This is a genomic window from Mesorhizobium sp. M0184 (assembly GCF_040322215.1).
Classification (GTDB): Bacteria; Pseudomonadota; Alphaproteobacteria; order Rhizobiales; family Rhizobiaceae; genus Mesorhizobium.
Genome location: NZ_JAMYSZ010000020.1, coordinates 1 through 113,257 on the forward strand (window position 1 = coordinate 1; position 113,257 = coordinate 113,257).

Below are 113,257 nucleotides of genomic sequence, written 5' to 3' on the forward strand. Positions count from 1 at the left end.
CACCACCGTGCCATGGCCGCTCGCCCCTCAGAGCAGGCGCCGTTCTCTCTCCAAAACTTTTTGCAGAACCTTCAGCACACTATCCCTGGCAGGTCTATCGCAACCCGAACACTACAGTGGAATTGCGGTCACTTCTTTGGCCGTTCGGATCACGAACATCGTGTGGTATCGCGCGACGTTGCTTCGGTCTCGGAACAGTCGCTCGCATAACGCATCGAACTCTTCCATGTCCGTCAGGCGGAGCATGAGGACGGCGTCGGTTTCGCCGCTTACACTGTAGGCCTGAGTGACGGCCGGTTCCTGAGCGGCCAACTCGAGAAAGTCCCTCATATACTGCTCACCATGACGCTCCAGTTCGACGGCGACGATCGCCTTCAAGCCCCGGCCAGCCTTTGCCGGTGCGAGAAGCGCGACAATGCGGCTGATGACACCGCTTTTCTTCAGTCGTCGTATGCGGCGCAGGCAGCTCGAAGGGGAAAGCCCGACTAACCCCGCCAGTTTGGCGTTAGTTCGTGAGGCATCATCCTGGAGCAGGTTGAGAAGCCTTCTGTCGATCTTGTCCATGTCGGTCGCGCTCATTCGGTGCGTTGCAATTTTATTGCACGGAATCGCAAACTTTGACCACAAATGCGAAGCGTCTCACGCTACTCAGATGGCTCCAGGGATGATGGAGCAGCATGATGGCAATTTGCGCCGCCTTCTATCGCAAGACATTGGAGACGCTTGAAATCTATTGGGAACTGGTTCGCGTGATCGTTCCGGTTGCGATTGCCACGCGGCTGCTGCAGGACCTTGGCGTCATCCAGGCGATTTCTCCGTTCTTCTCCCCGCTCATGTTGCAGGTGGGGTTGCCACCTGAACTCGCCTTTGCCTGGCTGACGGGATTGCTGGTCGGGATCTGGGGCGCGCTTGTGATCGTATTCACCTTGGTTCCGGTTTCGGCGCTCAGCACTGCCGACATGACGGTTCTTTCGGCTCTCTTGCTGTTTGCACATGCCATTCCGATCGAGCAACGGATCATTCAGAGGGCCGGGCCGAGCTTCCTGGTCACCGCGGCGCTTCGTATTGGCGGGGGTTTGGTCTTTGCTGTCCTTCTGCATCAGATATTGGCCGTGACCGGATGGCTGTCAGGACCGGTGAAGCCGGCGTGGATGCCGACGAATGAAAGCACCGACTGGGGCGGCTTTCTCCTGGGTACGCTCAAAACCCTGGGCATCATGCTCGTTGTTCTGCTTGCGCTGAGCTGGGTGATCGAGCTTCTCAAGATGTCGGGCATTTTGGAGTGGATGAACAGAGGGCTTGCCCCGCTCTTTCGGCTCGCCGGCATCGAAAAGCAGACGGTACCTTTCGCCGCTGTTGGCCTGTTTCTCGGGATTTCCTATGGCGCAGGACTGCTGATCCGCGAGGCGCGCACGCCTAGCGCGGAGCCGCGTCAGATATTCCTTGCCTGCGTGTTCATGGGTTTTGCCCATAGCCTCATTGAGGATACGTTGGTCGTTGTCACACTTGGCGCTGATGTTACGAGCGTGCTTCTCGGTCGCCTAGCGTTTGCCGTGCTCGCGACCGCCGTGATCGCAAAAGTAATCAAGAAGACAGTCCGCGCAATCGGATTTCGGAGCCGGCGATTAGCGGGCCGTTGACGTGCCCTCCTTACGCAGCAGCCGACATGTGTGTCGCATCGCTATCGGGACAGGACGCGGCTACCCCTCGCCCGACAGATCGCGCCGCGCCTTGTCGAGTTCCTCGGCATAGCGCCGCATCAGGTGGCCTTCGGTCAACAGCCCGACCACCTTGCGGTCGGTGAAATCCTCGACCACCGCCAATTCCTCGGCGCCGGCGCGCTGGAAGGTCTCGGCCGCCGACTGCACGTTCATGCTCGGCACCAGCACCGCATCCCTGAATTTGGCGAAGGACAGCACCGGCATCTCGTCATCCGACAAATGGCTGTGCAATTCGGCGACGATCAGCACGCCGACATAATGCAGGTCGGCGTCGACCGCGATGACGCGCTGCGAGGCACCGAGCGGCACCTGCTTGCGGAATTCCGCAAGCGTCGTCGAGGCGTCGATGGTGCGGACATCCTTTCGCATCATCGAGCCGACAGTCAGGCTGCGCATCCAGCCGACATCATGGGCGCTGCGGATGGTTTCGCCGCGCAGGTGAAAGCGCCATGTCGAGAAGGAATAGCCGAACGTTTCGCGCACCAGGATCGCCGCCATGAGCGAGGCGGCCAGCACCACGCCGGTCAGCGTCAGGTCGCGGGTCGATTCCAGCGCCAGGAAGGTCATCGTCAACGGGCCGCCGACGACGCCGACGGCGAGCGAGGTCATGCCGACGACGGCGGCGACGGCAGGGTCGATGCCGGTCGCCGGCGAGACGAATGCCATCGCGCCGGCAAACATCTTGCCGAGCAGGGCGCCGAGGAACAGCGAGGCAAAGAACAGGCCGCCGCGGAAGCCAGAGCCGAGCGAAATCGCCGACGCCGCCAGCTTCAGCACGAAGACGCTGGCCACCACGGCCAGCCCGTAATTCATCGCGAATTCGCGGTGCAGCGCGCCATGGCCGCTGGACAGGACCTGCGGCGTGACCAGCCCCAGCAGCCCGACCATCACGCCGCCGATGGCGGGGCGCAGCGAGGCGTCGATCGACAGCCGGGCAAAGAGGCGCTCGATCAGGCTCACCAGATGCATGATGGCGATGGAAGCGCCGCCGCCCAGAAGCCCGAGCAGCATGAACGGCAAATACTGGCTGACGGTGAGCTGCGGCAGACCGGCGAGCTCCAGCGGAAACGGCACGCCGCCGAACACCTCTGCGGTCAGCGAGGCCGAGATCGCGGCGGCCATCACCGGCGCAACATTGGCGACCGAGTAGATGCCGATGACCAGCTCGAAACCGTAGAAGGCGCCGGTCAGCGGCGCGTCGAAGGCGGCGGCGATCGCGCCGGCGGCACCGCAGCCGACGAGGATGCGAACATCGTTGCGGCGCAGCCTGAACAAGCGCGCCAGCCGCGACGCCAGGCCCGAACCCACCTGCGTATAGCCGGCCTCGAGCCCGACCGAAGCGCCGAAGCCGCTCGAGATCATCGTCTGCCCGGCGATGATGAAGGTGTCGGTCAGCGACATGCGGCCGCCATAAAGCGCGTTGGCTTCGATCGGATCGACCGGCGTGCGGAACTTCCGCTTTCTCAGCCAGATCACCGTCAGCCCGAGCAGGATGCCGCCGATCGCCGGTATCAGCGCTTGCTCCGGCCTTTGCAGCGAAAACATCGCCGAAAGCCGACCGCCGGGCTGAACGCCGAACATAAGCCCATGCAGGACCTGCACCAGTCCGCTCATGCCGGTGACCAGCGCGCCCGCCATCATCCCGACCAGGGCCGCCAGAATGACGACGGCAATGCCGCGTGCCTCGAGCAGCGGGATAGATCTGATCAGCACCGCGCGCAACCGGCGGGCATAGACTTGCGGTTCATTTCTGGGCGGTTCGTTTCTGGAAAGCACCGGGGCGGCTCGCCGATATTCGTGGGTGCCTGATACCCTCGGCAACATCGCATGGCAACAATGCGGGCGGCCGAGGTGTCATGCCCGCGTGATGCTGCGGCGATAAAGCCCATCTTCACCTCGGGGAACTGCGTTGACGTAAACGTCAACCCGAAGCTATATGCGCCGGCGGCCGTGGCTGTAAAACCAGGCAAGCGGCTTCGGCCGGGCCGAAGCGCCGGCGCGCGACAAACGCAACGAGACGAGGAGAACCGCCATGAGCGTTCAGGAGATTGCCGACAAGATCAGGTCGCGCGTGGCGAGTGCCGGGTTCGATCGCTCCGTGAAATTCGACACCGGCAGCGACGGCGTCGTCGTCATCGACGGCGCCGATGTCTCGACCACCGATGCGCCGGCCGACTGCACCATAAAGCTCTCCCTCGACGATCTGGACTCGCTGATATCAGGCGATCTCAACCCGACGATGGCCTTCATGTCCGGCAAGATAAAGGTCGAAGGCGACATGACAGTCGCCATGGCGCTCAGCCAGTTGATCGGCTGATCGCTTGAGGTGAAACAAGCCGCCGCACGATGGCGGGCGGCTTGCTTCGAACCATCAGGCAGCGAGCGGCAGCCCCTGCGCCTTCAGCTTGCGCCCTGCCGCCTTCAGCGTGCCTTGCGCGCCGTCGAGCGCGCCGACAACCAGTTCCCGCGCCAGCAAGCGGTGCCGCTCGTAAGGCCCCGGCATGGCCAGCGAGCCGGTCTTTGCGGCCGAAAACCCGAAGCGCTCGTAATAGGGCGCGTCGCCGACCAGCAGGATCGCCGCATGGCCAAGCCGCGCGGCCTCAGTGACCGCATGGCGCATCAGCGCCGAGCCGATGCCGGCATTTTTCAGCGCCGGGTCGACCGCAAGCGGGCCGAGCAGCAGCGCTGCCGTGCCGCCCTCGCCCAGCACCACGTCCCACAGCCGCACCGTGCCGGCAACAGTGCCCGACGCATCGCGCGCGACAAAGGCCAGGCCTTCCGCAGGCCGGCGGCCGCGCCGCAGCTTTTCCGACGACTTCTTCCGGCGCTTCGGCCCCATAGCGCGATCGAGCAAAGCCTCGCGAGCGCCAACGTCGGCGGCGGTTTCTGCGACGACCGCAATCTCCCCCCTCGAGGGGGAGATGTCGCCGAAGGCGACAGAGGGGGTTGTCGCGCGTGAAGCGCCGGCCTCCATCTCCGGCAGGAGGCCGAGTCCAGTCGAACCGACCCCCTCTGGCCGCTTCGCGGCCATCTCCCCCTCGAGGGGGGAGATTCCCACGCCTTCAACGATGAGATCTGCAATGTTCATTTCCGCGATCCTTCACAAGCGGATTGTTCCACAGGCGAGCCCGGGCGGGCGACAGGCGCCCACCGGGATGATCTGAGCAACTCTTGCGAGCCCTCAGATCACGTAGGATCGGAGAGGCTCGAAGCCGTTGAAGGCGACCGATGCATAGGTCGTCGTATAGGCGCCGGTGCCCTCGATCAGCACCTCGTCGCCGATGGTCAGCGACAAGGGCAGCGGGTACGGCGTCTTTTCGTACATCACGTCGGCCGAATCGCAGGTCGGTCCGGCGAGCACGCAAGGCGCGGTCTCGCTGCCGTCATGCGCGGTGACGATCGGGTAGCGGATCGCCTCGTCCATCGTCTCGGCGAGACCGCCGAACTTGCCGATGTCGAGGAACACCCAGCGCACATTGTCGTTGTCGGCTTTCTTCGAGATCAGCACGACTTCCGACTTGATGACGCCGGCATTGCCGACCATGCCGCGGCCCGGCTCGATGATCGTCTCGGGGATGGCGTTGCCGAAATGCTTCCTGAGCGCCGAGAAGATCGCCTGGCCATAGGCCTGCGCCACCGGCACATCCCTGAGATAGCGGGTCGGGAAACCACCGCCCATATTGACCATCTTCAGCACGATGCCTTCGTCGGCGAGCGTCGCGAACACCTTCTTGGCGTCTGCCAGCGCGCGGTCCCAGGCGGTCAGGTCCGTCTGCTGCGAGCCGACATGGAACGACACGCCATAGGCGTCGAGGCCGAGCGCCCTGGCATGGCGCAGCACGTCGACCGCCATTGCCGGCACACAGCCGAACTTGCGCGACAGCGGCCATTCGGCACCCTCGCCGTCGGTCAGGACGCGGCAGAACACGCGGGCGCCGGGTGCGACGCGCGCGATCTTCTCGACCTCCTCGACGCAGTCCACCGCAAACAGCCGGATGCCGAGCTGGTAGGCGCGCTGGATGTCGCGCTCCTTCTTGATGGTGTTGCCGAAGGAGATGCGGTCCGCCGGCGCACCGGCGTCCATCGCCATCTCGACTTCGGCAACGGAAGCGGTGTCGAAGGACGAGCCCATCGCAGCAAGCAGGCGCAGGATTTCCGGCGCCGGATTTGCTTTCACCGCATAGTAGATCTTGGAATCGGGAAGCGCCTTCTCGAAAGCACGGAAATTGTCGCGCACGACATCGAGGTCGACGACGAGGCACGGGCCGTTCGGACGTCGGGTGGCGAGGAAGTCAAGGATGCGCTGGGTAGCCATCGAGTCTCTCCATCAGCGCCTTGCGGCGCGCACAAAGGCTTGCGGACGCGGGCTCTCGGCCTCGCGAACACGCGGTGGACAAAGGCGGGACGGAAATCCATGGAACCAGCCGGTGGAGACCCCGGAACCATGAAGCGCCGTCTCGCGGCGGTGAACCTTGGCCTTGCCCGGCCTCGGTTCGCTTTGTCTGCCTTGGCTTGGATGGGAGACCCGTCCGCACTGCCGGCAATGAAGGTGTGCCTCTTCAGTAACCCCGGTCTTTGGACGACCGGCAGAACACCAGAAAGGCCCGCACCGTCGTTGCTTCAAGGTGTCCTCGGTTGGCGGTTGGCCGCTAAACCGACTGGAGGGGTTGGCTCCAGTTACCTTACCGATTGCCCTCACCATTCGAGGATCGGCGGACACCCACAGGCACGTGCGACTTTGGGCAAGCGCGATATAAGATCGAAAGATTTCACAATCAATAAAAATCGCATGGCAGGTTGTAAAATTTGTGGCATCGAACAATGCTGCGGCACCAGAAGAACAATGCTGCGGCAAGCACATCCGGATATCGAACGCATGACAGGCACTCGCGGCCCGCTGAACGCTTTTCTCGACCTTGATCAAGTCCCTGTTACCAATGCGCAATCCGGCCCGCTTGCCGGCCTGCGGCTGGCCGTCAAGGACATCTTCGACGTCGCCGGCTACCGCACCGGCTGCGGCAACCCGCAGAAGTACCGGGACGCTTCACCGGCCATGTCGACCGCGCCGGCCGTCCAGGCGCTGCTTGATTCGGGCGCGCGCTTCGTCGGCAAGACGCAGACCGACGAACTCGCATTTTCCCTGCTCGGGCTGAACGCGCATTTCCCGTCGCCCGTCAACCCGGCAGCACCCGACCGCGTCACTGGCGGCTCGTCCTCCGGTTCTGCCGCGGCAGTCGCCGGCGGGCTGGCCGACATTGCAACCGGATCGGACACCGGCGGCTCGATCCGAGCGCCGGCAAGCTTCTGCGGCCTGATCGGCCTGAGAACCACGCATGGCCGCATCCCGCTCGACGGCGCCATGCCGCTGGCGCCTTCGCTGGACACGTTCGGCTGGTTCGCAAGCGACATCGTCACCTACGAAAAGGTCGGCACGGTGCTGCTCGGCGACGATCCGCACCGCCACGAGCTGAAATGCCCTCTTGCCCTCGATTCGCTGGACGGCCTCGTGCTCGGCCCGCACGAGGCCGACGAATATCGCGCCATGCTCCGCAGTGTCGCTTCGGTGCTGGGCGCACCGCGCAGCGTCGGCCCGCTGTCGCATTCCACCGACGATCTTTATTGGTGCTTCCGCAAGCTGCAAGGCTATGAAGCCTGGCAAAGCCACGGCGCCTGGATCGCTGGCGGCGACCGCATGCTGGGACCCGGCGTCAAGGAGCGCTTCGAGCATGGCGCGACCGTCGGCCCGGCAACCGCGCAGCACGAAACGGAACGTCGCGTTTCGTTTCGCCTCGAGCTTACCGACCTGCTTGGCGAGGACGGCGTTCTTGTGCTTCCGACCGCTCCGGGTGCCGCGCCGCTCAAGGCCGAATTATTTGATGATTTGCAGATCTATCGCGAGCGCGCGCTGAGATTGCTGTGTCTTTCCGGCCTGTCCGGTTTTCCGCAAATCACGCTGCCGCTCGGCAAGGTCGGCGGGGCGCCGTTCGGCCTTTCGCTGCTCGGTCCGAAGAACAGCGACCGGCAGCTGATTGCGCTGGCCGCCCGCATCCTTTCAGCCCCCCAAGGAGGCGCATGACATGGATACGCTGACCCGCATGCGTGCCTTCATCGATGTCGTCGAGGCCGAAGGCTTTTCGGCGGCGGCGCGCAAGATCGGCCGCTCGAAGGCGCTATTGTCGAAATATGTGCGCGAGCTGGAGGACGAACTCGGCGCGCTGCTGCTCAACCGGACCACCAGGCAGTTCTCCCTGACCGAGGCCGGCCACACCTACTACCGGCGCGCCTCGGAGATCGTGCGCGAGGTCGACAGCCTTGCCGATGCGGTGCGCGAATCCTCCGGCGACGTGCGCGGCAGGATCAAGCTGTCGGCGCCGCGTACCTTTGCCGACGCGCCGATCGGCCAGTCGCTGATCGACTTCGCCAAGCAGCATCCCGACATCGTGCTCGACATCCATCTCGACGACCGTTTCGTCGATCTGGTCGAGGAGGGCTTCGATCTGGCGGTGCGCATTTCGCGGCTGGAAAATTCCTCGCTGATCGCCAGGCGTCTGGCGCCATTTTCGGTACGGCTTTGCGCGTCTCCCGAACTGATCGCGAAGCATGGCATGCCGGTCAGGGCGCAAGACCTTGCCCGCGTGCCTTGCATCATCGACACCAATGGCCGCTGGCTCACCAACTGGCCGTTCAAGGGCGACAGCAGCGATACCGTGAGCGTTTCGGTTTCCGGCCCCATCGAGGTCAACAGCCCGATGGCGGCAAGGGCGGCTGCCGTGGCTGGATTGGGATTTTCTATCCTGCCGGATTTCATCGCCGCGCCCGACATCGAAAGCGGCAAGCTGGTGACGGTGCTGGATGACCGCATCCTGCCCGGCGGCGGCATTTTTGCCGTCTATCCGCACCGGCGCTATCTGCCTGCAAAGGTTCGCGTTTTCGTCGACTTCCTGGTGCAGTGGTTCAAGGCACTGGGGAGCGCATGAGCTTCAGCCGCCTTCCGGTCCCATTTTCGCCCCCTTTGTGGTAACTGTCGGCATTCACCGAAGCCGATGGAATCACGACCGAGAATGCACCTGAAACGGCAAGCAATCATGCTGGCTTCGGCCTTGGCGGGGACATTTGCCGCCGTCGGACCGGCTGAGGTGCATCCCCACGTCTTCGCCGAGGCCCGCCTCGAAGTGGTCCTCAGCCCGGATCACCAAACAGTGAAGGCATTGCGCCATCTCTGGCGCTTCGACGATTTGTTTTCGAGCACGGTGATGATGGAATTCGACAAGAATTCCGACCTGAAGCTCGACGACAAGGAGCTGAAGGAAGTCGCCGACACCGTCCATGCTTCGCTGGCGGAGTTCAATTACTTCCAGCTTGTCACCGTCGATGGCAAGGACGTGGCGATGAACCCGCCGCCGCATTTGATGGCCAATTTCGACAATGACCAGTTGATCATCCTGTTTGAATCTGAACCGAAGGTGCCGATCAAACTGAGCGGCAAGATAGATATCGGCGTCTACGACCCGACCTTCTACACCGCGATCGATTTCACCGAGGATGCCAATCTGCAGGTCGATGGGTTGCCGCCGACCTGCACCAGCAAGGTTGTCCGCCCGAACCCGGACGAGGCGATCGCCGAGAACCAGAAGACCCTGACCGATGCCTTCTTCAACGATCCGACGGGCACCGACATGAGCAAGATCTTCGCCACCAAGCTCGAACTGACCTGTCAGCCGGAAGGATAGATCCAGTGACGAAACCGTCCCTGCGTTTGGCCATCGGCCTTCTGGCCGTCGCCTTTGTGATGACGCACTTCCTCGGCTCCGCCCACGCCCAGAGTTCACTCGGCATCGGCACCAATGACGGCATGGCTCCAACCGCCACTGGCCCGTTCGCCCACATCCTGATGTGGATCAATCTGCGCCAGCAGGAATTCTATCATGCGCTTGCCGGCGCGATGAAGGCGATGCGCCAGGACGGTAGCAAGTTGTGGCTGCTCATCGGCCTGTCCTTTGCCTATGGCATTTTCCACGCCGCCGGCCCCGGTCACGGCAAGGCGGTGATCTCTTCCTACATGGTGGCCAATGAAGTGGCGCTCCGGCGCGGCATCATGCTGTCCTTCGTCTCGGCCCTGCTGCAGGCGCTGACCGCGATCGTGGTGATGCTGGTCGCCTATTTCTTGCTGCGCGGCACTGCTGTCTCGATGACAGACGCCGCATGGTTCCTCGAAATCATGAGCTATGTCTTCGTCACTCTGTTCGGCGCCTGGCTGCTGTGGCGCAAGGCCGGCCCGGCCATCCTTCGCCTGTTCGGCGCAAATCCGGGCTACAGCCTCTCGGCTGCCCATGCCGGCCATTCACATGCCGGCCATTCACATTCCGCGCATGCCCATGCGGCACATCCCCACGCGCTTGATGCGCATGACGATCACGACCATGCGCATGACCATCACGATCACGGCGCCCACGACCACGCCCATGCTGCGCACGATCACCACAGCCACGCGGCGGGCGAGGTCTGCGACACCTGCGGACACTCGCATGCGCCCGACCCGGCGCTGCTTTCCGGCGATCGCTTCGATTGGCGCACGGCCTGGTCGGCGGTGGCTGCCGTCGGTATCCGCCCCTGTTCAGGCGCGCTGATCGTGCTGAGCTTCGCCTTGCTGAATGGGCTGTGGTTCGGCGGCATCCTTTCGGTGCTGGCCATGGCGCTCGGCACCGCAATCACCGTCTCGGCCCTGGCGACGCTTGCGGTGACCGCGAAGAACTGGGCGGTGTATTTCGCCGGCGACGGCCGCATGGGCAACCGCATCCATTCCTTCGTCGAGATCGGCGGCGCCGCCTTTGTCTTCCTGTTCGGCCTGCTGCTGCTTTCGGCCAGCCTAACTGGCGCCTGACCTCGTTGCGTCCGATCGGGGCGCTTTAATTAGGGATATTGCCCCCCAACTCGTCCTCGATATGGACGCGGATGATCTCGTCGAAGCTCGTTTCGGCGGCAAAGCCAAGCTCCCTCGAGCGCCGCGCCTCGAAGCGCGTCGGCCAGCCCTTGACGATCGCCCAGATCGTCTCGTCGGGCTCCTCGCGGATCAGTTTGACCGCCTTGGCGCCGGCGACACGTTCCAGCGCTTCGATCTGCTCGCCGACGGTGACGGCGACGCCCGGCATCGTCAGGTTGCGGCGCGGGCCGACGGCACTGCCGTCGATCTGAGCCGCATGGATCAGGAAATTCACCGCCGAACGCGGGCTGGCGTGTGTGTGGACGACAGAGCGCGGCACCGGCAGGATCGCTTCATGGCCGCTCAGCGGCTCGCGGATGATACCGGAGAAGAACCCTGAGGCCGCCTTGTTCGGCTTTCCAGGCCTGACGCAGATGGTCGGCAGCCTGATGCCGATGCCGTCGAAGAAACCGCGCCGCGTATAGTCGGCAAGCAGCGCCTCGCCGATCAGCTTCTGTGTGCCGTAGGAGGTCAGCGGCGTCGGGTGGAACTCGTCCGGAATGATGTCGGGAAACGGTGCGCCGAACACGGCGATCGACGAGGTGAAGACGACGCGTGGCGTATAGGCGGCCAAGCGGATGGCATCGAACAGCGCCCTTGTGCCGTCGAGATTGACGCGATAGCCGAGATCGAAATTGGCCTCCGCCTCACCCGACACCACGCCGGCGAGATGGAAGATCACGTCGGGGCGCGGCGCGACCAGATTTGCGGTCGCTCCCGGTGCGGTAAGGTCGCCGGTGTGGAGGGTAATGCTGACACCTTCGAGCACCGGCGCCTGCGGCGGCACGATATCGTGAAGGTCGAGCGCGGCGATCTTGCGGCCGCCGAGCGTCCCGTCCTTGGCCAACCTGGCGATGAGTTTGCGGCCGACCATGCCTGCCGCGCCGGTAATCAGAATGCGCATGTCACTTTCCCTTTTTGCGCTGGCTGCGGCTACGCAGCCAGAACACGACGAAGATTGCCACCATGAAGATCGCCGCGACAATGCCGGCAAGAACGGTCGAGACGCTGCCGACCGCCAGCATCACCGTTGGAAGATAATAGGCTGCGATGCCGAACAGCAGCAAAATCCAGGCGGCGCCGATCGCCGCGTTGCGGGTGTCGCGGTCCATCACGTAGCCCGAGGGTAGCGGGCGTTCATGTCGATCGTTGCCAATGCCCAGAACTCCCGAAGTCAGTGATAATGGCCGCGGTGCGGTGCCGTGTCATGCGCATGCTCGTGCTCGTCATCATGCTCATGTCTGTCGGCACATCGGCCGAATTCCGGTTCGACCGTGGCATGGGCTATGCCATGTTCCTGCGCAAGCCGCTTCTTGATCGCGCTGACCGCCATATGCGCATCGACGCCGTCATTGAGGCAGGCATGCAATGTCGCCATGTTGCTGGAGCCGTCGAGCGACCAGACATGCATGTGATGCACCTCGCGCACGCCCTTGACTGTCGCCTCGATGTCCCTGGCGATCAGGTCGCGGTCGAGGCTTGCCGGCACGCCTTCGAGCAGGACGTGGGCGGCTTCGCGCATCAGCGACCAGGCCGTGGACAGGATCAGCAGCGCGACAAGCACCGACAGGATCGGATCGATGGGCGTCCAGCCCGTCGCCAGGATCACCAGCGCCGCCACGATCGCCGCGGCCGAGCCTAGCAGGTCCCCGAGAACGTGCAGGATGGCGCCACGCATGTTCAGGCTGCCGCGGTCGCCGCCGTGCAGCACGTAGAACGAGCCGATATTGACCGCAAGGCCGGCGATGGCAACGACCAGCATCGGCCCGCCGAGCACGGGCTCAGGCGTCAGCAAACGCCCCCAGGCCTCATAGACGATCCACAGCGCGATGGCGAAGATGGCGATGCCGTTGGTGTAGGCGACCAGTGTCTTGACCCGGCCGAAACCATAGGTGAGGCGCACGGTTGCCGGCCGGCCCGCAAGATGGAAGGCATACCAGGCAAGCCCGAGCGCAACGCAATCGGCAAGCATGTGGCCGGCATCCGCCAGCAGCGCAAGCGATCCCGTCAAGAGACCGCCAAGTGCTTCGACGACCATGAAGCCGGCGGTCAGGCATGCCGCGATCAGCACGCGCTTCTTGTCGGTCGAGCCATGCACATGCCCGGCACCGTGACTGTGGTCGTGGCCCTGCGCAGCATGGTCGTGGGAATGCGCCATCTAGGAGCTCCTGCTAGAGCCTGATCCATCCCGGCAGACTCGGGATGGAGGCTCTGTCTTCTTGTTTGACCATGATCTTATCCGAAAACCGGCGTCCACTTTTCGGGATCATGGTCAGGCGCCGAACTCGGCGCGAAAATCCTCGAGCCGCCGCCTCTGCTGGCCATCGCTGTCGAAATTAGCCGGATCTAGCCACGCCTCATAGGCTCTGCGCAGATCAGGCCATTCCTTGTCGATGATCGAATACCACGCGGTATCGCGGTTTTCGCCCTTGACCACAAGATGCTGACGGAAAATGCCTTCGAACTTGAAGCCGAAACGTTCCGCCGCGCGCTTCGACGGCTCGTTGCGGTTATTGCATTTCCATTCGTAGCGGCGGTAGCCAAGCTCGTCGAAGACGTACTTCATGAACAGGAACTGCGCTTCCGTCGCCGCCGGCTTTCGCGAGATCAGCGGGCCCCAATAGATGTTGCCGATCTCAATGACGCCGTAGGCGGCGTCGATGCGCATCAGCGTCTGCCGCCCGGCGACCTTGCCGCTGGCCTTGTCGATGACGGTGAAGAACAGGGGATCCTCGCTGGCTTCGACCTTGTCCAGCCACGGCTGGAAGGCGGCGCGGGTCTCCGGCGGATAGTCGGGCAGCCAGGCGAAGCGGCCACCGATGTCAGGAACGGACGAAGCCTCATACAGGCCGTCCCCGTGCTTTTTCGCACTCAGCGGTTCAAGCCGGACAGTGCGGCCCTCCAGCACCTTGCGTTCGGGCCGTGGGCGCGCTTGCCAATTCTTGAGATTTTCCGACACTGAACGCTCCAATCCGTTTGACTTTTGCGAGAGGACGCTCACAAAAACGCACGCTCGCTGAAAGAACCACACGGACGGGAAAAATGCTCCACACGATTTCGGCCTTCGATCGTCTCGGCGAGGAAAATGCCTTCGCGGTGCTGGCTCGTGCCACGGCACTCGCCCATCAGGGCCGCGATATCGTCAATCTCGGCATCGGCCAACCCGACTTCAAGACGCCGCAGCACATTGTAGAAGCGGCGATCAAGGCGCTGCGCGACGGCCATCACGGCTATACGCCGGCCAACGGCCTGCTGGCGACGCGCGAAGCGGTGGTCCGCCGCACGCTGGCCACTACCGGCGTCGAAGTCTCGCCCGAAGCGGTGATGATCCTGCCCGGCGGCAAGCCGACCATGTTCGCGGCCATCCTGATGTTCGGCGAGCCGGACGCCGAAATTCTCTATCCCGATCCCGGCTTTCCGATCTACCGCTCGATGATCGAGTTCACCGGTGCTGCCCCCATCCCGGTGCCGATGCGCGAGGAGAACGGCTTTGCCTTTTCGGCTGCGGAGACCTTGGCGCTGATCACCCCGAAGACCAGGCTGCTGATCCTCAACTCGCCCGCCAATCCGACCGGCGGCGTCACGCCTCGCGCCGAGATCGAAAAGCTGGTCAGGGGGCTGCAAGCGCACCCGGACGTCGCCATCCTCTCCGACGAGATCTACGACGTGATGACCTATGACGGCGAGACGCACTGCTCGCTGCTCGCCTTCCCCGAAATCCGCGACCGGCTGATCGTGCTCAACGGCTGGTCGAAGACCTGGGCGATGACCGGTTGGCGCATGGGCTGGTCGATCTGGCCGAATGGCGACAAGGGCGCGCATCTCTACGACAAGGTGCGCAAGCTGGCGGTCAATTGCTGGTCCTGCGTCAACGCGCCGAGCCAGTATGCCGGCATAGCCGCCATCGACGGCCCGCAGGACGACGTCGACAAGATGATGCGCGCCTTCGACCGCCGCAGGAAGGTCGTGGTCGAGGGGTTGAATGCCTTGCCGGGCGTTTCATGCATCACGCCGAAAGGCGCCTTCTATGCCTTCCCCAATGTTTCCAAGACCGGCTGGAAGGCCAAGAAGCTCGCCTCGGCTCTGCTCGAGGATGCCGGCGTGGCGCTGATCGGCGGCCCCGATTTCGGCATTCTCGGCGAAGGCTATGTCAGGCTGTCCTACGCGAATTCCGAAGAGAACATCCTGCGCGCGCTGGAGCGGATCGAGGCGTTCCTGGCGAAGTGAGGACGACGAAAGGAGACGCCAGATGTTCTATGCCATTCTTGCCTATCACGAGGAAGAAGCGATTACCGCACTGACGCCTGAGCAGGATGCGGCGCTGATGACCGATCTTCTCCAGATCAACGATCGGCTCTACCGGCAAGGCACCCTTGGGCCGGCGGCCCGGCTCGGCGCGACACAAGACGCCTGCACCTTGCGCGGGCCAGGCACCGGAATGGTTATCGACGGCCCCTTCGCCGAGACCAAGGAACAATTGCTGGGGCTCTATGTCGTCGACTGCGCCAACCGTGACGCCGCCATCGACATTGCGCGCGACCTTCGCCGCGTCAATCCGACCGCCGTCTACGAAATCCGCCCGATTTCGCTATATTTACCCGGCGTGCCGCTTCCGGTCACCCGGCCCTAGGACGTAGACTCATAGCTACGTGGCCAGATGCGGATTGCGACGAGTTTTAGGGCGGCAAGAAAGTTCTCAGCCAGCTTGTCGTAGCGCGTCGCGATGCGACTGAACTGTTTGGCTTTGTTGAAGAAGCGCTCGATCAGGTTACGGGCTTTGTATAGGAAGGGCTGAAGCAGATCGGGGCCTTGCGATGGGCTTTGGGCGGGATATTGGCCCAAGTGTTCTGGTCGGTGATGGCAGTGCGCAATGCGTTGGCACCGTAGCCCTTGTCGGCGAGCAGCATCGCACCTTCAGGCAAATCTTTGACCAAGTCCGCTGCGGAGGCAGACATTTGGCTATGAAAGTGCCGTCCAGACCACACTCTCAAGATCGGGAGAGTAGCGGGCGATGATAGCCTCTTGATCATTTTCCTGCGTGAGAATTATCTGCTTCCCAGTAGCGTCACCGAGCAATCGCATAAAGCGGTCAAGCTTCTCAACCTCGGTTTTTCCGCTGACTTGCCTTGGATCGAAGTCGAACTCAATTTCGACAGCGCTGAAGAAGTGACATGCAAGCTGGATTGGCCCGACGTAAAAAGACAGTAAGCTGCCTGTTTCGCTTTCCAGGGCCGCTTCGACGCCCAATGGCATCGACTCGATCTTGCCGGAGACACTGAAACTAGCAGGCGGAGTCCATTCGAGGAGGATGTCCCAGACGACCTGCCAATCTGCCCCAGACGTGTTCAGAACGTAGATGTCTCGCCAGTAGCCGTCCCAAGCGAAATCCGATGCTATCTGTTCCCAATTCATGCATGAACCATTCGCTATGACTGCAATTCAAGCATGACATACGCCATGACCGCTTTCCACAAATCCCAAGCCCGCTTTCCACCTATCCCGGTCATTCCGCATTTATGAGTTTACGGCCTAGTCTAGTGCATGTCGCCCAAAGTGCGCAGCGGTTTTGGGACAACGACATGTATACAACCTGGACCGGTTGCCTACCCTCGCCCGACAAATGGCATCTTCGTCGCCATCACGGTCATGAACAGCACGTTGGCGTCGAGCGGCAGGCTGGCCATATGGAGGACCGCATCGGCGACGCGCTCGACATCCATCACCGCTTCGGCGGCAATGGTGCCGTTGGCTTGCGGCACGCCGACCGTCATCGCCTGCGCCATGTCGGTCAGCGCGTTGCCGATGTCGATCTGGCCGCAAGCAATGTCGAAGGGCCTGCCGTCCAGCGCCAGCGTCCTGGTCAGCCCGGTGATGGCGTGCTTGGTCGCCGTATAGGGCACCGAGCCCGGCCGTGGCGCATAGGCCGATACCGAGCCGTTGTTGATGATGCGGCCGCCCATCGGCTGCTGCCTGCGCATGGCGCCGAACGCGGCGCGAGCACACAGGAACGAGCCGGTGAGATTGACCCCGACGATGTCGTTCCACACGTCGACCGGGATGTCGTCGATCAATGTCGATTTGTAGCTCGTGCCGGCATTGTTGAAGAGCAGGTCGACGCGCCCGAAAGCCGCCGCCACCGTCTCGAACAGATCGTCGACCTGATCGGCCTTGCTGATGTCGCAGGCGAAGGCCAATGCCTTGGCCTGCGTCGGCCCGGCCGCGGCGATCGCATCCTCCAGCACCGGCTTGCGGCGACCGCAGAAGACCGTGTTCCAGCCGGCCTTGAGCAGCGCCGTGGCGACGCTTTTGCCGATGCCCGTACCGGCGCCGGTGACGATGGCGGTTTTAGAGTCGGTCATGGCTGTACTCCCTGAAAGGGATGAGGCATCGCAAATGACGGGAACCATGGCAAGCCGGCGCAACGGCGCGTGCTACAAAAAGGGCGGTCATTGGCGACCGCCCCTGATCCGAACCGGGCTTGGGAGGAGGAAAGCCGATCCGACTGCCTGAATCATGCGCCCACCGGATTAACGAGAAGCTAACGCCAACGGCGCACCGGGTTTCCGCCGCCCTACTTTCAAGCTACCAGCGCGAACCGCTCACCGGCTTGGCCGTGCTGCCCGCTGCCGGCACCTTCGCCGCCGTCACCGTCGCCTCGACATGATCGACCAGGGCGTCCGGCAGGCCGAGACGGCCGGCAAGCAGGTCGAGATAGCCGCGTTCGGCCCGCGTGTCCGGATCGATGGCAAGACGCGAGGCGGTGTAGAGTTCCAGCTTTTGCGCATCGGTCTTGGCCCCTGCGATCAGCACATCCAGATCGAGCGGCGCCTCGAGTTCCGACATCAGGAATTTCTCCGCTTCGGCGCCGACGCCGGCGAGGCTGAGCTTGCCGGCGATCTTCTGCCGCTCTTCGTCATCGACATGACCGTCGGCCTTCGCCGCCGAGATCATCGCCCTGACCAGCGTCAGCGTGAATTCGTCTTCGCCCTGCGGCGCTTGCGACGGATGGAACGCGGTATCGGCCGGCGGCGGCAGCAATTCCGGTTCGCCTGCAGCTTGCGTCTTGGCCGGCACGTTGCCGTTCTTGTAGTTCTGGTAGGCCTTGTAAGCGAGGCCGCCGATCGCAGCCAACCCACCAAGCTTCACCGCCGCACCGGTGACCTGGCGGCCTGGGCCGGTTCCGAGCAGCACCGCGGCCAGCGCACCGGCGGCAAGCGGATTGTCCTTGGCCATCTGCACCGCCTGCCCGGCCTTGTCGCGGACGGTCGATCCGGTGCCGGGAATTTGCGAGCCGAGCAGATCGTCGAGGAGCTTCTTGGGATCGAACATCTATGCCTCCAGAATTGGCCCGGCCGAAGGTGCGCGGGCAGGTTTGCACGTCGAAGACCTAGGTCCCGCAGTTTGACATTACAATGACGCGGCGCATCCTTTTGCCCGCTGCCACGCATGAGCTCGAATGGAGGTCTGCTGGGATTTCACGCGGAAATTAAAGTGCTGCAGCCTCCATCCGCGCCAAAAAACGCGTGTCGAAACCAGCTTCGACTTCGAGTAATGTCGCGGCACGTCGCTTGGGAGGAGCCTGGCATGACCGATGAGACAGACCGCCAGCCGGCACGCGATCCCCAGGAGCTGGAGCGCCTGCTGATTTCGCGGCAGTGGGTCGGAGACATTGACGGCATGGCCGCGCTTTTTGAGCCCCATGCAGTCATCGACAGCGGTGGCGGACAACTGACGTTCGGCCGCGAAGCCATCCGGGGGCTGTTCGCGGAGATCACCGCAACCGGCCGAAAATTTCAGTCCGGAGATCAGCGCCCGGCTGTCGTCAATGGCGACCTGGCGCTCACCTCGACCCGGCTTCCCGATGGTACCATCACCACCGAGGTCGCGCGCCGGCAGAACGACGGGACATGGCTGTGGGTCATCGATCGCTTCTCTGTTGCTTGACGTGAAGTTGCTTAACGTGAAGCTAACTTCCGATATGGCGATCGCCGCGCGCTTGCGCCAGCTCGACCTGGTGCTGGCGCTCGGCGTAGCGGGCGCGATCTTCGTCCGAGCGGGCATCGAAGCAATGCGGGCATGAGATGCCGGTGGCATATTCCGGCGACAGCCGGTCTTCTGCGGCCAGCGGATGCCGGCAGGCGCGGCAGAGTTCGGCGTCGCCTTCGAGCAGCCCGTGCGATACCGAAACGCGCTCGTCGAAAACGAAGCATTCGCCTTGCCAGAGGCTCTGTTCGGCGGGCACGTCTTCGAGATACTTCAGAATGCCGCCCTTGAGGTGGAAAACATCCTCGAAGCCGAGCGACTTCACATAGGCCGTCGCCTTCTCGCAGCGTATGCCGCCGGTGCAGAACATGGCGACCTTGCGCCCCTCGAGCTCATGCCGATGCTGCTCGACCCAGGCCGGGAATTCGCGGAAGCTGTTGGTGGTAGGATCGACAGCGCCCTTGAAGGTGCCGAGCGACACCTCGTAGGCGTTGCGCGTGTCGATGACGATGGTGCCCGTATCCGAGATCAGTGCATTCCAGTCGGCCGACGCTACATAGGTGCCTGCACCTGCCGCCGGATCGATATTGTCCACGCCCATGGTGACGATCTCGCGCTTCAACCGCACCTTCATACGATGGAACGGCATCGTTGCGGCGCTGCTGTATTTGATCTCGAGGCCGGCGAGACCGTCGATGGATTCGAGATGATCGATGAGCGCCGCGATTGCCGTTTCACTGCCGGCGACCGTGCCGTTAATGCCCTCACGCGCCAAAAGCAGCGTGCCTTTGATGCCGCGTGCGCAGCAGAAGGCGGCGAGCGGCGCGCGCAGCGCCTCGAAGGTGTCGAGCCGGGCGAAGCGGTAAAGCGCGGCAACGCGGAAGGCTTGGCTGGGAAGTGTCATCACCAAGCCACTAAACGCTCACGACAGCCGGATCAAGGCAGAGCCGGGAGCGGTCTGATCGCGGAAGGTTTCGAACACCACGCGTGACATCGCGACACGCCGCGTTTCGTGGACAGAAAAACCGCCTTCTGCTAACCGGTCGACTTGATCAACAGAGGAGAGACGACGAATGCCCAGCACGACCGAAAAGCTCCTGTCGCTCCTCAACGGCCAGCCGGTCATACCGGTGCTGAAGATCGCCAATCCCGCCGACGCGGTGCCGCTGGCCCGGGCGCTGGCCAGCGGTGGCCTGCCGGTGATCGAGATCACGCTGCGCACCGCCGACGCGCTGGAGGCGATCCGCCGGGTGGCAGGCGAGGTCGAAGACGCGGTCGTCGGCGCCGGCACCATCCTGGACGCCCGCCAGTTCGGCGAGGCGGCGGCCGCCGGTTCGAAGTTCATCGTCAGCCCCGGCATCACCCGCGAGCTTCTCGCGGCAGCCAAGGACAGCGACGTGCCGTTGCTGCCCGGCGCCATTACGCCGGGAGAGGTCATGGCCGCCCGCGAAGCCGGCCTGCGCTTTCTGAAATTCTTCCCGGCCGAACAGTCGGGCGGCATTGCCTCGCTCAAGGCTTTCGCCGCGCCGCTTGCCGACGTGAAATTCTGCCCGACCGGCGGTATCACCGGCAAGAACGCCGCCGACTACCTCAGCCTGCCCAACGTCATCTGCGTCGGCGGTTCCTGGGTGGCGCCGGACGATCTGGTCAAGGCCGGCAAATGGGACGAGATCGAAGCCTTGGCGCGCGCTGCGAGCAAGCTCGGGCGCTAGCACCTTCTGCATGAAGAAAACCGCCGCCGATCTGGCCGATCTGGTTCGCCGGCTGGTTCCCGCTCATGGGCTCGAACCACGATTCACGCCTTCAAAGGGCGCTGTCCTACCATTAGACGAAGCGGGAGAATGCCGACCAGTGGTTAGCATCCCTGGATGAATGAAGCCAGTGCCGGCGGTGGAGGCAGCCGCGCGAGGTGCCCAGCGCGGCCTACTCGGTCTTGAAGCGGGCCACCGACATGAACTTGACGGCTTTGCCGGTGAACCGGTTTGCGTCGGCCATCTCGTTGCCCGGCTGGAAGCCTATCGTATAGACCTCGCTCGGTGCCGTACGGACGAAGTCGTAGGCGTAGCGCGGCGCCGTTGTCGCATCTGAAACAGTTGCGACATACTCACCGCTGTGCAGCGCCCACCGGGCGGCCTGCGGCGCGGCGGCGACCACCACCGGCTTGGGGCCGGGCTTCAGGTCGCGGGCGGTGGCCCTGGGTTCCTTGCGTGTGGTCTTCACGCCTGCACCGATGACGGCGGCCGGATCGGAGCCGGCCGGGCGGGCAACGATGGCCTCGCGCGGCGATGCCCCGTCGCTCGATGCCCCGTCGTCGCTCGCCGGTTCCTCGAACACCGATGCTTGCTCGGAAAGCGACGCGACCTTGTATTCGTCGGTCGCGCTGACCCTTTCCAGAACGGCCTTGACCTCGTCGGGCTGGGAACTGTCGGGCCGCGCCGACGGCAATACCGAGAATGCGTCGGTGGCGGTGTTGCTCCGCTCGGCCGCACTCGCCAGCGCCAGCAACACTTGCTTGTCCTGCGGCGCAAGACTAGCCGGCGAAAGATCGGCCGGCAGCGAATGATCGGGCCGCCAGCTCGGCACGGGAATGTTGTTTGCAGCGACCTGCACCGGGCCGGCCGCAGCAGACGGGTCTGCTATGCCGAACGGAACATTTGCCGGTGCCACACTGGCCGGCGTCACGCTTGCCGGCGCTTGCGCGGTCGCCACCGCCTGTTCAGTCGATCCAGCCGCATCCGCCACGCCGAACGGAACGTTTTCAGGCGGCTGGGCGCCGACGTCGGTCTTCGGACGCGGAGCAAAATCCGGCAGCGGGATGCTGCGGGCAGGCAATGCCGCGATGATCGTCTCCGGCGTGTCGTTCTCCGGTTCAGGCGCAGGCGCCGGAGCATCGGCGACTTCCGGAATCTGAGCGCGCTTGGCATCCTGAGGCGCCACGATGGCAATGCCAGGCAGGTTGCTGCTCTTGGCGGACGGCGCCGGCTTCACGTTACGGGGCTTTGGCGTCGGCTCGGCCATCGCCACATCGGCGCTGTCGTCCGCCTCGTCGTCGCCACCGCCGAAGAGGGCTGCCAGGAACCCACGGGATTTTTTGGCACCGCCGCTTGCGCTGGCGAGTTCGATGGCCGGCGCGCCGGCGCCCTTGCGGGCTTTGTAGGAGGCGAGCGCCTGTTGATAGCCAGGCAGCGGCTTGCCGTCGCTCGGCACATGCAGCGTCTTGCCGTTGGGGAACACGCGCGCCAGTTCCTGGCGGCTGATGCCGGGCCAGTGGCGTACATTGCCGACATCCATATGCACGAAGGGCGAGCCGGAGCTGGGATAGTAGCCGACGCCGCCGCCCTGCATCCTGAGGCCGACGTCGCGCAGCTTCTTCAGCGGCACGCCGGGAATATAGAAATCCATCGCCCTGCCGAGCATGTGCTGGCTTTTTTCGGCGACGCCCCTGCTGCGGCTGCGCAGCATCGAATTCGTGGCCGGCGAACGATAGCCGCAGACGACCTGGATGTAGTCGGTGGCGCCGCTCTCCCGATACGCTTCCCAGACCAGGTCCAGCAGGCGCGGATCCATCTTGGTCGGCTCGTTGCGACGCCAGTCGCGCAGGATGATGTTGATCTTTCGCAAGCCCGCCTGGTCGTAGCGCCCGTTGCGCTTGTAGACGATCTCCGCCTTTTCATGCGTGTGGAGATGATAGAGCTTCAGCGAACGTGTCTCGGCGCTGGCGCCGGTTGCCGCTGCTGCAAGGAACCCGACGGCAACAATCACCGCTGCCAGCCATCTCGGCCAGACGCTCATGTGATAATGCCGCCCGTTTTTGTGTCGTTCGATTCTGTTCAAATCAAAAGGCCTTGCAGGCTGCCGTTTTGTCCCCGGATTTGACCAAACGGATGCGAGGTGTGTGCATCCGAATATCGATCCTAATGGTTAATCATCGCTTATTGAAGCCGAAATGCGGTAACACGGTGGCGATATCCCGCCAAAAATATTGCGCAGGATATCTTGGTAAACCGCTGGTTTAGATCATGTTTTGGCGCCAGCTCGAAACACGATCTGTTACCGTCCGCCTTAATACGTGAACACTGCGGCGAACACCTCGTTTCGAGGCGTGGTTGCTTCGAATGACGTCCGGATGAGAACCGGCTTGGCCCTGTGACTCAGGAAGCGAGCCGTTCGACGCGGCCGGTTTCCGGGTCGATGCCGTATTCCTTGAGCTTGCGGTAGAGCGTCGACCGGCCGATGCCGAGGCGGCGGGCGACTTCGCTCATCTGGCCGTTATAGTGATCGATGGCGAGCTTGATCATTTCTATTTCGACGTCGGCCAGCGCACGCACATTGCCGCGCTCGTCGAGCGCCCGCAGCGTGCCGAAACGAGGCTTGGCTGGTGCATCGGCGTCGGCGGCTGCGATGCCGCCAGCGGCCGATATGTTGTCGCGCGGCTGGCTGCCCGAAGCCACTCCGGAAGCTGGCCACCCTGGAGTTGGTCCCCCTGAAGCTGGCCACCCTGGAGCTGGCAAGGCGATACCCGAATCGAGATTGACCGTGCCCTCGACTTGCGCCCGGATCTGCGGGAATTCTTCTTCGGTCAGCATGTCGCCGTCGGCGAGCACCGAAGCCCGGAAGACGGCGTTTTCGAGCTGCCTTATGTTGCCCGGCCAGTCATAGGCCTGCAGCATGGCAAGCGCCGCAGCCGAGATGCCTCGCAGGCGGTGGCGCGGATCGGCGGGCGCCACCTTCTCCATGAAGTGCTCCACCAGATAGGGGATGTCGTCGCGACGGTCGCGCAATGGCGGCACGAAGATTGGATAGACGTTCAGCCGATAGAACAGGTCCTCGCGGAACTTGCCGTCCTTGACCTGCTGCACCAGGTTGCGATGGGTTGCCGAGATCAGCCTGATGTCGACCCTGACGGTCGAGCGCCCGCCAACCGGATCGACCTCGCCGTCCTGTACGGCGCGCAACAGCTTGACCTGCACGTCGAGCGGCAGGTCGCCGATCTCGTCAAGGAACAGCGTGCCGGTGTGCGCTTCGACGAACTTGCCGGTATGTTTTTCGGTGGCGCCGGTGAACGAGCCCTTCTCGTGCCCGAACAGGATCGATTCGACCAGATTGTCGGGGATGGCGCCGCAATTGACGGTGACGAAGGGTTTCGAGCGGCGGTCGCCGCTGCCCTGGATGGCGCGCGCCACCAGTTCCTTGCCGACGCCGGATTCACCTTCGATCAGGATCGGAATGTTGGACGCCGCCGCCTTGCGGCCGAGCCGGATCACCCGATCCATCGCCGGACTTTGGGTGATCATGTCCTTGAAGGTCAGATGGCCGCCGCGCTGCCGTGACGAGCGCTTCACTTCGCCTTCGAGCGCTTCGACCTTGAGGGCGTTGCCGATCGACGCCTGCAGCCTGTCGGGGGAGGCCGGCTTGACGACGAAGTCGAAGGCGCCGTGACGCATTGCCGAAACGACGGTTTCGATACCGCCCTGCGCGGTCTGCACGATGACGGGAATGTGGATGCCGCGCTCGCGCATCGCCTTCAGCACGCCGATACCATCGAGGCCCGGCATCATCAGGTCGAGGATGACCACCGACACGTCGCGCGCATTGGGCCCGTCGACGAGATCGAGACCGGCCTCGCCGCCATCGGCGACGATCGCCGTGTGCCCGAATTTCGTCACCGCCGCCTCGAGCAGCCTGCGCTGCACGGGATCGTCATCGACTATGAGTATGGAAGCTGCCATGACTGATCCGACCCTGCCCGCCCGAGAATGCGCCCTATGGATCATCTTGGCACAGGGTTCTAAATAAGCTTTCAAAAAACCCGGTGAATGAATTCCTTAGGATTTGACCGGCTTCTCGTTTCCTCGAATTTTTGTGTCTGGAAGGATCGGCAATGCGCATGGTTTTTGCTCGAAAGCTGGCGGCGGCGCCCGGTCAGGGCGTGGCGGAGCTTGGCGACCTGCCGGAATGGAATCTGGCCGATCTCTATTCGGGCATGGAAGCGCCCGAGTTGAAGCGCGACATCGCCAAGGCCGCCGCCGATGCCATCGCTTTCGAGAGCCGTTGGAAAGGCACGCTCGCCGCCGAGGCCGGGCGTGGCAGCGCCGGCAGGCTTGGCGAGGCGCTTCAGGCCTATGAAGCGCTGGAGGAGCTGATCGGCCGCATCATCTCCTATGCCGGGCTTGTCTATGCCGGCAACACGTCGGATCCGCAGCGGGCCAAGCTCTATGGCGACATCCAGGAAAAGATGACCGATGCCAGCGCGCACCTGCTGTTTTTCGCGCTCGAGCTGAACCTCATCGACGATGGCGCGATCGAAAACGCACTCGCGGCCGATCCGGCCTTCGCCCATTACCGGCCCTGGGTGCTCGATCTGCGCAAGGACAAGCCCTATCAGCTCGAAGACCGCATCGAGCAGCTCTTCCATGAAAAATCGATCACCGGGCGCGGGGCCTGGAACCGCCTGTTCGACGAGACGATGACCGATTTGCGTTTCGACGTCGACGGCGAGGAGCTGACGCTGGAGCCGGCGCTCAATCGCCTGCAGGACGCAGACAGCGAGGTGCGACGCCGGGCGTCCGAGGCGCTGGCCACGACCTTCCGCAAGAATTTGCGCGTCTTTACGCTGGTCACCAACACGCTGGCCAAGGACAAGGAGATTTCTGACCGCTGGCGCGGCTTCGAGGACATTGCCGATTCCCGCCACCTCGCCAACCGCGTCGAACGCAGCGTGGTGGATGCACTCGCCACCGCGGTTCGCGACGCCTATCCGCGCCTGTCGCATCGCTATTATGCGATGAAGGCGCGCTGGCTCGGCATGGAGGTGATGAACCACTGGGACCGCAATGCGCCATTGCCCGAGACCCCGCAGGCGGTCATCGGCTGGGATGAGGCCAAGAACACCGTGCTTTCCGCCTACCAGCGCTTTTCGCCCGACATGGCGGAGATCGCCAGAACTTTCTTCGACCGCAACTGGATCGATGCACCGGTGAGACCCGGCAAGTCGCCTGGCGCCTTCGCGCATCCGACCGTGCCTTCGGCGCATCCCTATGTGCTGCTCAACTACATGGGCAAGCCGCGCGACGTGATGACGCTGGCGCACGAGCTCGGCCACGGCGTGCACCAGGTGCTGGCCGGCGGCCAGGGCGCCCTCATGGCATCGACGCCGCTGACGCTGGCCGAAACCGCATCGGTGTTCGGAGAAATGCTGACCTTCCGCTCGCTGCTCGAGCAGACCAACGACAAGCGCGAACGCAAGGCCATGCTCGCCCAGAAGGTCGAGGACATGATCAACACGGTCGTGCGCCAGATCGCCTTCTATGAGTTCGAGCGCAAAGTGCATGCCGAGCGCAGGAGTGGCGAACTGACCTCCGACAAGCTCGGCCAGTTCTGGTTGGAAGTGCAGGCGGAAAGCCTCGGGCCGGCGATCAAGCTGCGCGAAGGGTACGAGATTTTCTGGACCTATATCCCGCACTTCATCCACTCGCCTTTCTACGTCTATGCCTACGCATTCGGCGATTGCCTGGTGAACTCGCTCTACGCGGTCTACCAGAACGCCGAGCGCGGCTTTCAGGAGAAATATTTTGCCATGCTGCGCGCCGGCGGCACCAAGCATCATTCCGAGCTTCTGGCGCCGTTCGGCCTCGACGCGGCCGACCCTGCCTTCTGGCAAATCGGGCTTGGCGTGATCAGCGGACTGATCGACGAGCTGGAAGCACTGGACAATTGATGCGCAACACTGGGTGATGCGCAACACCGGGTGACCGGGTTTTCCAGAACAGTTTAGCTGCAATGCATATTGGCGATGGTTCTATTCTTGTCTTGGATATTTGTTCTTAAATAACTTTCCATGGAAGTTTTCCGTTAGATTCCCGTAAGCTGTATGATAGCGTCCGCCCTCAAGCTCAGCCGGGCATGAATGGGTCAGGTCGGAAAATCCCGACCGGTCATGGCGTGTCGGCGGATGCGACAACGGCTGTTGGCCAGGGGCAAACCGGTCGCCGACGGCTCGATCGAAGCCGGCTGTTCTGCAAATTGCGGAACCACCATCGAATGGTCCTTCGCCGAGGTCATGGCTCTACAGGCCAGGGCGGACGGATCGGACTGGAGAGAGAAAGACAATGGGCACTTTTTTCTACATGCTCCTGGCGTTCCTGGTAGGTGTGTTGGTTGGCTGGTTCATTTGGGGACGCCTGCGTGGCGAACTCGACAGTTTGCGCGGCGATCTAGACCGCACGCGCAGCGAACGCGACAGATTGCGGGCCGATAGCGACCGTCTGACCGGTGAGTTGGATGCATGCGGCCGCGCCCGCGCCGATCTCGAACGCCGGCTGGGCGAGGCGAAAACCACCCAGGCGCCAACCGCGAAGGCGGCAACAGCCAAGGCGCCAGCCGCCAAGACCGGCGCGACCAAAGCCGCGATGCAGGCGCCGTCAACGCTGATGTCGACATCCGCACCGGCTAAACCGGCGCCGAAGAAATCTGCAACGGCGAAGGCCGCGACCGCGCCACACGCAAGTGCCGCTAAACCGGCAACACCGAAACCGCCTGCATCGAAAGCGAGCGCCGCGCCCAGGAGCGCGCCAGCGGCAAGCAAGGCTGCGCCAGCGGCAAAGAAAGCCGCGACCGGCAAGGCAACAGCCGCGGCAGCAGGCAACGCCAACGATCTGCGTCGCCTGATCGGCATCGGCCCGACCAACGAGCGGCTGCTCAAAGGGCTTGGGGTCACGACCTATGCCCAGATCGCCGCCTGGACACCCGACGATGTCAAGCGGATCGAGGCGACGTTGAATTTCGACGGCCGCATCGAACGTGAACGCTGGATCGAGCAGGCGAAACTGCTTGCCGCCGGCGACGAAAAGGAATTTGCGCGCCGCTTCCCGACCGCGGGGGAAGCCAGCAACACCTGATCCATCGCAAGGTGGCATTTGGAACAAGGCGGCGCCCACTGGCGCCGCATTTGTTTTTGCCGCCGCGCCTTTGCGTCTTGAGACGCCGCTCCCTCGATTGCACACGGTCGAGCCCCCATATAGATCGATCGCTGGTGACCGCAGCATTCGAGCCTTATGTCCCTGCCCCTGCCCTTTGCAATTTTCAGGAACGACGAGACCGCGCGGCAGCTCGTTTTCGACCGGCCGGCCGAGATAATCGCAGCGCATGGCGAGGCGGACTTTTTGCGTGCCCTGGAAGCCGCGCAGGCTGCACATGACGGCGGCAAATGGCTGGCCGGTTATTTCTCCTACGAGGCCGGTTACCTGCTCGAACCCAAGCTCGTTCCGCTGCTGCCGGCCAGCCGCCGCGCCCCGCTTTTCTGCCTCGGCGTGTTCGACGCGCCGGTCGAGGAGACGATCGCGCCAGGCGATCTGCCGGCTAGCAACGGCCCAATCTTCGACGCCAAGGCGGCCTGGTCTTCGGACGACTACGCCAAACGCTTTGCCAGGCTGCATGACCATATCCGCAAGGGCGACTGCTACCAGGGCAATCTGACCTTTCCGGTCCATGCGCAATGGTCGGGCGATCCGCTGGTCGCCTTCAACGCGCTGACCGAACGCCAGCCGGTGAAGTATGGGGCGCTGGTCGCGCTCGGCGATCCGATCGTCTTGTCGCGTTCGCCCGAACTGTTCTTCGAGGTGGACGCGGAAGGCATAATCGAGACGCATCCGATGAAGGGCACCGCGCCGCGCGGGGCAACAAAAGCCGAGGACGATCGCCTGAAAGCGTTCTTGCGCAACGACGAGAAGAACCAGGCCGAGAACCGGATGATTGTCGATCTCCTGCGCAACGACATCTCACTGATCAGCGAGGTTGGCACGCTCGATGTGCCGGAGCTTTTCCGCATCGAGAGCTACCCGACCGTCCACCAGATGGTGAGCCGTGTGCGGGCGAAACTCTTGCCCGGCCTCGCCATCCGCCAGATTTTCGCCGCGCTGTTCCCCTGCGGCTCGATTACCGGCGCACCGAAGATCCGCGCCATGGAGATCCTGCGCGATCTGGAAAGTGGCCCGCGCGATGTCTATTGCGGCGCCATAGGCTGGATCGCGCCCGGCGGCCGGATGCGTTTTTCCGTGGCGATCCGCACCATCTCGCTCTTTGCCAATGGCGAGGCGGTCTACAATGTCGGCGGTGGCGTCGTCTTCGATTCGACAGCCGAAGAGGAGTACCAGGAGTGTCTGCTGAAAGCCCGTTTCGCGACGGGAACAGTGCCGATTTCGAACTGATCGAAACAATGCGCTGGGAACCCGGCTCTGGTTTCCTCCGTTTCGACCGCCATCTCGCGCGGCTTTACGGCTCGGCAAGCGAACTCGGTTTCGCCTGCGATCCGCAAAGGGTCGGCGAAGCGCTGATGAATGCGGTCGGCCACCAACAGATCGCATTGCGCACTCGCCTCGTCCTGTCGCGCAAGGGCGAAGTCGCGGTTTCGGTGCAGCCCTACGAGCCGCTCGCCGCAGACAAGGTCTGGACCCTGCAGCTGGCGCGCGTGCGGCTTGATTCGAGCGACATGCTGCTGCGCCACAAGACCAGCCGCCGACAAACCTATACGCGCGCCCGCGCCGAATATCTCGCCAGCCGCGCCGACGAGGTGCTGCTCGCCAATGAGCGCGGCGAAATTTGCGAGGGCACGATCACCAATGTCTTTGCCGATTTCGGTGACGGCGTGCTGGCCACGCCGCGGCTCGATTGCGGCCTGCTGCCTGGCGTCCTGCGCGGCGAACTGCTGGATCAAGGCCGCGCCGGTGAAGCGGTCTACACGTGGAACGAACTGCAATCGGCCAAGGCGCTGTTCGTCGGCAACTCGCTGCGCGGATTGATCCCGGCGCGGCTGGGCTGAAGCATCTGGAGACAACAATGTTCGTGGTTTCGCTGAACTACAAGGTGCCGCTGACCGAGATCGACCGCCTGCAGCAAGCGCATGTCGAGTGGCTGAAGGCCTGCTATGCGCAAGGTATCTTTGTCGCCTCCGGGCCAAAGCGGCCAAGGACCGGCGGCATCATCATCGCGCGCGGTCCACGCGAGGAGCTCGATGCCAGACTGGCGGACGATCCCTTCGCCAAGGCAGGTGCCGCCGATTACGAAATCACCGAATTCACGGCGAGAATGGCCGCTGCCGCACTGGAAGCCTACAAAGAAGCATGAGTTTCCGCACACCGACCCACACACCCTATGACGGCTCGTCGAAACTGTTCACCATCGGGCTGAAGCCGCTCAATCTCGATAGCTGGATCGAGGTCGACGAATATCTGCTGCCCTATCTTGCCGAGAAACGCCGGCTTTATGCGGAAATTCCCGGCAAGGTTTTTGTCGAGGAGCAAACAACGCGCGACGCTCAGCGCGAAGTGCTCGATCTGCTCGGTGCGCATCTGGCGGCGAACTTTCCTGAGACCCACAGGCGTACCGCCGACGGGATCGAGGTGATCGGCGGCATCGACAATCTCGAGGGCTCAGGCACCTCAGCTTCTTTCAGCGATGCGCCGCTTGTCGCGGCCTCGTTGCTCGTGCAGGAGGATTTGATCCTGATGCGCCGCGACGACAGCGGCTGGCGTCTGGCCGCCGGCTCGCTCTGCTTCCCGTCGTCATGGTCGCTGACCGAAAAATTCGGCAAGCCGCTGCAGCAGATCCACGCGCCGGTACCGGGTTTCGGCCCGGGCACACGCCCGGCCGATCTCATCAACCGCATGTTCGACGGCCTCCAGGGCCAAGCCGTCGAGCGCTACAACTGGTCGATCCAGGCGGGCGACGCGCTCTACCATCCGCTCTCCAACCTCGAACGCATCGACCGCGCCAGCTGTCGCCCGTCGAGATTCCCGGATGGCGACATCGACGCCCATGCCTTTATCCGCGTCGAACGGCAGACGCTGAGAAAGCTCCCCGTTTCGGGCGACGTACTCTTCACCATCCGCATCCATCTCGACCCGCTCGCCGTGCTGGAACGCCACCCCGACCGCGCGGCGCTCGCGGCGTCCTTGGCCGAACAACTTCTGGCGCTGGACGAGGCACAACTCGACTACAAGGGGATGACCGCCGACCGTGACCGGCTGGTCGTGTGGCTCAGGGCGCTAGTGCTGTCCTAAATAGCAGCCACGCCCAGCAGCAGGATCGCGGACATTGCGGTAAAGACGGTGACGTTGACATCCCACCGCCAGCCCGCCGGTCCAAACGGCGGCCGGAACGGCGGATAGCCGTTCTCGTCATACAGCACGCCACCGTAGATCGGCCGCGAGAGCATGGCCGCGAAGAATGCTCCATACATAGCCGCGGCCAATCCCCCGGCGAGATAGAGCCGCTCGGCTTCGAGTTGTCCCTTGATCCAGATAAGTCCGAGCGCAATCAGCGCCACACCGGTGTAGCTCAGCACCTGCCAGACGACATGAAACCGGGCGTGTGGGGTCCACAACGGATTGGTTGCATGTGTGGCGTTCAAGTCGGCTTTGATCGTCGCTACACCGTAACCCGCGGTCGCGACGCTCAGCAGAATTCGGGCAAGCAGATGACTGTCATAAGCGAGTTCCATCGCATTTTCCTCCCCTCACGCCGGAACGGCTTGAATGGCCCCCTGGGCACAGAAGAGCTGCCCATCGGCCAGCCGCGCATAATTATGGACGATCCCCTTCTCGTGATCCTGCAACTGCACGATGAAGTTGCCGCTCTGCTCCGTCCAACTCGCGAGCACGAGATTCGGGCGTACGCTGGTCAGGTCGACCTTGACCACCTCGTCGATTTCGGTGGTCCCGATCGACGCCTGGATATGCAATTCCTGCGGCGAGAAAAACGTCAGCCGTGGTACGAAGGGGCCGAAAACGCAGTCGAAAGTCTTGCCGACGAGCGAAGCTGGAAAAGCATCGGTTTCTGCCATCATCCTCTCCTTGGCATGGCCGCTGCGGCCACGCCATTTGACGATTCTCGGTGTCGCAGTCGCATAAACATTCCGAATATTCCTTGGAGCGCTCCAAGGAATACGATCCGCCTATTTCGGTTTTGAGTCAATAAAATTCTTGGAGCGCTCCAAAAAATGGTCTACCTCAGGAAAAACGAGTGAATCGCCAATGCCAACCCTAGCCGATGTCGGCAAGGCTGCCGGAGTTTCCCGGGGGACTGTCTCCAACGTCTTCAACCGGCCGGAGCTGGTCAGGCCCGAATTGCGCGAGCGCGTCGAAGCGGCCGCGCGGGCGCTCGGGTTTGGCGGCCCCGATCCGAAAGGACGATTGCTGCGGGACGGCAAGTTCAATGCCATCGGGTTCATGCCGCCTGGCGCCTACGCCATCTCCGAAGTGATGAGAAGCCCCTATGGCCGCGAGCTGGTGCTCGGCGTTTCGCTCGCCTGCGACGAGGCTGGAACGACGCTCAGCCTTGTAAACGGCACCGATGACACGCGCTTCGCCAGCATCCGCGATGCGCTGGTTGACGGCTTTATCCTTGGTCACAGCGCCGATATTGGTCTCATAATTTCGGTCCAGAGACGGCGTCTGCCCTTCGTCATTCTCGAAAGCGACGCAGGTCCCGACATCAATTCGATAAAGATCGACGGCTGGAGCGGCGCGGTAGCTGCCGTCCGGCATTTGACCAGGCTGGGGCACCGGCATTTTGCCATCCTTTCGGTGCGACGGACTCCCGGCCCACCGATTGTCCACATGCCCGGACAGGCAACGCGCCCGCTTCTGGCCGGCTTCCCGCTCGACGATGAAAGGCTCGACGGTTTCAAACAGGGTTTGACGGAGGCGAATTTGTCGATCGAGGATGTTCCGATCATCGAGACGATCCCAGGCGAGCCATCTGCCGGAGCAGTAGTGTTCGACAGGGCGCCTGAAGCAACCGCGATCCTGACCATGTCGGATTGGCAGGCGATCACAATACTGGACGAGGCGGTTCGCCGCGGCATCGACGTGCCGGGCCACGTATCGGTCGTTGGCTTCGATGGGACCGCTGAATCCGCACGCACCACGCCTCCGATGACCACTGTGGCGCAAGACGTGATCGGAAAAGGCAGGCTGGCCGCCCGAATGGTTCTTGACAATGAGGCCCCCCGCCAGGTCGTTCTGCCGGTAGAACTGGTGGTTCGAGCCTCCACGGCCGGGCCGAGGGCAAAAGTCCGCTGAAACGCGCGGATGCGCCATCCGCATCAGGGGCGGCGCTGGCAGCGTCTTTTCGCTGAGCAGCGTCTGGCACTGAACGGGGCACAACTTGACTATAAGGGCCTGACAGCCGACCGTGACTGTCGGCGGAAGACAACTGTAACTTGTGGCTTGGGGGAACAATGATCCAGCATCTTGGCAGGCCGGTCACGTTCATGGCCGCGATCCTGGTACTGTCGACAGCAGCTGAGGCGGAGCCGGTGACTTATGCCGGCAAGCTTGGAAAAAGCGATATCGTCGTCGAATTCACCGGCGACCCCGCGACCGCGGACGGCCCGCTGGCCGGCCGCTACTTCTACCGCTCGAAGGGCGTCGATATCCCGCTGCAGACCAGGTTGCAGAAGGGCAGCACGTTCGAACTGGCCGAGGAGGAGGCATGCGGCGCCGATAATTGCGATGACGGAAAGGCCGCGCCGATCGCCGCTGTGTGGCGCCTGGCCCCATCCAGTAACGGCAAGACCCTTGAAGGCAGCTGGAACGGAAAGAAGGCGCTGCCGCTCAGATTGCAACGGGTCGCAAGTCGGCAAGTGACCGGGAACGAGCCCAGCACCCCGCTCGATCTCTACGATTTCAGCTTCATGAACTTCTTCGGCAATGACACGCCGCTCACCATGGAAACGTCCCCTTATGACTATCTGCAGATGGACACTCAGCTCGATAACGGCAAGACGACTGGTTGGCCGGACGCAACCTACCGCTATGTCGTCGACCCCCGCACCAGGTTTGCCACGCCGCGCATTGTCGAACTGTCCGGCGACGTTCCGATCGAGGCCGCGAATGCTCTGCTGCAAGAGAGGCACTGGCGCGCAAACATCGGCGCACTGGGCTGCGTGGCGGCGCAATATGCCGGTTTCAACGAAGGCGGGCCGATTGACGGTATGAACGGCGGCACGCTCGGCGGCTATGAGGACAGCACATTCGAAGTGACGTCGCTGACTCCGCGGCTGATGAGCTGGCGGGAGTCCGGCAGCATCTTCTGCGGCGGCGGAGCGCATCCGACCAACTATTCGGACGCCTACATCATGGATGTGCGCCGCGGCATCCTGCTCGGCCTTCAGGACATTTTCCTGGATACGATAGATGGCAAGCCCGGACCTTCGCTCGTCTCCTTGGTCAAGCAGCGGCGCAAGAAACCGACCGATCAGACCGATATTGATCACGAAGCCGAATGCGGCATGGACGATCTCATCGGCGAATATCTAGCGGTCAGCCTTTGGCGTGAGGGCGACAAGCAGGTTCTGGTGTTCGGGCTCCAGACCCTGCCGCATGCCATCCAGGCCTGCGCCGACGATCTGCTGGAACTGCCGGTCTCCGAGGCACGTGACCTCTTCAAGCCTGCATTCGCAAGACTGGTCGAGCCGTAGCCGGGATGGCGCGGCGTGAGGCCGGCCGTCCGCTTTTCGCTTTATTGTGACAATGATCTATGGTTTGTCGCGCCGCGGCCAAGCCGCTGTTCCGAAGCGTTTTTTGAGGGAGTAATCGATAAATGGCGAATGAAAACTGGCCCGTTTACGGTGAGATCACCGGCCCTGTAGTGATGATCGGCTTCGGCTCGATCGGACGGGGAACGCTGCCGCTGATCGAGCGCCATTTCAAATTCGACAAGTCGCGCATGACGGTCATCGACCCGCGCGACGCCGACCGCAAATTGCTCGACGAGCGCGGCATCACTTTCATGCAGGATGCAGTGACCAAAAAGAACTACAAGAAGCTGCTGACACCGCTTTTGACCAATGGCGGCGGCCAGGGCTTTTGCGTCAACTTGTCGGTCGACACTTCCTCGCTCGAGTTGATGAAGCTCTGCCGCAAGCTTGGCGTCCTCTATATCGACACGGTGGTCGAACCCTGGCTCGGCTTTTATTTCGACGAGAAGGCCGACAACGCCTCACGCACCAACTATGCGCTGCGCGAGACCGTACGTACTGAAATCGCGAAGAATCCGGGCGGCACCACGGCGATCTCGTGCTGCGGCGCCAATCCGGGCATGGTCTCGTGGTTCGTCAAGCAGGCACTGGTCAATCTCGCCACAGATCTTGGCTTCGACTTCGCGGAACCCGCGCAGCACGATCGCGAAGGCTGGGCCAGGCTGATGAAGAAGGCCGGCGTCAAGGGCATCCATATCGCCGAGCGCGACACCCAGCGCACCAAGAAGCCCAAGCCGATGAACGTGTTCTGGAACACCTGGTCGGTCGAAGGCTTCATTTCGGAAGGGCTGCAGCCGGCCGAGCTCGGCTGGGGCACGCATGAGGCGTGGATGCCGAAGAACGCCAAAAGCCACAAGAACGGTTCGAAGGCCGCGATCTATCTGGAGCAGCCCGGCGCCAATACACGCGTGCGCACATGGTGTCCGACGCCCGGCCCGCAATACGGTTTCCTGGTGACACACAACGAAGCGATCTCGATCGCCGATTTTTTCACCTTGCGCGGCAAGAAGGGCAAGGTGCAATACCGGCCGACCTGCCATTACGCCTATCATCCCTGCAACGACGCAGTGCTGTCGCTGCACGAGATGTTCGGTGTCGCCGGCAAGGCTCAGCCCGTGCATCACGTGCTCGACGAAAATGAACTGGTCGATGGCGTCGACGAACTCGGCGTGCTGCTCTACGGCCACGCCAAGAACGCCTACTGGTACGGCTCGCAGCTGTCGCTGGCCGAGGCGCGCAAGCTGGCGCCCTATCAGAATGCTACGGGCATGCAGGTCACCTCGGCGGTGCTGGCCGGCATGGTCTGGGCGCTGGAAAATCCCGAGGCCGGCATCGTCGAGGCCGACGAGATGGATTACAAGCGCTGCCTCGACGTGCAGGGCCCCTATCTCGGGCCGGTCAGGAGCTATTATACCGACTGGACACCGCTCGACAATCGGCCTGGTCTGTTTCCCGAGGATCTCGATACCAAAGACCCGTGGCAATTCCGCAACATCCTCGTTCGATAGCAGCGTTGCCTCGACACTCGGCCAGCTTGCAATCGCCCGGAAATCGGGCGATTGAAGAGGGGCGGCCTAGAGCCACGTGCGTCCATTTGGACGCACAAAGTACGCTCTAGCACTTTGAATGTGCGCATCGTGCTTTCCGAAAATCGGATCGATTTTCGGGCCGATGCGAGAGGAGAGGATCTTGAAGATGACGATTGCGCAAAGACTGCTTTCGGCTGGCATTGCCGCGGCCGCTACGGTCGCGTTGGCGGCCTGCACGACAACCGGCCCAGGCGAGCCGCCGGTGATCACGGCCAAGGGGGTTGAAGGCTCCTGGATCGACGCGCAGGGCACGGGCTTGTCCACCTTCAAGGGCGGCAGCTTCGCGACCGTCGCAACCGACACCGGCCAGAAGCTTGCCGATGGCAGCTACACCATGACCGGCGGCACCTCGGTCGAGATTCATGGCACTTCGCTGATCCGCCAGACGCCGATCAGCTTCAACTGCCTGATGGTCTCCACCAGCCAGCTCAATTGCACCAGCGCGAGCGGGCAGAATTTTGTGCTGACCAGGCGCACATGAAATCCGATTCCGAATTTACTTTGCACAAGGGCGGCGGCTTCAAGCCGCCGTCTTCTTGCGCCGGCAAAGCTGATGCCGATTTCCGCTTGCATCGACTGAAACGCGATGTGAACATAGCCCAAGAGGGCTGTTACATCCCAGTCAAACAAGAGCGTTAAACGCCTCTGGTCAAGTTATCCGGGAGACGAGAATGAAGAAGATTGCTGCCATCGCCGCGCTGTCGGCATCGGCGCTTGGCCTGTCGGCAGGGGTATCCTTTGCCGACTACACGCTCAACATCCTGCACATCAACGACTGGCACAGCCGCATCGAGAGCAACAACAAGTACGAATCGACCTGCTCGGCCGAGGAGGAGACCAAGGGCGAATGCGTCGGCGGTGCCGCCCGCCTGGTCACCGCGATCGCGCAGGAGCGCAAGAAGCTGGAGGGCCAGAACGTGCTGCTGCTCAGCGCCGGCGACAATTTCCAGGGCTCGCTCTTCTACACGACCTACAAGGGCAAGACCGAGGGCGAATTCCTCAACCAGATGAAATTCGACGCCGAGGCGCTTGGCAACCATGAGTTCGACGATGGCGAGTCGGCGCTGGCGCCGTTCCTCGACATGATCAAGTTTCCGGTGCTCGGCGCCAATGTGAAGGCCAATGCGCAATCCAAGCTCGGCGACCGCGTCAAGCCGTCGATCGTGGTCGAGGTCGGCGGCCAGAAGATCGGCATCGTCGGCGCGGTCACCAATGACACGCCGGAGCTTGCCACCCCTGGCCCGAACATTGCCATCGAAGACGACGTCAAGTCGATCACCGCTGAGGTCGAGAAACTGAAGCGAGAGGGCGTCAACAAGATCATCGCGGTCACCCATATCGGCTACAAGCGCGAGCGCGACGTGATCGCCAATATCCCGGGCATCGACGTGGTGGTCGGCGGCCACAGCCATTCGCTGCTGTCCAACACCGACCCCAAGGCGGAAGGCCCATATCCGACGATGGTCGACAATCCGGACGGTTACAAAGTGCCGGTCGTGCAGGCGGCGTCCTATTCGAAATATCTCGGCGAGTTCAAGGTCGTGTTCGACGACAACGGCGTCGTCAAGGAGGCAAGCGGCGATCCCATCCATCTCGACAAATCGATCACGCCCGACCCCGCGGTGCTTGCCCGCATCAAGGAACTCGGCGCGCCGATCGAGGCCTTGAAGAACAAGGAAGTCGCCGAGACCACCAAGGCGATCGACGGCAGTCGCGAAAACTGCCGCGCCCGCGAATGCGAGATGGGCAATCTGGTCTCCGACGCCGTCCTCGACCGGGTCAAGGGCCAAGGTGTCGAGATCGTCATCTCGAATGGCGGCGGCTTGCGCGCCTCGATCGACCAGGGCACCGTCACCATGGGCGAGGTTCTCACCGTCCTGCCGTTTCAGAACACGCTGGCGACCTTCCAGATCTCCGGCAAGGATTTGGTTGCCGGCCTCGAAAGCGGCCTCAGCCAGGTCGAGGACGGCGCCGGGCGCTTCCCGCAGGTTGCCGGCCTGAAATATGCGTTCGACAAATCGGCGCCGCCTAACGGACGCGTCAAATCGGTCGAGGTCATGGAAGGCGGCGCCTGGACGCCGATTAAGCCCGACAAGGATTACCTGGTCGCCACCAACAACTATGTCCGCCAGGGCGGCGACGGCTACAAGGTGTTCGCCGAGAAGGCCAAGAACGCCTATGATTACGGCCCGGGGCTGGAACAGGTCGTCGCCGACTACCTAGGCGCGCACCGGCCCTATACGCCGAAGCTCGACGGCCGCATCACCGAGATCGCCGCGACCGTGGCCCCGGCCGCAGAACCTGCCAACCCTGCCGAACCGCCAAAACCTGCTGAGGCTGCGCCGGCAAAGCCCGTTGAGCCGGCAATGCCCGAAATGCCGGCCGGCTCCGGCGACATTTCCAAGACGCCGCCGGCCGTCCCGGCTGAAACAGCGCCGGCACCCGCACCCGCCGAGCCGACCCAGCCGGCGGCACCTGCGGCTCCGGCCACACCGGCTCCGGCGACCCCTGCTCCGGCTGAGCCGGCACCGGCCGAAAGCAGCCATGTAATCGTCGCCGGCGATACCTATTGGGATCTCGCGGTGAAGGCTTATGGCGACGGCACCAAGTGGAAAATAATCTCCGATGCCAACAAAGCCTACGAGCCACGCCGCCTTCCGGTCGGCGCAACCTTGACGATCCCGGCGGCCTCGAAGTAATCCGGCCGCAGGAACGCAATGCACCCGCCCGGCAGACCGGGCGGGTGTTGCATTTCTGGGATAAGGTGCGGCCAGACGCAGCATTTGAAAACCGGCGCGGCATCGCTACTTTCGCCGCGGCACCGTTGGTTCGCGGTGTTGGAGAACCTCATGACGCTTGCCAACCCTGCTGAAATCAAAGCCGAGAAGACTGCCGCCTCGCCGTCGGCAGGGCGCCCTCTGGTCAGGACCGGCAAGGTCGGTGTCATGCTGATCAATCTCGGCACCCCGGACGGCACCGGCTTCAAGCCGATGTGGCGCTACCTCCGGGAGTTCCTGTCCGATCCGCGCGTCATCGAGCTCAACAAGGCGATCTGGTATCCGATCCTCTACGGCGTGGTCCTCACCACCCGGCCGAAGAAATCAGGGGCCAACTATGCCAGGATATGGAACCGGGAGCGCAACGAGTCGCCGCTGCGAACCTACACCCGCGCCCAGGCCGAGAAGCTCGGGCTCGCGCTCGGCGAGCTACCCAATATCGTCGTCGACTGGGCGATGCGCTACGGCAACCCTTCGACCGAGAGCGTGGCCGAGAGACTGGTCGAGCAAGGCTGCGACCGCATCCTGTCTTTCCCGCTCTATCCGCAATATTCGGCGACGACGACTGCGACTGCCAACGACCAGCTGTTTCGCGCGCTGATGAAGATGCGCCGCGCCCCGGCCATTCGCAGCGTGCCACCCTATTACAACGAGCCGGCCTATATCGAGGCGCTCGCCCGTTCGATTGAAAAGCATCTGGCTAGCCTCGACTTCGAACCGGAAATTGTCATCGCTTCCTATCACGGCATTCCGAAACCCTATTCCGACAAGGGCGACCCCTACCAGGCCCATTGCCTCGAGACGACCCGACTGCTGCGCGAAAAGCTCGGCTGGGATGAAAACAAGCTGATTACCACCTTCCAGTCGCGCTTCGGCGCGCAGGAGTGGCTGCAGCCCTACACCGACAAGACGGTCGAAAGACTAGGGCGCGAAGGCGTGAAATCGGTCGCCATCGTCAATCCAGGATTTTCCGTCGACTGCATCGAGACGCTGGACGAGATCGGCAGGGAAGCGTCCGAGACCTTCCATCATGCCGGCGGCGAAAAGTTCGCACACATCCCTTGCCTCAACGACAGCGCCGAGGGCATGGCGGTAATCGAGGCGATGGTGCGGCGCGAGCTGTCCGGCTGGGCCTGAACAGATCACCCGTCTATGCACCCGCAATCCGTGATCACCTGATTGTAACATTGCTGAAACACACTTAAGTGTTTGATGGGAATCGGTCGCGTGGAATATCCAACATGGCCGGCCTTTGAGGGGAGAGCCAAATGGGTTTCAGTGGTTTTGATATCGCGCTTCTTGTTCTTGTCGCCCTTGTCGTGCTGGTGCTTATCAAGGGCATCCGAACAATTCCGCAAGGCTATAATTATACCGTCGAACGTTTTGGCCGTTACACCAAGACATTGAACCCAGGCCTCAACCTGATCGTGCCTTTCGTCGACCGTGTCGGCGCCAAGATGAACATGATGGAGCAGGTGCTCGACGTTCCGACGCAGGAGATCATCACCCGCGACAATGCCACCGTTGCCGTCGATGGCATCGCCTTCTATCAGGTGCTCAACGCGGCGCAGGCCGCCTACCAGGTCTCCGGCCTGCAGAATGCGATTCTCAATCTCACGATGACCAACATCCGCACCGTGATGGGCTCGATGGACCTCGACGAACTTTTGTCGAACCGCGACGCCATCAACGAGCGCCTGCTGCGCGTCGTTGACGAGGCGGCGCATCCCTGGGGCATCAAGATCACTCGTGTCGAGATCAAGGACATCAACCCGCCGGCCAATCTCGTCGAATCGATGGGCCGACAGATGATGGCCGAGCGCAATAAGCGCGCGCAGATCCTCGCCGCCGAAGGCCTCAAGCAATCGCAGATCCTGGAGGCCGAAGGCCGCAAGGAAGCCGCCTTCCGCGATGCCGAGGCGCGCGAGCGCTCGGCCGAGGCTGAAGCACGCGCCACGCAGGTGGTGTCGGAGGCGATTTCCAAAGGCGACGTGCAGGCGCTCAACTACTTCGTCGCGCTGAAATACACCGAAGCGCTGACCAAGATCGGCTCAGCGACAAATAGCAAGCTCGTGCTGATGCCGATGGAGGCCTCATCGCTGATCGGCACACTCGGCGGTATTGGCGAAATCGCCAAGGAAGTTTTCCGAAGCGAAGGCACCGCCGGTGCCGCACGACGGGCCACCCGCCCGCCAGTCGTTCGTCCGAGCGAAACCTGAGGCCACAGCCATGCTCGACCGCATTGTTTCCGAACTCGGCCCGTGGAGCTGGATGGTCCTCGGCTTCGTCCTGCTGGTAATGGAGGTCATCGCGCCGGGCATTTTCATGCTGTGGATCGGCATTGCCGCGCTGTTGATCGGCGTCGTCTCACTGCTCATCTGGGATGCCGGTTTCTGGACCTGGCAAGTCCAGGTCCTCGCCTTCCTCGCGCTGTCGCTGATCTCGGCCTATGTCGGCAAGCGGCTGGTGGGCGGGCGCCATGATGAAACCGACCAGCCCCTGCTCAACCGTCGCGGCGCACAGATGGTCGGCCGGACGGCGACCCTTGCCGAGCCGATCAAGGACGGGCGCGGCCGCGTAAAGCTGGGCGACACGTTGTGGCGCGTCTCCGGCCCTGACCTGCCGGCCGGCACGCAAGTGCGCGTGACGGGCGCCGCTGATACCGACCTGGAACTGACGGTCGAGGCGGTCTAGAAGCCCGCTAGGCAGCACCGATGCGCAGCAGGTCGTGCAGATGGACGAGCCCGATCGGCCGCCTGCCTTCGACCACCATCAGGCTGGTGATAGCCGAGTCGTTGATCGTCTGCAGCGCCGTCGCAACAAGCGTGTCGGGCGCGGCCATTTTCGGCTCTCTGGTCATCACCTGATCGACGCTCATTGCCAGGAGATCGCTGCCGATATGGCGCCTGATGTCGCCATCGGTGATGATGCCGATCAGCTTGCCGTCCGCGGCAGTCACGGCCACGCAGCCAAACCCCTTGCGCGACAATTCGAGGATTGCCTCGCGCATGCCGGTACCTGACGACACCAGCGGCAGCCTGTCGCCGACATGCATGATCTCGCGGATCTGCGTCAGGTTGGCTCCGAGCTGGCCGCCGGGATGGAACGTGCGGAAATGGTCCGGGGTGAAGCCGCGTGCCTCGAGGAGCGCGATGGCCAGCGCATCGCCCATCACCATTTGCAATAGTGTCGAGGTCGTCGGCGCAAGCCCGTGCGGGCAGGCTTCCGGTGCTCGCGGCAGCAGAAGCACAACGTCGGCCGCGCGCGCCAGAGCCGATTTTTCACCCGCGGTGACCGCGACCAGCGGGATCGAGAAGCGCCTCGAATAGGCGATGATGCCCTTGAGCTCAAGGCTTTCGCCCGACCACGAAAGCGCGATTATGGCGTCGTTTCTGGCGATCATTCCAAGGTCGCCGTGATTGGCTTCGGCAGGGTGGACGAAGAAGGCCGGCGTGCCGGTCGAGGCGAGCGTTGCGGCGATCTTCGAGCCGATATGGCCGCTTTTGCCGACCCCGGTGACGATGACGCGGCCATCGATCTGCGACACCATGCCGACGGCTCGTGCGAACGGCTCGGCCAGCCCGTTTTCGAGAGCGTCTGCCAGTGCCGCGACGCCGGCCTGCTCCGTCGCCACGGTTCTCAGCGCCGAGGCAATCGCGGCCTGCCCGTCATGCCGCTTCCTGTCTGGGGATTTCACGTCCATGGACGATGCGATTAGCGCTTCGGCGCGCGCCTGTCCAACGGAATTGCCGTCCCGAACCTCCTGACGGGCCATGCCTCAACGCTCCGTTAACCATCCCCATTTACGGTTTCGTAAGTATGGCGCGCGTGCGCCGCGCAAGCAGTGGTGCCGATGTCCGGGTTTCAGCCTCAAAACAAAATGGGACGAAAGGGCAAGGCGGTCTGCGCTTTGCTGCTGGCAACCAGTGTCTTTGCGTTGTCGCGGCCGGCACTGCTTTGCGCCCAGGAAACCGAGTTGCGCGGCGAGGTTTCGGAATCGACAATCCTGGACGACCAGCAGTACAAGATCAGGCAATCGAGCATAGCCGGAACCCAAGCCGCGCAGGCTGCTGCAACCGCCAACGACAATACGCCGCTGCCTACCTATCGCCCGGCCAGCCAAGGGGCGTTGCCTGACGACGGCACGGGCGAGGCGGCCACAACCGGCGGCACTTTCGATCAACCAGCGGCCAGCGGCGATCCATTTCCCGACAACCCTGCTCCGCCCCCCCGACGGCGGCCAAGCGCGACGCAACGCGCCGCCAATGCGGCCAACGCCGAAGACGAGACCGCTGACAGCCAGAAGCGCAAGAGAACCGCGACTGCAGCCGCGGCGGCGACCGATGACACCGATACCGCCGCCATAGACGAGCAGGATACGGTCAACCGCCGTGCCGTCACCATCGATTCCGCCGAGAGGCTCAAGCTCGACCCCGGCGCCGAGCGCACCGAAGCCATCGAAGGCCAGGACAAGAAGAACGAGGACGACCCGTTCGCCGCCACCGGCATCAAGCTCGGCTCCTTCGTGATCCGGCCGACGCTCGAGCAAGGCCTGACGTCTTCGACAAACGCCGATTCGAGCAGCCTCGGCAAGCCGGCCTTGCTGTCGGAAACGACGCTGCGCTTCAACGCCGTCTCCGACTGGCGGGAGAATTCGGCGACGGTTGAGGGCTATGGCATCTTCCGCGAAACCTTGTCCGGCTATGACATTCACGAGGCGCAAGGCCGCGTCGATGGCACACTCAACATCGATCTCGACAATGATCTGCGCGCCATCGCCAAGCTGGGCTATGAGGCCTTGCCCGAATCGGCCTCGGCGCCGGACGCGGTCGTCGGCGCCGTTGGCCAGCCGGTGCGCCAGACCGTGAACGGCAGTCTCGCCGTCGAGAAGGATGCCGGCAAGATGCGCTTCGCGCTGACCGGCGCGGTCGAGCACGACATCTTTGGCGACGCCAAGCTTTCGTCGGGCGGATCGCTGTCGCAGAAGGGCCGCGACTCGACGCTCTACACGGCCATTTTGCGTACCGGTTACGAGATCTCGCCTGCCATCACCCCGTTCACCGAAATCGAGATCGGCCGGCGCGCTTATGATTTGCGCGTCGATCCAAACGGCTTCCAGCGCTCCTCGACCAGGCTTGGCGCACGGGCCGGCGTCGAGCTCGATCTCCGCGAGAAGCTTACCGGCGAGTTCTCGGTCGGCTGGCTGCGCGAAGCTATCGACGACGATGCCCTGCCGGCTATTTCGGGCGCGACGGTCAATGCCGATCTCAAATGGTCGCCGGAACGCGGCACCACGATCGGGCTCACCGCACAGACGACCGCCGAGAACACGACGAATGCGGGCGAAAGCGGCGACATGCTCTATTCCGGCAGCCTCACCGGCGAGCGGCAGATTCGCGCCAACCTGACCGGAAATGCCGCTCTCGGCCTTGAATGGCGCGACTATACCGGCTCCGACGATCATGATTTGACGCTGAGCGCCGAGGCTGGGCTGACGTGGTGGCTGAACCGCTACACCGGGCTCACCACCCGCGCCAGGACTGAAAAACTGACCAGCAACCTGGTTGGGCGCGACTACACGGCCAACAGTATCTTCGTCGGCTTGAAGTTGCAGCGCTAAATGCATGTCGCGCAAAAGTGTGCAGCGGTTTTGCGATAACGACTTGCCTAAAACAAGAACCTAAAGCGCGTCGCATGAGGCCGGTCGAACGCGGCGCGCTTTAGCCGATCAGCGCGGCAACCGGTGTTGAAACTACAAGGCTACACCGCGGCGTTCTGACGGCGCGAGTTCGTCGAGAAGCGTGCGAATGACACCGGCCATGCTGGCATTCATGTCTCTGCGCCACAGTGCGAAGGCAACGTTGGCCTCGACGAAGCCTTCGGGCGAGCCGCAGTCGAACGTCCGCCCGCGGTAGTGGTAGCCGTAGAAGGGCTGTTGCTTCTGCAGCTTCAGCATTGCATCGGTGAGCTGGATCTCGTTGCCGGCGCCTTTTTCCTGACCTTCGAGTATCTTGAATATCTCCGGCTGCAGGATATAGCGCCCGTTGATGTAGAGGTTCGACGGCGCCGTGCCGGTCTTCGGCTTTTCCACCATGCCGGTGATGCGGAAACCGTGATGCGCGTCCTCGCCGCGGCCGACAATGCCGTATTTGTGCGCCTCGGCCGGATCGCATTCCTGCACGGCGACGATGTTGTTGCCGGTCTCGGCGTAAAGCTCGACCATGTCCTTCATGCAGCTTTTTTCAGACTGCATGATCATGTCGGGCAACAGCAGCGCAAAGGGCTCGTCGCCGACGAGCTCGCGCGCGCACCAGACGGCGTGACCAAGGCCGAGCGGTACCTGCTGGCGGGTGAAGCTGGTCTGCCCCGGCGCCGGCTGCAGCCGCTGCAGGCGGGCGAGCTGGTCGTCCTTGCCGCGCTGCGCAAGCGTGTCGTAGAGCTCGAACTGGACATCGAAGTGATCCTCGATGACCGCCTTGTTGCGGCCGGTCACAAAGATGAAATGCTCGATCCCGGCTTCGCGCGCCTCATCGACCACATACTGGATGACCGGCCTGTCGACGACCGTCAGCATTTCCTTGGGAATGGCCTTGGTGGCGGGGAGAAAGCGCGTGCCGAGACCGGCAACCGGGAACACTGCCTTGCGAACTCTCTTCATGTGCCAATTATCCATTTGCATGCTTGTTCGGCAATCCCGATTCGAGACATTTTCATGCCGAAATCGAGGATTACTGAACGGCGGGTCAGAAATCTCAGCTGGTAAAGCATTGACGCATCTTTTCACCCCGGACGGCACCTATGGTAAACCAAATGCTAACCGGGTTCGGCGATGAATAGTCTTCCTGAGATGAAGAAGGAGGAAAAGATGTCCGTTCGCAACGCCGCAAGGCGCTTCACCAGCGTCCTGACGGCCGCCAGCCTCTCGTTTGTCTTGCTCATGCCCAGCGGGCCGGCTTTTGCCGATGCCGGCTTCCGCCAATGGGTCGCCAGCTTCCGTGCTACCGCCGTGGCGAGCGGCGTTTCCGGCTCCGTCTACGACCAGGCATTCAAGGGCATCAACGATGCTGACCCGGTGGTGCTGGAAAAGGCCCGTACTCAACCCGAATTCACCGCACCCGCCTGGGACTATTTCGACAACCGCGTCCATGACCAGTCGGTCGCCGTCGGCCAGCAGATGGCAAGGAAATGGAAGCCTTGGCTGGACAGGATCGAGGCAAGATACGGCGTCGACCGCTACATCCTGCTGGCCATCTGGTCTATGGAATCTAACTACGGCGAAACCCTCAAGCGCGATGATATCATGCGCAATGTGGTGCGCTCGCTGGCGACGCTTGGTTATGCCGACCCGAAGCGAGCGAAATTTGCCCGCACCCAACTGATCGCGGCGCTGAAGATCCTGCAGACCGGCGACATCGACGAAAGCCATCTCAGCGGCTCATGGGCCGGCGCGATGGGCCATACCCAGTTCATCCCCACCAGCTACCAGTCCTATGCGGTCGATATGGACGGCAACGGCAAGCGCGACATCTGGAATTCGATTCCCGACGCTCTGGCGACAGCCGCCAATTTGCTGAGGAAGAACGGCTGGCAGGCAGGCAAGACCTGGGGTTATGAGGTCAGCCTTCCGGACGGCAAGAAGCTGCCCGGAGGCTCGAAGTCGCTGTCGCAATGGCAGGCGCTGGGCGTCACCCGTGCCAACGGCAAGCCGTTCAAGAACGGTGCGGACAAGGCGACGTTGAAGCTGCCCGGCGGTCGCGGCGGGCCGGCTTTCCTGATGATCAAGAATTTCTCGGTCATCAAGCGTTACAACAATGCCGACAAATATGCGCTCGCCGTGGGCCTTCTTGCCGACGAAATCGCCGGCTATGGCGGGCTTGTGCAGGACTGGAAGCGACCATTTACCAAGCTCTCCTTCGAGGAAAGGCAGGAGCTTCAGAAGCGACTTTCCGAGCACGGCTATTACGACGGCAAGTTCGACGGCAAGATCGGTGACGGATCGAAAACCGCCATCATGGCCTTCCAGGCAAAGGCCGGCTTGACCCAGGACGGGTATCCGAGCAAGGAAGTGCTCAAATGGCTCAGGCAGAACTAGAGCCGGTTGCGGGATGGAGAGGGTGATTGGTTTCGGCTGCGCGCATCCGGTTAATCGTTCGTCGCGTGCCGATCCTGGTTCTGGCGATCGCCGTTCTGGCAGTCGGCGCCGCCAGTGCCTTTCATACCTCGGCCATGGCGCAGGAGCCGGAAAGTCGTGGCTGGTCGCTGCGCGACCTGTTGTTTCCGCGCAGAAGCGAGCGGTTTGAGCAGCCGCCGCCCGAATTCCAGAGAGAATTCCAGAGAACAAAGCCCAGGCCCAAGCTGAGAAAGCCCCGGTCAGTTCGCCGGCCGCCGCCGGCCGAGCCGACAACCCCGGTGGCCGAGAAGGCGCCGGATGCACGCGTCGTTCTGGTGGTCGGCGATTTCATGGCGTCTGGGCTGGCTGAGGGGCTCGACGCCGCCTTTGCCGAAAACACCGGCGTCAGGATCGTCGTCCGTGCCAACGGATCGTCCGGCTTCGTGCGTGACGATGTCTACAACTGGCCAGACCAGGTCAAGTCGCTGATCGCTGCCGAAAAACCGGCAGCCGTCGTCGTCATGCTCGGATCCAACGACCGGCAGCAGATGCGCGTCGGCGATGTACGCGAGCAGCCGCGATCCGAAAACTGGACCAAGGAATACGAGCGCCGGACCGATGCGTTCGGCAAGGCCATCGCCGCAACCAAGGTGCCGTATCTGTGGGTCGGCATGCCGGCCTTCCGGGTCTCGAAAATGACCTCCGACATGCTGGCCTTCAACGACATCTTCCGCTCGTCCGCCGAAAGCCACGGCGGCGAATTCGTCGACGTCTGGGACGGGTTCGTCGACGAGAACGGCGCCTTCATCACCAGCGGACCGGACATCAACGGCCAATCGGTGCGCCTGCGCTCCGACGACGGCATCAACATGTCGAAGGCCGGCAAGCGCAAGCTCGCCTTCTATACCAAAAAGCCGCTGATGAAGATCCTTGGGCTGGCCGCGCCGGGAAGCGTGGTGACGGCTTCTGCCCCGGCCGGCGCTCCCGTCGAGGCGCCGGCACCTGCTGCGGCACCGATAGCTGTCGATCGCACCGTGCCGATGCTGCTCAGCGATCCGGCGCTGGACGGCGGCTCGGAACTTCTCGGCGCCGCCCCGCCGGCAAAAGCTGACAAGAATTTGCCGGGCGAAAGGCTGATCGTCGAGGGCAAGGCGCCCGACGCCTCACCGGGCCGCGCCGATGACTTCTCCTGGCCGCCCAAGACACAACCTGCGACGGCGGCCGCATCCGATACGACGACGGCGATCCGCCAGTAAACAGAACGTCTTCGGAACGGGCTCAGCGCGGCAGCACGCTCGATCCCATCAGCGCCTCGTCGATGGCGCGCGCCGCCTGGCGGCCCTCGCGGATCGCCCAGACGACCAGCGACTGGCCGCGCCGCACGTCGCCCGCCGCATAGAGCCTTTCGACGTTGGTCCTGTAGTCCCGGTCATTGGCCTCGACATTCTTCGAACGGCGGCTGTCGGTGACGATCTTCATCTGCCCGTCGAGTTCCGAGATCGGCCCGCGAGCGGCTGGCCCGGCAAAGCCGATGGCGATGAACGCGAGATCGGCGCGGATGACGAATTCCGTGCCCGCGATCGGCTTGCGCTTTTCGTCGACCTCGCAGCATTTGACCCCGGTCAGCTGGCCGTCTTCGCCGATGAATTCAAGCGTCGCCACCTGGAATTCGCGCTCGGCGCCTTCGGCCTGCGACGATGACGTGCGCATCTTGGTCGCCCAGTAGGGCCAGACCGACAGCTTGTCCTCCTTTTCCGGCGGCTGCGGCCGGATGTCGAGCTGGGTGACGCGCACCGCGCCCTGGCGGAAGGCGGTGCCGACGCAGTCTGAGGCAGTGTCGCCGCCGCCGACGACGACGACATGCTGGCCGCCGGCGACGATCGGGCGCGACGGCCATGCGACCGACTGGATCGGCTCGCCGCCGATACGCTTGTTCTGCTGCACCAGATAGGGCATGGCGTCGTGCACGCCGTCGAGATCGTCGCCCGGGATGTTGGCCGGGCGCGGCGTTTCGGAACCGCCGCAATAGAGCACGGCATCATATTCGGCGAGCAGTTCGGCGACCGGCTTGTCGACGCCGACATTGACGCCGCAATGGAAGCTGACACCTTCGCCCTGCATCTGCTCGATGCGCCGGTCGATATAATGCTTCTCGATCTTGAAATCGGGGATGCCGTAGCGCATCAGCCCGCCCGGCCGGCTCTCGCGCTCATAGACGTGAACGTCATGGCCTGCGCGGCCGAGTTGCTGGGCAGCCGCCATGCCTGCCGGCCCCGAGCCGATGATCGCGACGCGCTTGCCGGTCTTCCGTTCCGGCGGATAGGGCCGGATATGGCCGGTTTCATAGGCTTTGTCGGCAATCGCCTGCTCGATCGTCTTGATGGCGACCGGAATATCCTCGAGGTTCAGCGTACAGGCTTCCTCGCAAGGTGCGGGGCAGATGCGGCCGGTAAATTCCGGAAAATTGTTGGTCGAATGCAGGTTGCGGATCGCGTTTTCCCAGTCGCCATTGTAGACGAGGTCGTTCCAGTCCGGGATCTGGTTGTGGATCGGGCAGCCGGTCGGTCCATGGCAATACGGAATGCCGCAATCCATGCACCGCGCGGCCTGTTTCTCGACCTCCTTGTCCGACATCGGGAGCGTGAACTCGCGGAAATGCCGGATGCGGTCGGAAGCCGGCTGGTACTTGTGCACCTGCCGGTCGATCTCGAGAAACCCTGTTACCTTGCCCATAGTCCAGTCCCTGCTGTCCGGAAGGCACGCCTGGCGACGCACCCGTTAACCTCATAAGGCAGCCGTGGCAACCTTCGGTCCGAGGTCAGGATTGTTGATGAAGATGGTTGCCAGGACGCACGGCCTCCCGGCAATTTCCAAATCTATTCCGCCGCCACGTTCATGCGCATCCGCTCCATCTCGATCAGCGCGCGGCGGTATTCGACCGGCATGATCTTCCGGAATTTCGGCCGGAAAGTCGCCCAGTCGTCGAGGATTTCGCGACCTCGTACCGAGCCGGTATAGTGGACGTGGTTGGAGATCAGCTGGTAGAGCCGCTCCTCGTCGTGGCTGGTCATATCGCCGGATACGTCGACACGGCCCTTATGGTCGAGATCGCCGCCATGGTGGAGCAGCTTTTCCATCAGGTCGTCCTCTTCCGGAACCGGCTCCAGCTCGACCATCGCCATGTTGCAGCGTTCGGCGAAATCACCCGCCTCGTCGAGCACATAGGCGACGCCGCCCGACATGCCGGCGGCGAAGTTGCGGCCGGTCTGGCCGATGACGACGACGATACCGCCAGTCATGTATTCGCAACCATGGTCGCCGACGCCTTCAACGACGGCGGCGACACCCGAATTGCGCACGGCAAAACGCTCGCCGGCAACGCCGCAGAAATAGGCCTCGCCCTCGGTTGCGCCGTAGAGCACGGTATTGCCGACAATAATGGACTCGGCAGCAACGATTTTCGTGTTCTCCGGCGGGCGGATGACAATGCGGCCACCCGACAGGCCCTTGCCGACATAGTCGTTGGCAGCGCCCACCAGTTCGAACGAGACACCGCGCGCCAGGAAGGCGCCAAAGGACTGGCCGGCCGTGCCGGTGAGCTTGACCGAGATCGTGTCCTCGCGCAGGCCCTTGTGCTTGAAGCGCTTTGCCACCTCGCCCGACAGCATGGCGCCGGTCGAACGGTCGACGTTGCGGATCGGCAGTTCGACACTGACCGGCTGCCTGGCTTCGAGCGCCGGCTTTGCGAGTTCGATCAGCTTGCGGTCGAGCACGTCGTCGATCGGATGCTTCTGCCGCTCGGTCCAGTGCACCGCCTCGTGCGGCGCATCGGGCTTGTAGAACATCTTGCTGAAGTCGAGCCCGCGTGCCTTCCAGTGCTGGATCAGCTCGCGCTTTTCCAGAAGGTCGGTGTCGCCGATGATCTGGTCGAGATGGGTGTAGCCCATCTCGGCAAGCAGCGCCCGCACCTCTTCCGCCACATAGAAGAAGAAGTTGATGACGTGCTCGGGCGTGCCCTTGAAGCGCTTGCGCAGCACCGGGTCCTGTGTCGCGACGCCGACGGGGCAGGTGTTGAGATGGCACTTGCGCATCATGATGCAGCCGGCCGCGATCAACGGCGCGGTCGAAAAGCCGAACTCGTCGGCGCCGAGCAGTGCGCCGATAATGACGTCACGCCCGGTGCGCAGGCCGCCATCGACCTGCAGCGCGACGCGCGACCTGAGGCCGTTGAGCACCAGCGTCTGGTGCGTCTCGGCAAGGCCCATCTCCCACGGGCTGCCGGCATGCTTGAGCGAGGTCAGCGGCGAAGCGCCGGTGCCGCCGTCATAGCCTGATATGGTGATGTGGTCGGCACGCGCCTTGGCGACGCCGGCCGCAACCGTGCCGACGCCGACTTCCGAGACCAGCTTGACCGATACGTCGGCCGCCGGATTGACGTTCTTCAGGTCGTAGATGAGCTGCGCCAGATCCTCGATCGAATAGATGTCGTGATGCGGCGGCGGCGAGATCAGGCCGACGCCCGGCGTCGAGTGCCTGACCTTTGCTATGGTCGCATCGACCTTGTGGCCCGGCAGCTGGCCGCCCTCGCCGGGCTTCGCCCCTTGCGCGACCTTGATCTGCATCATGTCGGAATTGACCAGATATTCCGCCGTGACGCCAAAGCGTCCCGAAGCGACCTGCTTGATTGCCGAGCGTTCGGGGTTCTTGCCGCCGCCCGGCAGTGGCAGATAGCGGTCGGCCTCTTCGCCGCCCTCGCCGGTGTTCGACTTGCCGCCGATGGCGTTCATGGCGCGCGCCAGTGTCGTGTGCGCTTCCCTTGAGATCGAGCCGAAGGACATCGCCCCGGTCGAGAAGCGCTTGACGATATCGGCCGCCGGCATCACCTCGTCGAGCTTGACCTTCTTACGCCCGGTCTCTTGCGCAAGCTTGATCTTGAACAGGCCGCGAATGGTCTGCGCCTGCGCCGTCTCGCTGTCGATCTGGGCGGAATAGTCCTTGAACGTCTCCCACGAGCCTTGGCGCACGGCGTGCTGCAAGGTCGCCACTGCGTCGGGCGACCAGATATGGGCCTCGCCGCGCATGCGGAACATGTATTCGCCGCCGACCTCGAGGCTGTTGCGCAGCACCGGGTCGTTGCCGAAGCCGTCGGTGTGGCGGCTGACCGTTTCGGCGGCGATCTCGTCCAGCCCGACGCCTTCGATCAGCGTCGCCGTGCCGGTGAAGTACTTCTGCACGAAGTCCGACTTGAGCCCGATGGCGTCGAATATCTGCGCGCCGCAATAGGACTGGTAGGTCGAGATGCCCATCTTGGACATGACCTTCAGGATGCCCTTGCCGATCGACTTGATGTAGCGGGAGACGACCTCGTAGGCATCGACCTCCGCCGGCAATTCGCCACGCTTGTGCATGTCGAGCAGCGTGTCGAAAGCGAGATAGGGATTGATCGCCTCGGCGCCGTAGCCGGCGAGACAGCAGAAATGATGCACCTCGCGCGGCTCGCCGGATTCCACGACGAGCCCAACCGACGTGCGCAATCCCTTGCGGATCAAATGATGGTGCACGGCCGCAGTCGCCAGCAGTGCCGGAATGGCGATGCGGTCCGGGCCGAGCTGACGGTCCGACAGGATGATGATGTTGTAGCCGCCGGCGACCGCCGCCTCGGCGCGCTCGCATAGCCGGTCGATGGCGCCCTGCTTGCCGGCCGCGCCTTCATTCGAACCGTAAGTGATGTCGATCGTCTTGGTGTCGAAACGGTCTTCGGTGTGGCCGACGGAGCGCAGCTTCTCCAGATCGCCATTGGTCAGGATCGGTTGGCGCACTTCGAGCCGCTTGCGGCGCGAATTGCCGACAAGATCGAAGATGTTGGGCCGCGGCCCGATGAAGGACACCAGGCTCATCACCAGCTCCTCGCGGATCGGGTCGATCGGCGGATTGGTGACCTGTGCGAAATTCTGCTTGAAATAGGTGTAGAGCAGCTTCGATCTGTCCGACATTGCCGAAATCGGCGTGTCGGTACCCATCGAGCCGACCGCTTCCTGGCCGGTGGTCGCCATCGGCGACATCAACAGCTTGGTGTCCTCCTGGGTGTAGCCAAACGCCTGCTGGCGGTCGAGCAGTGAGACATCCCTGCGCAGGGCGCGCGGCTCGACCGGGTTCAGATCCTCGAGGATGAGCTGTGTGTTGGCGAGCCAGCTCTTGTAGGGGTGCCTGGTCGCGATCTCCGACTTGATCTCCTCGTCGGAAACGATGCGGCCCTTGTCCAGGTCGATCAGCAGCATGCGGCCGGGCTGCAGCCGCCATTTCTTGACGATCCTTTCCTCCGGCACCGGCAGCACGCCGGCCTCCGAGGCCATGATGACGCGGTCGTCATCGGTGACGATGTAGCGCGCCGGCCGCAGCCCGTTGCGGTCGAGCGTGGCACCGATCTGGCGGCCGTCGGTGAAGGCAACCGCCGCTGGCCCGTCCCACGGCTCCATCAGGGCTGCGTGATACTCGTAGAAGGCCTTGCGGTCCTGACCCATCAGCTTGTTGCCGGCCCAGGCTTCCGGGATCAGCATCATCATGGCGTGGGCGAGCGAATAGCCGCCCTGCGTCAGGAATTCGAGCGCATTGTCGAAGCAGGCGGTGTCGGACTGCCCTTCATAGGAGATCGGCCACAGCTTCGAGATGTCGTTGCCGAACAGTTCGGAATCGACCGAGGCCTGCCGCGCCGCCATCCAGTTGACGTTGCCGCGCAGCGTATTGATCTCGCCATTGTGGGCGACCATGCGGTAGGGATGCGCCAGCTTCCACGACGGGAACGTGTTCGTCGAGAAGCGCTGGTGGACCAGGATCAGCGCCGTCTCGAAACGCGGGTCGGTGAGGTCCTTGTAGTAGGCGCCGACCTGATAGGCCAGGAACATGCCCTTGTAGACGATGGTCCGCGACGACATCGAGACGACATAGAAGCCGTTGTCGACGCCTTTGGTCTCTTCGTGGATACGGCCGGAAATGACCTTGCGCAGGATGTAGAGCCGCCGCTCGTAATCGTCGTCGTTCTCGATCTCGGCGCCGCGGCCCAGGAACACCTGCCGGTGCACCGGCTCGGAAGCGGCGATGTCGGGCGCCTTGGACAGCGATGAATTATCGACAGGCACGTCGCGAAAGCCGAGCAGCGGCTGGCCCTCGAGTTGCGCCACCTCGGCGATGATGCCTTCGATATGCGCCTGCAGCTCCGGGTCGCGCGGCATGAACACGTGGCCGACGGCATAGTGGCCGGGCTTCGGCAGTTCGACCCCTTGCTTGGCCATCTCCTCGCGGAAGAAGCGGTCCGGCAGCTGCACCAGCACGCCGGCGCCGTCGCCCATCAGCGGATCGGCGCCGACGGCGCCGCGATGCGTCAGGTTTTCGAGCACGGCAAGGCCGTCCTCGACGATCTGGTGCGACTTCACGCCCTTCATGTTGACGATGAAGCCGACGCCGCAGGCATCATGCTCGTTGCGCGGATCATAGAGGCCGTGCGCGGCATAGCCGGTGCTGGTTCGCCCAATATTGGTCAGGGACGGATTTTTGACGGCTGCCGCTTTCGTCTGCGCGGCCTTCGTCGCAGATGGCGTCATGTCCGTCATCGTCCTGTCCTCCGTTCCGTCCCCTTCGGGCGCTGGTTTCCGTCGGGAAGCGCGTGGCTCCCCTTTCAATCTTGCGGCACGTCTTGCGAAATTCTTGCCGACCGTGCGGCTTTCCGCATCGTTCGCATATGGTATTCGTACAGGCCGGAGCCAGGCTGTCTAGCTGTCGCTCGCGGCAATGCCGCAGAGGCGCAATCATATGCCAATGCGGCCAGTTTTGTGCGACAAAATAAGACAGCACTACTGTCCTAAATTTTTATGACAGAAATTTTGGATGCACACAAGACCGATTCACAAAATTCTTGAGGCTTTCGCGACAGAAAATTGCGCGGAACGCCGTGTCAGCGTAGCCTTCAGTCGCTGCATCTACGCTCATGCGTTTCGCTGGCTTTAGCGGATTTTCGGCATCTGCCACTTGCGGCCGGCATGCGAAAGCGGCCAAGCTCGCATCGATTTCCCCAGCATAGGCAGACGCATGATTTTCGCTTCCGACAATTGGGCAGGCGCCCATCCCCGTATCGCTGCCGGCCTGTCGGGCCATGCCGACGGCTTCTCCACCGCCTATGGCGACGGTGCCCTCGACAAGGCCGTTTACCAGCGCTTCAATGAAATCTTCGAATGCGAGGTCGCGGTGTTTTTCGTCGCCACCGGCACCGCTGCCAATTCGCTGTCGCTGACTACCTATAACAAGCCAGGCGGCATTTCCTTCTGCCATCGCGAATCGCACGTCATCGAGGACGAATGCGGTGCACCGGAATATTTCACCGGCGGTTCGCGGCTTTATACAGTCGAAGGCGCACTCGGCAGGATCGATGCCGGCAATCTGGAACGGGCGGTGGACCGTTTCGCACCCGAAAACGTCCATTCCGGGCGGCCGGTTGCCGTTTCGATCACCCAGTCGACCGAAGTCGGCACCGTCTACACGCTGAACGAAATCGCCAGGATTTCGGCGATCGCAAAGCAGCACGGATTGCCGCTGCACATGGATGGGGCCCGCTTTGCCAATGCGCTCGTCGCGCTGGAAACGACGCCGGCCGAAATGACCTGGAAGCACGGTGTCGACATCCTCTCCTTTGGCGGCACCAAGAATGGCTGTTGGTGCGCCGAGGCGATCGTGCTGTTCGACCTCGAGCGAGCCAAGGAATTGGCCTTTTTGCGCAAGCGCGCGGCCCAGCTGTTCTCGAAATCGCGCTTCATCGCCGCGCAATTCGATGCTTATTTCAGGGGTGGGCTATGGCTCGACACAGCACGGCACGCCAATGCGATGGCGGCACGGCTTGCCGCGGCGATAGAAGATTCCCCTTCGGCCCGGCTGGCCTGGCTGCCGCAGGCGAACGAGGTCTTCGCAGTCATGAAAAAGGCCGAGGCCGAAAGAATGCAAGCGGCAGGGGCGGCCTTCCACGACTGGCACAGGCCGCTCGGCTACGACGGCTACATTGGCGAAGACGAAGCGCTCTATCGCTTTGTCACCAGCTTCGCGACCACGCCCGACGAGGTCGACCGTTTCGGCTACCTGCTCGCCGGATAGCAAGCCTTGCCCACCAGCAAAAGAGCGGCGCATTGCTGCACCGCCCTTTCTTCCCGGGGAGTTGGCGTCCCGGAGTTTAGCTGCCTGGCTTAGGCGGCAGTCTTGGCCTCGATCTGCTTGGCCTTGGCCGGAGCCGAGGTGATCGCGATCTTGCGCGGCTTCAGCTCTTCGGGGATGTTGCGCTTGAGGTCGACGAAGAGCAGGCCGTTCTTCAGCGCGGCGCCGACAACCTCGACGTGATCGGCAAGCTGGAAGCGGCGCTCGAAGGCTCGACTGGCGATACCGCGATAGAGCAGTTCGGAGCCTTCGCCATTGCCTTCCTCCTTGCGCTCACCCTTGACGGTCAGCACATTGCGGTGAGCTTCGATCGAAATCTCATCTTCCGAGAAGCCGGCCACAGCCATCGAGATGCGATAGGCATCCTCGCCCGTGCGCTCGATGTTGTAAGGCGGATACGTCTGGCCTTCCGGCTGCGCAAGCGAATCGAGCATGGTGAACAACCGGTCAAAACCGACGGTCGAACGGTAGAGCGGGGAAAAATCAACGTGACGCATGGTGTGTTCTCCTGTTGAGCAACAAGGTTGCGTATGGCCGGTGCGAAACCCGTGACGGCGTTCCGGATTGGCCAGCGGCCCCGACATTGGCGACCGCATGACAAATTTGGGAAGCCGGCGACGGCATTTCAAGATTTTCCCGCGTCCGAACGGGACCGGTCCCGGCCCACGTCCCGATGCCGATGAACGGCAGATGAACCGTGGCTTCGGCGAGCGTTCAGCCAGGCGGCACTAAAACTGTTCTCGAGATCACGAACAGGTCGCCGGAAAAGGCGACACGACGAGGCCGAACCGGGTGTAACGTCCCTTCCTCCCGGGTCGACAGAGGCCGGAAGTACGCCCAAGGCTGCTTCCGGCCTTATTTCTTCGCTGCCTCGGTCGACCTCCGGCGTCCCGAATTCCTTTGCTTTTGGCGCATGGGCGTCTATGCCTAACTTGCGCCCATGCCGGCACCGATCCCAAACCAAACACCGTATGACCGATCTCTTCCACCAGACGCCGCCTTTCCATGAGACTCCAGGCAATCCGCTGCCGGAAAACGCAGCCGGCGGCTTCTTCACCACGCGCGACGGCAAGAAGATCCGCTATGGTCTGTTTGCCGCGGTTAGCCGTCCGATGAAGGGCACCGTGGTCGTCCTGACCGGCCGCAACGAATGCATCGAGAAGTATTTCGAGACCATTCGCAACCTTGCCGACCGGGGTTTTGGCGTGGCAACCCTCGACTGGCGCGGCCAGGGCGCTTCCGACCGGATGATCGGCGACCGACAGCGCGGCTACGTCCAGAGCTTCTTCGACTATACCGGCGATCTGGAGCAGTTCTTCGAAGAGATCGTGCTGCCCGATTGCCGAGGACCCTACTACATACTGGCCCATTCGGCCGGCGCGGTGATCGCGCTGCTCGCCGCGCCCTCAATGGCGAACCGCGTGCGCCGCATGGTGCTGATCGCACCATTCTTCACCGTGCCCGACCTGCCGGTTTCGATAAAAACCGTTCGCCGCACCTGTTCGCTGTTCTGCCTTCTCGGCCTTGGCCGACTCTATGCCGCATGGGGGCCGCGGCCCAAGGAATCGGTGCCCTTCGCCATAAACAAGCTGACCAGCGACCCGGAACGCTATCGGCGCAACACGCTGATCTACGAAACCTATCCGCAGCTGGCGCTCGGCGGACCAACGATCCGCTGGCTGAAGGCGGCCACCGAGGCATCCTTGATCGTCAGCGACCCCGATTTCATGGCCAAGATCCACGTGCCCTTGCTGATGATCGCCGCCGGCGCCGACCAGGTCGTCTCGACCAGGGCAGTCGAAGCCTATGCGAGACGTCTGCGCGTCGGCTCGCTAGTGATGATCGACGGCGCCCGCCATGAGATCCTCCAGGAAGCCGACCTCTATCGCGAGCAGTTGTTTGCGGCATTCGATGCCTTCATCCCCGGAACCGGCGACGTCTGAGCCACATACCTTGTCCGGCTTCAGTTCGTGCGGGCAAAATCCATGATCCAGTTGGTCTCCCATGTCTTGCCGCCGTCCGGCGAAAAAGCCTGCTCCCAGCGTGCCGATCTGTCCGTGATCCGCGACCACAGGAAGCGAACCTGGATCGGCTGGCCGTCGAAGACGTCTTCACACAGGAACGTGCCGACGTCCGCCACGAAAGTGCCGCGCATCGGAACATCGATGGTCGACGGATTGCGGCCGTCGATCCACCAGATCGACCATTGCCTCGCCGCCGGGTCGAAGGTCCGCAGGGTGGCGGCGCGATAGGGCCCGTCGGGCAATTCAATCCAATTGTCGTCGATATTGCCGAGGCCGCCAAGGATCGGCCGCACGTCACACGTGCCGCCAAACACATCCCAGTTGCCGTCGCCCTGCAGCCGCTTCTGCAATCTTCGATGGCCGACGGTCCAGCGCCCGAAGAAGAAATCGAAATCGGCCCGCCCGTCCGCCGGAGCATCGGAATGGCTGGCTGCTGGCTGCGTCGGCATCTATGATCCTCCCGGCTGACAGCGTTCCATAGCGCATGCCAACTGACATCATCCTGTCAGGAGGTATGGCAACGATCTCGCCTGGGCAGTATGCCCAATCTCAGCCGCGCAGCGCCGCCATTGCTGCTGCGTGCAGCTCCGGTGTCGCCGCCGCCAGGATGTCGCCGCCCTCTTCCGCCGGCCCGCCTTCGAAAGTGGTGACAACGCCGCCCGCCTTCTCGATGATCGGGATCAGCGCGACGATGTCGTAGGGCTTCAATCCGGGATCGGCGACGATATCGACGCTGCCCGCCGCCACCATGGCGAAAGCATAGCAGTCGGTGCCGTAGCGGGCGAGTTGGACCTGTTGCTCGAACAGGTCGTAGCGCAGGCGCGCGTCTCCCTTGAACAGCGCCGGCGTGGTGGTGAACAGCGTCGCCTCGGCGAGATTCGTCGTCTTGCGCGTCGCGAGTCTTCGCGGGCCACCGGGACCTTCATAATGCGAGCCGGAGGCATTGGCGTAGAACAGCTCGCCGGTGAAGGGCTGCGACATCATGCCGGCGACCGCATTGCCGTCGACCGTCAGTCCGACCAGCGTGCCCCATACCGGCAGGCCGGAAATGAAGGCGCGCGTGCCGTCGATCGGATCGATCACCCAGACATGCCGGCTGGAGATGTTTTCGCCGCCATGTTCCTCGCCGAGAATGCCGTGATCGGGGTACTGCGCTGATATCAGCGCCCGGATGGCGCGCTCGGCCTCGCGGTCGGCCTCGGTGACCGGGTCGAAGCTGCCGCGCTCCTTGTTGGTGACCGCGCCCTGGTTGCGGAAGCGCGGCAAGGTCTCGGCTGCGGCGGCACGCGCAATGCGCCGCATGAACTCGATGCTGATGTCCAACTGATTCTCCCGCTCCAGCATGTTTGGAGATACCCGTTTGCCTACGGATTTATGCCGAAACAAAGGCGTTCGGAGCCTTTCGCATGGCGCCAACTGTTGCTCGAATGCAACGCCGCCGTCATGGAAATGCAATTTCCACTTCACAGTGAATTAAAAAAGCCGGAACGCGCCTTGACATTTGTGCAGCGCACAATACGTTTGTTCTCGGACAGGGGTTCCTGTCCATGCCCTCCTTGGGCGTTTCCTCCCTAGACTTCGACCGTGTCGTGCAAACGATGCGGTCTTTTTTTACGCTGCCGCATGAGCGGCGGGTACCGCGATTCCGCGGCTATTCGGCGGCCAGCGGCAGATCCATGAAATTGTGATCGGGCATCGCCATCAGTTCGGCCGAAAACCGCGCCAGATCGTCGGCCAGTGCGTCGAAACCAGCCGATCTCTGGAACGTCCGCTCATTCATGTAGAGCCCGCGATTGACCTCGATCTGCAGCGCATGCAGATGGCGCACGGGGCGGCCATAGTGCTCGGTAATGAAGCCTCCGGCATAGGGCTTGTTGTGGGCGACGCTGTAGCCCATGCCGGTGAGCAGGCCGATCGCCGTCTCGGTCAACGCCGCCGCGGCCGAGATGCCGAAACGGTCGCCGACGATGAAATCCGGCCGCAATCCGCTGTCGCCGACCCTTATGCTTGCCGGCATCGAGTGGCAGTCAATCAGCACGGCGTAGCCGAAGCGCGCATGGGTTCTGGTCAAAAGCCGTTTCAGCGTCTCGTGATAGGGCTTGTAGACCGCTTCGATGCGCGCCACGGCTTCCGCCAGCGGCAAGCGGCCGGAATAGATGTCGAGCCCCTCGCCGACCACCTTGGGCACGGTGCCGAGCCCGCCGGCCACCCGCGCCGAGCGGATGTTGCAGAATGACGGCACCGGTTCGGCGAACATGCGCGGGTCGAGTTCCCACGGCTCCCGATTGACGTCGAGATAGGCGCGCGGGAAGTTTGCCGCCAGCATCGGCGCTCCGAGCGCGACGGCGCCGCCGAACAATTCCTCGACATAGCAGTCCTCTGAGCGGCGGATGGCGTTGCGGTCCAGCTTGGCCATAGCCATGAACCGGTCCGGATAGTAGCGGCCGCTATGCGGCGAGTTGAAGAGGAAGGGAACGCGCTGTTCGGCGCCCGATCGGATTTCGAAGGGTGGAACGACCGAAAAATCCTCGGCTGCCGTTTTCAATTTGAACGAACCCGGAAATACCAATGCATCATGATAGGAAAGTGCCACCTCGCCGCCCGCATGTCCAGCCGCCGAAGCGCAAGCCAAAACAGGATTGTGCGCCCAACGTTCACTTGATGTTTACCGTCGCCTCCTCATATACAGCATGGTTAACGGGCTTGCCGCACGGCATTGTCGGTTGGGTGATTCGGACGGGATAAGATGGCACGCATTCTGCTGGCGGAAGACGACGACGACATGCGCCGGTTCCTCGTCAAGGCGCTGGAGCGCGCCGGTTATCAGGTCAGCGATTTCGACAATGGCGCCAGTGCCTATGAGCGGCTGCGCGAGGAACCTTTTTCGCTACTTTTGACCGACATCGTCATGCCCGAGATGGATGGCATCGAGCTCGCCCGTCGCGCCACGGAGATCGATCCCGACCTCAAGGTGATGTTCATCACCGGCTTCGCCGCCGTCGCGCTGAACCCTGATTCCAAGGCGCCGAAAGACGCCAAGGTGCTATCGAAGCCGTTCCACCTGCGCGACCTCGTCAACGAAGTCGAAAAGATGCTGCAGGCCGCCTGACGCGTTTTTTCTCACGTCTTGACCGACCCGGCAAGCCAGCCATTCTTTCGCTTTTCCCGCTATTGACGTGCCGAACCAAAAATGGTGTATGCGCGGCTTCGGATGGGCGTGTAGCTCAGCGGGAGAGCACTGCATTGACATTGCAGGGGTCACAGGTTCAATCCCTGTCACGCCCACCATCCAGATAGTCCCTCAATTGGCGTCGGTATTTTTCGTCGACTGACGTTCCCGGCCAATTCCAGCCTCAGGCCGCACCGAGGCGCAGATCGCCGGTCTCGACGTGCTCCAGAAACCAGGCATAGGTCTGTTCCAATCCGCTGCGCAGCGAGTAGCGCGGGCGCCAGCCGGTGGCGAACAGACGCGACACGTCCATCAGCTTGCGCGGCGTGCCGTCCGGCTTCGTCGCATCGAACGTTATCGCAGCATCGGCGCCAGCGACCGACACGATGGTGCGGGCAAGATCGGCAATGGTGATGTCTTCTCCCGAGCCGACATTGATGTGGCTGTCGCCCGAATAATTCTTCAGCAACCAGACCAGCGCGTCGGCGGCGTCGTCGACATGCAGGAATTCACGCATCGGCGTGCCTGATCCCCACACCTCCAGGCTCTTGCGGCTGGCGCGCCTGGCCTCGTGCGCCTTGCGCATCAGAGCGGGCACGACATGGCTGGAATTGAGGTCGAAATTGTCGCCCGGACCGTAGAGATTGGTCGGCATCGCCGAGATGTAGTCGACGCCGTACTGGCGCCGATAGGCCTGGCACAGTTTCAGCCCGGCGATCTTGGCGATCGCATACCATTCGTTGGTGGGCTCGAGCGGCCCGGTCAGCAAGGCGTCCTCGGAGATCGGCTGCGCCGCGAATTTGGGATAGATGCAGGATGAACCGAGAAACAGCAGCTTCTGCACCTCGTTGCGGAAGGCGCTGTCGATGACATTGTTTTGCATGACGAGATTGTCCTGCAGAAAATCGACCGGAAGCCTGTTGTTGGCCAGGATACCGCCGACCTTGGCCGCCGCCATCACCACTGCATCCGGCTTGCGGTCGGCCATCCAGCGCCGCACGCCGGCCTGGTCGAGAAGATCGAGCTCGGCGCGCGAGGCGGTCAGGACTTCGCAATCCTCGTCGGCCAATCTGCGCAGGATGGCGGAGCCGACCATGCCGCGATGTCCGGCCACGAAAACGCGCTTGCCCTGAAGGTCGAAGGTCATCAGCTTACCCCATTGCAGAACGGCAGCTATGCCAGTTGGCCGGCGGAGCGCCGGATCGGCTTCTCTGTTGCCGGACGCATACCGCATACAGATTTGCCCAGACAAGGCAAATCGCAAAGCCACCCGAAGCAACCTTTGGATCGGACGCTGTGGCGCTCGCGATCAGACGCCCGCTACCGCGCATAGGCTTGTCATTCTGGCAATGGCAAGCTCTGGGTCGGCCAGCAACCCTGCCTGGTCGGCAAGGCGAAAGACATCGGAATAGTGACGGATGCCGCGCGCCGATTGCATGCCGCCGACCATCGAAAAATGCTCCTGGTGGCCGTTCAGCCATGCCATGAAGACGATGCCGGCCTTGTAGTATTCGGTCGGCGCCTCGAAGATCTTGCGCGACAGCGGCACTGTCGGGGCCATCAGCGCGTCGTAGCCCGCGCGGTCGCCGTCGGCCAGCTTTGCCAGCGCCGCATTGGCGACCGGCGCGATGGCATCGAAAATGCCGAGCAGCGCGTGCGAATGTCTGTCGCCGTCGCCGGCGATCATCTCGGGGTAATTGAAATCATCGCCTGTGAACATCAGCACTCCCTCTGGCAGCCGATCCCTGAGCGCAATCTCCTTGCCGGCATCGAGCAGCGATATCTTTATGCCTTCGACTTTGCCGGCATGGCGTTCGATGATCGCGACCACCGTCTCCAGCGCAGTTTCGAAGTCGCTGCTGCCCCAGTAGCCTTTCAGCGCCGGGTCGAACATGTCGCCCAGCCAGTGCAGGATGACCTTGCCGGAGGCCTGGGACAGGATGCGGTCGTAGACGCCGATATAGTCGTCGGGGCCTTTGGCGACCGCCGCCAGCGCCCGGCTGGCCATCATGATCGCCTTGCCGCCAAGCCCTTCGATGAAGCCGAGCTGTTCTTCGTAGGCCGCGATGACATCGTCTAGCCTGCTGGCGCCCCCCGGCGCCAGATGGTCGGTGCCGGCGCCCGACGCAAGATCGGCGCCTTCGACGCTGCGCGCCTCGGCGATCGAGCGGCGGATCAATTCCTTGGCATTCGCCCAGTCGAAACCCATGCCGCGCTGAGAGGTGTCCATCGCTTCGGCGACACGGAAGCCAAGCCGCCAGAGGTGACGGCGAAACGCCATCGTCTTGTCCCAGTCGACCGCGGGCCTCGACCACGGATCGGTCATGGCGAGGGGATCGGCAACGACATGGGCGGCGGCGTAGGCGATGCGCGAGAAGCGAGCGCCGGCCACAGGCTGCACCGGCTGGCCGACAAGCCGGTAGCGGACACGGCCGGCGCCTTCCCCGGGCAAGGTGATGTCCATCGCTCTCTCCCTTACCAATGCCTATTAAATGGAACGTTCCAACAAATCAAGATATTTTGCCGCCCTGCCTCGTGCAGCGAATATTGCTGGATCGCAGCAGCCGAAAGCCCTGCTTGCCGGAGGATTGCGCCACCAAGCCGCATTTTTCCCGGCTTCGCAAAAACGCGATTGACTCAAATGCGCCGCAGGGATTAGATCGTTCCAATAAAATCGCACAAGTAACCACCGGGAGGACAGATCTGGATGGCCAGCCGGGCCAAGGCAACGATACTCGACATCGCCCGTGAGGCGGGCGTGTCCAAATCGACGGTATCGCTGGTGCTGCAAGGCAGCGGGCTGATCCGGCCCGAAACCGCGCTCAAGGTGCGCAAGGCGATCGAGGACGTCGGCTATGTCTACAACCGCGGCGCCGCCAATCTGCGCAAGGCCCATTCCAACGTCATCGGCATGGTCATCAACGATCTCACCAATCCGTTTTTCGCCGAGCTCGCGGTCGGCATGGAGCGCGTCTTCCAGTCGGCCGGCATCGTGCCTTTCATCGCCAATACGGCCGAAAACCCGGTGCGCCAGGAAGAGGTTCTGAAATCGCTGATGGAGCAGGGTGTCGCCGGGCTCGTCGTGTCGCCGGCGCGCGGCACCACGCCTGGCGCGTTCCATCGCCTTGAGACCGCAGGCGTTCCGGTCGTCTTCGTCATGCGCCGGCTTCCCGAAAGCCGTATCCCGGTGATCACGCCCGACAATCATCGCGGCGCCTATCTCGCCACCGCCCATCTGATCGGCAAGGGCCATCGCCGGCTGGCCTTCTTCGGCGGCTCGTCCGACCTTGTCGTCTATCACGAGCGCCTGGGCGGCTTTCGCGAGGCCTGTGAAGCGCTCGGCATCGAACCGGCCGACAGGCTGGTCTTCGAGGGCGAAACCAGCCGCAAGGGCGGTATTGCCTGCCTGGAAACCGCACTTGCCATGGCCGCGCCGCCGACCGCGGCCCTTTGCTTCAACGATGCGGTCGCCTTCGGCGTCTTGCTGGCGCTGCGCAAGCGCGGCCTGGAACCCGGCGCGGACTTTGCCGTCGTCGGCTTCGACGACGTCGCCGAGGCCGAGCACTATATGCCGGCGCTGACCAGCGTCGCGGTGAACACCGCCGGCCTCGGCGAGCGCGCCGCCCATGTCGTGTTGAAGATGATCCAGTCGCGTACGACGCGCGCCGAGGATCATATCGGCGCCGTCAACCTCGTGGTCAGGGAAAGCTGCGGCCCCGATCGCAAGGAGCATGGCTGCGCAGGAATGGGAGACGCGGCATGACCGTCAGTTGGGGGCTGATCGGCGCCAGCACGATCGCAAGACAGTTCATGATCGGCGCCATCCGCGCGCAGCCGGACGGCGAGATCGCCGCGGTGATGAGCTCCAGCCCGGAGCGGGCTACCGCCTATGCTCTGGAAAACCGCATTCCGGCGGCGGTCGCGACGATTGATGAATTGCTCGGCTCCGACATCGACGCCGTCTACATCTCGACCACCAACGAATTGCATCTCGAACAGGCACTCGCCGCCATCGAGGCGGGAAAGCATGTGCTGTGCGAAAAACCACTGGCGCTGACCAGCGCCGACGCGCGCAAGATGGTCGCGGCGGCCAGCGCCGCCGGCGTCGTGCTCGGCACCAATCACCATCTGCGCAATGCCGGCTCGCATCGGGCGATGCGCGAAGCGATCGCTGCCGGCCGCATCGGCAGGCCGATCGCCGCGCGCGTCTTCCACTCCGTCTATCTGCCGGAAAACCTGCAGGGCTGGCGCATCACCAGGCCGGACGCCAGCGGCGGCGTGGTGCTCGACATCACAGTCCATGATGCCGACACGCTGCGCTTCGTGCTCGGCGACGATCCCGTCGAGATCTCGGCATTCACGCAATCGGCCGGCATGGCCGCCGGCGGACTGGAAGACGGCGCCATGTGCCTCTGGCGCTTCGCATCGGGCGTCATCGCCCAATCGCATGAGGGCTTCACGACAAAATTCGCCGGCACCGGCTTCGAGGTGCATGGCAGCGAAGGCTCGCTGATCGCCAAAAATGTGATGACGCAGAAGCCGGTCGGCTCGGTCTTGCTTCGCACGGCACAGGGCGAGGAGGAATTGAGCTTCGACCGCGAAGACCTCTATGCCCGTTCGCTGCGCGAATTCCACGCAGCGATCCGTGGCGACGGCCAGCCGTCCGCCACCGGCGAGGACGGCGTCTGGTCGCTGACATCAGCCGAGGCGGCATTGCAATCGGCCAGGTCCGGAAACGCCGTTGCCATCGACCCGAAGCTCGGGAGCGCCGCGTGAGCAAGCTCGTTTCAGCGGCTGAAGCTGCCGGCCTGATCAGGGATGGCATGGTCGTTTCCGTGTCATCGTCGAGCGGCCTCGGCTGTCCGGATGCGGTGCTGGCTGCCGTCGGCGAGCGCTTCGACGCGGAAGGCCATCCCAGGGACATCACGACGCTGCATCCGATCGCCGCCGGTGACATGTACGGCATCAAGGGCATCGACCATCTAGCCAAGCCCGGCCTGTTGAAGCGCACTTTGTGCGGCTCCTATCCGTCCGGGCCGTCATCGTCGGAACCGCCGCAGATCTGGAAGATGATCGGCGACAATTCGGTCGCCGCCTATAACGTGCCGTCCGGCATCCTGTTCGACATGCATCGCGAGGCCGCGGCCAAGCGCCCCGGCGTGCTGACCAAGGTCGGGCTCGATACCTTTGCCGACCCGCGCCATCAGGGTTGCGCCATGAATGCTGCCGCCAGCGAGCCGATCGTTTCGGTGCAGCAGTTCGACGGCGAGGAATGGCTCTATTTCCGCTCGATCGTACCGCAGGTCGCGATCATCCGCGCCACCACGGCGGACGAGCGCGGCAACCTTACCTATGAGCATGAGGGTGCCTATCTCGGCGGCCTCGAACAGGCGCTGGCCGCCCGCAACAATGGCGGCATCGTCATCGCGCAGGTCAAGCGCGTCGTCGCGAACGGCACGCTGAAGCCGCACGATGTGCGCGTGCCCGGCGTGCTGGTCGACCATATCGTGGTGGCGCCCGACCAGTTGCAGACGACGCTGACGCCTTACGATCCGGCCATCTCCGGCGAGATCTTCCGGCCACTGTCGAGCTTTCGCAACGCCGAGATGAACGTCCAGAAGGTCATTGCGCGCCGCGTCGCCATGGAGCTTGCCGACGGCATGGCGGTCAATATCGGCTTCGGCATCTCGGCCAATGTGCCGCGCATCCTGCTCGAGGAAGGCCAGCACGGCAAGGTCACCTGGGTCATCGAACAGGGCGCGGTCGGCGGCGTGCCGCTGCTCGATTTCAAGTTCGGCTGCTCGTCGAATGCCGACGCCTTCATGCCTTCGCCGCACCAGTTCATCTATTTCCAGGCCGGCGGCTTCGACGCCTCGCTGCTGTCCTTCCTGCAGATCGACCGCCACGGCTCTGTCAATGTCTCGAAGCTTTCGGCGCGGCCGCATGTCACCGCCGGCGCCGGCGGCTTCGTCGACATCACCGCGCGGGCGAAGAAGATCGTCTTTTCCGGTTTCTTCAATGCCGGCGCCAAGTTGTCGCTTGCCGGTGGCGGCATCCGCATCGACCAGGAGGGCAAGGTCAAGAAAGTCGTCGGCGAGGTCGAGCATATCTCCTTCTCGGGCAAGCGTGCCGTCGCGCAGGGACAGGATATCACCTATGTCACCGAGCGCTGCGTGATGAAGCTGACGCCTGCGGGGCTGATGGTGACCGAGTTGGCGCCGGGCATCGACCTCGAGCGCGATGTGCTGGCGCAGGCCGAGATCCCGCTCGCCGTCGCCAACGACCTGAAAGTGACGCCGGATGCGCTCTACCGGGACCGGCCGATCGGCCTGTCGCTCAATGGCGAAGCGTCGCTTGGAGGCGCACATGGCTGAGCGTCTGGTAACCTTTGAAGCCGACGGCCCCATTGGCATTGTCACGCTGCGCCGGCCGGAGAAATTCAACGCGCTCGATATTCCGATGCTGCGGGCGCTGGAAGCGGCACTCGACGAGGCCGAGACAGCAACCGGCGTCCGCGTCGTGCTGATCTGCGGCGAAGGCAAAGGCTTTTGCGCCGGCGGCGATGTCGAGGCTTGGGCGGAAATGAGCGCCGCCGATTTCCAGGTGCAATGGGTGCGCTACGGCCATCGCGTCTTCGACCGGCTGGCGCGGCTGCGGCAGCCGACGATCGCCGTGCTTGCCGGCCATGCGCTGGGTGGCGGGCTGGAACTGGCGGCGGCTTGCGACTTCCGCGTGGCGGAAACGCAGGTGAAGCTTGGGTTCCCCGAAACCTCGATCGGTGTCGTTCCTGGCTGGTCCGGCACCCAGCGCGCCGTGCGCCGCTTCGGTGCGCAGGCAGTGCGGCGGATGGCGCTCGGCGGCGAAGTGTTTCTGGCTACCGAGGCTCTTGCTCTGGGGATTGTCGACCGGGTGGTCGAGACCGGTAAGGCGTTCGCCGAAGCCAAGGCCTGGGCCGGCAAGATCGCCGAGCGCGGCCCGCTCTCGACCGAAGCCGCCAAGCTGATGATTACAGTCGCCGAGGGCGAAGAGAGTGCTGCCGCGACCGAAGCGCTGGCCAGCGGCTTCATCGCGCTGACAAGCGATCTCAGGGCCGGCGTCGAGGCTTTCAAGGCCAAGCAGAAGCCGGCGTTCTCAAGATCTTAGGAACCTGGAAATCACATGAACGCACCCCTCAACATCGCCATGCCCGCCGAGGCAGCCGCAGCGCCGAAAAGCTACCGGCTGCTGATCGGCGGCAAGTTCATCGACGCCCAGGACGGCCGCACACTCGAGCGCAGCAGCCCCGGCCACGGCTTCACCGTCTCGCGCTATGCACAGGCCGGCGCGGCGGACGTAGAGGCGGCAGTTCAGGCCGCGCACAAGGCCTTCGAGACCGGCCCGTGGCCGCGCATGAAGGCCGCCGAACGCGCCACGATCCTGCTCAAGGCTGCTGACCTGATCGAGGCGCGGCTGGACGAGATTGCCCGGCTCGACGCGCTGGAATCCGGCAAGCCGATTGCGCAGGCGCGCGACGAGATCGGCGGCGCCGTCGACATCTGGCGCTATGCCGCGGCACTTGCGCGGACGCTTCACGGCGAAAGCTACGCCAGTCTCGGCGATGCCATGCTCGGCGTCGTGTTGCGCGAACCGATCGGCGTCGTCTCCATCATCACGCCGTGGAATTTCCCGTTCCTTATCGTCAGCCAGAAACTACCCTTCGCGCTCGCCGCCGGCTGCACGGCGATGGTCAAGCCGAGCGAGATGACCTCGGCCTCGACCTTTGTGCTCGGCGAGATCCTGATGCAGGCCGGCCTGCCGGACGGCGTCGTCAACATCCTTGCCGGGTTGGGCGCCGATGTCGGCGCACCGATGGTCAGCCATCCGCTGGTCGAGATGGTGTCGTTCACCGGCTCCACCCGCGTCGGCAAGATGACCATGGCGTCTGCCGCCAACTCGCTGAAGAAAGTCGCGATGGAGCTCGGCGGCAAGAACGGCCAGATCGTCTTTCCCGATGCCGACCTCGAGGCCGCCGCCGACGCGGCGGTGTTCGGCGGCTTCTTCAATGCCGGCGAATGCTGCAATGCCGGCAGCCGGCTGATCGTCCATGAGGCGATCGCCGACGAGTTCCTCGGCGCCGTCAAAGCCCTCACCGCCAAGGTGGTTGTCGGCGACCCGCTCGACGACCGCACCAAAGTCGGCGCGATGATCTCCGCCGACCATATGGCCAAGGTCACCGGCTACGTGACGGCAGCGGAAAACGGCGGCGGCCGGATCTGTAGCGGCGGCAATCAGCTTGCTTCGAGCGCCGGCCAGTATCTTGATCCGACCATCGTTCGCGATGTCACCGAAGACATGGCCATTGCACGCGAGGAAGTGTTCGGTCCGGTGCTCTCGGTGCTGACTTTTGAATCGATTGAAAGGGCGTTGCACATCGCCAACAACACGCCCTATGGTCTGTCGGCGGGCGTGTGGAGCGCCAGCATCGATACCTGCATGTCGGTGGCGCGGAATGTGCGTTCGGGAACCGTTTGGGTGAACACGTTCATGGAGGGTTACCCCGAGCTGCCTTTCGGCGGCTACAAGCAGTCCGGTCTCGGACGCGAACTCGGCAAGCGCGCCGTCGAGGATTATACCGAGGAAAAGACAATCCAGTTTCATCGCGGCCAGCGCACCGGATGGTGGGTCGGCTGAGTTGGGAAGAACCCGGTGGGCATCCGCCGGTCGTGCAAGTTCAACAAGGGAGGAAGTACATGTTGCGCAAACTGCTTATCGGGACGGCTCTCGCATCGGGCGTTGCGTTCGCGGCCCATGCCGAGGACGTTAAGGAAGTCCAGATGCTGCATTGGTGGACGTCGGGCGGCGAAGCTGCCGCTCTGAACGTGCTCAAGCAGGATCTGGCCAAGGAAGGCTTTGCCTGGAAGGACGTGCCGGTGGCCGGCGGCGGCGGCGACGCCGCCATGACCGCGCTGAAGGCGATGGTGGCAGCGGGCAACTACCCGACCGCCTCGCAGATGCTTGGCTATACCGTGCTCGATTACGCCGCAGCCGGCGTTATGGGCGACCTGACCGAGACGGCGATAAAGGAAGGCTGGGACAAGTCCGTTCCCGCGGCCCTGCAGAAATTCTCCGTCTATGACGGCAAGTGGGTCGCGGCTCCGGTCAACGTCCACTCGGTCAACTGGCTATGGATCAACAAGGCGGTGATGGACAAGATCGGCGGCACCGAGCCCAAGACCTTCGACGACTTCATTGCGTTGCTGGACAAAGCCAAGGCGGCGGGCGTCATCCCGCTCGCGCTGGGTGGCCAGAACTGGCAGGAAGCGACAATGTTCGACTCAGTCGTGCTGTCGACCGGCGGGCCTGAGTTCTACAAGAAGGCCTTCAACGACCTCGACGAGGAGTCGCTGAAGTCCGACACGATGAAGAAGTCGTTCGACAATCTCGCCAAGCTCGTCACCTATGTCGACCCGAACTTCTCGGGCCGGGACTGGAACCTCGCCACCGCCATGGTCATCAAGGGCGATGCGCTGGTGCAGGTGATGGGTGACTGGGCCAAGGGCGAATTCAACGCCGCCAAGAAGGTCCCGGGCACCGACTTCCTGTGCTACCGCTTCCCGGGCACCGACGGCAGCGTCGTCTACAACTCCGACATGTTCGGCATGTTCAACGTTCCGGAGGACCGCAAGGCCGCCCAGATCGCCCTGGCCACCGCCACGCTGTCGAAGAGCTTCCAGTCGGCCTTCAACGTCGTCAAGGGCTCTGTTCCGGCCCGCACCGACGTGCCGGACACCGATTTCGACGCTTGCGGCAAGAAGGGCATGGCCGACCTGAAGGCCGCCAATGAAGGCGGCACGCTGTTCGGTTCGCTGGCGCAGGGCTATGGCGCGCCTCCCGCGGTTGCCAACGCCTACAAGGATGTCGTCTCGAAATTCGTGCACGGCCAGATCAAGACCTCGGACGAGGCCGTGACCCAACTGGTCAGCGCGATCGAAGACGCCAAGTAAGGCACCCGCCCATGTGAATGATCTCCCCGGCGCAAGCCGGGGAGATCCCCTGCGGCGAGGTCTTGCGGTTGCGCCGACCGGCACGCTTTCGTGCCGCAGAGGCCCGAGACAGCAGAATTCCGGACCCGCCATACGGAATGGACAGATGAGCACAGTTGCTGAAACCAGTATCACGCTGACGCCGGAGCACGATGCCCGTCCGGGCGCCACGGTGCGCTCGCGCCTTCAGGACGCGCTGCCGAAGCTCGTGCTGGCGCCGAGCTTCGCCGCCACTATCGTCTTCGTCTACGGCTTCATCCTGTGGACGATCTATCTGTCCTTCACCAATTCCAAGACCTTTCCGTCCTATGCGATCACCGGGCCACGCGCCTATCAGCGGCTATGGCGCTGGACTTTCGAAAGCGATCCGCCGTCCTCCTGGTACACGTCGATCACCAATATGGGGATTTTCGGCTTCCTCTATATTTCCATCTGCCTGGCGCTCGGCCTGTTCCTGGCGATCCTGCTCGACCAGAAGATCCGCGGCGAAGGTGTGCTGCGGCCGATCTACCTCTACCCGATGGCACTGTCGTTCATCGTCACCGGCGTTGCCTGGAAATGGTTCCTGGACCCCGGCCTCGGCCTCGAGCAGACGCTGCACCAATGGGGCTGGACGAGCTTCCATTTCGACTGGATCAAGAACAAGGATTTCGTCATCTACACGGTGGTCATCGCCGGCGTCTGGCAGGCGTCGGGCTTCATCATGGCGATGTTCCTGGCCGGCCTGCGCGGCATCGACGGCGAGATCCTGAAGGCAGCGCAGATCGACGGCGCCACCACCTTCCAGCTCTACCGTCGCATCGTCATCCCGCTGCTGCGGCCGATCTTCCTGTCCGCCTTGATCGTCCTCGCGCATCTCGCCATCAAATCCTACGATCTGGTGGTCGCGCTGACCAGCGGCGGGCCGGGCGGTTCGGCCTGGCTGCCGTCCAACTTCATGTATGAGTACACCTTCAAGCGCAACGAGATGGCCGTCGGCTCGGCCAGCGCCGTGATCATGCTGATGACCATCACCGCGATCATCGTTCCCTATCTCTATTCCGAGCTTCGGGAGAAGCCGCGATGAGCGCCGTGGCCACTCCTGCTCGCCAGAGCACTGGCGGTATCAGCGCCAGGACGGTCAACCGTATTGTCATCTACGGGCTGCTGGCGCTGTTCGCGCTGTTCTATTTGATGCCGCTGTTCGTCATGCTGGTGACCTCGTTCAAGACCATGGACGAAATCCAGAACGGCAACATGCTGGCGCTGCCGCAGGAGCCGACCTTCGCACCTTGGATAAGGGCGTGGAGCGAGGTTTGCTCGGGTCTCACCTGCGTCGGCATGAAGGGTTATTTCTGGAACTCGATCAAGATGGTGGTTCCGGCCGTCATCATCTCGACCCTGCTCGGCGCGCTCAACGGCTATGTGCTGACGAAGTGGCGCTTTCGCGGGGCGACGCTGGTGTTCGGGCTGATGCTGTTTGCCTGCTTCATTCCGTTCCAGTCCGTCCTCTTGCCGATGGCAACGATCCTCGGCAGCCTCGGCCGGTTCGGCGTCAAGCTGCAGAACGCGACCGGCCTCACCTTCGGCTTCGGCAATCCGACCGTGAACCTGGTGTTCGTTCATGTCGTCTACGGCATCGGCTTCACCACCCTGTTCTTCCGCAATTATTACGAAGCGTTTCCGAACGAGCTGGTGAAGGCGGCGCAGATCGACGGCGCCAGCTTCTTCCAGATCTTCCGGCGCATCATGCTGCCCAACTCGCTGCCGATCATCGTGGTGACGGTGATCTACCAGTTCACCAACATCTGGAACGACTTCCTCTTCGCTTCCGCCTATGCCGGCTCAGGCGACGTGATGCCGATGACGGTGGCGCTGAACAATGTCGTCAACACCTCGACCGGCGTCGTCGAATACAACGTCAACATGGCGGCGGCGATGATCGCCGCGCTGCCGACGCTCCTCGTCTACGTGCTCGCCGGCCGCTATTTCGTGCGCGGCCTGATGGCCGGCGCCGTCAAAGGATAATCGCATGGCTTTTCTGGAAATTGACGGGCTGAAGAAGCGTTTCGGAGCGGTCGAGATCCTGAAAGGCATCGACCTCGACCTGGAAAAGGGCGGCTTCCTCGTGCTGGTCGGGCCTTCCGGTTGCGGCAAGTCCACGCTGCTCAACACTATTGCCGGCCTGGAAACCATCACCGAAGGGGAAATCCGCGTCGACGGACGCACGATCAACGATCTCCACCCCTCCAAGCGCGACATCGCCATGGTCTTCCAGAGCTATGCGCTCTATCCGAACATGACGGTTGCCGGCAATATCGCCTTCGGCATGGAGATGCGCGGCGTGCCGGCCGGCGAGCGCCAGAAGGCGATCGACAAGGTGGCGAAGGTCCTGCAGATCGGCCATTTGCTGAAGCGCAAGCCAAGCCAGCTCTCCGGCGGCCAGCGCCAGCGCGTCGCCATGGGCCGGGCGCTGGTGCGCGATCCAAAGCTGTTCCTGTTCGACGAGCCTTTGTCCAATCTCGATGCCAAGCTGCGTGTCGACATGCGCATCGAGATAAAGCGCCTGCACGCCACCACCGGCACCACCATCGTCTACGTCACCCACGACCAGATCGAGGCGATGACGCTGGCCACCAAGATCGCGGTGATGCGCGACGGCGAGGTGCAGCAGTTCGGCACGCCAGCCGAAATCTATAACAATCCGGTCAACCTGTTTGTTGCCGACTTCATGGGCTCGCCGGCGATGAACCTGATCCCGGCGACGATCGGCAGCAACGGCAGCGGCTTCTCCGTCGTCATGGAGCGCGAGGCGCGCCAGCCGATCTCGCTGCCGCTGGGCAATGCGCCGGCCGGCCTGTCGGCATTCCAGGGAAAACCGATCATCTTCGGCGTTCGCCCGGAAGCACTGACCGATCCCGAGGGTGCCGAACGCAACGCCTCGAACATCGCCCGCGCCGACTGTCACATCGAGGTCATCGAGCCGGCCGGCTCGGATACGTTCGCGGTCACCAATCTCGGCGGCAAGGCGGTGGTGGCGCGGCTGCGCGCCGATGCCAAAATCCAGCCCGGCACGGTCACGCCGCTCGCCTTCAACCTGACCAAGGCGGTGTTCTTCGATCCGGCGACCGAGAAACGCATCGTCTGACCGCCATGACAAATCCCGACATCGTCATCATCGGCTCCGGCATCGGCGGCGCCACGATCGCCTCCGGCCTTGCCGGCGGTGGCGCCTCGATCCTGATGCTGGAGCGCGGCGAACCACTGCCAGCAACGCCGCACACACGCGACACCCGCGCAATCTTCGTCGATGGCCACTATAGGCCGAAGGAGATGTGGCTCGAGGCCGGCGGAGCGCCGTTCAACCCGGGCAATTACTACTATGTCGGCGGCAATTCGAAATTCTACGGCGCGGTGCTGATCCGCTACCGCAGGGAAGACTTTTCGGAGATGGAGCACTATGGCGGCGTCTCGCCGGCCTGGCCGTTTTCCTACGAGGAATTCGAGCCCTGGTATTCCAGGGCCGAGCAACTTTTCCGCGTGCGCGGTGAACTCGGTGAAGACCCGACCGAGCCGTTCCACTCGATGCCCTACCCTTTCGGGCCGGTACCCGACGAGCCGCCGATCGCGCGTGCGCGCGCCGAGCTTAGGAGCCTGGGCCTGCACCCGGCATCGCTGCCGCTCGGCGTCGACATCGAAGCCTGGCTGAAAGACGGCAGCACGCCGTGGGACGCGTTTCCCAACACCGGCGTCGGCAAGGTCGACGCCCAAACGGGGCCGCTGACCGCCGCCCTTGCCGACCAGAACATCAAGCTCGAGACCGGCGCTCATGTCGAATATCTCGAGGCATCGCCGGATGCGAGGACGATCATCGCGGTCCATTATCGACAGAACGGTACGCTGAAGAAAGTCGCGCCGAAGCTGGTCATCCTATCGGCCGGCGCAGTCAATTCCGCCGCCATCCTGCTGCGCTCGCCCACCCCTCAGGGCAGAGGCGGCGGCAAAGGCCTGGCCAACCGCTCCGACCAGGTCGGCCGCAACTTCATGAACCACAATTCGAGCGCCATGCTGGCGATCGATCCACGCCGCCGGAACAAATCCGTCTACCAGAAGACGCTGATGCTGAACGATTATTATCTGTCCGACGGCAAGGGTGGCAAGCCGCTCGGCAATGTCCAGCTCCTCGGCAAGATCGACGGCAACATCCTCAAGGCCAATGTCAGGCGCGCGCCCAAATTCGCGCTGGATTTCATGGCCGGCCACGCCGTCGACTGGTATCTGATGTGCGAGGACCTGCCCGATCCCGAGAGCCGCATCATGATCGACGGCAAGGACATCGTCATGCAGTGGCGGCGCTCCAACATGCAGTCGCTCGACGGGCTGACCAAGGTGATGCGCGAGAATTTCCGCGCCTGCGGCTATCCGATCGTCCTGTCGCGTCCGTTTGACAAGCGCACGCCCTCGCACCAATGCGGCACGGTGAAGATGGGCAACGATCCAGCGACCTCGCCGCTGGATCCGTTCTGCCGCTCCTTCGACCACAGCAATTTGTTCGTCGTCGATGCCGGCTTCCTGCCGAATTCGGCCGCCGTCAATCCGGCGCTGTCGATCGCCGCACAGGCGCTGCGCGTCGCCGATCATATCCGCAAGACGGAGCTTGCAACATGAGCCGCCCGGCAGCGATCGTCACCGGCGGCGCGCGCGGCATCGGCCTTGCCTGCGCCGAGGCGCTGGCCGACGCAGGCTTCGACATCCTCGTCGCCGACCTTGCCGACGAAGCCGCAGACGGGCTCGCCGCCGACATCACCGGGCGCGGCGCAAAGTTCGCCTATGTCAGTTGCGACATCGCCGACCTCGACGGCCACGCAGCGCTGATCGATGCCGCGACAAGCGCCTTCGGCCGCATCGACTGCCTGGTCAACAATGCCGGCATCGGTGCGGTCCTGCGCGGCGATCTGCTCGAGCTCAAGCCCGAAAATTTCGACCGGGTGCTCGGCATCAATCTGCGCGGCACCGTATTCCTCAGCCAGGCCGTCGCCAAAGCGATGCTCGGCTTGCCAAGCGATGGTGCGAGATCGATCATCACCATCACCTCGGTCAGCGCCGCGATGGCCTCGCCGGAACGGGCCGATTACTGCATTTCCAAGGCCGGGCTTTCGATGTGGGTGAAGAACCTGGCGCTGCGGCTTGCCACCGAAAACATCGCCGTGTTCGAGGTGCGCCCGGGCATCATCCGCACCGACATGACCGCGGGTGTCACCGCCAAATATGACGGGCTGATCGAGGGCGGGCTGGTGCCGGCGATGCGCTGGGGCGAGAGCGAAGATATCGGTGCCGCCGTGGCAGCACTCGCCGGTGGCAAGTTCGGCTTTTCGACCGGCTCGGTCATCAATGTCGACGGCGCGCTGTCAGTGCCGAGGCTATGAACAGGTGACGCCATGACGGACTACATAATCGTCGGCGCCGGCCCAGCCGGGTGCGTACTCGCCAACCGGCTGAGCGAAGATCCGTCGCATCAGGTGCTGCTGCTCGAAGCCGGCGGCAAGGACTGGCATCCGCTGATCCACATGCCGGCCGGTTTTGCCAAGATGACTAAGGGCATCGCCGCCTGGGGCTGGTCGACAGTGCCGCAAAAGCACATGAACGACCGCGTCTTCCGATACACTCAGGCCAAGGTGATCGGTGGCGGCTCTTCGATCAACGCCCAGATATACACGCGCGGCAACGCCCGCGACTACGACACCTGGGAGAAGGAAGAAGGCCTTGCCGGCTGGGGCTATCGCGACGTGCTGCCCTATTTCAAGCGCGCGGAGAACAACCAGCGTTATGCCAACGATTTCCACGGCGACCAAGGCCCGCTCGGCGTGTCGAACCCGATCGCGCCGCTGCCGATCTGCGAGGCCTATTTCCGTGCCGGACAGGAGATGGGCATCCCCTTCAATCCCGACTTCAACGGGGTAGCCCAGGAGGGCGTCGGTTACTATCAGCTGACGCAGAAGGACGCGAAGCGCTCCTCCGCCTCTGTCGCCTATCTCCGGCCGATCCGCGAGCGAAAGAATCTCACCGTCAGGACCGGCGTTCTGGTGACACGCATCGTCGTCGACAAGGGCCGCGCCGTCGGCGTCGAGATCGTCGACAGGCCGGGCGGCCAGCCAACGATCCTGCGCGCCGAGCGCGAGGTGATCGTCTCGTCCGGCGCCATCGGCTCGCCGAAGCTTTTGCTGCAGTCGGGCATCGGCCCGGCCGACCATCTGAAGGCGGTCGGCGTGACACCGGTGCACGATCTGCCCGGCGTCGGCTCCAACCTGCAGGATCATCTCGACCTGTTCGTCATCGCCGAATGCACCGGCGATCACACTTACGACAACTACGCCAAGCTGCACTGGACGGCTTGGGCCGGCCTGCAGTATCTGCTCCTGAAGAAAGGCCCGGTAGCCTCCAGCCTATTCGAGACCGGCGGCTTCTGGTACGCCGATCCGACCGCCGCCTCCCCCGATATCCAGTTGCATCTCGGCCTCGGCTCCGGCATCGAGGCCGGCGTCGAGAAGCTGAACAATCCGGGCGTGACACTGAACTCGGCCTTCCTGCGTCCGCACTCGCGCGGCACGGTGCGGCTGAACAGCGCCGATCCGGCCGACCGCCCGCTGATCGATCCGAACTATTGGTCCGATCCCTATGACCGCGATATGTCGATCAAGGGGCTGAGGCTGGCGCGCGAGATCATGCGGCAGAAGGCGCTGCAGCCCTATGTGCTGCGCGAGGTATTGCCGGGACCCGACCTGCAGAGCGGCGACGAGCTGTTCGACTACGCCTGCCGCAGTTCCAAGACCGACCACCACCCGGTCGGCACCTGCCGCATGGGCTACGATGCAATGAGCGTGGTGACGCCCGATCTCAAGCTGCGCGGTATCGAGGGCCTGCGCGTCTGCGACGCCTCGGTGATGCCGCGCATCCCCTCCTCCAACACCAACGCCCCGACGATCATGGTTGGTGAAAAGGGCGCCGATCTGATCCTTGGTCGCGAGCCGCTGCCGCCGGCGGTGTTTTCCACCAACCGAGCGGCATGAGGGACAAAGAATGATCAGGCACTGTGTCTTCGTCAGATTTCGCAACGATGTCGCCGACGCCGAGCGCGCGGCAATCCATGCCGATCTCGAAGCGTTGCGGGCGGTGATCGACGGCATGGGCAAGGTCGAATTCAGCGCCAATACCAGCCCGGAACCCTTCGCCCGCGGCTTCACGCACGGCTTCACCATCGACTTTCGCGACGCTGCGGCACGCGATGCCTATCTGGAGCATGAAGCGCATCAGCGAGCCGGCGCAAAACTGGTCGCGGCGCTCGAAGGCGGCACCGACGGGCTGATGGTGTTTGATCTGGAGATCGCGTGACTATCCCATTCTCAGCGCAACGACGCCGGCAACGATGCTAAGCACCGCGGCACCTCGCCATGCCGTCATCTTCTCGCCCAGCGCGAACACCGAGATCATCATGGCGAACAGGATCGATGTTTCGCGCAGCGACGCCACCGAGGCGATCGGCGCCTTGGTCATCGCCCACATCACGATCCAGTAGGCGCCGCCGCTGAGCACGCCGGTATAGATTCCGGCCTTCCAGTCGCGCGCCAGCACCGGCAGCGCCTGTGGGCCGCGAAAGACGACGCATAGCACCAGCGCCCACAGCGCATCGCAGACGAACAGCCAGGCGGCATAACTCGACGCGGTGGCGGCCAGCCGCGCGCCGCTGCCGTCCGACAGCGTGTAGCTGGCGATGAAGATCGATGTGCCCAGCGCGAAGCCGACGGCGCGCAGGTTCAATTTCTCCAGATGCGCGCCGCCGCGAAACGACAGCACCAGCGTGCCCGCCGACAACAAGAGGATGCCGAGAACGGCGAGCGGCGCCGGCATCTCGGCAACCACCACAACGCCCCCCAAAGCGGCCAGCAATGGCGCGGTGCCGCGCGCCAGCGGATAGGTCTGGGCGAAATCGCCGGCCTTGTAGGCGCCGATTAGGAATGTCCTGTAGCCCATGTGGAAGACAACCGAGGCGAGGATGTATGGCCACACTTCCGGCTTCGGCACCTCGACGAAAGGCAACGTCACCAGCGCAGCGGCACCCATGCCGAGCGTCATCAGTGTGATCGACAGGAAACGGTCGAGATGGACCTTGACCAGCGCGTTCCAGATCGCATGCATGGAAGCGGCGGCGAGCACCGCGAAAAAGACAAACAGGCTCATCGGCGGTTCATCCGCCGCCCGTCCCGATGACGATCGGCGTCTCCAGGTCGATATCGACCCAGAGCGGAAAATGGTCGGAAGCGATTTGGCCGATATCGGCGCTGACCGAGCGCACGCGCCCGGCAAACATGCCGCCGACGAAGCAATGGTCGAGCCGGCGCTTTGCCAGCCTGCCATCGATAGTCTTCACATAGGTGTGGAAATCCGCTGTCGGTTCCATTGCGACGGCGGCGGCATCGACAAAACCGTCGAGATAGGCGGCACCGCGATGATAGGGCGCGCTGCCGACAATGCGCCGGTACTCGGCGCTATCCGGCTCCATGTTGAAGTCGCCCAACCAGATCGCCGCTATGGGGTTTTCTGGCTCCTGTTCGCCATTGCTCCAGTTGCGCGCCGGCTCGTCGTCGGCGCCGCTCCATGGGCCGCCCTCGGACGGCGCGCGGCGATGCTCGGCGAGCAAATAGTCGATCTGCTCCAGCCGCTCCTCGGCCGCGATATGCGCCAGATGCAACGACAGCACCCGCACCGGACCGGCAGGGGTGCGGATCATGCATTCGAGTGCGGCATTGCGGGTGTTGAGCGGCCGCAGCGTGCGCCTGAGCGGCAGCGTATGCAGCCGCGACCAGACGATCGGAAGCTTCGACAGAACCATGGTGCCGAATTGCCGCCGCCGGTTGACGATGCGGCCTTCACGCCGATGGCTGGCATCCATGTCGAAGGCCGGCCCGTAGACCCAATGATAGTCGGGCAGCAATTGCGAAAGAAGTTCCGGCTGGTCGTCCTCGTTGCTGCGCAACCAGCGCCGTTCCACCTCCTGCAAGGCGACGATGTCGGCGCCGGCCACGACCTTGGCACAACGCGCCAGGTCGTAGCGGCCATCGCTGCCGAAGCCGTACTGGATGTTATAGCTGACCAGCTTCATTGCTTATCCGGCTCAGTTTCCTGCTGGCAGTAGCCGTTCGCTGACAGCCTTGCAATGTGCAGCCGGGCGGAGGGAGCTTGGGCCAGATGCTAAGTGGTCAGCGGCTGGAACCGACCGGGCGGGGATGCTGCCAGTTCCGACCAGTCGATTTCTTCCTCAAGGCGGTGGTAGGCTTCGTCGCCGATCGTTCCGTCGATGCGCAAACGCTCCAGCGCATCGCGCTGGCTCTTGATGGCGTAAAGACGCAATCTGTCATACTCGGTCGCCGCCTGGGCATCCTCCGGGTTTTCGGCGATGGCGCGCTGGGCGGCATATTGCTCTCGCACCGCCCCGGCCGCGCTCGATGTCTTGCCGCTGAGCACGTCCAGCGCCGCCTGCATGATGGCGACGCGCGCCTGCGCCACCTCCCGGTCGACCGTCCGGTCGAGGTCGAGATTGAGCAGAAGCAGCAACGGTTTCAGGCTGACGCCTTGCAGCACCAATGTGCCGAGCACGACCGTGAAAGCGGCGAGCACGATCGGATCACGGCCCGGAAAGTCGGCCGGCAAGGCGAAGGCTGCCGCAAGCGTCACCAGGCCGCGCATGCCGCACCAGCCGATGAGCACGCCGCCGCGGAATGTCGGTGCGTCCTTCCGCCTGTCCTCGTCGCCCAGACGTGCCAGCGCTCTGAGGATCGCGCCGCAGCCCAGAACCCAGACGAGCCGCGATACGATGACGACGGCCAGCACAGCCAGGGCAAAGACGAACGCCTCGCTTTGTCCTTGCTCGGCAAGTCGGCCGACGATGGACCGCGCTTGCAGGCCCATCAGAACGAAGGCCAGCACGTTGAGCACGAACACCGCCGTCTCCCAGACCGAGTAGGAGCTGACACGATTCCTTGCCGGCATGCGGCGCGGCGATGTACGTGCGATCGTCATGGCATAGACGACGATCGTGATGATGGCGGAAAGCCCTATCCTGTCGGCCAGGATCCAGACGCCGAAGGTTGAGGCGAATTGCACCACGGTGCCGCTCGCCGGGTCGTCGATGCGGCCGAGTATGGCGAGAGACAACCGGCCGAGCACATAGCCTGCGGCAAGGCTGCCGACCGTCGACAGCAGGATCATTGGAACGGCACTGCTCAACAGGATGGAGCCGGCGGCTGCGGAAACCGACATCCTGTAGATCAACAGCGCCGTGGCGTCGTTGAGCAGGCTCTCGCCTTCCAGGATGGCGGTGATGCGGTGCGGCACCTTGAACTGTCCGAGCACGGCCGCCGCTGCCACCGCATCGGGCGGCGCTACGATCGCGCCGAGCGCTATGGCCGCGGCAATGGGCAGGCCTGCCATCGTCCAGCCGACCAGCGCGACCGTCACGGTGGTGAAGATGACGGCGCCAAGCGCCAGCAGGATGAGCGAAACCTTGTAGCGGTTGAGATCGCGCAGCGACGTGTCATAGGCCGCGTCGAGCAGAACCGGCGCGATGAACAGAGCGAGCGCCAGCTCCGGGTCGATCTCGATGGTCGGGGCAAATGGCAGGAAGGCGATGCCGGCGCCGGCCAGCGCCAGCAATGACGGATAGGGAATCTGCAGACGCCGCGACAGCGCCGTCAAAGCAACGGCAGCCAGGAGAAGAACAAGGGTTAGTTCGAAAAGCGCCATGCCCCATCGTAGCGGTGAAGCCGGGCGATTGGCACTGCAAAAAACGGCCACGGCTTAGGCTGCTGGTGAATGGTGAATGGTGAATGGTGAATGGTGAATGGTGAATGGTGAATGGTTGCTTGCAGAGGAATTTCGGCGCGTAAAGCGCATTCTTACTATTCACTATTCACTATTCACTATTCACCATTCACTCTTCTCCTAATGCAGCACCAGCATGTCGCCCGACGAGAACGAAATCTCGGCCTTTTCGCCGACGGCCGGCGGCGGTGTGGCCGGACTGTTGAACGTGTCGAGCGAGACCGTGCTGCCGCCGATGCCGACGCGAACCCGGATGACCGAGCCGAGGAAATGCACCTCGGCGATTTCGCCCGAAAGGCTGGAATCGCGGCCGGGGTGTCGGCCGAGCGAGATCGCCTCGGGCCGCAACGCCAGCGACAGCGTGTCGCCGGATTTCGAGCCGTTGAGCTTGCCCTTGAGCGAGACCTCTTGCGAGTTGACGCGCACCTTGCCCGAAGCGGCGTCGGTGACCGTGCCTTCGAGCACGTTCAGCGTGCCGACGAAATTGGCGACGAATTTGGTTGCCGGCCGGTTGTAGATCTCGAACGGCGTGCCGACCTGCTCGGCCTTGCCGCCATACATGACGGCGATGCGGTCAGAGATCGACAGCGCCTCTTCCTGGTCGTGGGTGACGAAGATGGTGGTGATGCCGAGCTTCTTCTGGATCGAGCGGATTTCCTCGCGCAGTGACACGCGCACCTTGGCGTCGAGCGCCGACAGCGGCTCGTCGAGCAGCAGCAGTTTCGGCTTGGGCGCAATCGCCCGCGCCAGCGCGATGCGCTGCTGCTGACCGCCGGAGAGCTGATAGGGATAGCGGTCGCCCATCTGTGGCAGCTTGATAATGTCGAGCATCTCGGCAACGCGCCTGTCGGCATCGACCTTCGGCATACCGGCGACCTTCAGCCCGAAGCCGATATTCTGCGCCACGGTGAGGTTCGGAAACAGCGCATAGGCCTGGAACACCATGCCGACATTGCGCTGGTTGGGCTTGAGCCGGGTGATGTCCTTGCCGGCCACGACGATCTTGCCGGCGGATGGCTCTTCGAAACCGGCGACCATGCGCAGCACCGTCGTCTTGCCGCAGCCCGACGGGCCAAGGAAGGAGACGAATTCGCCCGGCTCGACGTCGAGGTTGAAATCCTGCACCACGGTGATGGGGCCGAAGGATTTTCGCACATGCTGGATTGAGAGGAATGGCTCGGTCATGGCTTTTTCCTTCGGGTCAGTTCGGACGGTTCGCCGATCGCGGCGCGAAGCGCGACAGGATCTGGATCAGCGACATGCAGCCCCAGGTGATGGCGAAGGCGATGATGGCAAGCGCCGCCGGCTCGTAGGCGCGATTGGCGCCGACGTTCTGCAGATAAGGTCCGAAGGCAGGCCGGTTGAGCAGGCTGGCCATGGTAAATTCACCGATGACGATGGCGAAGGTCAGGAAGGCGCCCGACAGCACCGCGATCAGCACGTTGGGCAGGATGACCCGGGTGATGATCGTGCCCCAGCCGGCGCCGAGGATCTGCGCCGCTTCGGTCAGTGTCCGCACGTCAATGGTGCGAAGCCCGGTGTCGACGGCGCGATACATATAGGGCAGCGCCAGTGTCGCATAACCGATGACCAGCAAGGCATTGGCTCCTGTGTCGCTGGCCAGGAACGGCAGCGGTGAATTCGACCCGTACATTCTGATGTAGCCGAAGACGATAACGATGGCCGGGATGACCAGCGGCAACAGCGTGATGAACTCGACGACCGGCCTTAGCTGCGGCAGCCGCAGACGAATCCAGTACGCCGCCGGCACCACCACCAGCACGCCAAGGACGATGGTGAAGATGGCGGCGACCACCGAATAGATGAAGGTCGCCTGGAAGCGGGGATCGCCGAGCACGACCTGATAGGCATCGAAGGAATACGCGCCGCGCCGCATGCGCATGGAGAATTCCACGGTCGCGATCAGCGGAATGAAGAAATAGGCCGCGCCCAGCGCGAAGACGATCCAGGCCCAGAATCTGCCGGACTTCATTTGAGCCACCTCTCAGAGCGCGTCCGGAACCAGATGTAGAAGACATTGGCCAGCCCGGTGATGACGATCATGCCGAAAGCGATGGCGTAGCCGAGATGGGCATTGTGCAGCACGTCACCGCGGATCTGCGCGTAGAGCAGGATAGGGACGATGTTAAGCGAGGAGCCGGTCAGAGCGTAAGCGGTGGCGATGGCACCGAACGCGTTGGCGAACAAGAGGATGACGGTGCCGAGGAAACTTGGCCAGATCACCGGAATGACGACCATGCGCCAGAACTGCGCCTGGGTCGCGCCAAGCGTTGCCGCCGCTTCGCCCCATTCCTTCTTCAGCCCATCGATCGCCGGCACGATGATCACCACCATCAGCGGGATCTGGAAATAGACATAGGTCAGCGTCAGGCCCCAGAACGACAGGATGTTGAAACCATGGGCATAAATGTTGAAGCCGACCAAGACGTTGAGCAGCACCGTGGCGAGCCCGAGCCGGCCGAGCGTCGCGAGAAAGGCGAAGGCCAGCGGCACGCCGGCAAAATTGGAGGCCACGCCGGAAAAGGTCAGTGTCGCCGAGCGTATCCACTCCGGCAGCCCGCCGCGGACGATGGCGATGGCAATGGCAAGCCCCGCGAAAGCACCGATCAGCGACGAGGCGAGGCTGACCTTGATTGAGATCCAGTAGGCGGCAACGATCGACGGCTGCGCCAAGGCCGCTATGTTTTCGAAAGTGAATTCGCCGGCATCGTTCCGGAATGCGCCCAGCATCAGATAGAGCGTGGGCAGGATCAGGAACATGATGGCGAAGATGAAGAAAGGCGCAACGCCAAGCCACTGCGTCGGCAGCCTCATGCTGCGGGCGTCGGCAGGAGGCGCGGTCTTCCCGGCAACAGCGTGATCGGACAACGAGATATCGGTCATGCGCCGGCTACCGTCCTGGAGGTATGCCGGGCGGCGATCTAAGCCGCCCGGCTGATCTCAAGTCTTACTTGACGTTGGCGCCGACGACGGCATCCCAGTTCTTGGTGATGGCTTCCTTGGCCTTGCCCTGCTCGTCGAGCGTCGGGAACACCGCGGCTGCATAGGACTCGGCCGGCGGCAGCTTGGCCATCACGTCAGCCGGGAGCTTGCCATTCTTGGCGAGGTCGTTGAAGCGGATCGGGTGACAATAGCCCTTCAGCCAGCCGATCTGGCCTTCGTCGGAATAGAGATATTCCAGCCATAGCTTGGCCGCATTCGGGTGCGGCGCGTAGGCACTAATCGCCTGAACATAGACGCCGGCGACGACACCGGTCTTCGGCACGACGACGTCGACCGGCGGATTGCCCTTCAGCGTATCACGGCCGGCAAGCGCGTTATAATCCCAGGTCACCAGGATTGGCGTCTGGCCTTGGGCAAGCGTCGCGGGCTTGCCGATGACCGGCACGAAATTGCCGGCGGCGTTGAGCTTCTTGAAGAAGTCGAGACCAGCCGTGCCGGCGGCTTCGCCGGCAGCCGCACCGCCGGAAAGGCCGGCGGCATAGACGGCCTGGATGGCCTGGTTCGAAGCGCGCGGGTCACCGGCGAGCGCCACGGTATTGGCGAATTCCGGCTTCAGCAGGTCGGCCCAGTCGGCCGGCGCTTCCTTGACCAGGTCCTTGTTCACCAGGAACGAAAGCACGCCGTAATAGTCGCCGGTCCAGAAGCCATCGGCATCTTTGGCGCTGCCCGGGATCGAGTCCCAGGTTGATACTTTATAAGCCTGGATCAGGCCATCCTTCTTTGCGGTCGGGCCGAAGCTCAGGCCGACGTCGATGACGTCGGGCGCCTGCGGGCCCTTGTTGTCTTTGTTGGCCTTGATCGCCTCGACCTCGTCGCCGGAGCCGGCATCGGGGTTGAGCTCGTTGACGGTGATCCCCGGATATTTTGCCTTGAAGCCGTCGATGACCGCGCCGTAGCCGCACCAGTCATGCGGCAGCGCGATGGTGGTGAGCTGGCCTTCAGCCTTGGCTGCGGCGACCAGTTCATCCATGGACTGGGCCGACGAGATGGCAGAGGTCGCCATCAGGGCGACGGCCGAAAGGGAAAGCAGTTTTCCCGTGAATTTGAACATGTGTTCTCTCCGTTGAACTGACGCCGTTGGACGCCTGCGATGCGGTATCGTTTTCGTGTGACAGCCAGATGAAAGCTTTGTGAAAGCGATGCCCCGCAGTACGAAAAAGTAAACTCTTTTTAACCGGCTGTAGCAATCGCTTCGCGATTCTTTTTCCGGCTAACTAGTTTCGATCTTGCCTTTCATCTTTCCCCCTTTCCTTTGCCTCTTTTCCCAAGTCGATTTCCGATGCGAAAATTGTCTCAGACGGTGCCGGCGATGGCGTTTTCGAGCAGCGTCAGCGCCGCCTTTTTGGTCAGCTTGACCGGGTTGCCGCCGGCGGTCGGGTCGACCACCGCCATGTCGGCAATCAGGCCCTTGCGCTCCTTGTCCATGTCGAGGCCCTTGATCAGGCCGGGCAGCGCGTGCGGCACCTTGAGCTCCTTGCGCAGCTTGATGATCGCCTTCGCAAAACCGTCGAAGCCGCCCTTGATGCCGCAATAGGCGGCGAGCCGGGCTATGCGCGGCTCGATCGCCTCTCGGTTGAAGGCCAGCACGTAGGGCATGAACACGGCGTTGGTCATGCCATGGTGGGTGTCGTAGAGCGCGCCGATCGGATGCGACAGCGAATGAATCGCGCCAAGCCCTTTCTGGAAGGCGGCCGCTCCCATGGCAGCGGCGCTCATCATGTTGGCGCGGGCGACCAGATCCTTGCCGTTGGCGTAGGCTTTCGGCAGGTTTTCGAAGACCAGCCTTATGCCTTCCACGGCGATGCCGTCGGCCATCGGGTGATAGCCCGGCGCGCAATAGGCTTCGAGGCAATGGGCAAGCGCATCCATGCCGGTGCCGGCGGTGATGAAGCCCGGCATGCCGACCGACAGCTCCGGATCGGCAATGACGATCGCCGGCAAAAGCTTTGGATGGAAGATGACCTTCTTGGTATGGGTCGCTTCATTGGTGATGACGCCGGCGCGGCCGACTTCCGAGCCGGTGCCGGCCGTGGTCGGCACGGCGATGATCGGCGCGATCGCATCGGCATCGGCGCGTGTCCACCAGTCGCCGACATCCTCGAAATCCCAGACCGGCCGTGTCTGCCCGGCCTGGAAGGCGATCAGCTTGCCGAGGTCGAGCGCCGAGCCGCCGCCAAAGGCAATGACGCCGTCATGCTTGCCCTTCTTGAACACGGCAATGCCGGCGGTCAGGTTGGAATCCACCGGGTTCGGCTTGACCTCGGAAAATACGCCATACGGCACCTTGGCGTCGTCGAGGATCTTCAGCGTCGAGGCCACCACCGGCAGCCTGGCCAGTCCCGGATCGGTGACGAACAGCGGCCGCTTGATGCCGGTCGCCGCCAGCACCTCCGGCAGCTCCTTGATGCGTCCGGCGCCGAAGCGGACGGTCGTCGGGTAATTCCATTTGGAAACGAGTTTTGTCATTTCGACCTTCTTGACTGCTTTCGTGCTCTCGGATGTCATTAGTTCACAAAGGTGTTGGCCACACGTTCCGACCGCATCATGTACGGAACCCAGATGACTGCGGCCCATATCGAGCGCGAAATTCCGCCCACGGTGTCTGCGTCGTACGCATCGGGCAACTCTGGAACGACGGTGGGAAAAGCCAGATGCACAGCCCATGGATCGAGACCGGCATATACCGGCATCGCCAATGCCCAAATCATGTACCAGCCGGGGAATATCTGCCAGCGCTTGAACATGAAGAACAATAACAGGGCCGGGGCCGTAAGGTTTAGTATGCCGGATATCACCAATTCGGCAAGAATCAGCACACCTTGGGACAAACTGTAGGCCTGCCAGTTCTGTAACATGCCGAGATAGTCGGAATTGTGCAGTTGTACCAACCCCAGTATCGGCGTGAGCATCAACCCGAGCATCGGCAGGACAAGCCATCCGCCGATACTCTCGGGACCCTCACGATCTGGCAGCGCCGATTGTTGTGTATCCGCCATTACTCCCCCTCAACAGCGATCGCATGCCTGTCGATCGCCACCTTAGATCACCTCGCGCAGATGGTATGATTTCGGCCTGGTCAGATTGTCGTAGCCGATGGCCGACAGTGCCGCGCCCTTGCCGGTGTCCTTGACGCCAGTCCAGACCAGCGCCGGGTCGAGATAGTCGCAGCGGTTCATGAACACGGTGCCGGTCTCGACGCGGTCGCCGATCGCCGCCGCATGGCCGGTGTCGCGCGTCCAGATCGAGGCCGTCAGCCCATAGGGGCTGTCGTTCATCAGCGCGATCGCTTCCTCGTCGTTGCGCACCTTCATGATGCCGACGATCGGGCCAAAGCTTTCCTCGCGCATGACGCTCATCTGGTGGTCGACCTGGGTCAGCACTTCCGGCGCCAGATAGGGGGAACCTTGCCTGTCGTTGGCCACCTTCATATTGATGTGTGCCCTGGCGCCCTTGCGCAACGCCTCGGCCTTCTGCTCGCGGATCAGGTCGGCGAAGCGCGCCTGCGCCATCGGCCCCATGGTGGTCGCCTGGTCGAGCGGATTGCCGACGACGTAGTTCTTGGTCTCGGCAATGAAGCCCTCGACGAATTCATCGTAGACCTTCTCGTGGACATAGACGCGCTCGATGCCGCAGCAGCACTGGCCGGAATTGTAGAAGGCGCCGTCGACCAGATTGGCAACGGCATGGTCCATCTTTGCGTCCGGCAGCACATAGGCCGGATCCTTGCCGCCGAGTTCGAGGCCGAGCGTCATGAAGGTGCCCGCCGCCGCCTTTTCGATGGCGCGGCCGCCGGCGACCGAGCCGGTGAAGTTGACATGGTCGATCTTGCCGGAGCCGAGCAGCCTTTCAGTCTGCGCGTGGTTCAGGACGAGGTTCTGGAACAGGCCCTTGGGCAGGCCGGCCTTATCAAACGCCTGCTGAAACCGTTCGCCGACCAACAATGTCTGTGCCGCATGCTTGAGGATGACGGCGCTGCCCGCCATCAGCGCCGGGACGATGGTGTTGACGGCGGTGAGATAGGGATAGTTCCACGGCGCGATCACCATGACGACGCCGAGCGGCATCTTCTTCACATAGCGCCGAAAGCCGTCCTTCGGGTTGGAGGCCATGACCGGCTTCAAGGCCGCCTCGGCGATCTCGACCATGTAGCTGACGCGTTCCCTGACGCCGCCGAACTCGCCGCCATAGCGCACCGGCCGGCCCATCTGCCAGGCGATCTCCGGCACGATCTCGTCGATCATGGCGACCAGCGCTTCCAGCATGGCAAGCATGTACTTGCCGCGCTCGACGACCGGCGTCTCAGCCCACTTCTCCTGCGCCGCCTTGGCACGTTCGACCGCGGCACCGATCGCCTGGTCGGTGGCAAGAGGCCGTTCGGCATAGATCGAACCGTCGACGGGGGATTTTATCTTCACGGTTTCCAAAGAGGTCTCCAAATCAACAAGGCACTGTTTTGACGAAGCCGGCTGCGCCATAGGCAAGGATTGCCTGATCGCGGGTGATGATCTCGAGGTTTTTCGAGCGCGCCGTGGCTATGATGATCCGATCCGTTGGATCGTTGTGAACGACGCCGGGCAGGAACGAAGACTCGACCAAAAGCTCACTGTCGATCCCCTCGACGCTCGCTGCCCCGGTCTGCACGAACCGTTCGAACCATGCGAGCGGTGACTTGATGAATGGCAACCGGCCCTTGGCTACAAGCATGCCGATTTCCCAGGCGGACATCACGGAAACGGCGATCACGCTGCCATTTTTGCGTGCGCTGGTCACCTTCTCGACCGCAGCCCTCGTGACCGGCTGTTCCGTTGACAGCCACAGCATGAAGCATGTGTCGAGCAGAACCCCCTCACTCGTCATAGACATTGCCCCAATCCGGATCGGCGGGCGCGGTATAGTCGACGTCCGGAAGCAGGGTGAGCGTCCCGGCCATGCATCCAAACAGCGGATCGGCACCCCGAGGCGGCACGATGTACTCTTCCTTGTTGCCGTTCATGTCGTCCACGAAATCCACTTGCCCCTCCTTGAAACCAGACCGGCGATCAGGCTCCGACGGCCTCGCCGCATGATTGGAACTTCCGAGGTGCACCAATATCTCGCTCTCCTGCCGGTCGAGAATTTCAGCGATCTTGCGTATCTCGTCGACCTGCATACGCCGCTCACCGTTCAGTGTCCGCGACAAGGCGCTGTAGTGTATGTTCATGCGGCCGGCCATGCTGCGTACCGTGAGCTTGCGCTCGTTCATTCGACTCATGAACCACGCCTTGTCGACATGGGCTCTACCTTTGGGCAAACGCTGCCTCCTGCGTGTTGCTGGTGCGATACCCGCAACAATATTGCGTAAAGCGCAACGCCGTCAATACCGCTCGAACCCCCTGTGCAGTTCCCAGTCCGTAATCCGGCGGTCGTACTCCAACTGTTCCCAGTGTGCCGTGTGGACGTAATGTTCCAGCACATCGTCGCCGAGCGCCTGCCTAAGCATTTTCGATTCCGCCAGCGTCGCGGTGGCGTCGCGCAATGTCTTTGGAATTTCAGGCAGCTGCGAGGCCTGGTAGGCATCACCGACGAAGGGCTTCTGCAGTTCAAGCTTTTCATCGATGCCGGCAAGCCCGGCCGCGATCAGCGCGGCGAAAGCCAGATAGGGGTTCAAATCGGCGCCGCCGATGCGGCATTCCATGCGGATGCCCTTGGTGCCCTCGCCGCAAAGACGGAAGCCGGCGGTGCGGTTGTCCTCGCTCCACATGATCTTGGTCGGCGCAAACGTGCCGGCCTGGAAGCGCTTGTAGGAATTGATGTAGGGCGCCAGGAACCAGGTGAATTCCTTGGCATATTTGAGCTGGCCGGCCGCCCATTGCTGGCCGAGTGTCGACAGCGTCCACTCGGCATTTTTGTCGTAGAACAACGGCGTCTTGCCGTCGGCGCTCCACAGCGAATTATGGATGTGGCTGGAATTGCCGGCGAGCCCGTAATTGTACTTGGCCATGAACGAGATCGCCTTGCCTTCGGACTCGGCGATTTCCTTGGCGCCGTTCTTCAGGATGACGTGGCGGTCGGCCATGTCGAGCGCCTCGGCGTAGCGGACATTGATCTCTTCCTGGCCTGGCCCCCACTCGCCCTTCGAATTCTCGATCGGGATGTCGGCCGCCTCCATCTCGTTGCGCAGCCGGCGCATGACGCCTTCTTCCTTGGTGGTGATGCCGATCTGGTAGTCGCCGATGTAGGGCGATGCCGTCTCGAGGCCCTGCCAGTGCTTCTTGCGGGCGGAATCGTAGGTTTCGCTGAACAGATAGAATTCGAGCTCGGAAGCGAAATAGCCGATATAGCCGCGATCCTGCAGCCGCTTGACCTGCTTCTTCAGCATGGCGCGCGGCGAATGCGCCAGGTCGTCATGGGTATGGTGGTCGAGCACGTCGCAGATCACCAGCGCCGTCTTTTCCAGCCACGGAACGCGCCGCAGCGTCGCAAGGTCCGGCTTCATGACGAAATCGCCATAACCCTTCGACCAGCTCGCCGCCTTGTAGCCGGGCACCGGTTCCATATCGATGTCTGCAGCCAAGAGATAGTTGCAGCCATGCGTCTCGTCATGCGCGGAATCGACGAAATACCGGGCCAGGAACCGCTTTCCCGCGAGCCGCCCCTGCATGTCGACGATGCAGGCCAGCACCGTGTCGACCTCACGGCTGGAGACCGCTTGCTTCAACTGATCGAACGAGAAATTTCCGGCCATTCTTACGGCACTCCAGCGCTTGTCGTTTCGGGCTTGTCACTTTGAAAAGGAAACGAAAACCACGGCCGGCGCGAATGCCGGCCATGGTCATGAGAGGGCGTCAGGCGCCGGCTTCGCCTATGGCTAGCTCGGCTGCCTTGATCGCCGCCTGACGCTTTGCGATCTGGTCGCCGATGGGCGGCCCCTGGAAGCGGCGGTTCTCGAAACCGAACCAAAGCACCGCGGTCAGCACAATGAAGCCCAGGGTGATATAGAGCACTTTGTCGTTCGGCGGCTGGATGGCGATGTAGAAGATGATCGCCATGCCGATGACCGACAGGATGCAAAACAGCTTGAACAGGCCGGCGCCGAGGTTCCATGGGCCGGGGTTCGGCCATTTTTCCGTTCCGAAAGCCATCATGCCGAGCACGATCGGAATGATGAAGGACAGAAACAGGAACACCAATGTCGAATTGACGACGATGGTATAGATGTTCGTGCCGCCGACCGAGATGAACTGGGCAAGAAAGACATAGATGACCTCGAGCACAGCAGCCGTCCAAATCGCATTGACCGGCGTGCGCCAGGTCGGGCTGACCTTGGCTAGCGAGGCCGAGCCGACCGGCATGCCGCCATCACGCGAGAAGGCGAAAAGCATGCGTGAGGCAGAGGTGACCGTTGCCAGACCGCAGAGGAACTGCGCGATCAGGATGCCCAGATAGAGCAGTGTCTTCAGCCACGCCGGCAAGATCGCGTCCATCGTGGCGAAGAACACGCCCCAGCCCTGCTTGGCGCCGGCCGCCAGGTCCGGAATCGCCAGTACGATCGCGCACAGCATCACCCAGCCGATCAGCGACGACCAGACTACGGACGAAACGATTGCCCGCGGAACCGAGTGCGCCGCCCTCAACGTTTCTTCCGAAGTATGCGCCGACGCGTCATAGCCAGTGATGGTGTAAACCGGCAGTAGCAGGCAGAGCAGGAAGAGATACGTCATGGAATCGGACTGCGGGAAAACACCGCCGCCCGCGTCGCCCGAATAGTTCGTGAACGTCCACAGCCGCGTAATGTCGATCGCTGGAGCAAACATCAGGCAGGCGACGATCAGCACGGCTGTTGTTGCCAGGATCAGGAAGCCGGAGGCGTCCGTCAACATAGCCGTCAATTTGATGCCGAAATGATTGAGCAGCGCCTGCAACACGGTGATGAACGCGACAAACCCGACGATCTCACCAGGCGTGCCAGTCATGCCGAAGGCTCCGCCGAAAGTGCCGACGAAGAAGAAAGCAGTACCGATATTGATGGCGCCGAGCACGGTGATCAGGCCGAGCAGATTGAGCCATGCGGTGAGCCAGCCAGTGAAACGGTTCCCTAGGATGGATGCCCAGTGATAGAGGCCGCCGGCGGTCGGAAATGCAGAGGCGATCTGGGCCATGGCGAGCGCGAAAAATCCCGAAACCATGCACCCGACGATCCAGCCGATGCCAGCGCCGGCGCCACCGATGGACGACGTCGCTTGCGCGAAGGAATTGATGCCGCCTGAGAGGATGCAGATGATCGAGAACGAGATCGCGAAATTCGAGAAGCGGCTCATGCTTCGCGACAGTTCCTGAGCATAGCCCATTCCGTGGAGAACTTTCAGGTCCTCCTTCTTGTCAACTTCGCTGTAACCCGGTGCTACCATTTTAAAGTCCCCTTTTGGTTTCTTAGCTGGCCGATTGAACTGACTTTCCGACTGCGCTTGGTCTGGAGGCCTTGGCCGCTTCGGGCTCCAGATTGAGAAAAATACCGGTGAGCAGATCCGCCCATTTCCGCTGCCCGGCCGCGCCGGCGATCTCGTCGTTGCGGATTTCAATCATTGCGCAGGGCAGCCCGCGCGAGCGCGCATGGCGTTCCAGCGTGAAATAGACCCGGTCGGCCGGCGAATAGGGTTCGTTGACGCCGACGCTGACGCCGGCAAGCCGCTTCAGTGTCGCGATCAGCGGCGCCGCCAGCCGGCGGTCCTCGTCATGGATGATGCCGATGTGCCAGGGCCGGCTTTTGCCTTTGTAGAGCGGCGTGAAGGAATGGATCGAGACCAGCCTGGTCTCCCGCCCGGCCGCCAGGCGCTCGTCGATGACCGTTGCGATCCGCTCGTGAAACGGTCGCCACGCCAGCGCGATGCGCGCCTCCCGCTGGTCGGCCGAAAGTCCCTGGTTGGCCGGGACCACGGTTTTTTCGCTGGCGCTGACCGTCACTATCAGGTCCGGCGCGTCGAGCGGGCGGTTGCAGTCGATGATGAGCCGCGAGAGGCAGGTCTCGACCAGCGTCGCATCGAGCGCCTCGGCCATGCGGCGCGCCACCGACAAGGCGCCCGGATCCCAGGCGATGTGGCGGGAAAGATCCTCGGCGGCAAGGCCGAGCGTTCCGAATTCCGGTGGCAGGAAATTGGAGGCGTGGTCGCAGGTCAGCACGAAGGGGCTCGATCCGCCGGGGTTCGTCACCCTTACGGTTTCAGGCGATGCAAGGCTGGCGGGCCGTGCTGTCTCCATTGTCTGCTGTCCCCGGGGAGCGCTGTATCGTATGTTACGTATTTTGCCTCATTGCGTCCCTGCGGATGATTTCATACAGTTTGGCCGGCTTTGTCAAACGCGATTTCGATAATGCGCTAACGGCACGGCCAGGGTGGGGAAAAAGCATGGTTTCGAGCATTGCCGAACTGATCTCCGACCGCATCGGCACCATGCCGGCCGGCGAGCGGCGCGCAGCGCAAGCGCTGATCGCCAGCTATCCACTGATCGGGCTGAAGACGGTCGCCGAATTCTCGGCTACGGCCGGCGTATCATCGCCGACGATCCTGCGTTTCGTCGCCCGGCTCGGCTTTCAGAACTATCCGGAATTCCAGTCGGCGCTGCAAGACGAACTGGCGGCGCAATTGCAGTCGCCGGCGTCACGGACACTCAATTCCCCGTCGCCGGGCAGCAGCGCCGTGTCGCCGATGCTGGAGGCGACGCTCGACAATATGCGCGAGACATTCCGGCATCTCTCTGACAAGCAGCTTGCCGACATCGTCGCCAAGCTGGCCGACCGGCGCGGCAAGACATTCCTGATCGGTGGCCGCTTCACCGACCCGCTGGCGCGCTACATGGCGGCCCACCTTGCTATCATCAAACCCAACGTCTTCCATCTCGCCGGCCAGGAAAGCGTCTGGCGCGACCGGCTGATCGACATGGGCAAGCGCGACGTGCTGGTGATCTTCGACATCAGGCGCTACCAGGATAGCCTGGTCCGTTTCGCCGAGACCGCCAACCAGCGCGGCGTGCAGATCGTGCTGTTTACCGACCAGTGGCTGTCGCCGATCGCCCGCTTCGCCCGCCACGTCATTGCCGGGCGCACCGCCGTGCCTTCGGCCTGGGACTCATCCGCCGCACTTTTCGTCGTTGCCGAAACGCTGATCGGCGCCGTCACAAGGCAGCTCGAGGCCGACGGCGCCAAACGCATCCGCGAACTGGAAAGCCTGCGGTAGAGCCCCTCCGGAAAGGGACGCGTTTCGCTTCGGTCTAGTCCACTAAAAAACTGATCATCTGCAGGATCAGGATCAGCAAAAAGATGCCAAAGGCAGTCGCAAAAACCGCTGCCAGCAGGACGGTGCGTTGTTTCTTACCCATGGCTTTCCCCCCGAAAGCATAGTCCCCGTCCACGAATACGAATGTCAGTCCCGCCCCACTGCTCGGCCACCTCCCAACTCCTCAAGACCCGCCTGCGGCTTGGGCGGAGGAGTAATGACGACTTGCTTCACGTGCGAAATGAACCGCTTACAAGGTGCTCGCTAACGGAAATGGCCGCATCATTCATCCGACCCATGTCACGGCCGAACGGACACCTTGCCGCTGGGGCTTAACCATTTCAGCCGCAAAGCGCACCATCGCCTCGGTCCGGATACTTTAGCCGTGGCAAGGATAATCGTAGTTCGGCTAGCCTTGTCGACGCGACGCCGCTCGCTTGATAACCAGGCAAAAGCGCAGTGAACTGCGCGGAGGAATTCGATGAGCTATCTGGACGAGCTGTTCTCAGTCGCCGGCAAGACGGCGCTGGTCACCGGCGCCGCGACCGGCATCGGCCGCATGGCGGCGACCGCTCTGGTCATGGCCGGCGCCACCGTGATGATCGCCTCGCGCAAGAGCGAGGATTGCGTCAGGGTAGCGGGCGAGTTGAACGGCCTTGGCGCATCCGGCCGGGCGGAAGGTTTTGCCGGCGACGTCTCCAGCGAGGCCGGCATTGCGGCGCTTGTGGCCGAGGTCAGGGCGCGGACCGAGCGGCTGCATATCCTGGTCAACAATGCCGGCATCTCCTGGGGCGCACCGCTGGAAAGCTTTCCCTACCATGCCTGGGCCAAGGTGTTCGGCGTCAACGTCACCGCGGTCTTCCACCTGACGCGCGAATTGCTGCCTCTGCTCGAGGCCGCCGCCAGCGATGCTGACCCGGCCCGGGTGATCAACCTCGGATCGGTGATGGGCACGCAGCCTTTGGCCGAAGATGCCTACTCCTACTCGGCCTCGAAGGCCGCGGTTCACCACCTGACGCGCATCCTGGCAATCGAGTTCGCCGCCCGCCGCATCACCGTCAACGCCTTTGCGCCTGGCCCTTTCCAGAGCCGGATGACGGCCTTCGCCACCGGCACCGAGGACCAGGCAAGACATATCGGCAACCACGTTCCGATCGGCCGCATCGGCGCACCGGATGACATTGCCGGCGCAACGCTCTATTTGTGCAGCCGGGCCGGCAGCTATGTCACCGGCGCCATCCTGCCGATCGATGGCGGGCAGTCGGTGCAACACGGGCTGACATTGTTCAAGGAATGAGACGCACGCCATCCGGCGAGTGAAATGCCGGGGGTGAAGATGGAGGACATCAGCGTGGAACCGATCAGTCTCGATGTGCTTCTGGCCAACGTCGGCAAGGAAGTCGGCGTGTCGCCATGGCGGGTCGTCACCCAGCGCATGATCGACCAGTTCGCCGATGCCACCGACGACCATCAGTTCATCCATTGCGATCCGGAACGCGCCAGCCGCGAAACGCCGTTCGGCGGCACCATCGCGCATGGCTTCCTGTCGCTTTCGCTGTTGTCGGCGATGACCTTCGAAACCATGCCGCCGCTGGAAAACAGCAAGATGGGCGTCAATCACGGCTTCGATTCGCTGCGCTTCCTGGCGCCGGTGAAGACCGGCTCGCGCATCCGCACCCGTTTCGTGCTGGCCGACGTCAAGGTCAGGCCGTCGGGGTGGGTGCAGACGGCGCACGACGTGACGATCGAGATCGAGGGCTCGAAAAAACCGGCGCTGACCGCGCGCTGGCTGACGCTGACGCTGATCGAACGCCAGCCGGAAGCGGTCTGACTCTCGTCAGGCGGAGAAGCCAAATCTATCTGTGCCAATTCTATTTGGCTTCGGCCGCGACATACTTCATATGGCGGCTGACCTGCAGCGCAATGTAGACGACCAGTGAGCAACCGATTGGAAACACGATCTCGTTGAGGCCGGTTGCGATCGCCTGTGGCATTGCGAGAGCAGCGTCGTTCGCCGCGGCCGTCTCGATCGTCAGCACCGTGATGCCGCCGCCGAATACCGCGCCTATCAGGGCGCCTGCCAGCGCGAAATGGAGCGGACGCGGTTCTTCCTTCGATGCCAGCGACGCCAGTGCCCAGCCGAGCAGCCCGTATTCGATCGCCCGCAGCACACCGAGCGTCGTGAGCGACAGGATGGCCGGCTTTGCCGCCGCGTCCAGCGCGCTGACCATAACCTTTTGCGTCCCTTTGGCGATGCCCATCGCCAGTGGCGCCGAAATCGCACCGATCAGGCCACCGAGCGAGCCTCGCACCTTGGTGAGCGCCGTGCCGAGGCTGACGCCGGCGCAGACGAAGAACGACCAGGTCACGCCTTGCGCCAGTTCGATCAGAACCTGCGTCGTCGCCGGGTAGGCACCTGCCGCAAATCTGACGGTCAGAATGAGAGCTTCCATGGCGAAGCCGAGCGCGATCGCCAGCCATGCGACAGTCAAGCTTCTGCTTGGTGCCACCCTTGCCCGACGCCGTACAGCGTATATATGCTGCATCCAGCCATCAGTCATAAGGCAGTAGAAAGTTGCAGCTAAGCGTCCAGGAGCGCCGCGAAAAACAAAAGGCTGAACTGCGTTCCGAACTTGTCGACGCCGCGCACAAGCTTGTCCAGGAAGAAGGCTATGACGGCCTCACCATCCGCAAGCTCGCCAAGCGCGTTGGCTATGCGCCGATGTCGGTCTATTCCTATTTCGCCGACAAGCAGGACATCCTGTTCGCGCTGGCCGAGGATGCCTTCGAGACCTTGGCCAGGCGCATCGCAAATCATACGGCCGACGACCCGATCGAGGCGCTCAAGGCGGTGCTTGTCGAATACGCCGCCTTTGGACTGGAAAATCCCAACGAATACCGCACCGTCTTCATGACCGAAAAAGTCAGGCCGCCAGCCGGAAAGACCTTCGCCGAAATGGAGAGCGGCAACCCGGCGATGAAAGTGCTGATCGCGAGGGTCGAAGCCTGCGTTGCCGCCGGCAGGCTCAAAGGCGATCCACGCGCCATCGCCACCATGCTGTGGGCGGTCGGCCACGGCGCCATCTCGCTGCTGATCACCTTCCCGTTCTACCCGTTCGGCGACCAGACGACGTTCATCACACGGATCGGCGACATCATGCTCGAAGCCATCGCCGCGCACGAGATTGCGCCGCTCACGCCGCGGGTCAACTGCTGAAGAGCGGCGCTCCTCCCGATCTGCAGGATATCTTCTCCGAACGATCTGCACTGCGGCGCCGAGCGTTCGGCAATTCTCCGTACGCGTACGATTTTGCTTGAACACCGGGAGTCCAAGGCGTATCTGTACGCAATGCCGTACATGTACGAGCAATTCAATAGCTGAACCGGAGACCGACGATGAAGAAGGCAATCCTCACGCTTGCCGCCCTGCTGGCGCTCTCTGGCGCCGCATTTGCCGGCAGCAGTCAGCCAGCCAAGCAAGAAGTGACCTGTATCGATACCAAGACCGGTGCGAAGCTTGATTGCGCGCCGACCGGATCGCTTGAAAAGGCCGATGCCGCGGCCCACAAGGCCGGCAGCAAGGGCCCGAGGCTCGGCATCGGCATCGACCCGTGGATCGTGCCAAGCAGCTTCTGAGCCGATCGGGCGACAATACGCGGTGAGGAAACGAAAGGGCGGCAGCAATTTCCGGCCGCCCATCGCGCCGGCCTCAGCCCTGCTTTTTGTCACCCCGCGCAGATCACTTCTTGCGCTTCTGTCCCACCACGCTTTTGGGCTTTCCGGGCCTTGCCGGTGCGCCGGGAATGGCCGTTCCGGTGATCGACACCGGATCGCTGGCCGGGAATGTATCCTCGAGGCCTTCCTCGAGTTCCTCTTCGATATCCGTCCCAGTGCGCTGCTCGTCTTCGAAAGAGCGCACGGCCGGCGTCTTGACCGGCGACTTCGGCGCGGAGTTCGGCGGCATTTGCATTCTCCCTCGGCTCGCTGTCGCGGAACGGTCGGGCGCGGCGAACATGCCTATGCTGCCGCGTCGCGCGCTGCCTCCGACAGAAAAGTAAAGACATAATCGGAAAAGGAACGCCAGCATTCGACGCGGAACGCGTCGGCCGCCGTGCGCAACAGCACGATTTCGACCTTGCCGAGAATGGTGCGCGACGCCGCCCCGACCGGAAAGGCGTCGAGCGACAGATCCTGCGGGCAGCCGGCATTGATCGTCGCCGCGGCAGCCGGACCGGTAACCGATATGGCGACGTTGCGGTGCGAGATGCCGACCGCCGAATGCAGTACGGAAATGCTGGCGCAGTCGTCGAGCGGATCTTTTCCGCTCTCGTCGATGACCAGCCATTCGTCCGGCCCGAGCCACAAGGCCGTGCGTCCGGCCTTTGCCGCCGAGGTTTTCGGCCTTTGCGGCAGGACGACGCCGAGCGCTTTCGAAAGTGCCGCAATCGAGGCTTCCGGCGCGCGCAGCGATATGCGCTCGGCCGGCGGCAGCACGGCAAGTGTAACGCCGGCGGCGGAAAGCGACTGGCCGGCGAGAGCCGGACGGCGTTCGACTGAGGGTCCGGCGGCGTCGGTTTTCAAAGCGGCCTTAGCCATTGAGGCGCTCCCCCTTCTCGTCGAAGAACACCATGCCGGTGACCTCCACCTCGATCACCCCGTTCGGCATCGGCACATAGAGCGTCTCGCCCGTGCGATCGCGGCCGCCGGCGACCAGCCCCAGCGCGATCGAGCGGCCGCAATTTTGCGACCAATAGCTCGAGGTGACATGGCCAATCATCTTCATCGGGATTGCCTGCTTCGGGTCCGCGACGATCTGCGCGCCCTCCTCCAGCACCACCTTGGGATCTCTCGTCTTCAGGCCGACAAGCTGCTTGCGGCCCTTGGCGACCAGATCCGGCCGCGCCATGCCGCGAATGCCGACGAAATCGGTCTTCTTCTTACCGACGGCCCAGTCGAGCCCGGCATCGTTCGGCGTCACCGTCCCGTCGGTATCCTGGCCGACGATGATGTAGCCCTTTTCGGCGCGCAGCACATGCATCGACTCGGTGCCGTAGGCACAGGCCCCGTGCTTCTGGCCCTCGGCCCATAGCGCTTCCCAGACCGCCTCGCCGTAATCGGCCGGCACGTTGACCTCGAAGCCGCGCTCACCGCTGAACGACATGCGAAACAGCCTTGTCGGCACGCCGCAGATCTTGCCTTCGCGCACCGACATATGCGGCAGCGCCTCATCCGACATGTCGATGCCCTCGACCAGCGGCGCAATGATGTCGCGAGACTTCGGTCCCTGCACGGCAATCACCGCCCATTGCTCGGTGATCGAGGTCAGCCAGACGTTGAGATGCGGGAACTCGGTCTGGAGATAGTCTTCCATATGGTTCATGACGCGCGGCGCGCCGCCGGTCGTCGTCGTCACATGGAAACGGTCGGGTGCAAGCCTGCCGACGACACCGTCGTCATAGATGAAGCCGTCCTCGCGCAGCATGATGCCGTAACGGCAGCGGCCGGGCTCGAGCTTCTCCCATGGATTGGTGTAGAGCAGTTCCATGAATTTGGCCGCATCCGGCCCGACCACCTCGATCTTGCCCAGCGTCGAGGCGTCAAACAGGCCGGCTGTCTTGCGCACCGTGACGCACTCACGATCGACGGCGGCATGTATGTCCTCGCCCGGCTTCGGGAAATACCAGGCGCGCTTCCATTGGCCGACATCCTCGAATACAGCGCCCTGGCGCTCGGCCCAGGAATGGATCGCCGTCTTGCGGGTCGGGTCGAACAGGGGACCCCGCGCGTGGCCGACGATCGAGCCGAATGTCACCGGCGTATAGGGCGCGCGGAACGTCGTCAGCCCGACCTGCGGGATCGGCTTGCCCAACGTCTCGGCGGCAATCGCTAGGCCGTGCATGTTGGAGGTCTTGCCCTGGTCGGTCGCCATGCCATTGGTGGTGAAGCGCTTGACGTGCTCGATCGAGCGCATGCCCTCATGCACTGCCTGGCGGATGTCCTTAGCGGTGACGTCGTTCTGGAAGTCGACAAAGGCCTTAACCGTCGTATCCGATCCGGCACCGGGTGCTGCACCCAGCATGCCGCGCGACCAGCTCTCGCCGGCGTCGACCTTCGGCTTGGTGCCCTTGGCCGGCCTGCTGCCGGCGTCCTTGGCCGCCTTGGCGCCGGCCGCGTAGGCCTCGTCGATCGTCGCCGACAGCCCGTCGGTGCCGTTGCAGGCGCCGACCGAGACGCAGTCCTGCGCATAAATTCCGGGCACGAAGCGCTTGGTCTCGTCGTTGAAGGCAACTTTGCCGCGCGATTGCGAGAACAGATGCACCGACGGCGTCCACCCGGCCGACATCAGGATTGCGTCAACCGGCATGGTGCGTTCGCCGCCGCCATTCTTCGGCTGCACGGTCATCGACGACACCCGCAGTTTGCCGCCGGCGCGGATCACCGCGCGGCCGAAATTGACCTCGATGCCGAGCGCCCTCGCCTCGTCGATCGCCGGCCCGGTCGGGTTGTCGCGCAGGTCGACGATCGCCGCTACGTTGATGCCGGCCTTTTTCAGGTCGATCGCCGCCGCATAGGCGGAATCGTTTGCCGTATAGACGCCGACATTCCTGCCGACGGCGACGCCATAATGGTTGAGATAGGTGCGCGCCGCCGACGCCAGCATGATGCCGGGGCGGTCGTTATCGGCAAACACCATGTGGCGCTCGATGTCGCCGGTCGCCAGCACCACGCGTTTGGCGCGAACCTGCCACAGCCGCTCGCGCGGCAGGTCGCGGCCGGGGTTCTGCAGATGGTCGCTGACGCGCTCGACCAACCCGACGAAATTCTGCGCGTAATAGCCGAAAGCCGTGGCGCGGGGCAGTACGCGAACATTGTCCATCGTCCGGAGCTTGGCGACAGCGGACTGCGCCCAGGCAAAACCGTCCTGGCCGTCGATCCGGGCACCGCTCTCGAAGCGCAGACTGCCGCCGAATTCCGCCTGCTCGTCGGCAAGGATAACGCGCGCGCCGGTCTCGGCCGCGGCCAATGCCGCGGCGATGCCCGCGGCACCGCCGCCAAGCACCAGCACCTCGCAATGGGCGAAGCGCGCCGAATAGTGGTCGGGATCCGGCTGGTCAGGAGCGACGCCGAGACCGGCGGCGGCGCGGATCTTGGGCTCGTAGAGGTTTTTCCACGCGGCCTTCGGCCACATGAAGGTCTTGTAGTAGAAGCCGGCCGAAAGCATCGGCGAGGCAATACTGCTGACGGCACCGATGTCGAAAGCGAGCGACGGCCAGCGGTTCTGCGACTGTGCGGTCAATCCGTCATAGAGTTCCTGCACCGTGGCACGCACGTTCGGCGTCTTGCGTGCCGCGTCGCGCTTGATCTCGACCAGCGCGTTCGGCTCTTCGGCGCCTGCCGACAGGAAGCCGCGCGGCCGATGGTACTTGAACGAGCGGCCGACGAGATGGACGCCGTTTGCAAGCAGCGCCGAGGCCAACGTATCGCCCTCGATGCCGGTATAGGGGCGGCCGTCGAAGCTGAAGCCAGCTATCTTTGCCTGTTTGAGCCGCCCGGCGCCGGCAATGCGGAACGTGGCGCTCATTTGGCGGCTCCCGGCAGCTTGGTGGGCTTCGGTTCGCCGGCCTTGTAAGTCATCAGGAACCTGTCGCTGACGGTGTCGCGCACGGCATTGAAGAACCGCGCACAGCCATGCATGTGCCGCCAGCGCTCATAGATGATCCCCTTGGGATTGGAGCGGATGAAAAAGAATTTTTCAAAATCGTCGTCGCTCTCGCCGGCGATGTTTGGGGAACGCGCGATATGCGCCTCGCCGGCGTTGCGGAATTCGAGCTCCGGACGCTCTTCCTCGCAATAGGGGCAGCGGATGAGAAGCATGGTTGGTCCTACAGTTCGCCGTGGCCGACGCGAGCGCCGGCAGGTTGGTCGCAAAGCCTCTGGCCCATCGTCACGAAGGGCGCGATCAGCCGGATGCGCTCCTCGATGCTGGCTGCCGGGCGGAAAAGGTCGCGATACGCCATATTGCCGACCGAAAGCGTCATCGGTTCGGTCGTCACGATGACGTAGCGCCGCTCGAATTTTTCGCCTTCCTCGAGATCGGCTGGCCGGTTCTCCATAAAGGTGACCACTCTCTGACCGGCGCTCCAGGCGCAGGCGAGTACACCCTCGTCGACGGAAAACGGCCAATCCGCTTCATTGCCGGCGCGGCTGATGGGCTGCAGGCGCACCTCCTCTGGCGTGGGGATATGGAACAGGCCTTGCTCGCCGGCGAGCATCAGCGGCATGGCGACGGCCATCTCGGTCATCATCAGTGCGCCACCGCCGCCGCCGCCGCCTCGTCGATGAGGCGGCCGGTGCGGAAGCGCTCTATGGTGAAGGGCGCGTTGATCGGGTGCGGATCGTCCCTGGCGATCGTATGGGCAAAGACATGGCCCGAACCCGGCGTCGCCTTGAAGCCGCCTGTGCCCCAGCCGCAATTGACATAGAGGCCGGGCACCGGCGTCTTGGCCAGGATCGGCGAACGGTCCGGCGTCACATCGACGATGCCGCCCCATGAGCGCAGCATCTTCATGCGGGTGAAGATCGGGAACATCTCGCAGATGGCGTCCAGCGTATGTTGCAAAATGTGCAGCCCGCCGGTCTGCGAATAGGAGACATACTGGTCGGTGCCGGCGCCGATAACCAGCTCGCCCTTGTCGGACTGCGAGATATAGGCATGCACGGTGTTCGACATCACCACGCAAGGCACCACCGGCTTGACCGGCTCCGACACCAGCGCCTGCAGCGGATAGCTTTCCAGCGGCATGCGCACGCCGGCCATGTTCATGATCACCGATGAGTGCCCGGCGGCAACCACGCCGACCTTCCTGGCGCCGATGAAGCCGCGCGTCGTCTCGACACCGGTTACCGCGCCGTTCGGCGCCCGCTTGACGCCGGTGACCTCGCAATTCTGAATGATGTGGACGCCACGCGCCGAGGCGCCGCGCGCATAGCCCCAGGCGACCGCATCGTGCCGCGCCGTGCCGCCGCGGCGTTGCAGGGCAGCACCCATAACCGGGTAGCGCGCACCGGGCGAAATGTTGAGCGGCGGGCAGAATTCCTTTGCCTGCTCCGGCGTCAGCCATTCATTGTCGATGCCGTTCAGCCGGTTGGCGTGGACGTGGCGCTTCAGCACCTGGATGTCGTGGATGTTGTGGGCGAGCATCATGACGCCGCGCGGCGAATACATGACGTTGTAGTTGAGCTCCTGGCTGAGCCCGTCCCACAGCTTCAGCGCATGGTCGTAGATGCCGGCGCTCTCGTCGTAGAGATAGTTCGAGCGGATGATGGTGGTGTTGCGCCCGGTATTGCCGCCGCCGAGCCAGCCTTTTTCCAATACCGCGACGTTGGTGATGCCGTGCACGGTGGCGAGATAATAGGCTGTGGCCAGGCCGTGGCCGCCGGCGCCGACGATGATGACGTCGTACTCCTTCTTCGGCTCCGGCGAGGACCACTGTTCCTCCCAGCCTCTATGACCGCGCATGGCCTCGCGGGCGATGGCGAATACCGAGTATTTCTTCAACGTCGCAGGCCTCGCAAATGGCGGCAGGGCAGATCAGCCAGCCCCGGCGCGCGAGCTTGTATCACTAGCGAAACCGTGCTGCCAGCCTTGCACTGTTTGCGACGGCGCTTGCCGTTTTGCGCCGTGGTGAAAAAGCCGCATCCGGGCAGGTTGATGCAATTGCCTTCCACCGCTATCCGTCGCCTGACGATCGGAGGATTATGGCGGTGGCTAACGTCTGGTGGAATCTGACATTGCGCTTCTTGCTGGAGCTCGCCGCTTTGCTCGGCCTCGGCATGGCGGGCTGGAGCCTCTCAGCGGGCATGTGGCGCTGGATCCTTGCCGTGGCATTGCCGTTCGTTGCCGCCGCGCTCTGGGGAATCTTCGCGGTGCCGAACGATCCGAGCCGCTCGGGGCGGGCGCCGGTTCCGGTGCCGGGCGGTTTGCGGCTGGTGCTCGAACTCGTCATCCTGTTCGGCGGCGTTGCCGGATTCCACGTGGCCGGTTACACGACAGCCGGCATAGCCGTCGCCCTGCTGATCGCCGTCAGCTACGCATTTTCGCTCGATCGGCTCGGCTGGCTGCTTAGGCAATAGTCGCCTTGCCCCTGTTTGCGACGGCGCTTGCCGTTTGCGCCGTGCTTTCACTGGTCGCTGTTCTGAGCTTCGCTTTTTGACGGGTCAGCCGGAGCACGCTTCACGATGGACGGCCCGATTGCATAGGTCGCCCGCAAATAGCCTTTGCGGCAATCGGCAGCGATTTGACGAATTTCCGCATCGTCCGACTGCTCCGCCATGGCCACGAAGCGATCGACGATAACCTCGCGCGGCCTGATAGCCACGGCCGCCGCAAAGCGCCGCAAAACCGCATCCGGATGTTCGAGTAACCGTGGCAGGTCCTTGGAACTCGGCATGACATAGTGACCATAGGCGTCGACCAGTGTCGTGAAAGCTGAGTCCGGGCGAAGCGCGGCGGCATTTTCCACCGCAAGCCTTAGCTGCCAGCGCTGCGCAAGGCAGATGAACTGGACAACCTTCCATCGAACGCCGACATGTTCGTCATCCAGCCGCAGCATTACGCGACCGAGAATGGCGCCATCGGCCGGCGTGGTGCAGCCCCGGAGCGCCCCAATTGCATCGAAGCGGAGATGAGAAGCTTTGCTATCGAGCAGATCGGCTATCTCGGCGACAACACAATTTAGCTTATAGCTCAGCCTGGAACCCATTTCGACCGCTATGAACACCGCTGCAGCTTGTGTCTGGCCATTGCTGGAGACCAGCAGCGGTCGGAGGTTTTCGATCGGAAAGCCTTTGCCAAATTCCGAACGAAGAGCCCACGTCAACTCGCTGTCGCCCTCGAAGCCGGAGGCCAACAACTTGCTCATCATGTCTTGGGGGGTCATTGCAAATGGGTGGCGCGTCCACCCGCGAGTTTTTGGATGACGAGCCGTAGCCTGGTGGCCAGCGGACGTCAAGGAGCGCTGTCGAGGGCAGCGCGTGTATCGGGTGGTTCACGCCGCCCCGATTTGCGACCAAGCATCCCGATTGCCGGCCAGAGCCGGCTCGAAAAAAGGATGCAGAAAAAATGCTCGCACTTACCAACAAAGTTGCCATCGTCACCGGCGCTAGTTCCGGCATCGGCCGCGCCACGGCAAAGCTCTTTGCCGAGCAAGGCGCCAGGCTCGTCGTCGCCGCCCGCCGCCAGGCCGAGCTCGACGCACTGGTTGCCGAAATCGCGGACGCCGACGGCACCGCCGTCGCTCTTGCCGGCGATGTCCGTGACGAAGCCTACGCGAAAGTCCTGGTCGACCTGGCGGTCGAGAAATTCGGCGGGCTCGACATCGCCTTCAACAATGCCGGCTCGGTCGGTAGGATGGGGCCGGTTTCGGAGCTGTCGCTGGAGGGCTGGCGCGAGACGCTCGATACCAATCTGACCAGCGCCTTTCTCGGCGCGAAATACCAGGTGCCGGCGATGGTCGAACGCGGCGGCGGGTCGTTGATCTTCACCTCCACCTTCGTCGGCTACACGGTCGGCATGCCCGGCATGACCAGCTATGCCGCGAGCAAGGCCGGACTGATCGGATTGACGCAGGTGCTGGCCGCCGAATTTGGCGCCAAGGGGATTCGAGTCAACGCGCTGCTGCCGGGCGGCACCGACACGCCTTCGGCGACATTCAAGACACCTGAATCGCGGGCCTTCGTCGAAAACCTGCATGCCTTGAAGCGCGTCGCCGAGCCAGAGGAGATCGCCCGCTCGGCGCTTTACCTGGCTTCCGATGCATCGAGCTTCACCACCGGCACGGCACTGTTCGCCGACGGCGGTGTCTCGATCACCCGCACGTGAAGCGTTTCGCGGTTGGCGTCGGCCCGCCAGCCGCAATGTCAGCCCGCCAGCCGCAATGCCGGAAAAACCGGTCTTGCTTTTCCCGGCGATTTGACGATTCCGTCTTCTCCTCGAAAACGGGTTGGAAACATGCTGCTGATCAGGACGTATATCGCTGCAAGCGCAATCGAAGGCGTCGGCGTGTTCGCCGCCGAGCCGATCCGGAAAGGGGCGCAGATCTGGCGGCTCGATCCGGACTTCGACCGGCTGATCCCGATGGAAAGATACGAGACGGCGCCGCCGCACCTCAAGGAATTGCTCGACAGATATGCCTATCCCAGTCCGGACCGGCCGGGCTTCATGGTCTATGAGGTCGACAATGGCCGCTTCATGAACCACGCCGACAAGCCGAACACCGACTTTTCGCAATATGGCGGGGCCACCGCGACCCGCGACATCGCCGCCGGCGAGGAGATAACCTGCGACTACGGCGAGTTCTTCGAGGGTTTCGAGCAGCTCCACCTGGCCACGGCATAGCCGCGCCTATCTGACCCAAGGCGAATTTTGTTCTTGCTTTGTGCCGGCAGCTATGCTACTAAATTGCGTATGGTGCTGATTCACCAGAGACCCGCCGCCGAGGCGGGTTTCTCGTTTCGGGATCGGCACCGCCTCTCAATCGGCTGTGGACAGCGCCCCTTGATTCTGCTATCAGCCGCCCCAATTCGTGGTGTAACGCGCCGCGGAGGCTTGCGGCTATGGCCGCTTGCCTGTTGATTTCAAACCGAAAGACAGGATTGCACGTGCAGGTACTCGTCCGCGACAACAATGTTGATCAGGCGCTTCGCGCGCTCAAGAAAAAGATGCAGCGCGAAGGCATCTTCCGCGAAATGAAGATGCGCGGACATTACGAAAAGCCCTCCGAGAAGCGCGCCCGTGAAAAGGCGGAAGCCGTGCGCCGTGCCCGCAAGCTGGCCCGCAAGCGCGCCCAGCGTGAAGGCCTGCTGCCGATGACGCCGCGTCCGGTCGCGGCCGGTGCTGCCGGTGCCGGTGCTCCGCGTCCGCCGCGGTTCTGACGTCAATTTTTCGTCCTTTTCCAAGGATATCCAAGGTGGCGCGATGCGGAATCGCCGCCACCTTTTTGTTGTGAGTTCGACCCGGTCCGAGAGGACCGGTTGGGAGAGATGCCGGTTCGGAGGGGGAACGGACCAGACGGCGCAGTAAGGACAGGGCAGACATGGACGCAATCACCGTAGAGCGCAGAACCGCGTGGCGCGGCCTCGCCCTGACGGCAGCCCTGCTTTCCGGGATGGCGCTTGCCAGCTGCCAGAGCGTTCCGACCGGCGAGTTCAACAACATCGACAAGGCGCAAGCCTCGACCGAGAACATCTCCTCACTGTCGGCGGTGATCCAGCGCAACCCCCAGGATCCGGAAGCCTACAATGTGCGCGGCTCGGCCTATGGCCGCGGCGGCCAGTACCAGGCGGCGCTCAAGGACTTCAACACCGCCATCCAGCTCAATCCGAATTTCTACCAGGCCTATTCCAACCGGGCGCTCATCCAGCGCTTCCTCGGTGATCAGGCAAGCGCGCTTGCCGACTACAACCGCTCGATCCAGATCAATTCCAACTATGACGCCGCCTATATCGGCCGCGGCAATCTCTACCGCAGGGCGGGCCGGGTCCAGGAAGCCTTCAACGATTTCCAGAAAGCCATCCAGCTCGACACGACCGATGCGCGCGCCTATCACAATCGCGGCCTGATCTATCAGAGTCAGGGCCAGCACGCCTTTGCCATCGAGGATTTCTCGACCGCCATTTCGCTGGCGCCGGATGCCTCCGAGCCTTACAACGGGCGCGGCCTCTCCTACCTTGCCATGAACGACGAGGACAATGCCTTCGCCGACTTCAACGTGGCCATCAAGCTCGACGGCAAGAATGCCGAGGCCTGGTCCAACCAGGCGTTGATCTACGAGCGGCGCGGCGACAAGGTCAGGGCCGCGAAATCCTACCGCGAGGCCGTGCACCTCAATCCGACCTACCAGCCGGCCAAGGACGGCCTGGCCCGCACCAGTGCCGGCTGAGCGGCCGGTTAATCGGGCCTCCGTTTCCGCACTCCGACAACCCTGCGTTTAGCTTCGCTTTGCCGGCGCCAAGTTTTCGGCGGAACGCTCGGCGTGCTCAGCCGTTTGTACAAGGCAATTTCGAAAGGACCCTGCCATGATCAAGAAACTCGCTTGTGCCGCTGCTCTCGCCACGACCGTCGTTGCCGCTCCCGCCAGCGCCAGCAAGCTCCAGCTCGGCGTGCTCGACTGCACCATCGACGGCGGCACGGCCTATCTCGTCACCTCCAACAAGGGTGTTTCCTGTGTCTTTCGTCCGCATCGTGGCGGCCCCTCTGAAGTCTATACAGGGGTGATTTCCAAGCTCGGCGTCGATGTCGGCCGGACGCATCAGGGCCAGCTGGTATGGGCGGTTCTGGCGGCGACCCGCAACCACGATGAAGGCGACCTTGCCGGCAGCTATTATGGCGTGAACGCCGAGGCCAGCGTGGTCACCGGTGGCGGCGCCAATCTCCTGGTCGGCGGCCTCGACAGCGCCTTTTCGCTGCAGCCGCTCAGTGTCCAGGCACAGACCGGCGTCAACCTGGCGGTCGCCGTCACCTCGCTGGACCTGATCCACTCGTTCAAATAACGGCCTCTGGCAAATACGGCCCGTGGCCTTTCATCATGCGCCGGGATAGGACGGTTCCGCGCCGCGTAGTCGCCGGCGCGTGGCAGCCTTTTGATTGGGCGCCTTGCGGCTTCGAAATTGACCGATGATCGCGCGGTGGCGCCAAACTCATTCTGCGCGCAGCGCTTCGATCGGCTGTAGGCTTGCGGCCTTGCGGGCGGGATAGTAGCCGAAAAAGACGCCTACAGCCGCGGCAAAGCCGATAGCCAGCAGGACGGCGCTGAGATCGATGATCACCGGCCATTGAGCGATAGACCCAACGGCGATTGCAGCAACAATCCCAATACCAGCACCTAGAATACCCCCGAGCAGGGCAAGCGTTGCTGCCTCAACGAGAAACTGGGCAAGGATATCTCGCCGTCGCGCGCCCACCGCAAGCCGCAGTCCGATCTCGCGGACCCGCTCCGTCACCGTCGCCAGCATGATGTTCATGATGCCGATCCCGCCCACGACCAGCGAAATTGAGGCCACCGCCGAAAGCAGCAGCGACACCACGCGTGTGGTCGAACCTTCGACATTCGCAGCTTCGGCGAGGTTGCTCACCATGAAGCTGTCTTCCTGACCTGTCCGCAACCGGTGACGCTGCCACAGGAGTTGGCGGATCGCTGCCATCGTGCCCTCGGCCGAGGTCCAATCGGCGAACTTGACGGTGATGTTGTGTACGAAGGTCGGATTGGCACGGCTCGTGCCAATGAACTGACGTCGCGCCGTCCTCAGCGGCACAAGTGCCACATCGTCCTGATCATCGCCCCACACGCTCTGGCCCTTCCGCTCCAGCAGTCCGATCACCGTGAACGGCACGTCGCGGATGCGGATCGCGGCGCCCAGCGGATCGGCTTTTCCGAACAACTTCTCCCGCATCGTCGTTCCGAGGAGCACCACGTTGGCGACGCGGTTGTTGTCCTCCGGGGTCATCTCCTGCCCGGCAATAACCCGCCACTCGCGCGCTGAGAAATATTCCGGCGTCACGCCGCGAAGCACGCCTTGCCAATTGGCGGAGCCGATCGTGAACTGCTCGCGGGCGTAGAGGAGTGGCGCCGCCACCACGACGCCGGGGATTTCCATTCCGATCGCCGCTGCGTCCTCTTCACTCAGCCGCGGCGCGCCACCGGCCCCAAGGCGGACGCTGCCCATCTTCGCACTGCCCGGACTGACGCTGATGAGGTTGGCGCCGAGGCTGCGGATCTGCGCGGTGATCCGTTCGCGCGCACCAACCCCGATCGCGATCATCACCACGACAGCGGCCACACCGATGATGATGCCCAACATGGTGAGCGCGCTGCGCATATGATGGGAGCGTAATGATCGCAGGGCGGTTCTTGTGCTACCGGACATTGTTGTACGCCAGCGCTAGACGGCGAGTGTCATCCAAAGGTCGGACCTGCTGTATGACAGGGGTGTCTGACAGAACGCGGCCGTCTCGAAAGGCTACAATGCGATCCGTATGGGCAGCTATCTCAGCCTCATGGGTGACCAGCACAATGGTCAGGCCCTCTCCATTGAGTCGGCGGAAAATTGCCATGATCTCCAGCCCTGTCTGGCTGTCGAGCGCACCAGTGGGTTCATCGGCCAGTAGAAGTAAAGGCTCCGTCACCAGGGCGCGGGCAATGGCAACGCGCTGCTGTTGTCCGCCCGAGAGTTCGGCAGGAGTATGTCTGGCCCGATCGGCGAGCCCTACCTTGGCCAGCATCGCCAGCGCTGCGCGCCGCCGCTCACCAGCCCACATGCGGCGATAGACAAGCGGCAGTTCCACGTTTTCTAGTGCGCTGGCCCGCGGCAGCAGATTGAACGACTGAAACACGAAACCGATGTTCCTATTGCGGATCGCAGCGAGTTCATCGTGATGGAGTCCACCGACGTCTACCCCGTTCAGCCGATAACGGCCTTCACTCGGACTGTCGAGGCAGCCCAGTATGTTCATGAAGGTAGACTTGCCCGATCCTGAAGATCCGATCACCGCGACGAATTCGCCTCGTTGAATCGTCATGCTCACCCCTTCGAGCGCCCACACCGGCTCTCCGCCAACACGGTAGCAATGGCGCAGCCGGTCGACGTCAATCAGAGCCATGAATACCTCACCACAACCGGAACTTGACCAGGACGGAAGACGCGTCATCGTCCCGACGCGGAGCAGTGGCAAGCCCCATAATGACCTGCTGCCCCTCAGTCAGGTCGCCTGCCAGCACCTCTGTTGCACGACCGTCGGTGATTCCAAGCCGGAGCGAGACAAGCTTCGGCTCGCGGTCTGGCCCAAATACAAATACCTCGCCCGGGCTTCCCGCCTCTACGCCCGTTTCGGCAATGGCCGGCGCGGTTGATCGCGCCTCGTCCCCGGTATCGCTCGGCGGCCGAAAACGCAGGGCCGCATTGGGCACTTTCAAGACTCCCTGTCGCTTGGCCATTACCACGCTCAGATTGGCGGTCATGCCGGGCAACAGCAGCTCATCGGAATTTTGCGTACCGACCACCACTATGTATGTGACGACGTTTTGAACGACCTGCGGTGCCTTGCGTATCTGTTTTACCGTGCCGGTGAAAATTCGGTCGGGATAGGCATCGGCAGTGAAAGTAACCGGCTGCCCGAGCGCAAAACGGCTAATGTCGGCTTCCACCACAGAAGCTTCCACCTGCATCTCAGTCAGGTCTTGAGCTATGGTGAACAGTATCGGGGTCTGCAGGCTAGCCGCCAGGGTCTGACCGCCACTGACGGCGCGATTGACCACTGTGCCGGTGACCGGCGCGCGTACATAGGTGCGGTCAAGATCAATTTGGGCCTGCTGAAGCACCGCTTCCTTCTGCTTCACCTGGGCAAGCGTGTTGGCGAGCTCCGCTTCTGCCATGTTGAGGGTCGCCTTGGCGGCTCGAACGACTGCCGATTGCGACAGTTCCTCGGCCTGGGCGGCAGTCGCCTGCGCCTTGGCAGAATTGTGTGCGGTATTCTCCCGCTCCCATTCTCCCACCGCGATGATCTTCTGTTTAGCCAGGGAACGTTTGCGGTTCACTTCCTGCGCCGCACCATCGAGCGCGATTTCGGCGCGTGTAGTCTGTGCGGCTGCAGAATCATATCTGGCCTCGGCGGTCTCCATCTCTGCCCTGGCCCGCTCGATCTGCGCCCGATGTACCGAAACCTGCGTTTGCGCCATCTCCCGTTCGGCAAGGGCTTGCGCTACTCTCGCTTCGTAAATCTCCGGCTCAACCCGGGCTATCACCTGGCCTTTGGTGACCTTGGAGTTGAAGTCGACATAGAGGTCCTTCACCCGACCCGAGAGCTGAGAACCGACTTCCACCATAACTAGCGCGTTCAGCGTGCCAGCCGCCTGCACCGTTGTGACGATATCGCCGCGGAAAACATGATTATTGGATGTAGATGTAGTGGTTTAAAGGTGGCCGCGGCTGCGGCTTTCATGGGTGGGGCACTGTTGCTTGGAACAGGCGGAG

108 protein-coding genes, 2 tRNA genes and 1 pseudogene are annotated in these 113,257 nt (G+C 63.1%); 56 read left to right on the forward strand and 55 right to left on the reverse strand.

Features of this window, described 5'->3' with window-relative positions:
• Positions 1-111: 111 nt before the first annotated feature.
• Positions 112-564, reverse strand: a complete 453-nt coding sequence (locus NKJ23_RS22250; RefSeq protein ID WP_352682400.1) for an Lrp/AsnC family transcriptional regulator — start codon at positions 562-564, stop codon at positions 112-114.
• A gap of 116 nt (positions 565-680) precedes the next feature.
• Between NKJ23_RS22250 and NKJ23_RS22255 the strand changes: the two genes are divergently transcribed.
• The gene (locus tag NKJ23_RS22255) at positions 681-1,640 is read left to right on the forward strand and encodes a nucleoside recognition domain-containing protein (RefSeq protein WP_352682403.1); all 960 of its coding nucleotides are present in this window, start codon (positions 681-683) and stop codon (positions 1,638-1,640) included.
• Between the two features lie 60 nt (positions 1,641-1,700).
• On the opposite strand, the gene NKJ23_RS22260 is transcribed toward NKJ23_RS22255, so the two are convergent.
• Positions 1,701-3,434 carry a chloride channel protein gene (locus NKJ23_RS22260; protein ID WP_352682406.1) on the reverse strand — a complete coding sequence of 578 codons (1,734 nt, stop codon included), beginning with the start codon at positions 3,432-3,434 and terminating at the stop codon, positions 1,701-1,703.
• Positions 3,435-3,753: 319 nt separating this feature from the next.
• Between NKJ23_RS22260 and NKJ23_RS22265 the strand changes: the two genes are divergently transcribed.
• Positions 3,754-4,038 carry an SCP2 sterol-binding domain-containing protein gene (locus tag NKJ23_RS22265; RefSeq protein WP_352454087.1) on the forward strand — a complete coding sequence of 95 codons (285 nt, stop codon included), beginning with the start codon at positions 3,754-3,756 and terminating at the stop codon, positions 4,036-4,038.
• A 54-nt stretch (positions 4,039-4,092) separates the two neighbouring features.
• On the opposite strand, the gene NKJ23_RS22270 is transcribed toward NKJ23_RS22265, so the two are convergent.
• Both NKJ23_RS22270 and odc2 read right to left on the reverse strand, forming a co-directional pair.
• A complete protein-coding gene (locus NKJ23_RS22270) occupies positions 4,093-4,695 on the reverse strand; it encodes a GNAT family N-acetyltransferase (RefSeq protein WP_352682568.1) in 603 nt (200 codons plus the stop codon).
• Positions 4,696-4,902: 207 nt separating this feature from the next.
• Positions 4,903-6,036 carry an ornithine/lysine decarboxylase gene (gene odc2 / locus NKJ23_RS22275; RefSeq protein WP_352682408.1) on the reverse strand — a complete coding sequence of 378 codons (1,134 nt, stop codon included), beginning with the start codon at positions 6,034-6,036 and terminating at the stop codon, positions 4,903-4,905.
• 561 nt (positions 6,037-6,597) lie between these two features.
• Between odc2 and NKJ23_RS22280 the strand changes: the two genes are divergently transcribed.
• The 4 genes from NKJ23_RS22280 to NKJ23_RS22295 all read left to right on the forward strand — a co-directional run bounded on the left by NKJ23_RS22280 (position 6,598) and on the right by NKJ23_RS22295 (position 10,602).
• Positions 6,598-7,797: an amidase gene (locus NKJ23_RS22280; protein ID WP_352682411.1), complete on the forward strand. Its 1,200-nt coding sequence runs from the start codon at positions 6,598-6,600 to the stop codon at positions 7,795-7,797.
• Position 7,798: 1 nt separating this feature from the next.
• Positions 7,799-8,698: a LysR family transcriptional regulator gene (locus tag NKJ23_RS22285; RefSeq protein WP_352682413.1), complete on the forward strand. Its 900-nt coding sequence runs from the start codon at positions 7,799-7,801 to the stop codon at positions 8,696-8,698.
• An 84-nt stretch (positions 8,699-8,782) separates the two neighbouring features.
• Positions 8,783-9,451 carry a DUF1007 family protein gene (locus tag NKJ23_RS22290; RefSeq protein ID WP_352682415.1) on the forward strand — a complete coding sequence of 223 codons (669 nt, stop codon included), beginning with the start codon at positions 8,783-8,785 and terminating at the stop codon, positions 9,449-9,451.
• Positions 9,448-10,602: a nickel/cobalt transporter gene (locus NKJ23_RS22295; RefSeq protein WP_352682570.1), complete on the forward strand. Its 1,155-nt coding sequence runs from the start codon at positions 9,448-9,450 to the stop codon at positions 10,600-10,602. The genes NKJ23_RS22290 and NKJ23_RS22295 overlap by 4 nt, the downstream gene beginning before the upstream one ends.
• 25 nt (positions 10,603-10,627) lie before the next feature.
• On the opposite strand, the gene denD is transcribed toward NKJ23_RS22295, so the two are convergent.
• From denD to NKJ23_RS22315, 4 genes are all read right to left on the reverse strand, one after another.
• Entirely contained in the window at positions 10,628-11,605 is a 978-nt protein-coding gene (gene denD, locus NKJ23_RS22300) for a D-erythronate dehydrogenase (protein WP_352682417.1), read from the reverse strand.
• Position 11,606: 1 nt separating this feature from the next.
• Positions 11,607-11,813 (reverse strand): hypothetical protein, encoded by a 207-nt coding sequence (locus NKJ23_RS22305; protein WP_352682419.1) that lies wholly within the window; start codon positions 11,811-11,813, stop codon positions 11,607-11,609.
• A gap of 62 nt (positions 11,814-11,875) precedes the next feature.
• Positions 11,876-12,859 carry a cation diffusion facilitator family transporter gene (locus NKJ23_RS22310; protein WP_352682421.1) on the reverse strand — a complete coding sequence of 328 codons (984 nt, stop codon included), beginning with the start codon at positions 12,857-12,859 and terminating at the stop codon, positions 11,876-11,878.
• A gap of 114 nt (positions 12,860-12,973) precedes the next feature.
• Complete coding sequence (locus tag NKJ23_RS22315; RefSeq protein WP_352682423.1) at positions 12,974-13,660, reverse strand: GNAT family N-acetyltransferase; 687 nt, start codon at positions 13,658-13,660, stop codon at positions 12,974-12,976.
• 83 nt (positions 13,661-13,743) lie between these two features.
• On the opposite strand from NKJ23_RS22315, the gene NKJ23_RS22320 reads away from it, so the two are divergent.
• Both NKJ23_RS22320 and NKJ23_RS22325 read left to right on the forward strand, forming a co-directional pair.
• A complete protein-coding gene (locus NKJ23_RS22320; protein ID WP_352682425.1) occupies positions 13,744-14,928 on the forward strand; it encodes a pyridoxal phosphate-dependent aminotransferase in 1,185 nt (394 codons plus the stop codon).
• 22 nt (positions 14,929-14,950) lie between these two features.
• Positions 14,951-15,331: a YciI family protein gene (locus NKJ23_RS22325; protein ID WP_254816974.1), complete on the forward strand. Its 381-nt coding sequence runs from the start codon at positions 14,951-14,953 to the stop codon at positions 15,329-15,331.
• Here NKJ23_RS22325 and NKJ23_RS22330 read toward each other — a convergent pair.
• From NKJ23_RS22330 to NKJ23_RS22345, 4 genes and pseudogenes are all read right to left on the reverse strand, one after another.
• Positions 15,328-15,635, reverse strand: a pseudogene (locus NKJ23_RS22330) (transposase); the annotation flags it as partial. The gene NKJ23_RS22325 and the pseudogene NKJ23_RS22330 sit on opposite strands and share 4 nt — an antisense overlap.
• Positions 15,636-15,660: 25 nt before the next feature.
• The gene (locus NKJ23_RS22335) at positions 15,661-16,113 is read right to left on the reverse strand and encodes a hypothetical protein (protein WP_352682428.1); all 453 of its coding nucleotides are present in this window, start codon (positions 16,111-16,113) and stop codon (positions 15,661-15,663) included.
• A gap of 191 nt (positions 16,114-16,304) precedes the next feature.
• The gene (locus NKJ23_RS22340; protein WP_352682430.1) at positions 16,305-17,060 is read right to left on the reverse strand and encodes an SDR family oxidoreductase; all 756 of its coding nucleotides are present in this window, start codon (positions 17,058-17,060) and stop codon (positions 16,305-16,307) included.
• 223 nt (positions 17,061-17,283) lie between these two features.
• On the reverse strand, positions 17,284-18,030 hold the full coding sequence (locus NKJ23_RS22345; protein WP_352682432.1) for a tellurite resistance TerB family protein: 747 nt from the start codon (positions 18,028-18,030) through the stop codon (positions 17,284-17,286).
• A gap of 255 nt (positions 18,031-18,285) precedes the next feature.
• Between NKJ23_RS22345 and NKJ23_RS22350 the strand changes: the two genes are divergently transcribed.
• Positions 18,286-18,645, forward strand: coding sequence for a YybH family protein (locus NKJ23_RS22350; protein ID WP_352682433.1), 360 nt, complete (start codon positions 18,286-18,288; stop codon positions 18,643-18,645).
• Positions 18,646-18,667: 22 nt separating this feature from the next.
• Here NKJ23_RS22350 and trhO read toward each other — a convergent pair whose 3' ends face one another.
• Both trhO and NKJ23_RS22360 read right to left on the reverse strand, forming a co-directional pair.
• Positions 18,668-19,588 carry an oxygen-dependent tRNA uridine(34) hydroxylase TrhO gene (trhO, locus tag NKJ23_RS22355; RefSeq protein WP_502897341.1) on the reverse strand — a complete coding sequence of 307 codons (921 nt, stop codon included), beginning with the start codon at positions 19,586-19,588 and terminating at the stop codon, positions 18,668-18,670.
• 18 nt (positions 19,589-19,606) lie between these two features.
• Positions 19,607-19,768, reverse strand: a complete 162-nt coding sequence (locus NKJ23_RS22360) for a hypothetical protein (RefSeq protein WP_352588071.1) — start codon at positions 19,766-19,768, stop codon at positions 19,607-19,609.
• Between NKJ23_RS22360 and NKJ23_RS22365 the strand changes: the two genes are divergently transcribed.
• A complete protein-coding gene (locus tag NKJ23_RS22365) occupies positions 19,758-20,396 on the forward strand; it encodes a 2-dehydro-3-deoxy-phosphogluconate aldolase (protein ID WP_352682438.1) in 639 nt (212 codons plus the stop codon). The two genes, NKJ23_RS22360 and NKJ23_RS22365, sit on opposite strands and share 11 nt — an antisense overlap.
• A gap of 53 nt (positions 20,397-20,449) precedes the next feature.
• On the opposite strand, the gene NKJ23_RS22370 is transcribed toward NKJ23_RS22365, so the two are convergent.
• The 3 genes from NKJ23_RS22370 to NKJ23_RS22380 form a co-directional block, all read right to left on the reverse strand.
• Positions 20,450-20,523 (reverse strand) — tRNA-Gln (locus tag NKJ23_RS22370).
• Positions 20,524-20,607: 84 nt separating this feature from the next.
• A complete protein-coding gene (gene mepK, locus NKJ23_RS22375) occupies positions 20,608-22,476 on the reverse strand; it encodes a peptidoglycan L,D-endopeptidase MepK (RefSeq protein WP_352682441.1) in 1,869 nt (622 codons plus the stop codon).
• 359 nt (positions 22,477-22,835) lie between these two features.
• Positions 22,836-24,413 carry a sigma-54-dependent transcriptional regulator gene (locus tag NKJ23_RS22380; protein WP_352682442.1) on the reverse strand — a complete coding sequence of 526 codons (1,578 nt, stop codon included), beginning with the start codon at positions 24,411-24,413 and terminating at the stop codon, positions 22,836-22,838.
• A 152-nt stretch (positions 24,414-24,565) separates the two neighbouring features.
• Here NKJ23_RS22380 and NKJ23_RS22385 point away from each other — a divergent pair, with 152 nt between their 5' ends.
• The 6 genes from NKJ23_RS22385 (at position 24,566) to NKJ23_RS22410 (ending at position 30,740) form a co-directional block, all read left to right on the forward strand.
• Positions 24,566-26,401, forward strand: a complete 1,836-nt coding sequence (locus NKJ23_RS22385) for a M3 family oligoendopeptidase (protein WP_352682445.1) — start codon at positions 24,566-24,568, stop codon at positions 26,399-26,401.
• Between the two features lie 391 nt (positions 26,402-26,792).
• Positions 26,793-27,581: a helix-hairpin-helix domain-containing protein gene (locus NKJ23_RS22390; RefSeq protein ID WP_352682448.1), complete on the forward strand. Its 789-nt coding sequence runs from the start codon at positions 26,793-26,795 to the stop codon at positions 27,579-27,581.
• Positions 27,582-27,737: 156 nt separating this feature from the next.
• Positions 27,738-28,889, forward strand: coding sequence for an aminodeoxychorismate synthase component I (locus NKJ23_RS22395; protein ID WP_352682450.1), 1,152 nt, complete (start codon positions 27,738-27,740; stop codon positions 28,887-28,889).
• On the forward strand, positions 28,838-29,500 hold the full coding sequence (locus NKJ23_RS22400; protein WP_352682452.1) for an aminotransferase class IV family protein: 663 nt from the start codon (positions 28,838-28,840) through the stop codon (positions 29,498-29,500). The genes NKJ23_RS22395 and NKJ23_RS22400 overlap by 52 nt, the downstream gene beginning before the upstream one ends.
• A 17-nt stretch (positions 29,501-29,517) precedes the next feature.
• Positions 29,518-29,805, forward strand: a complete 288-nt coding sequence (locus NKJ23_RS22405) for a YciI family protein (protein WP_023675400.1) — start codon at positions 29,518-29,520, stop codon at positions 29,803-29,805.
• Positions 29,802-30,740: a heme-dependent oxidative N-demethylase family protein gene (locus tag NKJ23_RS22410; protein ID WP_352682454.1), complete on the forward strand. Its 939-nt coding sequence runs from the start codon at positions 29,802-29,804 to the stop codon at positions 30,738-30,740. The genes NKJ23_RS22405 and NKJ23_RS22410 overlap by 4 nt, the downstream gene beginning before the upstream one ends.
• Here the strand turns inward: NKJ23_RS22410 and NKJ23_RS22415 are convergent.
• Positions 30,737-31,180, reverse strand: a complete 444-nt coding sequence (locus tag NKJ23_RS22415) for a hypothetical protein (RefSeq protein ID WP_352682456.1) — start codon at positions 31,178-31,180, stop codon at positions 30,737-30,739. The genes NKJ23_RS22410 and NKJ23_RS22415 overlap by 4 nt on opposite strands.
• A 15-nt stretch (positions 31,181-31,195) precedes the next feature.
• Positions 31,196-31,522, reverse strand: a complete 327-nt coding sequence (locus NKJ23_RS22420; protein WP_352682459.1) for a MoaF-related domain-containing protein — start codon at positions 31,520-31,522, stop codon at positions 31,196-31,198.
• A gap of 190 nt (positions 31,523-31,712) precedes the next feature.
• Between NKJ23_RS22420 and NKJ23_RS22425 the strand changes: the two genes are divergently transcribed.
• The 8 genes from NKJ23_RS22425 (at position 31,713) to NKJ23_RS22460 (ending at position 41,282) form a co-directional block, all read left to right on the forward strand.
• Complete coding sequence (locus tag NKJ23_RS22425; RefSeq protein WP_352682461.1) at positions 31,713-32,762, forward strand: LacI family DNA-binding transcriptional regulator; 1,050 nt, start codon at positions 31,713-31,715, stop codon at positions 32,760-32,762.
• Positions 32,763-32,920: 158 nt separating this feature from the next.
• The gene (locus NKJ23_RS22430; protein WP_352682463.1) at positions 32,921-34,162 is read left to right on the forward strand and encodes a hypothetical protein; all 1,242 of its coding nucleotides are present in this window, start codon (positions 32,921-32,923) and stop codon (positions 34,160-34,162) included.
• Positions 34,163-34,284: 122 nt separating this feature from the next.
• Positions 34,285-35,730, forward strand: a complete 1,446-nt coding sequence (locus tag NKJ23_RS22435; RefSeq protein ID WP_352682465.1) for a homospermidine synthase — start codon at positions 34,285-34,287, stop codon at positions 35,728-35,730.
• A 187-nt stretch (positions 35,731-35,917) separates the two neighbouring features.
• A complete protein-coding gene (gene omp10, locus NKJ23_RS22440; RefSeq protein WP_023720183.1) occupies positions 35,918-36,292 on the forward strand; it encodes an outer membrane lipoprotein Omp10 in 375 nt (124 codons plus the stop codon).
• 190 nt (positions 36,293-36,482) lie between these two features.
• Positions 36,483-38,510, forward strand: coding sequence for a 5'-nucleotidase C-terminal domain-containing protein (locus NKJ23_RS22445; RefSeq protein ID WP_352682467.1), 2,028 nt, complete (start codon positions 36,483-36,485; stop codon positions 38,508-38,510).
• A gap of 150 nt (positions 38,511-38,660) precedes the next feature.
• Positions 38,661-39,725 carry a ferrochelatase gene (hemH, locus tag NKJ23_RS22450; RefSeq protein WP_352682469.1) on the forward strand — a complete coding sequence of 355 codons (1,065 nt, stop codon included), beginning with the start codon at positions 38,661-38,663 and terminating at the stop codon, positions 39,723-39,725.
• 131 nt (positions 39,726-39,856) lie between these two features.
• Positions 39,857-40,807 carry an SPFH domain-containing protein gene (locus NKJ23_RS22455; protein ID WP_352682472.1) on the forward strand — a complete coding sequence of 317 codons (951 nt, stop codon included), beginning with the start codon at positions 39,857-39,859 and terminating at the stop codon, positions 40,805-40,807.
• A 10-nt stretch (positions 40,808-40,817) separates the two neighbouring features.
• On the forward strand, positions 40,818-41,282 hold the full coding sequence (locus tag NKJ23_RS22460; RefSeq protein WP_352682474.1) for an NfeD family protein: 465 nt from the start codon (positions 40,818-40,820) through the stop codon (positions 41,280-41,282).
• A 7-nt stretch (positions 41,283-41,289) separates the two neighbouring features.
• Here NKJ23_RS22460 and NKJ23_RS22465 read toward each other — a convergent pair whose 3' ends face one another.
• Positions 41,290-42,291: a KpsF/GutQ family sugar-phosphate isomerase gene (locus NKJ23_RS22465; RefSeq protein WP_023675389.1), complete on the reverse strand. Its 1,002-nt coding sequence runs from the start codon at positions 42,289-42,291 to the stop codon at positions 41,290-41,292.
• Positions 42,292-42,468: 177 nt separating this feature from the next.
• On the opposite strand from NKJ23_RS22465, the gene NKJ23_RS22470 reads away from it, so the two are divergent.
• Positions 42,469-44,208 (forward strand): outer membrane beta-barrel protein, encoded by a 1,740-nt coding sequence (locus NKJ23_RS22470; protein WP_502894798.1) that lies wholly within the window; start codon positions 42,469-42,471, stop codon positions 44,206-44,208.
• Between the two features lie 132 nt (positions 44,209-44,340).
• Here the strand turns inward: NKJ23_RS22470 and galU are convergent, their stop codons facing one another.
• A complete protein-coding gene (galU, locus tag NKJ23_RS22475) occupies positions 44,341-45,246 on the reverse strand; it encodes a UTP--glucose-1-phosphate uridylyltransferase GalU (RefSeq protein ID WP_352665519.1) in 906 nt (301 codons plus the stop codon).
• A 207-nt stretch (positions 45,247-45,453) separates the two neighbouring features.
• On the opposite strand from galU, the gene NKJ23_RS22480 reads away from it, so the two are divergent.
• Positions 45,454-46,680, forward strand: coding sequence for a lytic murein transglycosylase (locus NKJ23_RS22480; protein ID WP_352682478.1), 1,227 nt, complete (start codon positions 45,454-45,456; stop codon positions 46,678-46,680).
• A gap of 26 nt (positions 46,681-46,706) precedes the next feature.
• Complete coding sequence (locus tag NKJ23_RS22485; protein ID WP_352682480.1) at positions 46,707-47,954, forward strand: SGNH/GDSL hydrolase family protein; 1,248 nt, start codon at positions 46,707-46,709, stop codon at positions 47,952-47,954.
• A gap of 22 nt (positions 47,955-47,976) precedes the next feature.
• Here the strand turns inward: NKJ23_RS22485 and NKJ23_RS22490 are convergent, their stop codons facing one another.
• Both NKJ23_RS22490 and gltB read right to left on the reverse strand, forming a co-directional pair.
• Positions 47,977-49,431, reverse strand: a complete 1,455-nt coding sequence (locus tag NKJ23_RS22490; RefSeq protein WP_352682482.1) for a glutamate synthase subunit beta — start codon at positions 49,429-49,431, stop codon at positions 47,977-47,979.
• Between the two features lie 143 nt (positions 49,432-49,574).
• Positions 49,575-54,305 carry a glutamate synthase large subunit gene (gene gltB, locus NKJ23_RS22495; RefSeq protein ID WP_352682484.1) on the reverse strand — a complete coding sequence of 1,577 codons (4,731 nt, stop codon included), beginning with the start codon at positions 54,303-54,305 and terminating at the stop codon, positions 49,575-49,577.
• Positions 54,306-54,780: 475 nt separating this feature from the next.
• On the opposite strand from gltB, the gene NKJ23_RS22500 reads away from it, so the two are divergent.
• Entirely contained in the window at positions 54,781-55,833 is a 1,053-nt protein-coding gene (locus NKJ23_RS22500) for a threonine aldolase family protein (RefSeq protein WP_352682485.1), read from the forward strand.
• Between the two features lie 89 nt (positions 55,834-55,922).
• On the opposite strand, the gene NKJ23_RS22505 is transcribed toward NKJ23_RS22500, so the two are convergent.
• Entirely contained in the window at positions 55,923-56,387 is a 465-nt protein-coding gene (locus NKJ23_RS22505; RefSeq protein WP_023675381.1) for an Hsp20 family protein, read from the reverse strand.
• Positions 56,388-56,861: 474 nt separating this feature from the next.
• Here NKJ23_RS22505 and NKJ23_RS22510 point away from each other — a divergent pair, with 474 nt between their 5' ends.
• Positions 56,862-57,833 (forward strand): alpha/beta fold hydrolase, encoded by a 972-nt coding sequence (locus tag NKJ23_RS22510; protein ID WP_352682487.1) that lies wholly within the window; start codon positions 56,862-56,864, stop codon positions 57,831-57,833.
• A 20-nt stretch (positions 57,834-57,853) separates the two neighbouring features.
• On the opposite strand, the gene NKJ23_RS22515 is transcribed toward NKJ23_RS22510, so the two are convergent.
• From NKJ23_RS22515 to NKJ23_RS22525, 3 genes are all read right to left on the reverse strand, one after another.
• Positions 57,854-58,363, reverse strand: a complete 510-nt coding sequence (locus NKJ23_RS22515; RefSeq protein ID WP_352682489.1) for a DUF1579 domain-containing protein — start codon at positions 58,361-58,363, stop codon at positions 57,854-57,856.
• Positions 58,364-58,463: 100 nt separating this feature from the next.
• The gene (gene hisN, locus NKJ23_RS22520; protein WP_352682491.1) at positions 58,464-59,237 is read right to left on the reverse strand and encodes a histidinol-phosphatase; all 774 of its coding nucleotides are present in this window, start codon (positions 59,235-59,237) and stop codon (positions 58,464-58,466) included.
• A gap of 328 nt (positions 59,238-59,565) precedes the next feature.
• Positions 59,566-60,507 carry an N-formylglutamate amidohydrolase gene (locus NKJ23_RS22525; RefSeq protein WP_352682493.1) on the reverse strand — a complete coding sequence of 314 codons (942 nt, stop codon included), beginning with the start codon at positions 60,505-60,507 and terminating at the stop codon, positions 59,566-59,568.
• A gap of 153 nt (positions 60,508-60,660) precedes the next feature.
• Here NKJ23_RS22525 and cpdR point away from each other — a divergent pair, with 153 nt between their 5' ends.
• Together cpdR and NKJ23_RS22535 are read left to right on the forward strand one after the other, a co-directional pair.
• Positions 60,661-61,023 carry a cell cycle two-component system response regulator CpdR gene (cpdR, locus tag NKJ23_RS22530; protein ID WP_006199474.1) on the forward strand — a complete coding sequence of 121 codons (363 nt, stop codon included), beginning with the start codon at positions 60,661-60,663 and terminating at the stop codon, positions 61,021-61,023.
• Between the two features lie 104 nt (positions 61,024-61,127).
• Positions 61,128-61,202 (forward strand) — tRNA-Val (locus NKJ23_RS22535).
• 65 nt (positions 61,203-61,267) lie between these two features.
• Here the strand turns inward: NKJ23_RS22535 and fcl are convergent.
• Positions 61,268-62,230 (reverse strand): GDP-L-fucose synthase, encoded by a 963-nt coding sequence (fcl, locus tag NKJ23_RS22540; RefSeq protein ID WP_352682495.1) that lies wholly within the window; start codon positions 62,228-62,230, stop codon positions 61,268-61,270.
• Positions 62,231-62,392: 162 nt separating this feature from the next.
• Positions 62,393-63,547 (reverse strand): dihydrodipicolinate synthase family protein, encoded by a 1,155-nt coding sequence (locus NKJ23_RS22545; protein ID WP_352682497.1) that lies wholly within the window; start codon positions 63,545-63,547, stop codon positions 62,393-62,395.
• Positions 63,548-63,575: 28 nt separating this feature from the next.
• Between NKJ23_RS22545 and NKJ23_RS22550 the strand changes: the two genes are divergently transcribed.
• The 14 genes from NKJ23_RS22550 to NKJ23_RS22615 all read left to right on the forward strand — a co-directional run bounded on the left by NKJ23_RS22550 (position 63,576) and on the right by NKJ23_RS22615 (position 78,473).
• Positions 63,576-63,719 (forward strand): hypothetical protein, encoded by a 144-nt coding sequence (locus NKJ23_RS22550; protein ID WP_352682499.1) that lies wholly within the window; start codon positions 63,576-63,578, stop codon positions 63,717-63,719.
• Positions 63,720-63,790: 71 nt separating this feature from the next.
• Entirely contained in the window at positions 63,791-64,846 is a 1,056-nt protein-coding gene (locus NKJ23_RS22555; RefSeq protein WP_352682501.1) for a LacI family DNA-binding transcriptional regulator, read from the forward strand.
• A complete protein-coding gene (locus NKJ23_RS22560; RefSeq protein ID WP_352682503.1) occupies positions 64,843-65,859 on the forward strand; it encodes a Gfo/Idh/MocA family protein in 1,017 nt (338 codons plus the stop codon). The genes NKJ23_RS22555 and NKJ23_RS22560 overlap by 4 nt, the downstream gene beginning before the upstream one ends.
• Complete coding sequence (locus NKJ23_RS22565) at positions 65,856-67,457, forward strand: acyl CoA:acetate/3-ketoacid CoA transferase (protein WP_352682505.1); 1,602 nt, start codon at positions 65,856-65,858, stop codon at positions 67,455-67,457. The genes NKJ23_RS22560 and NKJ23_RS22565 overlap by 4 nt, the downstream gene beginning before the upstream one ends.
• Positions 67,450-68,226, forward strand: a complete 777-nt coding sequence (locus NKJ23_RS22570) for an enoyl-CoA hydratase/isomerase family protein (protein ID WP_352682507.1) — start codon at positions 67,450-67,452, stop codon at positions 68,224-68,226. The genes NKJ23_RS22565 and NKJ23_RS22570 overlap by 8 nt, the downstream gene beginning before the upstream one ends.
• Positions 68,227-68,241: 15 nt before the next feature.
• Positions 68,242-69,753, forward strand: coding sequence for an aldehyde dehydrogenase family protein (locus tag NKJ23_RS22575; RefSeq protein WP_352682509.1), 1,512 nt, complete (start codon positions 68,242-68,244; stop codon positions 69,751-69,753).
• A 59-nt stretch (positions 69,754-69,812) separates the two neighbouring features.
• Complete coding sequence (locus NKJ23_RS22580; RefSeq protein ID WP_031194023.1) at positions 69,813-71,066, forward strand: ABC transporter substrate-binding protein; 1,254 nt, start codon at positions 69,813-69,815, stop codon at positions 71,064-71,066.
• 145 nt (positions 71,067-71,211) lie between these two features.
• Complete coding sequence (locus NKJ23_RS22585; RefSeq protein ID WP_023675368.1) at positions 71,212-72,171, forward strand: carbohydrate ABC transporter permease; 960 nt, start codon at positions 71,212-71,214, stop codon at positions 72,169-72,171.
• Positions 72,168-73,112 carry a carbohydrate ABC transporter permease gene (locus NKJ23_RS22590; protein WP_023675367.1) on the forward strand — a complete coding sequence of 315 codons (945 nt, stop codon included), beginning with the start codon at positions 72,168-72,170 and terminating at the stop codon, positions 73,110-73,112. Before NKJ23_RS22585 ends, NKJ23_RS22590 begins: the two co-directional genes overlap by 4 nt.
• Positions 73,113-73,116: 4 nt before the next feature.
• A complete protein-coding gene (locus NKJ23_RS22595) occupies positions 73,117-74,232 on the forward strand; it encodes an ABC transporter ATP-binding protein (protein WP_023675366.1) in 1,116 nt (371 codons plus the stop codon).
• Between the two features lie 5 nt (positions 74,233-74,237).
• Complete coding sequence (locus NKJ23_RS22600) at positions 74,238-75,752, forward strand: GMC oxidoreductase (RefSeq protein WP_352682510.1); 1,515 nt, start codon at positions 74,238-74,240, stop codon at positions 75,750-75,752.
• A complete protein-coding gene (locus NKJ23_RS22605; protein ID WP_352682512.1) occupies positions 75,749-76,510 on the forward strand; it encodes a 3-ketoacyl-ACP reductase in 762 nt (253 codons plus the stop codon). Before NKJ23_RS22600 ends, NKJ23_RS22605 begins: the two co-directional genes overlap by 4 nt.
• Before the next feature lie 12 nt (positions 76,511-76,522).
• On the forward strand, positions 76,523-78,151 hold the full coding sequence (locus NKJ23_RS22610; protein ID WP_352682514.1) for a GMC family oxidoreductase: 1,629 nt from the start codon (positions 76,523-76,525) through the stop codon (positions 78,149-78,151).
• A 10-nt stretch (positions 78,152-78,161) separates the two neighbouring features.
• Positions 78,162-78,473, forward strand: coding sequence for a Dabb family protein (locus tag NKJ23_RS22615; protein ID WP_352448247.1), 312 nt, complete (start codon positions 78,162-78,164; stop codon positions 78,471-78,473).
• Here the strand turns inward: NKJ23_RS22615 and NKJ23_RS22620 are convergent, their stop codons facing one another.
• The 15 genes from NKJ23_RS22620 to NKJ23_RS22690 all read right to left on the reverse strand — a co-directional run bounded on the left by NKJ23_RS22620 (position 78,474) and on the right by NKJ23_RS22690 (position 94,217).
• The gene (locus NKJ23_RS22620; RefSeq protein WP_352568163.1) at positions 78,474-79,319 is read right to left on the reverse strand and encodes an EamA family transporter; all 846 of its coding nucleotides are present in this window, start codon (positions 79,317-79,319) and stop codon (positions 78,474-78,476) included.
• A 7-nt stretch (positions 79,320-79,326) separates the two neighbouring features.
• Positions 79,327-80,241 carry an endonuclease/exonuclease/phosphatase family protein gene (locus NKJ23_RS22625; protein ID WP_352682516.1) on the reverse strand — a complete coding sequence of 305 codons (915 nt, stop codon included), beginning with the start codon at positions 80,239-80,241 and terminating at the stop codon, positions 79,327-79,329.
• An 89-nt stretch (positions 80,242-80,330) separates the two neighbouring features.
• Positions 80,331-81,881, reverse strand: coding sequence for a cation:proton antiporter (locus NKJ23_RS22630; protein WP_352682518.1), 1,551 nt, complete (start codon positions 81,879-81,881; stop codon positions 80,331-80,333).
• A 198-nt stretch (positions 81,882-82,079) separates the two neighbouring features.
• Positions 82,080-83,144, reverse strand: coding sequence for an ABC transporter ATP-binding protein (locus tag NKJ23_RS22635; protein WP_352682520.1), 1,065 nt, complete (start codon positions 83,142-83,144; stop codon positions 82,080-82,082).
• A 16-nt stretch (positions 83,145-83,160) separates the two neighbouring features.
• Complete coding sequence (locus NKJ23_RS22640) at positions 83,161-83,952, reverse strand: ABC transporter permease (protein WP_352568166.1); 792 nt, start codon at positions 83,950-83,952, stop codon at positions 83,161-83,163.
• Positions 83,949-84,863 (reverse strand): ABC transporter permease, encoded by a 915-nt coding sequence (locus NKJ23_RS22645; RefSeq protein WP_023675356.1) that lies wholly within the window; start codon positions 84,861-84,863, stop codon positions 83,949-83,951. Before NKJ23_RS22645 ends, NKJ23_RS22640 begins: the two co-directional genes overlap by 4 nt.
• Before the next feature lie 64 nt (positions 84,864-84,927).
• Positions 84,928-86,034: an ABC transporter substrate-binding protein gene (locus NKJ23_RS22650; RefSeq protein ID WP_352682522.1), complete on the reverse strand. Its 1,107-nt coding sequence runs from the start codon at positions 86,032-86,034 to the stop codon at positions 84,928-84,930.
• Positions 86,035-86,276: 242 nt separating this feature from the next.
• Positions 86,277-87,449 (reverse strand): iron-containing alcohol dehydrogenase, encoded by a 1,173-nt coding sequence (locus NKJ23_RS22655; RefSeq protein ID WP_352682524.1) that lies wholly within the window; start codon positions 87,447-87,449, stop codon positions 86,277-86,279.
• Between the two features lie 38 nt (positions 87,450-87,487).
• Positions 87,488-87,979 (reverse strand): DUF2569 domain-containing protein, encoded by a 492-nt coding sequence (locus tag NKJ23_RS22660; RefSeq protein ID WP_352682526.1) that lies wholly within the window; start codon positions 87,977-87,979, stop codon positions 87,488-87,490.
• A 42-nt stretch (positions 87,980-88,021) separates the two neighbouring features.
• On the reverse strand, positions 88,022-89,458 hold the full coding sequence (locus tag NKJ23_RS22665; protein ID WP_352682528.1) for an aldehyde dehydrogenase family protein: 1,437 nt from the start codon (positions 89,456-89,458) through the stop codon (positions 88,022-88,024).
• A complete protein-coding gene (locus NKJ23_RS22670; RefSeq protein WP_352682530.1) occupies positions 89,421-89,846 on the reverse strand; it encodes a type II toxin-antitoxin system VapC family toxin in 426 nt (141 codons plus the stop codon). Before NKJ23_RS22670 ends, NKJ23_RS22665 begins: the two co-directional genes overlap by 38 nt.
• Positions 89,830-90,273, reverse strand: a complete 444-nt coding sequence (locus NKJ23_RS22675; protein ID WP_352682532.1) for a helix-turn-helix domain-containing protein — start codon at positions 90,271-90,273, stop codon at positions 89,830-89,832. The genes NKJ23_RS22670 and NKJ23_RS22675 overlap by 17 nt, the downstream gene beginning before the upstream one ends.
• A 63-nt stretch (positions 90,274-90,336) precedes the next feature.
• A complete protein-coding gene (locus NKJ23_RS22680) occupies positions 90,337-91,707 on the reverse strand; it encodes a glutamine synthetase family protein (protein WP_352682534.1) in 1,371 nt (456 codons plus the stop codon).
• Positions 91,708-91,807: 100 nt separating this feature from the next.
• Positions 91,808-93,370: an amino acid permease gene (locus NKJ23_RS22685; RefSeq protein ID WP_352682536.1), complete on the reverse strand. Its 1,563-nt coding sequence runs from the start codon at positions 93,368-93,370 to the stop codon at positions 91,808-91,810.
• Between the two features lie 22 nt (positions 93,371-93,392).
• Entirely contained in the window at positions 93,393-94,217 is an 825-nt protein-coding gene (locus NKJ23_RS22690; protein WP_352682538.1) for an N-formylglutamate amidohydrolase, read from the reverse strand.
• 146 nt (positions 94,218-94,363) lie between these two features.
• On the opposite strand from NKJ23_RS22690, the gene NKJ23_RS22695 reads away from it, so the two are divergent.
• From NKJ23_RS22695 to NKJ23_RS22705, 3 genes are all read left to right on the forward strand, one after another.
• Positions 94,364-95,191, forward strand: coding sequence for a MurR/RpiR family transcriptional regulator (locus tag NKJ23_RS22695; RefSeq protein ID WP_352682540.1), 828 nt, complete (start codon positions 94,364-94,366; stop codon positions 95,189-95,191).
• Positions 95,192-95,711: 520 nt separating this feature from the next.
• Positions 95,712-96,527, forward strand: a complete 816-nt coding sequence (locus NKJ23_RS22700) for an SDR family oxidoreductase (protein ID WP_352682542.1) — start codon at positions 95,712-95,714, stop codon at positions 96,525-96,527.
• Positions 96,528-96,566: 39 nt separating this feature from the next.
• Positions 96,567-97,061 (forward strand): MaoC family dehydratase, encoded by a 495-nt coding sequence (locus tag NKJ23_RS22705; protein ID WP_031211357.1) that lies wholly within the window; start codon positions 96,567-96,569, stop codon positions 97,059-97,061.
• Positions 97,062-97,101: 40 nt separating this feature from the next.
• Here NKJ23_RS22705 and NKJ23_RS22710 read toward each other — a convergent pair whose 3' ends face one another.
• Complete coding sequence (locus NKJ23_RS22710) at positions 97,102-97,722, reverse strand: hypothetical protein (protein WP_352682543.1); 621 nt, start codon at positions 97,720-97,722, stop codon at positions 97,102-97,104.
• Between the two features lie 83 nt (positions 97,723-97,805).
• Between NKJ23_RS22710 and NKJ23_RS22715 the strand changes: the two genes are divergently transcribed.
• On the forward strand, positions 97,806-98,447 hold the full coding sequence (locus tag NKJ23_RS22715) for a TetR/AcrR family transcriptional regulator (protein WP_352682545.1): 642 nt from the start codon (positions 97,806-97,808) through the stop codon (positions 98,445-98,447).
• A 179-nt stretch (positions 98,448-98,626) separates the two neighbouring features.
• Positions 98,627-98,866: a DUF680 domain-containing protein gene (locus NKJ23_RS22720; RefSeq protein WP_352682547.1), complete on the forward strand. Its 240-nt coding sequence runs from the start codon at positions 98,627-98,629 to the stop codon at positions 98,864-98,866.
• A 103-nt stretch (positions 98,867-98,969) separates the two neighbouring features.
• On the opposite strand, the gene NKJ23_RS22725 is transcribed toward NKJ23_RS22720, so the two are convergent.
• From NKJ23_RS22725 to NKJ23_RS22750, 6 genes are read right to left on the reverse strand one after another with little or no spacing between them, the layout of a single operon-like run.
• Positions 98,970-99,194, reverse strand: a complete 225-nt coding sequence (locus NKJ23_RS22725) for a hypothetical protein (protein WP_023675341.1) — start codon at positions 99,192-99,194, stop codon at positions 98,970-98,972.
• 53 nt (positions 99,195-99,247) lie between these two features.
• Positions 99,248-99,826: a sarcosine oxidase subunit gamma gene (locus tag NKJ23_RS22730; protein WP_352682549.1), complete on the reverse strand. Its 579-nt coding sequence runs from the start codon at positions 99,824-99,826 to the stop codon at positions 99,248-99,250.
• A complete protein-coding gene (locus NKJ23_RS22735; protein ID WP_352682551.1) occupies positions 99,819-102,812 on the reverse strand; it encodes a sarcosine oxidase subunit alpha in 2,994 nt (997 codons plus the stop codon). Before NKJ23_RS22735 ends, NKJ23_RS22730 begins: the two co-directional genes overlap by 8 nt.
• A complete protein-coding gene (locus NKJ23_RS22740; protein WP_292519105.1) occupies positions 102,809-103,105 on the reverse strand; it encodes a sarcosine oxidase subunit delta in 297 nt (98 codons plus the stop codon). The genes NKJ23_RS22735 and NKJ23_RS22740 overlap by 4 nt, the downstream gene beginning before the upstream one ends.
• A gap of 8 nt (positions 103,106-103,113) precedes the next feature.
• On the reverse strand, positions 103,114-103,536 hold the full coding sequence (locus tag NKJ23_RS22745; RefSeq protein WP_352682553.1) for a hypothetical protein: 423 nt from the start codon (positions 103,534-103,536) through the stop codon (positions 103,114-103,116).
• Positions 103,536-104,789, reverse strand: a complete 1,254-nt coding sequence (locus NKJ23_RS22750) for a sarcosine oxidase subunit beta (RefSeq protein WP_352682555.1) — start codon at positions 104,787-104,789, stop codon at positions 103,536-103,538. The genes NKJ23_RS22745 and NKJ23_RS22750 overlap by 1 nt, the downstream gene beginning before the upstream one ends.
• A gap of 200 nt (positions 104,790-104,989) precedes the next feature.
• Here NKJ23_RS22750 and NKJ23_RS22755 point away from each other — a divergent pair, with 200 nt between their 5' ends.
• Entirely contained in the window at positions 104,990-105,364 is a 375-nt protein-coding gene (locus tag NKJ23_RS22755; protein ID WP_352682558.1) for a YrdB family protein, read from the forward strand.
• A gap of 47 nt (positions 105,365-105,411) precedes the next feature.
• Here the strand turns inward: NKJ23_RS22755 and NKJ23_RS22760 are convergent, their stop codons facing one another.
• A complete protein-coding gene (locus tag NKJ23_RS22760) occupies positions 105,412-106,140 on the reverse strand; it encodes a hypothetical protein (protein WP_352682560.1) in 729 nt (242 codons plus the stop codon).
• A gap of 212 nt (positions 106,141-106,352) precedes the next feature.
• Here NKJ23_RS22760 and NKJ23_RS22765 point away from each other — a divergent pair, with 212 nt between their 5' ends.
• From NKJ23_RS22765 to NKJ23_RS22785, 5 genes are all read left to right on the forward strand, one after another.
• The gene (locus tag NKJ23_RS22765) at positions 106,353-107,111 is read left to right on the forward strand and encodes an SDR family oxidoreductase (RefSeq protein WP_352682562.1); all 759 of its coding nucleotides are present in this window, start codon (positions 106,353-106,355) and stop codon (positions 107,109-107,111) included.
• A gap of 129 nt (positions 107,112-107,240) precedes the next feature.
• Positions 107,241-107,627, forward strand: coding sequence for an SET domain-containing protein (locus NKJ23_RS22770; protein ID WP_352454023.1), 387 nt, complete (start codon positions 107,241-107,243; stop codon positions 107,625-107,627).
• A 263-nt stretch (positions 107,628-107,890) separates the two neighbouring features.
• Positions 107,891-108,163: a 30S ribosomal protein S21 gene (rpsU, locus tag NKJ23_RS22775; protein WP_023675331.1), complete on the forward strand. Its 273-nt coding sequence runs from the start codon at positions 107,891-107,893 to the stop codon at positions 108,161-108,163.
• A 161-nt stretch (positions 108,164-108,324) separates the two neighbouring features.
• A complete protein-coding gene (locus tag NKJ23_RS22780) occupies positions 108,325-109,170 on the forward strand; it encodes a tetratricopeptide repeat protein (RefSeq protein WP_352588237.1) in 846 nt (281 codons plus the stop codon).
• A gap of 136 nt (positions 109,171-109,306) precedes the next feature.
• Positions 109,307-109,780: a DUF992 domain-containing protein gene (locus tag NKJ23_RS22785; RefSeq protein ID WP_023675329.1), complete on the forward strand. Its 474-nt coding sequence runs from the start codon at positions 109,307-109,309 to the stop codon at positions 109,778-109,780.
• A 147-nt stretch (positions 109,781-109,927) separates the two neighbouring features.
• On the opposite strand, the gene NKJ23_RS22790 is transcribed toward NKJ23_RS22785, so the two are convergent.
• Genes NKJ23_RS22790 through NKJ23_RS22800 form a run of 3 tightly spaced genes read right to left on the reverse strand, consistent with a single transcriptional unit; the run spans position 109,928 to position 113,109 of the window.
• Positions 109,928-111,106, reverse strand: coding sequence for an ABC transporter permease (locus NKJ23_RS22790; RefSeq protein ID WP_352682564.1), 1,179 nt, complete (start codon positions 111,104-111,106; stop codon positions 109,928-109,930).
• Between the two features lie 37 nt (positions 111,107-111,143).
• Entirely contained in the window at positions 111,144-111,887 is a 744-nt protein-coding gene (locus tag NKJ23_RS22795) for an ABC transporter ATP-binding protein (protein ID WP_352454020.1), read from the reverse strand.
• Between the two features lie 7 nt (positions 111,888-111,894).
• Complete coding sequence (locus NKJ23_RS22800) at positions 111,895-113,109, reverse strand: efflux RND transporter periplasmic adaptor subunit (protein ID WP_352682566.1); 1,215 nt, start codon at positions 113,107-113,109, stop codon at positions 111,895-111,897.
• Positions 113,110-113,257: the final 148 nt, after the last annotated feature.

Bases quoted from the DNA above. Each gene is read 5' to 3' on its own strand.
- NKJ23_RS22655 (WP_352682524.1), bottom strand. From the start codon at position 87,449: ATGACAAAACTCGTTTCCAAATGGAATTACCCGACGACCGTCCGCTTC.
- NKJ23_RS22595 (WP_023675366.1), top strand. From the start codon at position 73,117: ATGGCTTTTCTGGAAATTGACGGGCTGAAGAAGCGTTTCGGAGCGGTC.
- NKJ23_RS22685 (WP_352682536.1), bottom strand. From the start codon at position 93,370: ATGGTAGCACCGGGTTACAGCGAAGTTGACAAGAAGGAGGACCTGAAA.
- NKJ23_RS22335 (WP_352682428.1), bottom strand. From the start codon at position 16,113: ATGAATTGGGAACAGATAGCATCGGATTTCGCTTGGGACGGCTACTGG.
- NKJ23_RS22680 (WP_352682534.1), bottom strand. From the start codon at position 91,707: ATGGCCGGAAATTTCTCGTTCGATCAGTTGAAGCAAGCGGTCTCCAGC.
- fcl (WP_352682495.1), bottom strand. From the start codon at position 62,230: ATGACCTTCGACCTTCAGGGCAAGCGCGTTTTCGTGGCCGGACATCGC.
- NKJ23_RS22405 (WP_023675400.1), top strand. From the start codon at position 29,518: ATGTTCGTGGTTTCGCTGAACTACAAGGTGCCGCTGACCGAGATCGAC.
- NKJ23_RS22780 (WP_352588237.1), top strand. From the start codon at position 108,325: ATGGACGCAATCACCGTAGAGCGCAGAACCGCGTGGCGCGGCCTCGCC.
- NKJ23_RS22620 (WP_352568163.1), bottom strand. From the start codon at position 79,319: ATGAGCCTGTTTGTCTTTTTCGCGGTGCTCGCCGCCGCTTCCATGCAT.
- trhO (WP_502897341.1), bottom strand. From the start codon at position 19,588: ATGACACTTCCCAGCCAAGCCTTCCGCGTTGCCGCGCTTTACCGCTTC.
- NKJ23_RS22560 (WP_352682503.1), top strand. From the start codon at position 64,843: ATGACCGTCAGTTGGGGGCTGATCGGCGCCAGCACGATCGCAAGACAG.
- NKJ23_RS22580 (WP_031194023.1), top strand. From the start codon at position 69,813: ATGTTGCGCAAACTGCTTATCGGGACGGCTCTCGCATCGGGCGTTGCG.
- omp10 (WP_023720183.1), top strand. From the start codon at position 35,918: ATGACGATTGCGCAAAGACTGCTTTCGGCTGGCATTGCCGCGGCCGCT.
- NKJ23_RS22460 (WP_352682474.1), top strand. From the start codon at position 40,818: ATGCTCGACCGCATTGTTTCCGAACTCGGCCCGTGGAGCTGGATGGTC.
- NKJ23_RS22480 (WP_352682478.1), top strand. From the start codon at position 45,454: ATGTCCGTTCGCAACGCCGCAAGGCGCTTCACCAGCGTCCTGACGGCC.
- NKJ23_RS22605 (WP_352682512.1), top strand. From the start codon at position 75,749: ATGAGCCGCCCGGCAGCGATCGTCACCGGCGGCGCGCGCGGCATCGGC.
- NKJ23_RS22795 (WP_352454020.1), bottom strand. From the start codon at position 111,887: ATGGCTCTGATTGACGTCGACCGGCTGCGCCATTGCTACCGTGTTGGC.
- NKJ23_RS22425 (WP_352682461.1), top strand. From the start codon at position 31,713: ATGCCAACCCTAGCCGATGTCGGCAAGGCTGCCGGAGTTTCCCGGGGG.
- NKJ23_RS22255 (WP_352682403.1), top strand. From the start codon at position 681: ATGGCAATTTGCGCCGCCTTCTATCGCAAGACATTGGAGACGCTTGAA.
- NKJ23_RS22585 (WP_023675368.1), top strand. From the start codon at position 71,212: ATGAGCACAGTTGCTGAAACCAGTATCACGCTGACGCCGGAGCACGAT.
- NKJ23_RS22285 (WP_352682413.1), top strand. From the start codon at position 7,799: ATGGATACGCTGACCCGCATGCGTGCCTTCATCGATGTCGTCGAGGCC.
- gltB (WP_352682484.1), bottom strand. From the start codon at position 54,305: ATGACGGACATGACGCCATCTGCGACGAAGGCCGCGCAGACGAAAGCG.
- NKJ23_RS22555 (WP_352682501.1), top strand. From the start codon at position 63,791: ATGGCCAGCCGGGCCAAGGCAACGATACTCGACATCGCCCGTGAGGCG.
- NKJ23_RS22545 (WP_352682497.1), bottom strand. From the start codon at position 63,547: ATGGACATCACCTTGCCCGGGGAAGGCGCCGGCCGTGTCCGCTACCGG.
- NKJ23_RS22625 (WP_352682516.1), bottom strand. From the start codon at position 80,241: ATGAAGCTGGTCAGCTATAACATCCAGTACGGCTTCGGCAGCGATGGC.
- NKJ23_RS22650 (WP_352682522.1), bottom strand. From the start codon at position 86,034: ATGTTCAAATTCACGGGAAAACTGCTTTCCCTTTCGGCCGTCGCCCTG.
- NKJ23_RS22700 (WP_352682542.1), top strand. From the start codon at position 95,712: ATGAGCTATCTGGACGAGCTGTTCTCAGTCGCCGGCAAGACGGCGCTG.
- NKJ23_RS22800 (WP_352682566.1), bottom strand. From the start codon at position 113,109: ATGGTGGAAGTCGGTTCTCAGCTCTCGGGTCGGGTGAAGGACCTCTAT.
- NKJ23_RS22635 (WP_352682520.1), bottom strand. From the start codon at position 83,144: ATGACCGAGCCATTCCTCTCAATCCAGCATGTGCGAAAATCCTTCGGC.
- NKJ23_RS22470 (WP_502894798.1), top strand. From the start codon at position 42,469: ATGGGACGAAAGGGCAAGGCGGTCTGCGCTTTGCTGCTGGCAACCAGT.
- NKJ23_RS22765 (WP_352682562.1), top strand. From the start codon at position 106,353: ATGCTCGCACTTACCAACAAAGTTGCCATCGTCACCGGCGCTAGTTCC.
- NKJ23_RS22690 (WP_352682538.1), bottom strand. From the start codon at position 94,217: ATGGAGACAGCACGGCCCGCCAGCCTTGCATCGCCTGAAACCGTAAGG.
- NKJ23_RS22340 (WP_352682430.1), bottom strand. From the start codon at position 17,060: ATGACCGACTCTAAAACCGCCATCGTCACCGGCGCCGGTACGGGCATC.
- NKJ23_RS22455 (WP_352682472.1), top strand. From the start codon at position 39,857: ATGGGTTTCAGTGGTTTTGATATCGCGCTTCTTGTTCTTGTCGCCCTT.
- mepK (WP_352682441.1), bottom strand. From the start codon at position 22,476: ATGAGCGTCTGGCCGAGATGGCTGGCAGCGGTGATTGTTGCCGTCGGG.
- NKJ23_RS22415 (WP_352682456.1), bottom strand. From the start codon at position 31,180: ATGGAACTCGCTTATGACAGTCATCTGCTTGCCCGAATTCTGCTGAGC.
- NKJ23_RS22395 (WP_352682450.1), top strand. From the start codon at position 27,738: ATGTCCCTGCCCCTGCCCTTTGCAATTTTCAGGAACGACGAGACCGCG.
- NKJ23_RS22365 (WP_352682438.1), top strand. From the start codon at position 19,758: ATGCCCAGCACGACCGAAAAGCTCCTGTCGCTCCTCAACGGCCAGCCG.
- NKJ23_RS22250 (WP_352682400.1), bottom strand. From the start codon at position 564: ATGGACAAGATCGACAGAAGGCTTCTCAACCTGCTCCAGGATGATGCC.
- NKJ23_RS22665 (WP_352682528.1), bottom strand. From the start codon at position 89,458: ATGGCGCAGCCGGCTTCGTCAAAACAGTGCCTTGTTGATTTGGAGACC.
- NKJ23_RS22380 (WP_352682442.1), bottom strand. From the start codon at position 24,413: ATGGCAGCTTCCATACTCATAGTCGATGACGATCCCGTGCAGCGCAGG.
- NKJ23_RS22490 (WP_352682482.1), bottom strand. From the start codon at position 49,431: ATGGGCAAGGTAACAGGGTTTCTCGAGATCGACCGGCAGGTGCACAAG.
- galU (WP_352665519.1), bottom strand. From the start codon at position 45,246: ATGAAGAGAGTTCGCAAGGCAGTGTTCCCGGTTGCCGGTCTCGGCACG.
- NKJ23_RS22590 (WP_023675367.1), top strand. From the start codon at position 72,168: ATGAGCGCCGTGGCCACTCCTGCTCGCCAGAGCACTGGCGGTATCAGC.
- NKJ23_RS22670 (WP_352682530.1), bottom strand. From the start codon at position 89,846: ATGTCTATGACGAGTGAGGGGGTTCTGCTCGACACATGCTTCATGCTG.
- odc2 (WP_352682408.1), bottom strand. From the start codon at position 6,036: ATGGCTACCCAGCGCATCCTTGACTTCCTCGCCACCCGACGTCCGAAC.
- NKJ23_RS22325 (WP_254816974.1), top strand. From the start codon at position 14,951: ATGTTCTATGCCATTCTTGCCTATCACGAGGAAGAAGCGATTACCGCA.
- cpdR (WP_006199474.1), top strand. From the start codon at position 60,661: ATGGCACGCATTCTGCTGGCGGAAGACGACGACGACATGCGCCGGTTC.
- NKJ23_RS22740 (WP_292519105.1), bottom strand. From the start codon at position 103,105: ATGCTTCTCATCCGCTGCCCCTATTGCGAGGAAGAGCGTCCGGAGCTC.
- NKJ23_RS22445 (WP_352682467.1), top strand. From the start codon at position 36,483: ATGAAGAAGATTGCTGCCATCGCCGCGCTGTCGGCATCGGCGCTTGGC.
- NKJ23_RS22305 (WP_352682419.1), bottom strand. From the start codon at position 11,813: ATGGACCGCGACACCCGCAACGCGGCGATCGGCGCCGCCTGGATTTTG.
- NKJ23_RS22265 (WP_352454087.1), top strand. From the start codon at position 3,754: ATGAGCGTTCAGGAGATTGCCGACAAGATCAGGTCGCGCGTGGCGAGT.
- hemH (WP_352682469.1), top strand. From the start codon at position 38,661: ATGACGCTTGCCAACCCTGCTGAAATCAAAGCCGAGAAGACTGCCGCC.
- NKJ23_RS22785 (WP_023675329.1), top strand. From the start codon at position 109,307: ATGATCAAGAAACTCGCTTGTGCCGCTGCTCTCGCCACGACCGTCGTT.
- NKJ23_RS22505 (WP_023675381.1), bottom strand. From the start codon at position 56,387: ATGCGTCACGTTGATTTTTCCCCGCTCTACCGTTCGACCGTCGGTTTT.
- NKJ23_RS22350 (WP_352682433.1), top strand. From the start codon at position 18,286: ATGACCGATGAGACAGACCGCCAGCCGGCACGCGATCCCCAGGAGCTG.
- NKJ23_RS22510 (WP_352682487.1), top strand. From the start codon at position 56,862: ATGACCGATCTCTTCCACCAGACGCCGCCTTTCCATGAGACTCCAGGC.
- NKJ23_RS22575 (WP_352682509.1), top strand. From the start codon at position 68,242: ATGAACGCACCCCTCAACATCGCCATGCCCGCCGAGGCAGCCGCAGCG.
- NKJ23_RS22410 (WP_352682454.1), top strand. From the start codon at position 29,802: ATGAGTTTCCGCACACCGACCCACACACCCTATGACGGCTCGTCGAAA.
- NKJ23_RS22600 (WP_352682510.1), top strand. From the start codon at position 74,238: ATGACAAATCCCGACATCGTCATCATCGGCTCCGGCATCGGCGGCGCC.
- NKJ23_RS22385 (WP_352682445.1), top strand. From the start codon at position 24,566: ATGCGCATGGTTTTTGCTCGAAAGCTGGCGGCGGCGCCCGGTCAGGGC.
- NKJ23_RS22645 (WP_023675356.1), bottom strand. From the start codon at position 84,863: ATGACCGATATCTCGTTGTCCGATCACGCTGTTGCCGGGAAGACCGCG.
- NKJ23_RS22790 (WP_352682564.1), bottom strand. From the start codon at position 111,106: ATGCGCAGCGCGCTCACCATGTTGGGCATCATCATCGGTGTGGCCGCT.
- NKJ23_RS22720 (WP_352682547.1), top strand. From the start codon at position 98,627: ATGAAGAAGGCAATCCTCACGCTTGCCGCCCTGCTGGCGCTCTCTGGC.
- NKJ23_RS22320 (WP_352682425.1), top strand. From the start codon at position 13,744: ATGCTCCACACGATTTCGGCCTTCGATCGTCTCGGCGAGGAAAATGCC.
- NKJ23_RS22270 (WP_352682568.1), bottom strand. From the start codon at position 4,695: ATGGAGGCCGGCGCTTCACGCGCGACAACCCCCTCTGTCGCCTTCGGC.
- NKJ23_RS22660 (WP_352682526.1), bottom strand. From the start codon at position 87,979: ATGGCGGATACACAACAATCGGCGCTGCCAGATCGTGAGGGTCCCGAG.
- NKJ23_RS22610 (WP_352682514.1), top strand. From the start codon at position 76,523: ATGACGGACTACATAATCGTCGGCGCCGGCCCAGCCGGGTGCGTACTC.
- NKJ23_RS22630 (WP_352682518.1), bottom strand. From the start codon at position 81,881: ATGGCGCTTTTCGAACTAACCCTTGTTCTTCTCCTGGCTGCCGTTGCT.
- NKJ23_RS22310 (WP_352682421.1), bottom strand. From the start codon at position 12,859: ATGGCGCATTCCCACGACCATGCTGCGCAGGGCCACGACCACAGTCAC.
- NKJ23_RS22695 (WP_352682540.1), top strand. From the start codon at position 94,364: ATGGTTTCGAGCATTGCCGAACTGATCTCCGACCGCATCGGCACCATG.
- NKJ23_RS22550 (WP_352682499.1), top strand. From the start codon at position 63,576: ATGGAACGTTCCAACAAATCAAGATATTTTGCCGCCCTGCCTCGTGCA.
- NKJ23_RS22745 (WP_352682553.1), bottom strand. From the start codon at position 103,536: ATGATGACCGAGATGGCCGTCGCCATGCCGCTGATGCTCGCCGGCGAG.
- NKJ23_RS22755 (WP_352682558.1), top strand. From the start codon at position 104,990: ATGGCGGTGGCTAACGTCTGGTGGAATCTGACATTGCGCTTCTTGCTG.
- NKJ23_RS22390 (WP_352682448.1), top strand. From the start codon at position 26,793: ATGGGCACTTTTTTCTACATGCTCCTGGCGTTCCTGGTAGGTGTGTTG.
- NKJ23_RS22290 (WP_352682415.1), top strand. From the start codon at position 8,783: ATGCACCTGAAACGGCAAGCAATCATGCTGGCTTCGGCCTTGGCGGGG.
- NKJ23_RS22725 (WP_023675341.1), bottom strand. From the start codon at position 99,194: ATGCCGCCGAACTCCGCGCCGAAGTCGCCGGTCAAGACGCCGGCCGTG.
- NKJ23_RS22770 (WP_352454023.1), top strand. From the start codon at position 107,241: ATGCTGCTGATCAGGACGTATATCGCTGCAAGCGCAATCGAAGGCGTC.
- denD (WP_352682417.1), bottom strand. From the start codon at position 11,605: ATGCGCATTCTGATTACCGGCGCGGCAGGCATGGTCGGCCGCAAACTC.
- NKJ23_RS22430 (WP_352682463.1), top strand. From the start codon at position 32,921: ATGATCCAGCATCTTGGCAGGCCGGTCACGTTCATGGCCGCGATCCTG.
- NKJ23_RS22435 (WP_352682465.1), top strand. From the start codon at position 34,285: ATGGCGAATGAAAACTGGCCCGTTTACGGTGAGATCACCGGCCCTGTA.
- NKJ23_RS22735 (WP_352682551.1), bottom strand. From the start codon at position 102,812: ATGAGCGCCACGTTCCGCATTGCCGGCGCCGGGCGGCTCAAACAGGCA.
- NKJ23_RS22345 (WP_352682432.1), bottom strand. From the start codon at position 18,030: ATGTTCGATCCCAAGAAGCTCCTCGACGATCTGCTCGGCTCGCAAATT.
- NKJ23_RS22615 (WP_352448247.1), top strand. From the start codon at position 78,162: ATGATCAGGCACTGTGTCTTCGTCAGATTTCGCAACGATGTCGCCGAC.
- NKJ23_RS22280 (WP_352682411.1), top strand. From the start codon at position 6,598: ATGACAGGCACTCGCGGCCCGCTGAACGCTTTTCTCGACCTTGATCAA.
- NKJ23_RS22500 (WP_352682485.1), top strand. From the start codon at position 54,781: ATGATTTTCGCTTCCGACAATTGGGCAGGCGCCCATCCCCGTATCGCT.
- NKJ23_RS22465 (WP_023675389.1), bottom strand. From the start codon at position 42,291: ATGGACGTGAAATCCCCAGACAGGAAGCGGCATGACGGGCAGGCCGCG.
- NKJ23_RS22420 (WP_352682459.1), bottom strand. From the start codon at position 31,522: ATGGCAGAAACCGATGCTTTTCCAGCTTCGCTCGTCGGCAAGACTTTC.
- NKJ23_RS22570 (WP_352682507.1), top strand. From the start codon at position 67,450: ATGGCTGAGCGTCTGGTAACCTTTGAAGCCGACGGCCCCATTGGCATT.
- NKJ23_RS22640 (WP_352568166.1), bottom strand. From the start codon at position 83,952: ATGAAGTCCGGCAGATTCTGGGCCTGGATCGTCTTCGCGCTGGGCGCG.
- NKJ23_RS22515 (WP_352682489.1), bottom strand. From the start codon at position 58,363: ATGCCGACGCAGCCAGCAGCCAGCCATTCCGATGCTCCGGCGGACGGG.
- NKJ23_RS22730 (WP_352682549.1), bottom strand. From the start codon at position 99,826: ATGGCTAAGGCCGCTTTGAAAACCGACGCCGCCGGACCCTCAGTCGAA.
- NKJ23_RS22705 (WP_031211357.1), top strand. From the start codon at position 96,567: ATGGAGGACATCAGCGTGGAACCGATCAGTCTCGATGTGCTTCTGGCC.